This is a genomic window from Mesorhizobium sp. M1227 (genome assembly GCF_040318315.1).
Lineage (GTDB): Bacteria > Pseudomonadota > Alphaproteobacteria > Rhizobiales > Rhizobiaceae > Mesorhizobium.
Genome location: NZ_JAMYLZ010000013.1, coordinates 55786 through 141468 on the forward strand (window position 1 = coordinate 55786; position 85683 = coordinate 141468).

An 85683-nucleotide genomic window follows, 5' to 3' on the forward strand; every position below is an offset into this window, starting at 1 on the left:
GCCGTTGCCTTGCTGCACGACACGATCGAGGACACCACGGCGACCAGGGCCGAGATCGACGAATTGTTCGGCCCGGAAATGGGCAAGCTGGTCGAGGGCCTGACCAAGCTGAAGAAGCTCGACCTCGTCTCGAAGAAGGCCGAGCAGGCGGAGAACCTGCGCAAGCTGTTGCTGGCGATCTCGGAAGACGTGCGCGTGCTTCTGGTCAAGCTCGCCGACCGCCTGCACAATATGCGCACGCTCGACCACGTGCCGGAAGCCAAGCGCCTGCGCATCGCCGAAGAGACGATGGACATCTACGCGCCGCTGGCCGGCCGCATGGGCATGCAAGGCATGCGCGAGGAGCTGGAGGAGATTGCCTTCCGCTTCATCAATCCGGAAGCCTACCGCGCCGTCACCGCACGGCTGGCCGAAATCTTCGAGCGCAACAAGGGCGTGCTGTCGGAGATCGAGAAGGCGCTCTCCACGCTGTTCGACAAATATTCGATCAAGGCCGAGGTCAAGAGCCGGCAGAAGAAGCCGTGGTCGGTATTCCGCAAGATGGAGGCCAAGGCGCTGTCGTTCGAGCAGCTGTCCGACATTTTTGGCTTCCGCGTCGTTGTCGAGACGGTCGAGGACTGCTACCGCGCGCTCGGCGCCATCCACACCACCTGGTCGATGGTGCCCGGCCGCTTCAAGGATTACATCTCGACGCCGAAGCAGAACGACTACCGCTCGATCCACACCACCATCGTCGGCCCCTCGCGCCAGCGCGTCGAATTGCAGATCCGCACCTACCAGATGAACAAGATCGCCGAATACGGCGTCGCCGCTCATTCGATCTATAAGGATACCGGCGGCAAGATGAATGGTGCCGCCCATGCGATCTCGAAGGAAACCAATGCCTATGCGTGGCTGCGGCGCACCATCGAGCAGCTTGCCGAAGGCGACAATCCCGAGGACTTCCTCGAAAACACCAAGCTGGAGCTGTTCCAGGACCAGGTATTCTGCTTTACGCCGAAGGGCATGCTGATCGCGCTGCCGCGCGGCGCCACGCCGATCGACTTTGCCTATGCCGTCCACACCGATGTCGGCGACACTTGCGTCGGCGCCAAGGTCAATGGCCGCATCATGCCGCTGATGACGGAGCTGAAGAACGGCGACGAGGTCGAGATCATCCGCTCGAAGGCGCAGGTCCCGCCGGCGGCGTGGGAATCGGTGGTCGTTACCGGCAAAGCACGCTCGGCCATCCGCCGCGCCACCAAGAACGCTATTCGCAAGCAATATTCGGGTCTCGGTATCCGCATTCTGGAGCGCGCCTTCGAACGGTCCGGGAAGACCTTCACCAAGGAAAACCTGAAGCCGGTGCTGCACCGGCTGGCGCGCAAGGACATCGAGGATGTGCTGGCCGCGGTCGGCCGTGGCGAACTAGCCTCCACCGATGTCATGAAGGCGGTGTTTCCCGACTACAAGGACGAGCGCGTCACGCTGGTCGCGCCCAAGCAGCGCGAGGAGGGCTGGTCGAAGATCCGCAACGCCGCCGGCATGCTGTTCCAGATTCCGGGCCGCGCCGCGCGCAAGGACAAGAACCAGCCGCGCGACGACGCGGTGCCGATCCGCGGCGTGCGCGGCGATCTGCCGGTGCGCTTCGCGCCGGAGGGGGCAGTGCCAGGCGATCGCATCGTCGGCATCGTGCAGCCGGGAACCGGTATCACCATCTATCCGATCCAGTCGCCGGCGCTGCAGGCCTTTGACGACCAGCCCGAGCGCTGGATCGACGTGCGCTGGGACATTGACGAGCGCACCAAGGAGCGGTTCCCGGCGCGCGTCTCGGTCACCGCCATCAACGCGCCGGGTTCGCTGGCCGATATTGCACAGGTCGTCGCATCCAACGACGCCAACATCCACACTTTGTCGATGGTGCGCACCGCGCCCGATTTCACCGAAATGCTGATCGATCTCGAAGTGTGGGACCTCAAGCACTTGAACCGGCTGCTGTCGCAGCTAAAGGACAATTCGAGCGTCAGTGACGCAAGGCGCGTGAATGGGTGAATAGTGAATAGTGAATAGTGAATAGTGAAGAGGGTGCTCTCACTACCATTCACCATTCACCATTCACCATGGACATGGAGTGAACGATGAACACCGATGAAGTGCTGGGTATTTTCCGCGAGGCCGGCGCCGTGCTCGAAGGGCATTTCATCCTGACGTCGGGCCTGCGCAGCCCGGTCTTCCTGCAGAAAGCGCGTGTTTTCATGCATGCCGACAAGACCGAGCGCTTGTGCAAGGCGCTCGCCGAAAAGATCCGCACTGACGTGCCCGGCAGGATCGACTACGTCGTCGGCCCGGCGATCGGCGGGCTGATCCCGGCCTATGAGACCTCGCGCCATCTTGGTGCGCCGGCGATCTGGGTCGAGCGGGAAGGGGGTGAATTCAGGCTGCGCCGTTTCGAGATCGCCAAGGGATCGCGCGTCGTCATTGTCGAGGACATCGTCACCACCGGCCTGTCGATCCGCGAGACCATCGACTGTCTGCGCGCACTTGGCGCCGAAGTCGTTGCCGCCGCATGCATCATCGACCGCTCGGCCGGCAAGACCGATGTCGGCGTGCCGCTGATCGCGCTCGCCGAATATGAAGTTCCGGCCTATCCGGCCGACAGGCTGCCGCCCGAGCTCGCCGCCATACCGGCGATCAAGCCGGGCAGCCGCAACATCTAATGCATGTCGCCCAAAAGTGTGCGGCGGTTTTGGGACAACGACATGCATAAAAACAAGTCAAGAGGCGCTGCCGTGATTGCCGGCATCGATCATTTCGTGCTGACAGTTCGTTCGGTGGACGATACCTGCGCCTTCTATCAGCGCGTGCTTGGCTTCAAGCGCCTCGACGAGCCGGACCGACCAACGGCGCTGCTGTTTGGAACGCAGAAGATCAATGTGCATCAGGTCGGGCGTACCTTCGAGCCGAAGGCCAAGGCGCCGACGCCGGGCTCCGGAGATTTCTGCTTGATTGCTGCCCGGCCGCTCGCCGAGATATGTGCCAACCTCGCCGCCAATGGTGTGATGATAGAGGTCGGCCCGGTCGAGCGTGTCGGCGCTCGGGGCGCGATGATGTCGGTCTATTTCCGCGATCCGGACGGCAACCTCGTCGAGGTCAGCGAATATCGATCCTAAGTGACGCTCCTTAAATTCGCCGCGATCATGCCCTGTTCAGAACGGCGATACCCAAGGCTGGCGCGACCGGCCACCGAGCGGATGCCCTCGGCCTCGTTGTTCTTCGGCCAGCGCATCGCTATATCAAAGTCGTAGTTGCTTTTCGGCGACCGGAGAGCGCAGCATAGGCTGTCGCGCCTGGCTGGAAAGGCCGGCGTGAAGCCATCGACGGAACTAGGAACAGGAACAGAGTGCTTTTTCGACGGCGCAAGCCTGATGGTTTTTTCGAGCGGGTGCGTACTTATTTGTGGCCGCGCCGCTCGTTCTCGCGCTCGCTGCGGTATTTCTCCAAACGCATCCTGCGGCTTCGGGCCACGCCGCATGCCGTGGCCGCCGGTGTTGCGGCGGGCGTATTCGCGTCGTTTTTCCCGCTTGGCTTTCACTTCATCATTGCTGCCATCCTGTGCTGGCTGATCGCCGGCAATCTGGTCGCGGCAGCACTCGGCACGGTCTTCGGCAACCCCCTGACCTTTCCGCTGCTATGGGCCGCCTCCTGGGAGGTCGGCAAGCTGATCCTGCATGAACACCTGCCGGCGCATGGCCCGCCCGCGCATCTCGGCGAGATGCTGCATAATCTTTCCTTTGCGCAATTGTGGGGACCGGTGCTGAAGCCGATGACGATCGGCGCAATACCGCTCGGCCTGGTTTTCGGCCTGCTGTTTTACGGCATCACCCGCTGGGGCATGGTCACTTTCCACGAGCAGCGCCGCAAGCGGCTGGCCGAAAGAGCGGCAAAGGCTGGAAAAACCGGGCCGGAAGTTCCTGCCGAATGATTATCGGTATTGGCAGCGACCTCATCGACATCAGACGCATCGAGAAGTCGCTGGAACGCCATGGCCAACGCTTCATCCAGCGCATCTACACCGAGATCGAACAGGCGCGGTCCGAAAACCGCGCGGCGCGTGCGGCCTCCTACGCCAAGCGTTTCGCTGCCAAGGAAGCTTGCGCCAAGGCATTGGGCACCGGTATGGCGCAGGGTGTGTTCTGGCGCGACATGGGGGTCGTCAACCTGGCCAGCGGCAAGCCGACCATGGCGCTGACCAATGGGGCGGCAGCGCGGCTGGACGAAATTCTGCCTGAAGGGCACCGCGCGGTGATCCACCTCACCATCACCGATGATTTTCCGCTCGCTCAAGCCTTTGTGATCATTGAAGCGTTGCCGGTCGAAGAAGCGCCACATTGATTGCATCTGACCACCGGCATGACGTTGCCCAGCGCGCGCCGAGACTCTATACCATCCAACGCACAATCGAGGACGACATGAGCGTGGCTGAAAAAACCCAGAAGAAATCCGGCGGACTTGGCGAAACCGTCAGCGTCATCGTCCAGGCCCTGCTGCTTGCGCTGGTCATCCGCACGCTCCTGTTCCAGCCGTTCTCGATCCCGTCCGGGTCGATGCGGCCGACTTTGCTCGAAGGCGACTATCTCTTCGTCACCAAGTGGTCCTACGGCTTCTCCCGCTATTCACTGCCGTTCGGGCCGAACATCTTTTCGGGCCGCATCTGGGGCTCAGAGCCGAAGCGCGGCGACGTGGTGGTGTTCAAGTTTCCGCCGGATCCTTCTGTCGATTATATCAAGCGCGTCGTCGGCCTGCCGGGCGACAAGATCCAGGTCAAGGATGGCCAGCTCTTCATCAATGACGTGGGCGTGCCGCGCGTCAAGGTCGGGCAGATCGACAACCGAGACATCACCGAGGAGAACGGGCCGGTCGATGTCTATCGCGAGACGCTGCCGAACGGCGTCAGCTACGACACGCTCGACCTGACGCAGGCTTCGATCGGCGACAATACCAAAGAGTTCAAGGTGCCGCCCGGTCACTATTTCATGATGGGCGACAATCGCGACAACTCGTCGGACAGCCGCTTCACCGTCGGCTTCGTGCCGGACGAGAATTTGGTCGGCCGCGCCAACCTCATTTTCTTCTCGATCGGCGGCAGCGCCAGCCCGCTCGAAATCTGGAAATGGCCGTCACTGATGCGCGCCTCGCGCCTGTTCCATTTCGTCAATTAGGGCCATGGCGGCGACGAAACGGCTGACCGCCGATGGGCTCGCCGAGGCGCTCAGGGAGCGCACCGGCCACAGTTTTGGCGACCATCAGCGCCTGCAGCGGGCGCTGACCCATGCCAGCGCTCGCGGCAGTCACGCCGGCATCGACTACGAACGTTTCGAATTCCTGGGCGACCGCGTTCTCGGCCTTGTCGTTGCCGATATGCTGCTGGCGGCATTTCCCGACGCCGCCGAGGGTGAGCTGTCGCTGAGATTGAACGCTCTGGTCAACGCTGAAGCCCTGGCGGAAATTGCCGAGGAGATCGGCCTGCCGGAACTTGTTCGCGCCGGTTCGGACGTACGCGGCCTCGACGGGCGCAAGCGCGTCAATCTGCGCGCCGATGCATTGGAATCGCTGATCGCCGTGCTCTATCTCGACGGAGGGTTGGAAGCGGCCCGTGCCTTCATCCACAGATACTGGCAGCCGCGCTCGCAAGCCATTGACGCCGCCCGTCGCGATGCGAAAACCGAACTCCAGGAATGGGCGCATCAGGCGGCAGGCGCAGTGCCGGTTTACATAATCGACAGCCGCGAGGGACCGGACCACGATCCGCTGTTCACCGTCAGTGTCAAGGTCGGCGCCTATCCGCCGGCGACCGGCAGCGGGCGCTCCAAGCGCGAGGCGGAGCAGGCTGCAGCCGCGGCACTTCTGCAGCGGGAAGGCGTCTGGCTCGATCAAGGGAGTGCCGCATGACCGCCACCGAAGCTCCGGCAACAGAAGCTCCCGCTACCCGCTCCGGCTTCGTCGCGCTGATCGGCGCGCCCAATGCGGGGAAATCGACGCTGGTCAACCAATTGGTCGGCGCCAAGGTGTCAATTGTGACGCACAAGGTGCAGACCACCCGTGCGATCGTGCGCGGCATTGCCACCCACAACAACGCGCAGATCGTCTTCGTCGACACGCCGGGCATATTCAAGCCGAAGCGCCGGCTGGACACGGCGATGGTGACGACCGCGTGGGGCGGCGCCAAGGACGCCGATATCGTGCTGCTCTTGATCGACGCCGAGCGCGGCATCCGGGGCGATGCCGACGCCATCCTCGAGCGGCTGAAGGATGTTCGGCAGCCGATGGTGTTGATCCTCAACAAAGTCGATCGGGTCAAGCACGAGACGCTGCTGGCATTGTCGGCTGCAGCCAACGAAAGGGTGCCGTTCAAGCGCACCTTCATGGTTTCGGCGCTGACCGGATCCGGCTGCAAGGACCTGCTCGACTATCTCGCCGAGACCCTGCCGGCCGGACCCTGGTACTACCCGGAAGACCAGATCTCCGACCTGCCGATGCGCCAGCTCGCCGCCGAGATCACCCGCGAAAAGCTCTATCTCAGGCTGCATCAGGAACTGCCCTATTCCTCCCATGTCGAGACGGAGAAATGGGAAGAGAAGAAGGACGGCTCGGTGCGCATCGACCAGACCATCTATGTCGAGCGCGACAGCCAGAAGAAGATCGTGCTCGGCCATAAGGGCGAGACGATCCGCGCCATCGGCCAGGCGGCACGCATGGAAATAGCTGGCGTACTCGAACAGAAGGTGCACCTCTTCCTGTTCGTCAAGGTGCGTGAGAACTGGGGTGACGACCCCGAGCGCTACCGCGAAATGGGGCTCGAATTTCCGCACTGAGCCTGTTTGGGCGATCCGCAGAGCGGCCGGTTGGCCGCCTCAGGTTTCTGAGCGGTCGCCGGGCTGCCCGATCGGTCGACTTGCATATTGAACAGCCGACCGAATCATTCCGGGAGACCATGCGCCGGCCATGTCGGGTCGACCCGTTCCTTATTGGTACCGGCGCGACGGGAAATCCTGAGCGGGTTCTGAAAAATTTGCGATATTTCATGCAAAATCGGCCAGTGGATCGAATGGAACTCCTGCCGATACTGCGACCGTGCGTGGTTCCCGTTTGTCGTCTCTCCGTCATACACCCTACCTATAGGCTGTGCGAAAGACCCGCCTCCGAGCAAACCGGAACCGGCAGGCAAACAGCCAGATCAGGACATGACCGGGACTTGGAATCGCATCGACCCCATCCGTCAGATCGAGTTTGCAAACGCCGTCGCTGTTGAGATCGAGCGCGTGCTGGCGCGGCAAGGCAACGTGACGAACAGCGATGCGGTCGTTGCAGCGGGCAGGGTCGCCGGCGCCGTTGCCGCCGCCGTCGCTTTGCTTGCGCCGACTGACATCAGTGCGATCGACACCATGCAGGAAAGATTACCCGGCATGGCGTCGCGTTTCGTGCGGATATTGGCAGCCGAAGCTGCGGAACGCCGTGCCCGGACGCATCTGTCGACGGCGCACGAAGGTCGAGGGGCAGACATCCAACGCCTGGCCGGAACGGGCGACCTCGACGCGATGCGGGTCGAGGACTGGGCCGGTCGGGTCGCCGGGTCGACGTTCCTGCAGCAAAATCTCGGCATATCGCGCTCGACCCTGCATCGCTGGCAGCGGAGCGGCACGGTCGTTGCGTTGCGCACCGGTGGCCGCAAACATGTATTTCCCCTGGCCCAGTTCATCGACGGCAGGCCGGCGCCGGGTATCAAGGAAGTGCTATCCGCGATGCCCGATCCACGGCATGCCTGGTCGTGGCTGATTGGCCCCGCGCCCGGCCTCGGCAGACGTATTCCCATTGAACTGCTCAAACGGGATCTGGTGGCGGAAGTCGTTCTTGCCGCACAGACCGCAGCGATGGCGAAGTCGACTTGATCTCGCTGCCAACGCTAAAAGTCTATTCTAAAAAAAGAACACGCACAAGGAATGTATGTCGGATTCCGATCGATTTGCCGGCGAATGGCATAAGTGTATTTTTGTACAATTGTGACAGTATCTCGTTTGTGCCGGGGGGCAAGTGTGAAGAAAATGTGAAGTGATATTTGTGCAACATGGATTTATTCTGTTATGCAAACATTGATTATTTTTGGAATCGTCATTGAGACTGGAATGCGGATGAGTATGTTCGCCGCCTGAAGAGGGGGTACGGTGCGCGCCTTTTTCGACGTGGGTGAGGCGTTCAGCCGTTCAACCCATGAATCCAAAGCCATTTTTAACTTTGACTGGAGAGGTCAGAAAATGAATATCAAGAGCCTTCTTCTCGGCTCAGCCGCGGCATTCGTCGCGGTCTCCGGTGCGCGCGCCGCCGACGCTGTTGTGGTCGCCGAGCCGGAACCCGCCGAATACGTCAAGATTTGCGACGTCTACGGCGCCGGCTACTTCTACATTCCCGGCACCGAGACCTGCCTGCGCATCGGCGGCTATGTCCGCTATGACGCCAGCTTCGGCGACGCCGGCCGCGTTTTCGATGGCGCGACGACACACGACCTTTTGGACGGTGACGAGCAGCAGACCTGGAACAAGAATGCCCGCTTCAATTTGAAGACGTGGACCGGCCAGGAAACCGAGCTCGGCACGTTGAAGACCTATACCGAGACCCGTTTCAACTTCGGCAATACCAAACGCACCGTGAGCGGTGTTGATTTCAGCGTGCAGGACAACAAGGCGGTTACCCTGAACTTCGCCTGGATCCAGCTTGGAGGTTTCCGCGTCGGTAAGGATGAAACTGTCTATGATTCGTTCATCGGCTACGCCGGCAACGTCGTCCAGGACACTATCATTCCTTACGGCACCAAGGACACCAACCTGATCAGTTACTACTTCGACGGCGGTAATGGCTTTACGGCAGTCGCCTCGGTCGAAACGGGCTCCGGCGCTGACCAGTCGATCGACAGCTACGTTCCGTTTGTCGTCGGCGGCGTGAAATACAAGGGTGACTGGGGTGCGATCACCGCGGTCGGCGCCTATAACAGCACGTCGGAAGAATGGGCCGGCAAAGCTCGCCTCGACGTCAAGCCGATTACTGACCTGACCCTGTTCGTGATGGCGGGCTACGGCAGCGACGACAACGTCGCGAAGAACTTCTACAAGCCGTGGACTGGCAACTTTGCCGTCTGGGGCGGCGGCAGCTATGCCGTCAACAAGAAGACCTCTTTGAACGCCCAGGTCTCCTATACCGACGACCAAGACTTCGCCGTTGCAGCCAACGTCGCCTACACCATCGTTCCTGGTTACACGATCACCGCCGAAGTCGATTATTACGACAATTTCGATGCCGACGATGCCGACGCGATCGGCGGCATCTTCCGCTTCCAGCGCTCGTTCTGATCAAACGACGATCTCGCAAAAAACGGCCCGTAGCGATACGCTACGGGCCGTTTTGGTTTGGCGGCGGATACGTCGCTCATCTTGATTTCGCCATCCAACCGGTGACAAGCTCTCGTCATGGAATGGCGCGACGAGGGAATCATTCTCGGCACCCGCAAGCATGGCGAAACCAGCGCCATTCTCGAGGTGATGACGCGCGCGCATGGCCGCCATCTCGGTCTCGTGCGCGGCGGCCGTTCGCGCAAACAGCAGCCTGTCTTGCAGCCCGGCAATCGCGTCGACCTGTTGTGGCGGGCGCGGCTCGACGAGCATCTCGGCACCTTCCAGGTCGAGGCTATCGAGATGAACGCCGCCCGGCTGATGGACAGCGCCGTTGCCGTCTATGGCCTGCAGACGATGGCCGCGCATTTGCGTCTTCTGCCTGAGCGTGACGCCCATGGCGGCCTTTACGAGACGCTTGCGGTGATGATCGCTCATCTCGACGATGCCGATGCCGCCGGCGAGCTGGTGGCCCGCTTCGAGCTGCTGGTACTCGACGAACTCGGTTTCGGCCTCGATCTCAGCCAGTGTGCGGCGACCGGCACTAGGCAGGACCTTGCCTATGTCTCGCCGAAATCCGGCCGCGCCGTGTCGCGGGCGGCGGGCGCGCCGTGGCGCGACAAGTTGCTGGCGCTGCCTGCCTTCCTGCAGCGCGGCTCCGGGCTGCGCGCCGATCCGGCGGCGATCGAGGACGCCTTCCGGCTGACCGGCTTCTTTTTGACCCGCCATGTTTACGAACCGCGCGGCATCGAGCCTCCTGGCGCCCGCGCCGGGTTTCTCGCCGCCTTGCGCAGGCATCATTCACCCGGCCATGAATCCGGCAAGGCAAGCGCCGGGGAAACCGCCACCGGGGAAACCACCAGATGAGCGAAGTTGAACCTGATCCCGAAAACGTTTCGCCGCTCGGCCTTGGCACCACTTCGCAAGTGGGCGAGGCCCATGCGACGGCCGAGTTCAAAGTGAATTTGACGTGGCCGATCACGCCAAGGACGGGCGAGGTGGTGTGCGAGGGCAAAGTAGTGCACAAGGGCCGCACGCTGACGGTTTCGGAAGCGGCGCTGAAGGACGCCAACGGCAAAGCTGCTGGCTTTCGGCACCGAAACATGCTCGATCTTTCCGGCCAATCTGGCGGCACGTTGAATGGACCGGCCGTTTGGCCGCCGCATTTGAATGTCACTGAACATTGAATGTCAGTGACAACTGGCCTGGTTTGGGGGAACCGCCATGTTTGAAGGCCTGATTGGCCTCGTCGCCATCATCGTGCTGTTCGTCATCATTTCACGCCAGCAGAGCCGCATCGGCCTGATCGAGCGCGAGCTTGGCGCCTTGCGCAGCCTTGTGCTTTCGGGCACGCCTGCGCTGCCGCCGCAAGCCAAGGAACCGGCTGCAAACGACAGCAAACCGGCGGATGCCGCAATCCCGCTTGCGGCAGCAGGCGACATGGCCGTATCGCCACGGACCGCAGCGGTCGTGTCAGCTACAGAGGCCGATGCCGATACAACGGCGCCGTCCGCGCCGGAGTCGGCGCAACAGGCGACAGCGGCGAAGGCAGCTCGCCAGTCCGACGTCGAAACGGCGCTCGGTACCCGCTGGGCGGTCTGGGTCGGCGGCATCGCGCTGGCGCTGGGTGGCTTGTTTCTGATCCGCTACACCATCGAGGCCGGCATTTTCGGGCCACGCGTGCGGCTTGTCATGGCGGCGGCACTCGGGCTGGTGCTGGTCGCCGGCGGCGAGTTCATCCGGCGCACCGGCTTCAGGGTGCCGGTGCAAGGTGCCGCCGGTGCCTATATCCCGGCGATCCTGACGGCGGCCGGCGCTTTCATCCTGTTCGGTACCGTCTACGCCGCGTACAGCATTTACGGCTTCATCGGCCCGACGCTCGCTTTCGCGCTGCTCGGCGCCATCGGGGTGGCGACGATCGCGGCAAGCCTGGTCCACGGTCAGGCGCTGGCCGGCGTCGGCCTGCTCGGTGCCATGGTGACGCCGCTGCTGGTCGCCTCGCAGGCGCCCAATCCGTGGGCGCTGTTCGGCTATCTGGCGATCGTGCTCGCCGCCACCTGCGTCATTGCCCGCATCCGCGACTGGAGGCTTTTGATGGCCGCAGCCTTCGTCGCTACGGGGATCTGGACCATCTTCTACATGACCGATGCGCCGGAGGCGAACCTTGCCGTCATCCTCTTTATCGACGGGGTGACACTGGCCGTGCTCGCCTTCGTCTGGCTTGGCCGCCGCGACGAAGCGGTCGCCGGCAGCGGCTTCGACTGGCCGTCGATCGCGCCGGGCTTCTTCGTCGGCCTTTCGGCGCTGGCCCTGTTTGTCGATCCGGCCTTCGCCGCCATCCGCGGTGCATTGCCGGGGGCCGCCCTTGTCGCAGCCCTGGTGGCGGTGGCGCTCTACCGGCCGCGGGCGCTTGCACTGCTGCACGCCGCCGGGCTGGCGACGGTACTGGTCTATCTCGGCATCATTCCGCCGACCACGATCGCTTCAGATTTTTCGGGTGGAGCTCTCGGCGTCGACGGCATGCCGGTCGTGGCGTCCGATGCCTTGATGTTCAGGGTCGGCATCGCTCTCGGCCTGGTCTTCATCGGCGCCGGCTTTTGGGCGGCGCGCCGTTTTGCGGCCTCTGGCTGGCTGCGCGCCGCCGCATGGGCGGCCTGGAGCGCTGTCGCGCCACTGGTCATCCTGCTGGCGCTCTGGTCTACCTTCGGCAATCTCGACCGAGACCTTGCTTATGCGGCGGTCGCAGCCGTTTTGGTCGGAGTCTTCGTCGCCGGCGGCGAGTGGATAGCGCGCGGCGAAGCGCCGCCGCTGACCGGCGGCGCTGCTGTCTCCTTTGCGCTCGGCGGGGCGGCGATTGCCGGCCTGCTGACGCTGCACATGACCTTTGGTTCCGGCTGGACAACCATCCTGCTCGGAGCAGCCGCCGCCGTGCCGGCGCTGGCGACGCGCTGGCGTAGCTATCCGGTGCTTGGCTGGATTTCCGTTGGTGCGGTGATTGCAGTGCTTGGTCGCGCTGCCTTCGACCCGACCATCGTCGGTGCCGAGTTCCTGTCGAAGACGCCGGTGTTCAACTGGCTGCTGCTTGGATATGGCGTGCCGGCGCTCGCTTTCGGTTTTGCCGCCTGGCAGCTTGCCCGAACCACCAACGGCCGACCGCGCCTCGCAATGGAGGCCGGCGCCGCGCTGTTTGCCCTGCTCACCGTCGCCATGCTGGTGCGCCATGCCATGCATGGCGGCGTCATCGATACGGCTGCTGCGACGCTTGCCGAACAGGCGATCTACACGCTGGTCGCCATCGGTGCCGGCGCCATCCTGGTCGCCATCGACACGCGCTCGCCAAGTTCGGTGCTGCGCTACGGCTCGATTGCAGCGGGCGTGGTCTCGGTCGCGTTCATCGTCCTCCAGCATTTTCTGGCGCTGAACCCGCTGCTGACGGATGAATCGACCGGCAGCATTCCGGTATTTAACCTTCTGTTCCTCGCCTACCTCTTGCCGGCGGTTGCGGCAGGCGCACTGGCGCTCTATGCCCGCGACAAACGACCGAAATGGTATGCGCAGATGCTGGCGATGGTGGCGGCGGTGCTCGGCTTCGCCTATGCCACGCTGTCGGTCAGGCGCCTGTTCAAGGGCGAGTTCATCGGGCTGTGGAGCGGTCTCGGCCAGCTCGAGACCTATACTTATTCGGCACTGTGGCTGGTCATCGGCGTGGTGCTGCTCACCGCAGGTGTATGGCTGAAGTCGCAGGTGCTGCGCATAGCGTCGGCGGCGCTGATCTCGATCGCCGTGCTCAAAGTCTTCATCTTCGACATGTCGGAACTGGAAGGCGTGTTGCGGGCGCTGTCCTTCATCGGCCTCGGCGCGGTGCTCATCGGCATCGGCCTGTTCTATCAGCGGCTGCTGACAAGGGCCGCGAAAGCAAAGCTCGAGACGAGCAATAGCTGACGATTTCAATTTGGCCGGGAATAAACCTGCCACTGGCAGCGTTATTCATTTGCTTGGGTGACCGGGGCGGCGGACCGCTTCGCGCTGGCCGCTTGCGCCGCGCTGCAAAGGCGCGTTCAATCATCACGGACAGGGGCCCTCCAGAACCAGCGGTCATGGACGAAAAGAAGGCAGCAATCCTTGGTGAAATACCGCGTCTGCGCCGCTATGCACGCTCGCTGTTGCGCGACCGCGATTCCGCTGACGATCTCGTCCAGGATTGTCTCGAGCGGGCACTTGTGCGGCTCGACAATTGGCAGACAGGAGAAAGCCCCAGGAGGTGGCTGTTTACGATCATGCATCATTTGTTCATCGACCAGATGCGCAAGGTGAACCGGCGCGGCGAGGCAGCGATGCTGCCGCTCGAGGCGAGCGAGGCGCAGGCAGCACCCGCCGAGCAGGTCGAGAGCATCGCCTCGCGCGAGATCGTCGACGCGCTGCAGGCGATCAGCCCTGACCGGCGCGCGGCACTTGTGATGGTCGCCATCGAAGGGTTTTCCTACGCCGAAGCCGCCAACATCCTTGGGGTTCCCGCCGGCACCTTGATGTCGCGCATCGCGCGCGGGCGCGAGGAACTGCGCGCGCTGCTTGATGATACCGCGCGCCGCCGGTCGATAAGGATCGTCGAGAAATGAGCCGACGCGATTTCTCCGAACGCGACATCCACATGGCTCTCGATGGCGAGTTGCCGGGCGATGAGCGGACGGCCTATGAGGCATGGCTCGAGGCCAATGCCGAGATGAAGGCCAGGAGCGCACGCTACGCCGCCGACCGGGCAGCGTTGCGCGCAGCCTTTAACGGCGTGCTGGACGAGCCCGTCCCGGTGCGGCTGACCAAGGTGGTGCTTGGCGAGGCGCCGGTGGTCAGAGTGTCGCCATCGCGCTCGCGTTGGTGGCTTGCGGCCGCCGCTGCCGCCATCCTGGTGATTGGCGGCGCTGGCGGCTACCTTGCCGGCATCGGCCGCCTCGGCCTGGAAAACACGGCCGAAGACCAGCTTGCCGAAGAGGCGATCGCCGCCCATGTCATCTATGCCGCCGAAAAGCGGCATGCGGTGGAAGTGCCGGCAAGCGATAAGGATCATTTGCAGAGCTGGTTGTCGAACCAGGTGGGTTTGAAGCTCGTCGCACCGGATCTGGCGGCGCAAGGTTTCCAACTGGTCGGTGGCCGGCTGCTGCCTGCCGGCCAGGGCAAGGCCGCGATGCTGCTTTACGAGGACGACAAGGGCGAGCGCATTTCGCTCTTCGTCATCGCCGAATCGGCAGCCAAGGCCAAGGGCACTTATGGGGAAGAAGATGGTCCTGAGGCCGTCTACTGGCTGGACAAGGGTTATGGCTGCGCCGTCGTCGGATCGCTGCCGCGCGAGCAGCTGGCCGCAGTGGCCAAGAGCGCCTATGGCCAGCTTCTGGCGGGCTTGAAAAGCTGAGCAGGATCTCGTTTTTCCGGAGCCGCGCCGATGCCGAAACACGAAGGTCGTTTCAAAGCCTTTGCGCGACCTGCCTGCCTTGAAAACTGTCACAATTCGGCCCTAATCGAGGTGCGATAGCGCTTGCTGAATGCTGGCACTTCGGCTGGTGTGACCGATGTTTAGACTAGGGCAGTTTCCACAACCCAATCGAGGTTTTCTGAGCCCGCATGCCTGCCGAGATTCGCAAGGCCCGCGCGTCCGACGTCGATGACCTCGCCGCCATCGAAAAAGCTGTTTTCTCGAGCGACCGCATTTCTCGCCGCTCTTTTCGCCAACTGATCGAACGCGACACCGCCGAACTGCTGGTTGGCGAGAACGATGGCCACGTCGCCGGCTATGCGGTCGTGCTGTTTCGCAAGGGCAGCGGCGTCGCGCGGCTTTATTCGATCGCCGTCGGTCCATTTTTCGGCGGCCGCGGCGTTGGCCGCCTGCTGCTGGAACAGGCTGAAGCCGCCGCTTTCGAGCATGGCCGCATGATGCTTCGTTTGGAAGTCCGCGAGGACAACCCGCGCGCCATCCAGATCTACGAGCAGAGCGGCTACCGCAAGATCGGTCGTGAACCGGGCTACTACGAGGATGGCGCCACTGCGCTGCGCTATGAAAAGACCTTGCGCGGCGACATTCCGGTCGCCACCGAAGTGCCGTTTTATCAGCAGACTTGCGAATTCACCTGCGGACCATGCTGCCTGATGATGGCGATGGCTAACTTCGACCCCGGATTCGTGCCGGATCCGGTTATGGAAATCAGGCTGTGGCGTGAGGCGACGACCGTTTTCATGATGTCGGGGCCGGGCGGCTGCGAACCGTTCGGGCTGGCCGTCGCCGGCTATGAGAGCGGGCTTGCTGCTGAGATCTATGTCTCCTTCTACGGCGCGCTGTTCCTGCAGTCGGTGCGCAGCGAGGACAAGCGCCGGGTGATGGAGCTGGCGCAGGTCGACTTTCGCCGCCGCGCGGAACTTTACGGCATCCCGGTGAATTACCGTTCATTCGGGCTTGACGACATTCGCACCGCGATCGCAGAGGGAAAACTGGTACTGGTCCTGATCAGCGGCTTCCTGATGTTCGGCAAGAAGGTTCCGCACTGGGTATTGGCCATCGGTGACGACGGCGATCATATCCTGATCCACGACCCTTGGGTCGAGGACGAGCGGCAGGAGACGATCCTCGATGCTGCCAACATTCCCGTGCCTTACGGCATCTTCATGAACATGGCGCAATTCGGCCGCGACGGATTGCGCGCCGCCATCACTCTCGGAAAGCGCGACAGCCAATGACCTGGGTCATCCTTACCGGCCGGCAGAACGATCTCGACCAAGTGGCGACGCCGCACAAGATCATCACCAATCGCGACTACCTTGCCCATCCGGCACTCTTTCGCGGTCAGCGGCCGAAGGTAATCAACCTGTCGAACAATTACGGCTATCAGAGCCGCGGCTACTATGCCTCGCTGCTCGCGGGTTCGCGTGGCCATAAGGTCATCCCGACGGTCGAAACGATGATCGACCTGTCAGAACGCAAGCTCTATGAGCACGCGTTGCCGGAACTCGAACTCGCACTCAACAAGTGCCGCAAGGATCTGGGCGGCGCTTTCCCGCAGAAGGTCTGCATCTTCTTCGGCATCGGACCGTCCAGGATCTGGGACCGCTTCGCAAAACTTCTGTTCGACTGGTTCCGTGCCCCGGCACTCGAGGTCCACATCAGGGACAGCGCCGAATGGGCCTCGATCCGCAAGATCGGCTTCCATCCCCTGGCCAGGATGACCGAGGACGAGGAAACGCACTTTCTCCAGTGCCTGGAGACCTACACCAACCGCGAGTGGCGCGACACCAAGGGCCGCACGCCGGCGCGCTACACTTTCGCCACGCTGGTCGATCCGCATGAGGAACTGCCGCCGTCGGAGATTTCGTCGCTGCGCCACTGGGCCAAGATCGCTGAAAAGATGGGCGTCGAAATCGAGCCGATCACCAAGCGGGATCTGGCCAAGCTCGCCAACTACGATGCGCTGTTCATCCGCGAGACCACCTCGATCTCCAATCATACCTACCGCTTTGCCCGCCGCGCCCAGCAGGAAGGCATGCCGGTCATCGACGATCCGCTGTCGATGATCCGCTGCACCAACAAGGTCTATCTCAACGAGCTGATGACCTACAACAAGGTACCGGTGCCGCCGACGGTGATGATAGCCGGCCCTTCGGACCTGGAAGTTGCGGCACAGACGCTGGGCTTCCCGCTGGTACTGAAGATCCCGGACTCCTCGTTTTCGCGCGGCGTCAAGAAATGCGGCACCTTTGAAGAGTTGAAGACGCTCGCAACCGAATGGCTGGAGGATTCCGACCTCCTGATCGCGCAAAAATTCATTCCGACGGAATATGACTGGCGCGTCGGTGTCCTCGGCGGCCAGCCCTTGTTCGCCGTCCATTATCTGATGGCCAAGAAACATTGGCAGATCGTCAATCATAAGGCCAACGGCAAGCCCGACCAGGGCGGCATCAAGACGTTCACCCTGAAGGAAGCACCGGCCCATGTCGTCGAGACGGCGGTGAGCGCGGCGCGCTGCATTGGCGACGGCCTCTACGGCGTCGACCTCAAGGAAACCAGGGACGGCGTCTTCGTCATCGAGGTCAACGACAACCCCAACCTCGACCACGGCTGGGAAGACTCCGGCGAAAAAGACGAGGTCTGGGTGCGGCTGACGCAGTGGTTCCTGGAGCGGCTGGACCGGCCGGGGCGATAATATCCGAACTGAGGGGAAAAAGATGCTGTTCTTCGTAACCGAGGATTTTCGCGGCTGCGACCGCAAGGAGATCTACCCCGTTTCCGCGACCAGGGCCGCCTGAAGCCGGACGCGCTTCTCGTGCACCACAGCTGGATCGCAGCGGATATGAGCCGCTGCTTCCTGCTGGTGGAGGCCGATGACGTCACGCTCCTGCAGCGGTGGGTCATCGAATGGGCGGATCTGGTCGAATTCGAGATCGTTCCCGTGGCGACGAACAAGGATATGGTGGAGGCATTGAGCGGACATCTCTGACCCGTTGGGAACCTCCTGGTTCGCCACACCTGAATGCCGCCTTCTCCTATCAAGGAACGGATCGAGCGTCATCTCAAGGAGCCGGTTGCCCGCGCTTCCGCGAGACTGTCGCACTTAGCCGGACTGCCGGATCGTCGCGCTCGACTTCAGCAGCCGATTAATGTCCGACGCCTTTGACGGCACCCCGATCAAATAGCCTTGGGCCTCAACACAACCCTCCTTTTGCAGGAATTCAAGCTGCGCTTCGGTCTCGACACCTTCGGCGGTGACGGTGATGCCCAGCTGTGCGCCAAGCCCGATGATGGTGCGCACGATCGCCGCGGTATCGCGACTGTCGATGTCACGGGTGAAAGAGCGATCGATCTTGATCTTGTCGACGGGAAAGCGCCTGAGGTAGCCCAGCGACGAATAGCCGGTGCCGAAATCATCCAGCGCGATGCGGACGCCCAGATCGCGTAGCTGCCTGAGTGTCTTGAGCACCAGATCGCTCTCGTCCATCAGCACCGTTTCGGTGATTTCCAGTTCAAGCCGGTTGGCCGGCACGCCCGAGAACGCCAGGGCCGAGATAACGCTGCGGGCAAAGGTACCGCTTTTGATCTGTACGGCGGAGACATTGACGGCGATGCGCCAAGCCGCCCAGCCTGCCGCGGTCGTGCAGGCTTTTCGCAGCGCCCATTCTCCAAGCGGCACGATCAGCCCGGTCTCCTCGGCGGCCGGAATGAAGTCGTCCGGCCGTACCAGGCCGCGCACCGGCGAACGCCAGCGCATCAAGGCTTCGGCACCGACGATTTCGCCGGAGGCGATGTTCATGATCGGCTGGAAATCCAGCTCGAATTCCCGGCGCGACAGCGCTGCCCTGAGATCGATTTCGAGCGCCCGGCGTGCCCGCACCATCGCGTCCATGGCTGGTTCGAAGAAGCGGTACAGGTTGCGCCCTTCGCTCTTTGCCCGATAGAGCGCCATATCGGCATTTTTCAGCAAAGTGTCGGCGTCCTTGCCGTCATTCGGAAACAGCGCAATGCCGAGACTGATGCCGACACGCATGTCGTGTCTTTTGTCGCGAAACGGCTTTCCGATGATCTCGACGATGCGTTTGGCCAGCTTTTCCGCGTCGCCCGGGCTTTTGAGATTGAACTGGATGATGACGAATTCGTCGCCGCCGAAGCGGGCGACAACGTCCGTTTCATTGCGCAGGCACCGTTGCAGCCGTTCGGCCACGCATTTCAGCAGCCAGTCGCCGGCGGGGTGGCCCCAGCTATCGTTGACCGCCTTGAAGTGATCGAGGTCGAGCGAGAATATCGCCAGCGATCCGTCTCTCGTCTCACTCAGGGCTTGGTCGAGCCGTTCGCGAAGCATCGAGCGATTGGGCAGGTTGGTCAGTGTGTCGTGGTGCGCAAGATGGGTCATGCGCTCTTCCACGCGCCTGCGCTCGGTGACGTCGTCGAACGTCGCGACCCAGCCGCCGCCGCTCATCGGCCGGCGCGCAACCAGCAGCGTCCTGCCGTCAGCGAGATGGCGATGCGTTACGTGTGTTTTCCCCGCCCGCAGGCAGGCTTCGATTTGCGAGATTTCGCTGTCGGGGTCGAGCTTTGTATAAATGCCCAGTTCCAGCAGCCGCTTGAACGCATCACGGTGGCTCATACCAAGCGGGAAGTCGGCCGGCCTGACATGATAAAGTTCCAGGAAACGTTCGTTGCGCACGATCAGCTTGCCATCCGCATCGTACATCAAAAGGCCTTGCGACATGTTGGCAAGTGCCGCGTCGAAACGGCGGTGCTGCTCCTTCAACTCCTGCTCGGCGCGCCGTTGCTCGGTGATGTCCTCGTAGATCGATACCCAACCGCCTGACGCCAGCGGCCGGTGCGAAATGTTGACGATACGCCCGTCTGCAAGCGTTTCCTCATAGGTGGAAGGTTTTGCCTGGTCGATATAGGGCTTGCGGATAGCATAGAGTTGCTCAGCGCTTTGCGAGGCGATGCCGATATCCACGCTGTGCTGGAGGATGTCGAAAAACCGGATGCCGGGCCGCACCACTTCGGCGTCGAGGCGAAAGATACTGATGTAGTTCCCGTTGCAGATGATCATCCGTTCATCGGCATCGAACATGCACAGGCCATGCGACATGTTCTCGACCGCTGCCGAAAAACGCTCGTTCTGTTCGCGCAGTTCGTCTTCAATAGGTTGCGGCTGAGCAACGCCTTTGGCCCTCTGTCGGCGGACGGACGAACCAGCCTTGATACCGGCAACGGGCATGAGGCAAGCCTATGGACCATGGTTAACCATGGCACTGTTGTCCCTGCCGGTTAATTTACCGTTTTCAGCCGGCTGGAACGGCAGTCTGGCGTCGCGACTTTTCGATCGCCGCAAAGCGTTTGAGAAAGGCATTCTGCGCCCAAGTCACCGAGCGCGGCGTGACGTCGAAGCGCTCGGCATTGAAGCTGCGCGGCCGGCCGAAGAACTCCGTCGCCTCTGCCGTCGAAAAACCCGCAAGCAGCGTTGCTTCGAAATAAGCGGCGATCTGATCCGCTCGCTTGATCTCCTTGCGCAGTCCCGCGTCGAGTTCGGCCGGCAGTGAAAAGCGCAGATGGATGGCGCGCTGCAGCCTGATCTCGCAATCCCTGTAGCTGCCGCCCATCACGGATTTGAACGGCGAGATCATGTCGCCGATGACATATTCCGGCGCGTCGTGCAGCAGCGCCGCCAACCGCGCGTCGGCGTCGGCATCCGGCATCAGCTCGCCGACAAGCGTTTCGACCAGCAGCGAATGCTGGGCGACAGAAAAGGCGTGCTCGCCTCTGGTCTGGCCGTTCCAGCGTGCGACGCGGGCAAGGCCATGGGCAATATCGGAGATCTCGATGTCGAGCGGCGAGGGATCGAGCAGATCGAGCCGTCGGCCGGACAGCATGCGCTGCCAGGCGCGCGGCGGCGCCCCGGCGCGATCGGCAGCCATCAGGCGTCCTCCGCGCCGATGGCTTCCCGGGGAAAGCTGAATTTCGCCCAGGACGGGATAGCGAGCGACACGGCGACGTCCTCCGCCAGGATCGGCAGGCCGGCGTCGAGCGCTGCCTTGACCCGGTCGATGCGGGCAATGGCAAGGCCTGTCCTGGCCGCGGTCGAGCCAAGCTGCCCGACCGGTCGCCCCTCCACGGTCAACTCTGCGCGCGAAGTGGGCAGGGTGCGTTCGGCCGAGACAATCAACACCCGACGCCTAGCAGTGCCGCGATGCTGCATGCGCGAGACGACCTCCTGGCCGACGTAGCAGCCTTTCTTGAAGCCGACACCGCCGATCTCGTCGAGCAACACGTCATGCGGAAAAGCGTCGCCGAGCTGGTAGTCCGCACCGCTTTCGGCAATGCCATGGGCGATGCGAAAGGCTTGCCATGCGGCAAGGTCGCCGCCATCTGCGGTGTCATCGTAGAAGCGCTTGACGGCAGTATCGACAAACCGCGCATCAGCAAACGGTGCTGATTCAAATTGCGAAGTGGTTGAATCGCTTCCCCATGCGACGGCCACAACCGGCTGATCCAGCTTGGCAATTTCGACTTTGGCGCGCAATTTGTAGAGCGTCAGCCGGCGCATGAAATCATCGGCGGTCTCGGTACGGCATTCAAGTCGGAAAGCATTTTCGCCGGCGCGCGAGATCAGGAAGTCGAAAAGGATCTTGCCTTGCGGCGTTAGCAGCGCGCCGGGCTTTGCTTCGCTGCTGCCGAGCACGTCGAGGTCGGTGGTCAGGATGTTCTGTAAAAAGTGCTCGGCATCCGGCCCGGACACGGAAACGAGTGCGCGATCTCTGAGCGGGGCAAAGGGCATGGTGGGAAAACGAGCCTGATCTTGCAAAACTATCGGCCATTACGTAAGCCGCTGGCACTTCCCCCGCAAGAGACCGGATCCGTATGGCCCCCATCTACGATCTCATCCTGACAGGCGGCACCGTGGTCAATCACGACGGCCAGGGTTTTCGCGACGTCGGTATCAATGGTGGGCGCATCGCTGCCATCGGCGACCTCCGCCAGGCGTCGGCCGGTGAGACGATCGACTGCCGTGGGCTGCACATCCTGCCGGGCGTCGTCGACAGCCAGGTGCATTTCCGCGAGCCGGGCCTGGAGCACAAGGAAGATCTGGAGACGGGCTCGCGGGCAGCGGTGCTCGGCGGCGTCACCGCCGTCTTCGAGATGCCAAACACCAATCCGCTGACCACCAGTGAGACAACCCTTGCCGACAAGGTGCGGCGTGCCACCGGCCGCATGCATTGCGACTTTGCCTTCTGGGTTGGCGGGACCCGCGACAATGCAAAAGACGCTGGCGATCTCGAGCGGCTGCCTGGTGCGGCCGGCATAAAAGTTTTCATGGGCTCGTCCACCGGCGACCTGCTGGTCGAGGACGACGAAGGCGTTGCCTCGATCCTGAGGAACACACGCCGCCGCGCCGCCTTTCACTCCGAGGACGAGTTCCGGCTGCGCGAGCGGCTTGGCGAGCGCATCGCGGGCGATCCGTCCTCACATCCGGTGTGGCGCGACGAGATCGCTGCGTTGCGCTGCACGGAGCGCCTTGTGCGAATCGCGCGCCAGGTCCGCGCCCGGATCCATGTGCTGCACATCTCGACCGCCGAGGAGATAGGCTTCCTCGAACAGCACAAGGATGTCGCGACCTGCGAGGCGACGCCGCATCATCTGACGCTGAGCGCCGATGATTATGCGCAGTTGGGCACCCTGATCCAGATGAACCCGCCGGTGCGCGCCACGCGCCATCGCGACGGGGTCTGGTACGGCGTTGCGCAAGGCATCGTTGATGTGCTCGGCTCCGACCATGCGCCGCACACGCTGGCCGAGAAGGCAAAGCCTTATCCGGCGTCGCCGTCCGGCATGACCGGGGTGCAGACGTTGGTGCCGATCATGTTGGATCATGTCAACGCCGGCCGGCTGACGTTGCAGCGCTTTGTCGACCTGACCAGCCACGGCCCGCAGCGTATTTTCGGCATCGCCAGGAAAGGCCGTATTGCCGCCGGCTACGATGCCGATCTGACCATCGTCGATCTGAAGCGCCGCGACACCATCGCCAACGCCCAGCAAGGCTCCAAGGCCGGCTGGACGCCTTATGACGGTAGGCAGGTGACCGGCTGGCCCGTCGGCACCATCGTGCGCGGCCGGCGCGTGATGTGGGAAGGCGAGATCGTCACGCCAAGCCAGGGCAGGGCGGTGGAATTTTCCGAGGCGCTGGCGCGCTAGTCGCCGGCGACGAAGAACGTCCATTGTCCGGTCGGCGTGATGCCGACGCGGTAGAAAATGTAGGCACCGAACTGCTTCATGTCGTCATAGTCGCTGGCGGTGACGATCTTGAACAGCTCGACCCGTTGTCTGGCGTCGAGCTTGTCCAGTGGCAGGGCGAAGAAATAGGGCCAGACATAGAGATCCTGCGGCGTGCCGGCATCGACATGGACAAAACCGGCACTGAGCACTTCTTCCAGGATGGCGAGAATCTCCTGGCCTTCCGTATCGCCCGAAAGGCCCTTCAGGAAGGCGATCGGGTCGCCCTCGATGTCACCCAGCGACAACTGGGTCATCATGTCGCCCTTGCCGATCAGCGGTCGAAGTTTTTCGATGTCGCCGCTTTTGCAGGCCTCGACTATCAGATCGTGCATGCGCCTGACCGGTTCCGGCAACTTGGCCAGGTCGTAGACGACTTCGGGCACGGGCGCGTCCGGATCGACATGCGGATTGGCCATGCCGCCATCGTTGGCCGGCCCTTTCGGTTCGGTTTGTTCCGGCTCGTCGGATGGCGTCGGCTGGCTGGCCGGTGGTGGCGTCGTGCCGAGCGGGCCGGGCATCGGCACGGTACTTCCGGGCGGCGACATGTCAGCGTCGGGCGGCGGCGTGACCGGTGAGGGAAGGTCTTCGCGCTTGATCTCGCTGAGGGCTTGAGAGGGACTGCTCGCAAGAAACAGTGCAGAAGGAATCATGGCGCAGGAAGTGGTGAACCAAATGCTGAGGACCAGGCCGCGCGGCTTGCCTGATATCGAAAAATTCACCGCCTGCTACTCCCTGGTTCCAGCCCATCCATGTGCCCGGACACGATGTCCGGCGGCGCGCCGTCGTCAAAGAACGGGGGTCAGTGACGCAGTCTTTCGGGCTCGAAGGCCCCGGCAATCACCTTTTCACGCATACGATCGAGCAGGGCAAGCGCCGAGGTCTCGCCATTGGTGCGCAGCATTTCGCCGAATGCCGTTTCGAGGGCTGCCTCGGCGATGATTTCCGGCTCGATCCCGGCCGACAATCCTTCTGCCCAGGCTTCGCTGTGGCTTTCCACGGCGGTCAGGCGCTTTTCTTCCCTGACCAGCGCGTCGATGTCGTTGACGCCATGTTCCATTGCGATGTCCACCCTTTCAAGCGGTGATCCGTTGGACAGGGATCAAGCTTGAGTTGTCCCTTTTACACGCAGGCGCAGTAAGTATTTGTAAATGCGACATTTTTTTGGTCGTCGTCTACAAATTCCGTCGCGTCCAGCAAACCTGCGTCCGATCCGTTTCAAACTTAGCCGATTAGGCAGGCCAAGGGGACGGAAACCTTCAGTTTGAGTTAATTTCACATCTGCGCGCTAACGTTTCGTTAACATAGTTGCAAAAGTGCAACATCAGGTTTGCATCAAGACCTCACTCGAGGCAAGCGGAGAAGCGTCGAGCGCGTCCGCCGCAACGGCGCCGACCCTTGATGCGGCGGCTTTTCCGCAAAGCGGCTGCCGCCGTCAGTTTCCGTAGCGCGAGGCGATGTCGCGAGACAGCGTCTCGCCTTCCTTCATGTAGCGGCTGATGGCTTCCGTCGCCGAGGCGGTGCATTGCGTATAAGTACCGCCGAACGACCGGTAGCCGCGGTTGAAGCTGGCGATGAAGCGGGCGCGCCGCTCCGGGTTCGGATTTTCCGATGCGATCAGTTTTTCCATCTCGGCTCGCCACCGATCGCCCTTCTCGCCACACAGATTACGCAGGAAATGCAGCGAGCCGAGCACTTCCGCCAGCCGCATCAGCCCGGGCTCGAACGGTGCTTCGGCGGTAATCGCCGGGCGCGCACCGACAACCACACTGACGGCGAGGCATGCGGCGAGAAACGAAGACGTGCGGCTCATGGGTCCTTGTGCTGAAACAATTTGTCGCCTGCAAGGCGATTCTTTGGCTCAGATCTCGCCGTCTTTGTCGGGACCGAGTAGATCGTCGGCAATTTCAAACACTGCATCGGCGAGCGGCATCGCTGTCATTTCGGCCAGCGTATAGAAAGCCGCGGTCTCGGCATCGTCGCTGGCCACCGCCTCGCCGCCAGCATACTCGGCCCCAAACACCGTCAGCCAGTAGTCGACCGGATGCCCGTCGCCGCTGCCGTCGATGTGGATTTCCCGCAGCGGCCGGTAGCTGCGCGCCTGCAATCCGGTCTCTTCCAGCAATTCGCGCCGTGCTGCCTGTTCCAGCGTCTCGCCGGCTTCGACCTTGCCGCCGGGAAAGGCAAGGAGGCCTTGCGAGGGCGGCCTGGCCCGCTTGACCAGCAGCACCGTGTTCTCGCGCACGACGCAGACCGAGACTGCCGGAATGATCTTGCGTGCTTCCATGGCTTCGGATCGCTCGATTGGCATAGCCCGTTGTGGACCGGCCGTCGGCGAACAGCTTTAGCGGTTGCGAAAGGCGGGTTCCATGGCCACTTTCACATGCCACCAATTCGAGAGCTGAATTCATGTGCGGACGCTTTGCTTTGACGGCCACTCCGGACCAGACCGCCGCCTTTCTCAGCCTAGCGGAACTTGAGGAGTTTCCGGCCCGCTACAACATCGCGCCGATGCAGCCGGTGCTGATGGCGTTCGCCGGATTGCCACAGGCGCCGGGCTCGAACCTGCCCGACCGCCGCTCGATGCTGGTGCGCTGGGGCCTGATCCCGGCCTGGGTCAAGGATACGCGTAACTTCCCGCTGCTGTTCAACGCGCGTTCTGAGGGGGCTTCGGAAAAGGCGTCGTTTCGCGCTGCCATGCGCCATCGGCGCGCCCTGGTACCGGCTTCGGGATTCTACGAATGGCACCAAACCGGTGGCAGAAGAGGGCAGCCCTATTGGGTGCGGCCAAGGGGTGGCGGGCTTGTCGCCTTCGCCGGGCTGATTGAGACCTATGCCGAGCCGGGCGGCTCGGAAATGGACACCGGCGCCATTCTGACCGCCCACGCCAATGCCGGCACTGCCCATATCCACGACCGCATGCCGGTGGTGATCCATCCCGAAGATTTCGCGCGCTGGCTGGATTGCCGCACGCTCGAGCCGCGCGACGTGGCCGATCTGCTGAGACCCGCCCAGCTCGATTTCTTCGAAGCGATCCCGATTTCCGACCTCGTCAACAAGGTCGCCAATACCGGGCCGGAGATTCAGGAGAAGGGCGTCGTCGAGCTTGAGCCCGACAAGGTCAAGCGCCGGAAGTCCGGCGCGAACGACAGTCAGATGAGTTTATTTTAGCAAAAGCTACTATTACTGGTTCGCCGTGAGCGCCTCAATCTTTCCCGACGGCATTCTCAGGCAGCGCGCGGCGAAACGATTTTTTGCGCCGGCTTCTTCTTCTTCGCGGTGTGCAGAAGAGCTGCGACGATTGCTGCCGGGCCGATCGCCCGGTAATGGCTGGCGAGCGCCGGTTGCTTGGCGCGGTTGGATTCTTGCTTAGGCATTGTTCTCTTCCCTGGTAACGTCTTCTTGTCTGCGTTTGCTGGCCGAATCCGACCAAATCGTGACGCTTGCTGATCTAGCCGGCGAATGTTTCATCACAGTGCCGACCTGTTTAATAAAATGTTTCAGTGGCTCAATTCCTGTGAGCCAACGATATTTTTGGCGAAGGTAGCGACTTGACGGCAACACCGGGCAAGGCGATAAAGCCGGCCATGAGAACGTCTTTCGCCATTTGTGGCATTTGCATTATTGGCTAGCCTCGCGCTGGTCCTGGACGTTTTCGCCTCATCTCCTCCCAGATTGGACAAACGCCCCGGCCAGCAGGCTGGAGCCGATTTGCGCCTCGGCGTAACCGACTCCATCCAGAGCACGATCCCAAAAGGTCATGCCAAAGTAACGCACCGGGAACGCACGTATGTCTGACGCATCGAAGAGCCTGCGCCTCTACAACACGCTAACGCGGAGCAAGGAGGATTTCTTCCCGATCGATCCGCGCAACGTGCGCATGTATGTCTGCGGCCCGACGGTCTATGACTTCGCCCATATCGGCAATGCGCGGCCGGTGATCGTCTTCGACGTGCTGTTCCGCTTGCTGCGCCATCTCTACGGGCAAGCGCACGTCACTTACGTCCGCAACATTACGGACGTCGACGACAAGATCAACGCTCGCGCGCTGCGCGATTTCGGCGGCGAAATTGCATCGGGCAAGCTGTCGCTGAACGAAGCGATCAGGCGGGTCACCGAAAAGACCGCCGGTCAGTTCCACAAGGACGTCGCGGCGCTCGGTTGCCTGGAACCGACGGTCGAGCCGCGCGCCACCGAGTTCGTCGAGCCCAGGCCCGACGGCAAGGTCGACATGATCTTCTTGATTCAACGCTTGATCGAACGCGGCCATGCCTATGTCGCGGCTGGAGAAGTCTTGTTCGACACCGCTTCCATGCCGGATTATGGGCAGTTGTCGAAGCGCAATCTCGATGAGCAGCAGGCCGGCGCCCGCGTCGCCGTCGATGAGCACAAGAAGAACCCGCAGGATTTCGTGCTGTGGAAATTGTCTTCGCCCGAGGAGCCGGGCTGGGACAGCCCGTGGGGCAGGGGTCGGCCGGGCTGGCACATCGAGTGCTCGGCGATGTCGGCCGCCTATCTCGGCGAGGTGTTCGATATCCATGGCGGTGGTCTCGACCTGATCTTTCCGCACCACGAGAACGAGATCGCGCAATCGCGTTGCGCCCACGGCACCGAAACGATGGCCAAGGTTTGGATGCACAACGGTTTCCTGCAGGTCGAGGGCCAGAAGATGTCCAAGAGCCTGGGCAATTTCTATTCGATCACCGAATTGCTGGAGACGGATACCTTTGGCGGCCGCAAATGGCCGGGCGAGGTGCTCAGGCTGGCGATGCTGATGACGCACTATCGCGAGCCGATCGACTTCTCCGTGCGCAAGCTGGAAGAGGCGGAGAATACGCTGCGCAAATGGAAGCGGGCGGCCGATCTGGCGCCGCCGACGGCAAAGCCGGTGCCGGCGGATGTGATCGAAGCGCTGTCGGATGACCTTGCCACCTACGCCGCATTCCAGTTGCTGACGCAGTTGGCTGGTGATGCTGTTGATTTCAACGCAGGTAGCGGCAACGCAGCCGCCGAAGACAACGATGCTGCCGCTTCACTGAAGGCATCGCTTCTGTTCCTCGGCTTCGACATCGCAACAGCCAAGGTGGATGAAGACGCCATTGCCAAGGCGATCGCCAAACGCCTCGCGCTGATCGCCGCAAAGAACTGGGCCGAGGCCGACCGCATCCGCGACGAGTTGCTGACGCAAGGCATCCAGTTGAAGGACGGCAAGGACCCCGTCACCGGCGAACGCATCACCACCTGGGAGGTAAAAAGATGATCGATCATCTCGGCATCACCGTTTCGGATTTCGACGCGTCGAAGGCTTTTTACGACAAGGCGATGGCGCCGCTCGGCGCCGCGCTGCTCTACATGGTGCCGCAGGAATATACCGGCGGCGCCAAGGTCGGCGGCTACGGCCGCGACCGGCCGGTGTTTTGGCTGCATGCCGGCAAGGACAAGCCGAAGGATCATCAGCATGTCGCGTTCACGGCTCGCAGCCGCGCCGAGGTCGATGCCTTTCACGCCGCGGCGATTGCCGCCGGCGGCAAGGACAATGGCCGGCCGGGCCTGCGCCCGCACTACCATCCGAACTATTATGGCGCTTTTGTTTTCGATCCCGACGGCAACAATGTCGAGGCGGTTTGCCATGCCCCGGAGTAGTGCGCGATGAGCCTCGACAACAGACCAGTCTATACAGGCGGCTGCCAGTGCGGCGCGGTGCGCTTCCGCGTCGAAGGAGCTCTCGGCGATGCTTCCGTATGCCATTGCCGCATGTGCCAGAAGGCGAGCGGCAATTTCTACCTGCCGCTGGTCTCGGTGCGCGGCGCAAGGCTGGACTGGACGCGCGGTGAGCCCAAACGCTTCCGCTCGTCCAACGCGGCTTTGCGCGGTTTCTGTGCCGAATGCGGCACGCCGCTGACCTTCGAAGCGCCCGACGGGGTGGCCCTCGCCATCGCCACATTCGACCACCCCGAGGAGATTGCGCCGACCATCCAATGGGGTGTCGAAGCCAAGCTCCCGTACGTGGATCACGTCCACGAATTGCCAGGTGAGGAAACGATGGCCGACGTCTCGTCGGCCTCCTATCTCGCCGATCTCGTCTCCTACCAACATCCCGACCACGACACCGAACAATGGCCGCCGGAGGAAAAATCATGACCGAAACCGTTCGTACCGGCGGCTGCCAGTGCGGCGCCGTGCGCTTTCGCATCCACGGGGCGCTCGGCCGCCCGTCCATTTGTCATTGCCGCATGTGCCAGAAACAGTTCGGGTCGTTTTTCGGCGCGCTGGTGACAGTGCCGAGCGACGGCGTCGAATGGGTGCGCGAGGAGCCGAGTTACTTTCAGTCGTCGGTCAACATCGATCGCGGCTTCTGCGCCCGCTGCGGCACACCGCTGACCTACCGCCAGCCCGGCGCGCTGGAGATCGCCATCGGCGCCTTCGACGACCGTTCCGATCTGGCGCCGCAGATCCAGGTTAACTACGCCGCCAGGCTGCCTTGGGTCGAGACGATCTTCGACGCGCCGATCCATGACGACCCGGATTTCTACGCGCGACAGGAATCCATCATCTCCTTCCAGCATCCCGATCACGAGACGGCCAACTGGCCGCAGCAGGGCCTGAAATTATGAGCAGCGAATTCCGTACCCTCTATCCCGAGATCGAGGCTTTAGAGTCCGGCATGCTCGACGTTGGCGATGGCCATCAGGTCTATTGGGAGCGCTCCGGCACCAGAGGGGCCAAGCCGGCTGTCTTCCTGCATGGCGGGCCGGGCGGCACCATTTCGCCAAAGCACCGGCGGCTGTTCGATCCGAAGCTGTACGATGTCATCCTGTTCGACCAGCGCGGCTGCGGAAAATCGACGCCTAATGCCTCGCTTGAAGCCAACACCACCTGGCACCTGGTCGCCGACATCGAGCGCCTGCGAAAAATGTGCGGCTTCGACAAATGGCTGGTGTTCGGCGGTTCGTGGGGTTCGACGCTGGCGCTGGCCTTTGCCGAGACCCACCCCGAGCGGGTCAGCGAACTGGTCGTGCGCGGCATCTACACGCTGACCCGCGCCGAACTCGAATGGTACTACCAGTTCGGCGTGTCGGAGATGTTCCCCGACAAGTGGGAGCGGTTTCTGGCGCCGATCCCGGAGGCCGAGCGCGGCGACATGATGGCCGCCTACCGCAAACGGCTGGTCGGCAGCGATCCTGTGGCGCAGGTCGAGGCCGCCCGCGCCTGGAGCCTGTGGGAGGGCGAGACGATCACGCTGCTGCCGGAACCGGAAACCAGCGGTCCCTTCGGCCAGGATGATTATGCCTTGGCTTTCGCCCGCATCGAGAACCACTATTTCGTCCATGCCGGCTGGCTGGAAGAGGGACAGCTGCTGCGCGATGCATGGAAGCTTAAGGATATCCCGGGTACCATCGTTCACGGCCGCTACGACATGCCGTGCCCGGCGTGCTACGCCTGGGCGCTGCACAAGGCATGGCCGAAAGCGGATTTCCATCTGATCGAAGGCGCCGGCCACGCCTATTCGGAGCCGGGCATCCTCGACAGGCTGATCCGCGCAACGGACATGTTTGCCGGGAAATGACCATGGCTCGCGAGCGCCTTTATCTGTTCGACACCACGCTGCGCGATGGTCAGCAGACGCCGGGTATCGACTTCTCCGTCGAGGACAAGATCGCCATCGCCAAGCTGCTCGACGAGTTCGGCATCGACTACGTCGAGGGTGGCTACCCCGGCGCCAATCCAACCGACACCGCCTTCTTTGCCGAGCGTCGCACGGCCGATGCCAAGTTCGTTGCCTTTGGCATGACCAAACGGGCAGGAGTGTCGATCTCGAACGATCCTGGGCTTGCCGCGCTGGTCCAGTCGAAGTCGGACGCCATCTGTTTCGTCGCCAAGAGTTGGGACTACCATGTCCGCGTCGCGCTCGGCTGCACCAATGAGGAGAACCTCGAGGCGATCAAGGCCTCGGTCGAGGCGGCGCTCACTACTGGCAAGGAGGCGATGGTCGACTGCGAGCATTTCTTCGACGGCTTCAAGGCCAACCCCGATTATGCGCTGGCCTGCGCCAGGACGGCCTACGATGCCGGCGCGCGCTGGGTGGTGCTGTGCGACACCAATGGCGGCACGCAGCCCTCCGAGGTGCGCGCCATCGTCGAAAAGGTGATCGCCGCTGGCATACCGGGCGACCATCTCGGCATCCACGCCCATGATGACACCGGCCAGGCGGTGGCGAATTCGCTTGCCGCCGTGGAGGCCGGCGTCCGCCAGATCCAGGGCACGCTGAATGGCATCGGCGAGCGCTGCGGCAACGCCAACCTGATTTCGATCGTGCCGACATTGGCGTTGAAGCCGGCCTTTTCCCACCGTTTTGCTACAGGCATTTCGGCAGAGGCGTTGACCGGTATATCGCGCCTGTCCCGCGCCTTCGACGAGTTGCTGAACCGTGCGCCCGAAGCGCAGGCGCCCTATGTCGGCGCCTCCGCTTTTGCTACCAAGGCCGGCATCCATGCCTCGGCGCTGGCAAAGGAGCCGGCGACCTACGAGCATGTGCCGCCAGAGACCGTCGGCAACCGCCGCCGCGTCATGGTTTCGGACCAGGGCGGCAAGGCCAATTTCCTGGCTGAGCTGAAACGGCGTGGCATCGACATGCCCCGGGACGACCATCGCCTCGACGCGCTGATCGCCGTGGTCAAGGAGCGCGAGGCCGAGGGCTATGCCTACGAAGGTGCCGACGCCAGCTTTGAGCTTTTGGCGCGCAAGATGCTGCACGGCCTGCCGGAATTCTTCCGCGTCACTTCTTTCCGCTGCATGGTCGAGCGCCGGTTCGACGCCAACGGCCAGCTGAAGACGGTCTCGGAGGCGATCGTGAAAGTGCTGGTCGAGGGCGAGGAGAAGATGTCGGTGGCCGAAGGCCACGGCCCGGTCAACGCGCTCGACATTGCGCTGCGCAAGGATCTCGGCAAATTCCAGAGCGAGATCGCCGATCTCGAACTGGCCGACTTCAAGGTGCGTATCCTCAACGGCGGCACCGAGGCGATCACCCGCGTGCTGATTGAATCGCATGACGGCACCGGTGCGCGCTGGTGGACGGTCGGCGTCTCCGAAAACATCATCGACGCTTCCTTCCAGGCGCTGATGGATTCGATCGTCTATAAGCTGATGAAGAACCGCGACATGGCGGGCTTGGCGGCGGCGGAGTAAGAAATGGGCTTTTCGATAAGCTGGCTGGGCTTTCGCGGTTACGGGATAAAGGAAGCTGCGGCGTTGTTCGGGCGCGAGATTGGCGATCCATCGGAGATTTTCGAAGCGCCTGTGAACGCCTATGCCAGCGAAAAGAACTGGGCGATCATCATCCTCGATCCCTGCAGCTTTCCGAACCCGCCTCAGCAATATCTGGCCGCGATTTCGCAAGAGCGGGAAATCGTGATCGCGCACATAGACGAGCATGTAATGTTCGCGCGCGCCGAGCTCTGGCGCGACGGAAGGAACATCTGGAAAGTCTGGCACAGCGGCGACAAGACCGTGCGGGACTTGCATGTCACGGGTGATCTCCCCGCGTCTTTCGAAGCGCTGAAGCAACAGTGTTTTTCAAAGCAGGATGAAGAAGATAGCAAAGGTACAGAGGTCGATCTTGTTTTTGACCTTCCCCTCGATCTTGCGGCGGAACTGACGGGCTTTAGGCACGATGAAGGTTCGCCCGACAACGTCTTTTTCGAACTCAAGGAGAAGCCTGCTCCGCCTTGAGACCGTGTCGTGCCGGGCCTGCAATCACTCTCGCAGACAGCGGCAATTGTTCGACGTTTAGCGGTCGTGTTGAACCATCAGCAAGACTCCATTGATCCATCAGCAATTTGCGATGGTTTTGGGCAAGCCGCTGGCGCATAGCCTTGGGCCATGGCTACCCAAGCACTTCAAATCGATGCCGATACCAAAGCTCGTCGCGGCTTCCTGCTGGCGCTCGGCGCCTACTTGCTTTGGGGGCTGCTGCCCTTCTACATGAAGGCTGTCGCGCATCTGCCGCTGGCCGAAGTTATCGCCCACCGCATCGTCTGGTCGGTGCCGATCGCGGCCGCTGTCCTGGTCTGGGCCGGTCGTACTGCCGATTTCAAAGCGGCAGTTCGTTCGCCGCGCATCATTTCGATGGCGGTGCTGACGGCGGCGCTGATCTCGGTCAACTGGGGCATCTATGTCTGGGCGATCGCGGTCGACCGCACCATCGAGACCGCGCTCGGCTACTACATCAACCCGCTGGTCAGCGTCGTTGTCGGCGCGCTGCTCCTCGGCGAGCGGCTCGACCGCCTGCAGATCGCGGCGGTGGTGCTGGCGGCAATCGCGGTCGCGGTGCTGACCATCGACGCCGGCAAACTGCCCTGGGTGTCGCTGGTGCTGGCCTTTTCCTTTGCCGCCTATGGCTTCTTCCGCAAGACGCTGCCAATCGGCCCGAGCCAGGGCTTCCTGCTTGAAGTGCTGCTGCTGTCGGTGCCGGCACTCGGCTACATCATCTTCCTGATCGCCACAGGACAGGATCATTTCGTCTCCAGCTCGCTGAACGACACCGCCTTGCTGATCGGCTGCGGTCCGGTCACCGCCGTGCCTCTGCTGTTGTTTGCGTTCGGCGCCAGGCTGCTGCGCCTCTCCACCATCGGCATCATGCAATATATCGCGCCGACGATCGTCTTTTTGATCGCGGTGCTGATTTTCGGCGAACCCTTCGGCAGTGTTCAGGCCATAGCCTTCGGGCTGATCTGGGCGGCACTGGCGATGTACTCCTGGTCGATGTTTTCTTCGGCGCGCAAGACCGTTTCCGCATCAGCTCGCGCCGCGTAACGAAGAAAGGCGGCTGGCCGGTCTTAATGCCGGCAGCCGCGTCTTTCACGAGCGCTCAGCGCTTCGGCCCGAAGCCGGGATATGGCTGCAGCGGCACGACGGCGGCAATATCCATCATGCCGGCCTTGACCAGCGGCAAAGTTGCAAGATGGTGGCGCACGTCGGCATCGCTGCCGGCTTCGAACATCATGCCGCTGCCGGGAATGTCGCCCCGATTCCACACCTGACGCACGGCGCCTTCGGCATAGACCGTGCGGCGCTGCTCGGCCTCGCCAGGCAGCAGCGGCGCGAAATCGGCGTCGGTGAACTTTTCGGTGTTGCGCGCTAGAAGGGCAAAGAACTGCATCGGAATCTCCTGATGTTGGCCGTTGGAATGGCGGAAATATTCGCTTCTGCTGGCCAGACAGTCCAAGACTGATTAGGCTAAATTTGAGACCTCACGGGACTTGAGCATCGAAGCAACAATGTTCGACCTGCGCCAGCTTCGCTATTTCATCACGGTGGCCGAAACCGGCAACGTCGGGCGTGCCGCCGAATTGCTGCACATCTCGCAGTCGCCGCTCAGCCGTCAGATCATTCAGCTGGAGGAGCAGCTGGGCGTCGCACTGTTCGAGAGGGCGAGGCAGCGTGTTCATCTCAATGCCGAGGGCCGCGCTTTTCTTGCCGAGGCGCGTGCGCTGCTGGCCCATGCAAGACGGCTGGAGGAGCTCGGCCGCAATCTCGCCAGCGGTACGGTCGGCCGTCTCGCCATCGGTTATGTGGAAGGTGCGGTCCATGCCGGGCTTGTCGCTCGGATGCTGCGCCAGTTTCGCCGCGACCGGCCCGAATTTCATCTTCAACTGAAGGATCAGCGTTCCGCCGCCCAGATCGAAGCGCTGCGCGAACGATCGCTCGATCTGGGCCTCGTCTACACGCCTCCTCCTGCCGACGATCCCGACATCGCCGCCATGCTCATTATGCGCGAGCCGCTGGTTCTGGCGATGCCGGAAGGCGATCCATTGGCAGAAATCGCGGAGATACTGCCGCAGCAACTGGACGGACGCACCTGGATCACGGTGGTGCGCCAGCCTGACGACACCAACCGCAGCCAATTTCTCGCCGCCTGCGCGAAGGCGGGCTTCCTGCCCGACATTGCCTATGAGACGACCGATCCGTTGACGTCGTTGGGCCTGGTCAGCGCCGGGCTTGGGCTGGCGACGGTGCAGGCCAGCCTGCGGAGTGCCGCGCCGCCTCAGACCGTGTTTCGCGATCTGCCGTGGTTTGAACGCACCGTCTCGATCCATCTCGCCTGGCGGCGTCAGGACAAGCGTGCGGTCATCGGAGACTTGAGGAAGGCAGTAGGCAAGGAGTGAATAGTGAATAGTGAATGGACAGGCGCCGGTTTGGAAAGTCTTCTACTTCACCATTCACCATTCACCATTCACCATTCACCATTCACCATTCACCATTCACCATTCACTCTACATCTTATCAATCACCGACTGCACACCCTCCGTCGGTGCATCGACGGAGGATCCCGCCACCATGATAGCGGCGACGATTGCTTCCGGATCCTCGACCACCAGCGGCTTGACCCGTTGCGCCGTGTGGATGAAGCCCTCCGTTGCCATGTGGTCGAGCAACGCCAGCATCGGATCCCAGAACCCTCCGACGTTGCCGAAGACGATCGGCTTGCGGTGATGGCCGAGCTGCGCCCAAGTCATGATCTCGACGATCTCCTCGACCGTGCCGATGCCGCCGGGCAACGCCACAAAGGCGTCGGATTTCTCAAACATCCTGTGCTTGCGCTCGTGCATGTTGTCGGTGATGACGAGCTCGTCGAGCCGGTTAAGCGCGGTTTCGGTCGCCTCCCGGTTGATCAGAAAGCGTGGAATTATGCCGGTTACCTTGCCACCGGCCTTTAATGCCCCTTCAGCGACGGCACCCATGATCCCTTTAGTGCCGCCGCCATAAATCAGACGCAGGCCGGACTTGCCGATCGAGCGGCCAAGCAGGTGTCCGGCCTTGATATAGGTCTCATCTCGGCCCGGGGACGAGCCGCAATAGACGCAGACAGATCGAATCGTGTTCATGTTATGATTGGTGATAGGGACTATAGGCATGGTCAAGCCCCGGGGCGGGCTTTTTCTTGTCGGCTTTGGCAAAACAGGCTAGACCGAAATTAGGTGGCTAAGGGGCAGGGAAACATGGCAATTAATCCATTGAAGGCGTTTTTGTTCGCGGCTGGCGGCTCTGTCGCAGCAGCGGGAACCGCCTATGTATCGGGCGCACTCGACCCGTATCTCAATTCTACCCGGCCTGCGGAGGTCGCGGCGCTGACGCCGCCGGCTTCGAAACCGGCCGCTCCGGCGACCGAGGACCGGCTGCCGCCTGCGTCTGCCGCGTCCACCGATGCGGCAGCGCCCGCCGCGCCGGCCACAGCAGGTGCAATCGTGCCGACCTTCGACATCGTGCGCGTCGAAAGCAACGGCTCGATCGTCGTCGCCGGCAATGCGGCGCCCAACGCCAAGGTCGAGATTCTCAACGGTTCGGCTGTGCTCGGCTCGACGGTCGCCGGTCCCGACGGCGCCTTTGCCATTATTCTCGACGATCCGCTGAAGCCCGGCGACTACACGATCACACTGCGCTCGACGGCTGGCAATGTCGTGACCGCCTCGGCGCAGACCGCCGTCGTTTCGATCCCCCAGAATTCCACCGGCCAGGTGCTGGCAATGGTCGAGGAGCCGGGCAAGCCGTCCGAACTGCTCACTGTTCCGGCCCCTCAGGCGAAATCTGACGCCTCGCCGCCTGTCGGCGAACAGGCGGCCGTTCAGCCACCCGCCACGGGCATCGAATTGCCGGCTGCCGCAGCGCCGGCGCCAGCCGCCCCGGCGGCTGACGTTCCAGCAGCGTCTGCTCCTGCCGCGCCGGCCGCTGTTGAAGCCGCGCCGGCTCCGGCAGCGCCCGCCACACCGGCAGCGCCCGCTACTTCCGCGGCGGAGCGGAAGATCGTCGTCGAAGCTGTCGAAATCGACGGCAACAAGATTTTCGTTGCCGGCGTCGCCGATCCCGGCCGCAAGGTGCGTGCGTATGCCAACGATATCCTGCTCGGTGACGCGAAGACCTCGCCCGACCGCCACTTCCTGGTCGAAGCGACACGCGACATCCCGGTCGGCACCTACACCATCCACGTCGATGCGCTCGATGCCGACGGCGTGACGGTGGTTGCCCGTGCGGCTGTGCCGTTCGAGCGCGAGCCTGGTGAGGCGGTTGCGGCCGTGGCGCCGGCCGAGCAGAAGCCTGCCGGGATAAAACCAGCCGAGCCGAATGCTCCGGCGACCGAAGGCGCACCGGCAACGGCCACCGAAACGCCCGCAACTGTCCCCACTCCTGCAACCGAGGCCCCGGCCGAAACGGCTGTCGCAACGCCTCCGGGCGAAACGCCCGAGGCCGTGGCGCCAAAGCTCGAACATGCCGATGGCGCAGTCATCATCCGCCGCCATGACACGCTGTGGCGGATTTCGCGGCGGGTCTATGGCCAGGGCATGCGCTACTCGACCATCTATCTCGCCAACCAGGACCAGATCAGCAATCCGAACCGAATCTGGCCGGGGCAGGTGTTCAAGGTGCCGGAGAAATCGAAGGAAGGCGAGCCCGCCGATCTCAAGGCAATGGGCGACCAGATGACGACGGCGCCAGTCAAGGCCGAATAGCCGTTCTGCCCATCAGGATAGCTTGCGGCAGGGCCAGTCATCGTTTATCGCCGATGGACGATGACCGAATCCCCCCTCGTAACGGACCGAAGCCGCGCGGCAGATGAACGCCCGCCGGCCAACTGCACGCCGGCCAACTGCATGCCGGATAGCCGCGCTGTCGCTGTCCGGCTCGCGGCCCTTTCGCATCCAGCGCGGATCGAAATTCTCAAACACCTTTCCGCAACCCGTTCCTGCTGCTGTCGCGAGGTCGTCGAGCATCTCGACCTGGCGCAGTCCACCGTTTCCCAGCATTTGAAGATCCTGGTCGAGGCCGGGCTGATCCGCTTCGAGCCTGACCGCCAGCGCTCCCGCTATGAGCTCGACCGCGCCGCGCTCGCCGATGTTTCGGCATCGCTGGCCGCGCTGGTCGATTCCTGCTGCTCCGGCCGCTAAAATCATAAGGTAAACAAGAATGGCCGAGAAAACCGTTTCCGCAGATTCCGGCTCGACCGTCAGAACGTTGCGCAATCTCTGGCCCTATATGTGGCCGGCCGACCGCGCCGACCTGAGGGCCCGAGTGGTATGGGCCACCGTACTGCTGGTTGTCGCCAAGCTGACCCTGGTGGCCGGACCCTATTTCTTCAAATGGGCGACCGACGCACTGGCCGGCGATAGCAAATCGCCGCCGCCGCTGCCGGCCCTGCTGCTGGCGCCGGTCATGCTGGTCGTCGCCTACAATGCGGTGCGGCTGGTGCAGCTCGGCTTCAACCAGTTACGCGATGCCCTGTTTGCACGGGTCGGCCAGCATGCGGTGCGCCGGCTCGCCTTCCGCACCTTCGTGCACATGCACGAACTGTCGCTGCGCTTCCACCTCGAACGGCGCACCGGCGGACTGTCGCGCGTCATTGAGCGCGGCACCAAGGGCATCGAGACGATCGTCCGCTTCACCATGCTGGCGACGGCGCCGACAATCGTCGAATTCGCGCTCACCGCCGGCATCTTCGCCGTCACCTATGGCTGGCTATACGTCTTGGTGATCGCGGTCACGGTCTGGCTCTATGTCTGGTTCACCGTCAGGGCGAGCGATTGGCGTATTTCGATCCGCCGTGAGATGAACGAAAGCGACAATGAAGCCAGCACGAAGGCGATCGACTCGCTGCTCAACTACGAAACAGTCAAATATTTCAATAACGAAACCATGGAGGCCGAGCGGTTCGACCGGTCCACGGCGCGCTACGAGTTGGCGGCGACCAGGACCTGGACCTCGCTTGGCTGGCTGAACTTCGGCCAAGGTGTGATCTTCGGTATCGGCATGACCGTCGTCATGGTGATGTCGGCGCTCGAGGTGAAGGCGGGCACACAGAGCGTCGGCGATTTCGTCTTCGTCAACGCCATGCTCATGCAGCTTTCGGTGCCGCTGAATTTCATCGGCATGATCTACCGCGAAATTCGCCAGGGCCTGACCGACATCGAAAACATGTTCGATCTGCTCGACGTCAAGCGTGAGATCGTCGATCGGCCGGGCGCCAATCCGCTGGTCGTCGATGCCGGCAGGGTCGAGTTCCGCGACGTACATTTTTCCTACGACCCGAACCGCAAGATCCTGAAGGGCATCAGCTTCGAGGTGCCAGCTGGCAAGACGGTGGCCATCGTCGGCCCCTCCGGAGCCGGCAAGTCGACCATTTCGCGGCTCTTGTTTCGCTTCTACGACATCCAGCGCGGCCAGATTCTGATCGACGGCCAGGACATTCGCGACGTGACGCAGGAGAGCTTGCGCGCTGCCATCGGCATGGTGCCGCAGGACACGGTGCTGTTTAACGACACCATCGCCTACAATATCCGCTACGGCCGCGTCGGCGCCAGCGAGGAGGATGTGCGCAAGGCGGCAGAACTGGCCCAGATCGGACCGTTCATCGAGCGGCTGCCCGACGGCTATCGCTCAATGGTCGGCGAGCGCGGATTAAAACTGTCCGGTGGCGAGAAGCAGCGGGTGGCGATTGCCCGCACCATTTTGAAGGCACCGCCGATCCTGATGCTCGACGAGGCGACCTCGGCGCTGGACAGCCACACCGAGCAGGAGATCCAGGCGGCACTCGACCTGGTCAGCCAGGGCCGCACCACCCTCGTCATCGCCCATCGGCTGTCCACAGTGATTTCGGCCGATGAGATCATCGTCCTGCAGGATGGCCAGATCGCCGAGCGCGGCACCCATGTCGCCTTGATAGCCAAGCGCGGCCTTTATGCATCGATGTGGGACCGCCAGCGCGAGGCAAGCGAGGCCGAGGAGCGGCTGCGCATTGCCCGCGAAAGCGACGAGTTCGGCGTCGTCGTCCGCCGCCGCACCTCGGAGGTGAGCTGAAAATTCGTGCTTGACCTCAACTTAAGTTGAGATCGTAGGCCGTTTTGGATCGCAGCAAAATGCGTCGTTCAAAAACGGAGACAATCGATATGAATGGGATAAATCAGGCAGGTACTGGCGGCAGCGTATTCCGGGTGGACAAGTTTGTCGTTCCGGCCAACGCCCGCGAGGAGATTCTTGCCAAGGTCCGGATGACGCATGAATTGCTGCGCCAGCAGCAAGGGTTCGTCCAGGATTTCCTGCTCGAGCAATTCTCGGGGCCGGGCGAGTTCAACCTCGTGACCATTGTCGAATGGGAAGGGCAGGCCGCCGTCGACAAGGTCGTGCCGATCATCAAGGCTGCGCATGAGCGCAGCGGCTTCAATCCTCAGGAGACCATTGCGCGACTTGGCGTCAAGGCCGATATCGCCAACTATCAGCGGATTCCCGGGGTGTAAGCTCTTCTACGGCCAGCCCGCGCCCGGCGCGGCAGCCTCGATGCTGAGCACCTGGCCGGTACGGGCATCGCTAATCATATGTTCGAAGCCGCGCCATTCGGCGGCGACGATGAACAGCGTTTTTCCCTCGCTGCCGCCGAGCATGCAGGCAAAACAGCCGCGATCGACGTCGACGCTTTCGAGCATCGCGCCGCCCTCGCGCACCCGCACGCAATGCCGGTTCGGAACGTCGGCGTACCACGCCGCACCTTCGGCATCGAGGCAGATGCCGTCGGGAAAACCGTTGCCGAGATTGGCCCAGATCCTGCGTTTGGAAAGGCCACCATCGGCAGCGATGTCGAAGGCGGTCAGCCGGTTGGCGTGGGACTCGGCAACGATAAGCGTCTTGTTGTCGGGCGTCACCGCCATGCCATTGGCGAAGGCGAGGTTCTCAGCCACCTGCTGAACCGAGCCGTCAGGCGCGACCAGCACGATGGCGCCGGGGCCGAAATGCTGGCCGGGACCCGGAGCAGGCCCACCACCATTGACATAGATGTTGCCGCGTCCATCGATGACGATCTCGTTCCACGGGCTCTTTGATAGTTGTCTCAGATCGGCATGGGTGACCAATGTCCCGTCTGCCTCCTGCCTGAGGATCAGCCCTTCGCGGCCGGACACGACAAGCAGGCGCCCGTCCGGCAGCCAGTCAATGGAATAGGGCAGGGTGGCCGGCACGGTGAGCGCGATCTCGCTGTTGCCTAGGGCGTCAACTGCGATGATCTGGCCTGTGCCCCAGTTGCAGAACCACAGCCGGCCATCGTGCCAGCGCGGTGACTCGCCGAAGGCCAAGCCGTTCATCACCACTTGCACTTGCCTAAGTCCTGATTTCTGCATGGGCCGAGAACCTCCAGATTTGCGCAAAATCGTCATGGCCGAAAGGCCATGAGAGGCGCTGTCTTGCCAAGGACGGGCGGGAGTGCTGCGTTCCGACAATCGCAATGAACATTTCCGGTTGATCACTTCGGCAGTCCGGATGCTGCTAACGGCATCCTGAAACGGCGGTGACCGCCACCCCCGAGCGCTCTCATTGTCGCGTTGCGACCGCGGGGTGTTTCCGCTATTGAGGCCGGACTTGGAACCAAGGTTGCCCTCATCCCATGAGCCTCGTTGACACGATCAAGAATGCGTTCGTTCCGATCCACCGCGAGGGTTATCCCTTTATCGCTGCGTTCGGCACGGCGACGCTCTTTCTTGGCTATTTCTCCTCGACCCTGTTCTGGATCGGTCTCATCCTGACGGCCTGGTGCGCCTATTTCTTCCGCGATCCCGAGCGCGTCACGCCGATCGACGACCGGCTGGTTGTCAGCCCGGCCGACGGCATCGTCTCGGCGGTTGGCCCGGCCGTGCCGCCGCGCGAGCTTGGCCTCGGCGGCGGCGAAATGACCCGCATCTCGGTATTCATGAACGTCTTTTCCTGCCACGTTAACCGCTCGCCGGTGCGTGGCCGCATTTCCAGGATCGAGCATCGACCAGGAAAATTCCTCAACGCCGAGCTCGACAAGGCAAGCACCGAGAACGAGCGCAACGGGCTGGTCATCGAAAGCCCCAATGGAACGGTCGCCGCGGTGCAGATTGCCGGCCTGGTGGCGCGGCGCATCGTCTGCTGGGCCGAGCCCGGCGGCGCCATCGGCACCGGCCAGCGCTTCGGGCTGATCCGCTTTGGCTCGCGCGTCGATGTATTCCTGCCCTCGACCGCGACGCCGCGTGTCGCCGTCGGCCAGACCGCGGTTGGCGGTGAGACGGTGCTGGCGGAATTCGGCGGCGTTGCCGCAACGCCGCTCGTGCGGGTCTCCTGACCGGTGGCGCCGCCGTTCAAGAAATTCGAGGCGCATGGCGGCGGTGGCCCGCGCATTCGCGAAATCCCGATGCGCATGGTGCTGCCCAATCTGGTCACGGTGCTTGCCATCTGCGCCGGCCTGTCCGGTATTCGCTTCGGCTTCGAGGGCCGCTTCGAGCCAGCGGTGGTGATGGTGCTGCTCGCCGCCTTCCTCGATGGTATCGACGGCCGTCTAGCGCGAATGCTGAAGGCGACTTCCAAATTCGGCGCCCAGATGGATTCGCTGGCCGATATCGTCAATTTCGGCGTGGCACCGGCGCTGGTGCTCTATGCCTTTCTGCTCGACAGGGCAGGTTCGCCGGGCTGGATCGCCGCGCTGCTGTTCACCATCGCCTGTGGGATGAGGCTTGCCCGTTTCAACGTGCTCGACGAAGAGCTCGACCGTCCGCAGTGGCAAACCGAATATTTCGTCGGCGTGCCGGCGCCGGCGGGTGCGGTGCTTGTAATGCTGCCGCTCTATCTGTTCTTCCTCAGGCTTGGGCTTGAACCCAGCCGCCTGGCAGCCTTCATTGCCACCGGCTTTACAATATTGGTGGCGTTCCTGCTGGTCAGCAGACTGCCCGTCTATTCCGGCAAGAGCGTCAGGATACCGGGCGACAGGGTGCTGCCGATCATCCTCGCAGTCGTCCTCTACGTCCTGCTTTTGATGACCTATCCCTGGTATACGCTGACGGCCTCGGTTGCCGGCTATCTGGTCTTCTTGCCGTTCAGCGTGCGGGCCTATTCGAGACGCGCCAAGCGCGAAGGCGAGAAGGTGCCGTCCTCGGATATTGGCTGACGGATTTGGTGCCAGTTCGCGTTGCGCCTGGCAGTGCATGATTCCAAAAAGGCTCGCAGAGCACGCGGCGCTGTGGAACGCACCTCAAAAACCCCGTTTTCGGAACTTGCTGGGCGGCTAGACCGTTTGTGTTGGTAGGTCCGCCTGAGCGGCTGCTCGTGATACGTCGTCAACGTAGCGCAAGCTGCCGCATCGGGCGCAGAACCATCGGAAAACGAGGAGAAATGGCTGTCATCCTCATCGGCGCGTTACTGACTGTCGCCGGCCTCGTGTATATGGCGATTGCGGCCATCATGCGCGGGCGGCTTAGTGAGCCGGCCGCTGTCTCCACCGCGCCGGACAGTCCGACGCCCAATCTCGCAACACCAGGTCCGACTCTGGAGCCGCGACGACGCGGGCTCCGTTTTCTCGGCCTGTCGCAGAACTGGCCGGGCCTGCTGATGATGGCCGTCGGCGTCATTCTGCTGTTGTCGGTGGTAGTCCTCTAATGCATTCGCGCAAAAGTGTGCAGCGGTTTTGCGATAACGACATGCATAAAAACAAGAATCTAAAGCGCGTCGCACAAGGCCGGTCGAACGCGACGCGCTTTAGAATTTTCGACAGCAAGCCTCAGGCGGCTGCGCTCAGTCCCAGCCTCTCGAGCGCCAGCTTTCTAGTCGAGACATAGTCGGTCTTGCCGGAGCCCAGTACCGGGATCTCCTCGACCTTGACGATGTCGTTCGGCACCATCAGTTCGGCCGCCCCGGCTTTTTTGCCGAATTCGCGCAATTCGTCGGGATCGGCATTGTCGGCCGTGGTGACCAGAACGAGGCGCTCGCCGCGCCGCTTGTCCGGCACTGCCACCACGGCGTGATGCTCTTCCGGCCACAGCGACTGCACCAGCATCTCGACCGCGCCAAGCGATACCATCTCGCCGGCTATCTTGGCGAAGCGCTTGGCGCGGCCGCGAATGGTGATGAAGCCTTCGCGATCGACCGAAACGATATCACCGGTATCGTGCCAGCCTTCGAGCGGCTGCAACTCGCCCGGCCGGTCGCTGGTCATGTAGCCCATCATCAGGTTCGGCCCGTCGAGCCACAGCCGGCCGGCGTCGCTGATGCCTTCGACCGGTTCGAGTTTCATGCGCATGGCCGGCAGCAGCCGCCCGACCGTTCCGTCGCGGCCGTGGATGGCGGTGTTGACGGCAACCACTGGTGCGGCCTCGGTCAAGCCAAAACCTTCGATGATCTCGGCCTGGAAGCGCTCGCGGTAAACCCGGCGCGTCTCCGGCTTCACCGCCTCGGCACCGGCCACGACGAAGCGCAGGCTGGAAAAATCGCCGTCCTTGGCGGTGCGGGCATAGTTGGCGAGGAACGTGTCGGTGCCGAACATCACCGTCGGCCGGACCTTGCGCGCCACCTCCGGAATAAGTTTGTAGTGGAGCGGTGACGGGTAGAGGAACAGCTTTACTCCGGTGACCAGCGGCAGGATGGTGCCGCCGGTCAGCCCGAACGAGTGGAACACCGGCAGCACGTTGAGCAGGATATCGGCCGGCGAGATGGTGATGCGAGCTTCCGCCTGCATCGCATTGGCAAGAAGGTTCCGGTGCGACAGCACCACGGCCTTGGGCGTGCCTTCCGAGCCGGAGGTGAACAGGATCACCGCCGGCTTGGCTGCGTCCTGGCGCTGCAACGGCCAGCGCCACAGCAAGGCGGCTGCGGCCTTGTCCAGCACGGTCACGCTTGCGCGGACATCCTCCAGCCACAGCAGTTTCGCCCCGCCCTTTTCCACCGCCTCGACGATGTCGGCGAGGTTGGCCTTTTCGACAAAGGCGCGTGAGGAGACCACGGTTCGGATCATCGCCGTGCGGACGGCGGCGGTGACGCTGGCCGGGCCGGCGGTATAGTTGATCATTGCTGCCACCCGCGCAGCCGACAAAAGTCCGACGAACGACAGCACGACGCCATTGGCGTTGGGCAGGAGCAGCCCAACCGCTTCGCCCGGCGCTGTTATTGCCTCGAACCGTCGGCCCAAAACCCTGGCGCCGATGAACACTTTCCGGTAGCTCAGGGCACCGCTAATGACGTCCTCGATTATTGGGTGCGAAGCGCCAACACGGTCGGCCGCATCGCGCATGGCGAGGAACAGCCCTCGGTCGAGATCACTGCCGAAAAGCCTGGCCTCGGCGAAGCGATCAAACAGCGCATTGGTGTTGGAGGCCTGATCTGGGTTCCGCGCCACCAGCTCGGCGATGGTCATCGGCTCCAGCGCGCTGATCGACAGCTGCGGAAACCAATGGCGCGGCGCCTTGTCCGCCGGCGTCAGCGAGGCCGGCAGGCTGCGTGCGCCGGCAACGAAGACCGGCACGATACGGGCGTCGGCCTGCATGGCGATACGGGTGATGGCGCGAAACAACCGAAACGACTTGACGTCTGGCTCGACCGCATCCGGCAGGTAAACGGCGAGCCGGCCCTTGCCCTTCAGCACCCGCACCAATCTGCGGCTGACGAAGACATGCTCGGCGTTGAAGGCGATGGTGCGGCCGAGCTCGCGCCACGGCTCCAGCCACGGCGATCTGGCCGAAGCCTGGTCGAGGATGTGCAGCGTATCCTCCGGCAGCAGCGACAGCATCAGCGCCGGCTCGATGCGTGACTGATGCCAGATGACATAGATGACCGGGGCCACCGACCTGCGCGCAATCTTGATGCGGTCGTCGCTGATCCGGTAGGCGAGCTTGAACGGCACGTAGAGCAGCGCCTGGCTCAAACGCAGGCCGAGGCGGAACTTCTCCACCACGCCGATCAGCAGCCAGGCCGCGACAAGACCCGCAAGCAGCGCCAGTGTCAGGATCATCGCCGCATCTCCCAACGATCTCACGTCGCGGCTCTTCACCGGCCGCTTCGGGTGAGAACCTAGCCGAAGTTGGATCAACGTCAATGCGGCTCCATTTTTCCCTCTCTCCTATGTTTGATTCGCCTATGTTGATTCGGCTCGGCTGCTTATCGCAGCTACGCCGCTTTCATCCTTCCGCTGATGAAGCGGAATTCCTGCGTCTTGCCGCCAAAGCCATAGGCGGCCGCAGGCACTTCATGCACGAGGGCGTAGCTTTCCTCATGCACCTTACCCAGCAGCCGGCCGAATGCCGCGAAAATTGCCTGCAGATACGCCTCCAGTTCGAGCTTGGTGTTGGTACCGTCGACAACCTTGATGTCGAGCCAGGCCGTGTTGGTGCCATGCTCGGCCAGCGACTTGCCGCCGGCGAACCAGTGCTCGGGGTCGTGATAGGAAATGGCAACAGCTGTGATCGTCGCGTCCTTGCGCAGATGCGTGGCTGTCAGTTCGGTCACTTCCCTGGCAATGGCGGCGGACAAAGCGGCATCGGGCTTGCCGGTAACGCTGACATTGATGATCGGCATGTTTCTTCTCCTCGGTTTCAAGCGGCGCCTCTTCGCCGTCGAGAAAATCATGCCATCGTCCTTTGATCAAAAAAATAGAATTGTTTTTGATAAACACTTTGATAGCATCGAATTATGCAGTTGTTCGATCCCGACCTCCTCAAGACTTTCCTCGCTTTCGTCGATGGCGGTTCCCTGGCGCGGGCCGCGTCGATCGTCGGTCGCTCGCCGTCCGCAGTGACCGCGCAGATGCAGCGGCTGGAGGATGTTGTCGGCGAACCGCTGCTGGTGCCGCAGGGGCGAGGGCGCGGCCTGACGCCGGCAGGCGAGGATCTGATCGTTCACGCGCGTCGCATCCTTGCCGCGCACCGCGAGGCGTGGCTGGCCCTCAAAGGCGCGCACGCCGACGGGCGCGTCGCCATCGGCACCACGCAGGATTTCGCCGACAGCGGCTTGCCGCAGCTTCTCAGGGCTTTTGCTGTCAGCCATCCGCGCGTCAGGATCGAACTGCGCGTCGGCCGTTCCGCCGAACTGGCGCAGGCTTTGCAGGCCGGCACCCTTGATCTGGCCATTGCCATGCGGCAGGTGCCGACACGGGACGAAGTCGGTGTGCTCAAGGAACCAATGATCTGGCTTTGCTCACAGAACGGGCTGGCCACCCGCCACGACGAACTGCCCCTGGCGCTGCTCGATCCCCATTGCGGGTTTCGCGAAGCGGCGACCAGTGCACTCGATGCGGCCGGCCGTCGCTACCGCATTGCTGCCGGCAGTGCCAGCCTTGCCGGCCTGCGTACGGCGGTGCACGCCGGCATCGCCTTGACGTTGAGGACGGCGCGCTTCGCTCATTCCGGCATCGTCGAGGCGCCGAGCGATCTTGATCTGCCGCCGGTGCCGGTCGCCGAATTCGCCGTCCGCTTGCGTGAGGATGCCGACCGGCCGGCGCAGGATCTGGCAGCGTTGTTCAGCGGCAACCTGGCCTTGGCCAATTGAGCCAGCAAAGAAAAAGCCGACCTTGCGGTCGGCTTCTGAGTAGGACGGGCCGAGGGGTTTGGGGGGACTTGGGGTGGCCCGTCGCAGCCATAATGCCTGAGCCCTATGATGGTTCCATGACTTTTCAAATTAATTTTCAGGACCGGATTTCTCGTGATCGGACCACCAACTCGCGCTCGGACGCGGCGAGGATTGGTCATGCATCCGCTGCGCGCTGCCTGGCCATCAGCCAGTCGCGGCCGGCGTGAGCGAACACCGCGCAAAGCACGATGGCGCCACCGACCATGCTGGCTACCGGCGGGATCTCCGCCAGGAACAGGAAGGCAAACAGGATCGCGAATGGCACTTCAGCTGAACCCAGCAATCCGGACTCGGCCGCCGGAATAAGCCGGGTGCCCTCCGTCCACAGGATCGAAGCCAGCGCGAACGAGGCGCCGAAGGTGGCCAGAAGCACAGCGTCCCTGGCCGAGACAGCCAGCGGATCGGCGACGAACCAGCCGAGCACGAACAAAAGGAATGCCGACACCGCACCCGCCCACACCACCGGCGTGTCGCGGAAGGCGCGCACCATGATCATGTAGAGCGCGCTGCCGATCGTCATCAGCAGCGCCAGCCCGTCGCCGAACAAATGGCCGGTGCCGAAGCCGGACCAGACCATGATTGCCACACCGCATAATGACACAGCGGCGGCGGCAAGCGTCTGCAGCCGGAACGGCTCGCGGACCAACAGGAGGGCCAGCAGCGCGGTGACGAACGGGGCCGTGGCATAGATGATCGCGACATTGGCGACAAAGGTGAACTTGAACGCCGAGATAAAGGCGATGCTTGCGAGCGCGCCCTCGATCGCCAGCAGCCAGCCTCGCCAGCCGAGCCGCAAGCTGTCGCGACCGCCGGAGCGCTGGCGGCGCCATAGGACATAGAGGCTGATCAGGATCGAGCCGACGAAGCCGCGCCAGCAGGTAATGGTCAGGGGGTCGGCATGGATCGATTTGGTCAGCACGCCGGTGAGGCCGAAGACGGCCGCCGATGCCGAGACCAGTATGATGCCGAGGGTACGCTCGCGGGCGCTTTCCACTGTGCATGGCATGTCCAGCGATCCCGTCATCTCACCAGCCTACGCTGCCCTTCCTGACACCATAGTGTCAGCTTGAGGCGTCCTGCATCGAAAACAGCAGGTAGGCAGCCCCGGTGAACAGGATTCCGGCAAGAGCCCGTTCGCGGGTTTTCACGATGGCGATATCGGCCATATGTCCGGCGGCCTTACGAATGTGTTGCGAGAGACGGTGTGATGGCGTTGGATGCTCCCCGTATTGTCAGGCTATACCGGCGAAACCCTGCCAAACGCTACGCCAGCGGGGACTTGCGTTTGGGCAGGCGGCATCGCCGTTAGGCAGCGAAGCCAGGCAACTATGGGAGAGAAACGAAATGGACGCGATCGCATTGAAGGCCATGCAGGCGCCGCTGAAGGTGGCCTATCGCGACGACGCCTCGCGCGCGCTGATTACTCTCCGCGCCAAAGGCTCGATCGACGACCAATCGATCGCCTGCAAGGTCGAGACAGGCAGGGCGATCGCCATTGCCGGGCTGCATCCGGCGACCGGCGGCACCGGGCTCGAACTCTGCTCCGGCGACATGCTGCTGGAGGCACTGGTGGCTTGCGCCGGCGTCACGCTGAAGGCGGTAGCGACGGCGCTGGAATTCAAGCTTGGGGCCGCCACGGTGGAAGCCGAAGGCGACCTGGACTTTCGCGGCACGCTTGGCGTGGCAAAGGATGCGCCGGTTGGCTTCCGCGCCATCCGGCTGACATTTGGCCTCGACACCGACGAGCCGCAGGAGCGCATCGATGCGCTGCTCAAGCTGACCGAGCGCTACTGCGTCGTGTTGCAGACCATCAGCCAGAAGCCGGAGCTGACGGTAAGCGCGCGACGCTGACGATCTCCCCCTCAAGTGGGGAGATCACGCTGTCCTACTGCGCCGACGGCTCCTCGGCGTCGCCCTCGTCGGCGAAGGGCGAGGCGCTCGGCACGCACTGCACCGACCAGCCGGCCGGCGTCGGTTGCTTCTGGTATTCGGTTATGGCGAAGGCGCACTGTTCGCGGGTGTCGAATGTGCTGGGCAGCACGACCATGCCGCCTTGCGGGCCGGCGATCACCAGATACCAGACTAACGCTACGCTCGGTGTCGCCATGAGTATTTCCTCGCTCTGCTTGTTTTGGGAGTCGCACGATCCTAGCAACTCCGGCCCAGCGGCGAAAGCTGGGCCAAAGCGCGGCGTTAAGCCACGGTATCACAGCCACGTGATGTCGGGTCGTTTTGGTTCAGTTCACCGCAAAACAATAGAACAGGCCGTCGCCGCCGGTGCCCTTCAGCGCTTCCTGGCTGCAGCCACCGCGTGACGCATGCGAGGAATTCCACGATTTGGCGGCTGCCGAATCATCGAGGCCGGTACGATCGTGATGACCCATCATCGCCACACCTTCTGCTCCGCTCAGCGTCCAGTCGCCGCAGGTCTGGTCGGCTATTTTCGTGCCATCCGGCTTGGAGCCGGTCAACACGTCGTGCCGGTTGGGCGCGTCGCCGCGGCCGTTGACCATTTGGCCCTTTTCGTCGAGTGCCGTCTGTTTGGTGATGGCGTTGGCATCGCTATGCAGGGAAGCGACATCATCGGCGATCTTGACGCCCTTGGCGTTGAACCACGGGCCTTTGCCGATACGGTCGCGTGCATCGGTATCGCTGGTCGAGAGATAGGCGCGCCATGTCTTGCCGGTAACGCCCGCGGCTTCGGCCAGTGAACTACAATGGGCGTCGGCGCCGGCGAGACCGCCGAGATCGGCGCCTTTGCCAGAGCCGACGCTGGTGACGAAAAAGCTCATCGTTGCCTCCTGCGACGACGCGGCGCCGATCACTGCAAGCAGCGCGGTGGCAGTCAAGAGAAGCAGTCTCCGCATATGGTCCTCCGTTTCTCGAATTGTGGCACCCGAACAACGTTGGTGCCGGCGCAATTCTTCCGGCAAAATGCGATGTGTGGCTACTCCGGCTGCCGGTAGGCGACAAAGCGATTGTGCTTGGCCTGGAAGATCAGCCCGGTCTCCTTGAGCGTGGGGCTGGCCAGCGGCACGATTCGCTTGGCGATCTCCGAAGGGTACGGCAGTGTTTCAGGATCCTCGCCGGGTACCGCCTGCGCCCGCATCGCGGTGCGCGTTGCCCCGGGATCGGCGGCATTGACCCTGAGCGGGAGGTTTTCGGTCTCATGCGCCCATGAACGCGTCATGGCCTCGACCGCCGCCTTCGACGCCGCATAAGGCGCCCAGAAGGCGCGTGCGGAGTGGGCAAGGCTGGAGCTCAGCACGATAGCACGGCCGGCATCGGAAAGCCTGAGCAGCGGGTCGACCGAGCGGATCAGCCGCCATGTTGCGGTGACGTTGATGGTCATCACCTTCTCGAAGGTCTTGGCCTCGACATGGCCGATCGGGGCGATGACGCCGAGCACGGCGGCGTTGGCGACCAGTATGTCGAGCTTGCCCCAGCGCTCGTGGATGGCGCCGCCCAGCCGGTCGATCCCCGCCATGTCGGCAAGATCGAGCGGTACCAGCGTCGCCTGTCCGCCACCTGTCTTGATCTGGTCGTCGAGTTCTTCCAACCCGCCGACGGTGCGGGCAACCGCAATCACATGCGCACCGGCGGCGGCAAGCCCCCTGGCGATGAAATAGCCGATGCCGCGCGAGGCGCCGGTGACGACCGCAACGCGGCCGGAAAGGTCAAGGGGAGGGGTCATGAGCTATTCTTGGGTTGCTGGTCTAAGAACGACAGCTGAATGAAGGAAATCAATTGCTTGGCGGAATTCTCATCAAGAGGGACAAAAACCGTTGCATCACCACCGATAGCTTTGACGACGACATACTTGTCTTGGGTTTCTCTCGCCTCTCTAACTTGACAGAAAAGAAATCCATTGCCGAGAGGCGTATCGATATCGATCTCAGATCTAATCTGATCTTTGAGCAAGGATTTTGCAAATGAGAGTGAATCCTTGAGGCCTTGCCATAAGCCTCGTCGAGCGCTCATGTCTTACCTCCGTCCGGATCGGAATTCTACGACCCGCCGGCCGCTAACAGCGACAGCGTGCGCACATTGTCGGAGCCTTCGAAGTCGGCAAGCCGGGTCGGATACTGGCCGGTGAAGCAGGCGTCGCAGAATTGCGGCTGCTCGTTGTCGCGGCCTGCCTCGCCGACGGCGCGGTAGAGCCCGTCGATCGACAGGAAGCCGAGCGAATCGACGCGGATGAACTCGGCCATCTCCTCCACCGACATGCGCGACGCCAGCAGCTTCGACTTTTCCGGTGTGTCGACGCCGTAAAAGCAGGAGGCGCGCGTCGGCGGCGAAGCGATGCGCATATGCACTTCCTTGGCGCCGGCATCGCGCACCATCTGGACGATCTTCTGGCTGGTGGTGCCGCGCACGATCGAATCGTCCACCAACACCACGCGCTTGCCTTCGATCATGCGGCGGTTGGCGTTGTGCTTGAGCTTGACACCCATGTGGCGGATCGAATCGCCGGGCTGGATGAAGGTGCGGCCAACATAGTGATTGCGGATAATGCCGAGCTCGAACGGAATGCCCGCGGCCTGCGAAAAGCCGATCGCCGCCGGCGTGCCCGAATCCGGCACCGGCACGACGATGTCGGCCTCGACCGGACTTTCCTGCGCCAGCTCGGCGCCGATGCGCTTGCGCACTTCATAGACGTTGCGGCCTTCGACCGACGAATCCGGCCGCGCGAAATAGACATATTCGAAGATGCAGAAGCGGGTCTTCTGTGGCTCGAACGGGAACAGGCTTTCGATGCCCTTGCTGGTGACGACGACCATTTCGCCGGGCTTCAGGTCGCGTACGAAACGCGCACCGATAATATCGAGCGCGCAGGTCTCGGAGGCGAGAATCCAGGCGCCGTCGAGATCGCCGAGCACCAGCGGGCGGATGCCGAGCGGGTCGCGGCACCCGATCATCTTCTTGGACGTCATCGCCACCAGCGAGAAGGCGCCTTCGACTTGGCGCACCGCATCGATGAAGCGCGAATTCAGGTCGCGCTCCTTGCTGGTGGCAACCAGGTGCAGGAGCGTTTCGGTGTCGGAGGTGGAAGAGAAGATGGCGCCTTGCTTCTGCAGGGCGCGCTGAACGGTCATGGCGTTGGTGAGATTGCCGTTATGGGCGACGGCAAAGCCGCCATCGGCAAGTTCGGCGAAGAAAGGCTGGATATTGCGCAGACCGGCGCCGCCGGTGGTGGCATAGCGTGTGTGGCCGATGGCACGGTTGCCTTGCAGGCTGTCGATGACACGCTGCTTAGTAAAGGTGTCGCCGATCAGGCCGACATGGCGTTCGACATGGAATTGGGTGCCGTCATAGGAAACGATGCCGGCCGCTTCCTGGCCTCGATGCTGCAACGCATGCAGACCGAGCGTTACGATGGCTGCGGCGTCCTGCCGGCCGAAAATGCCGAACACGCCGCATTCGTCGTGGAAATGGTCGTCGGCTTCGGCGGAAAGCACGTCGTCTGCGTCTGCCACTGAGGCTGCCATTGGGGCTCAAGCTCCGCTAAAGTCGCCATATAAGGTCATAGCGCATCGAAAGCAACGCACGTCGTGCGGCGTTCACATGATCGACAGTCTTGAGCCTCGCAAGTCCGTCGAAATCAGTTTGCCGGCGCCGGGTTTGCAGGTGCCGGCGTCGCGGGCGCATTGTCGGCCGGCGGCGCATCGCTGTCGTCGGGTGCCGGAGCAGTGGCGTCGTCGCCGGCGGCAGGGGCTTCCGCTGCAGGCGCGTCGGGGGCCAGAGGCGTCTCGGTGGCCGGCTGATTCGGATTGAGCTTGTTGAGGATGGCGTTTTCCGGATCCTCGGGCAGCAGGCTTTCGAGCTTGGCGCCGATCGATTCGAGCAATGGCTTTGACTTGGCGTTGGCAATCCAGCCTGGAGCCTTGGCGCCGGCCAGCCAATTGAAGAAAAGCAGCGCGACAGCGACGACCAGGATGCCGCGCGCCGCGCCATAGAGGAAGCCAAGTGTACGATCGAGCGCGCCGATCCTGGAATCGATGATCCAGTCGGCGAGCTTCATGGTGATGACCGATACGACGATCAGCGCGACAATGAAGACGATACCGGCGGCCGCCGCCATGGCGGCCTTTTCGTTGTCGACATAGGGCTGAATGTAAGGCAGCACCGGCTTGTAGAAGAAGAAGGCGGCGGCCGCGGCGGCTGCCCAGGAGATGATCGACAGGATCTCGCGCGAAAAGCCGCGAACCATAGCGAGCATCGCCGAGACCAGGGTGAAGCCGACGAGAATTCCGTCAAGCAGCGTAATCGGCATGTTTTTCGCCCCACTCCGATCTCTTTTTCACGGCCCGACGAGCCGCATCACTCTTGCTCGTCGGCGCGGCTGCGCCGAGAGCCGGCTATTCGCGCCACGAGATCGGCAAGCTCGGTGGGCTGGAAAGCGCTGGCTCCGATCCCCCCGACCGCATTACCACCAACAAGTTCCTCGCTGCCCAAGGGCAGAACCGCGCGTCCGAAACCCAGCTTTTCGGCTTCCTTGAGGCGCTGCTGCGCATGCGCAACCGGCCTCACCGCACCCGACAGGCTGATTTCGCCGAAATAGACGCAATCGGCGGGAAGGGCAAGACCGGTGAGCGAGGAAACCAGTGCCGCCGCCACTGCCAGGTCGGCCGCCGGCTCCGAAATGCGGTAGCCGCCGGCAACGTTGAGATAGACGTCGTGCGTGCCGAAGCGGACGCCGCAATGGGCTTCCAGAACCGCCAGGATCATCGACAGCCGGGCACCGTCCCAGCCGACGACGGCGCGGCGCGGTGTGCCCAGCGTCGATGGCGCCACCAGCGCCTGGATCTCGACCAGCACCGGCCGTGTGCCTTCCATGCCGGCGAAAACCGCGGCACCCGGCGACTTCGCATGGCGCTCACCGAGGAAAAGCTCGGACGGGTTGGCGACTTCCCGCAAGCCCTTGTCCGACATTTCGAAGACACCGATCTCATCGGTCGGCCCGAAGCGATTCTTGACCGTGCGCAGGATGCGGTAGTGGTGGCCGCCTTCGCCCTCGAAATAGAGCACCGCGTCGACCATGTGCTCGACGACGCGCGGTCCGGCGATCTGGCCCTCCTTGGTGACGTGGCCGACCAGAACGATCGCCGCCCCTGTGGATTTTGCGTAGCGGATCATCGCCTGGGCGGCGGCACGCACCTGGGTCACCGTGCCGGGCGCCGAATCGGCCATATCGGTCCACAGCGTCTGGATCGAATCGAGAATGACCAGATCCGGCCGCTTACCATCGGCGATGGTGGCGAGGATGTCCTCGACATTGGTTTCGGCGGCGAGCTCGACCGGGGTGTCGGCGACGCCGAGCCGCTGGGCGCGCAGCCTGATCTGCGCGACCGCCTCTTCGCCCGAGACATAGACGATGCGGTGGCCTTTTGCCGCCAGCGCGGCCGCGGCTTGGGTGAGCAGCGTCGACTTGCCGATGCCGGGATCGCCGCCGACCAGCAGCGCCGAGCCGCGCACGAAGCCGCCGCCGGTGGCGCGGTCGAGTTCGCCGATGCCGGAGACGATGCGCGGCGCGTCCTCGATGTCGCCGGAGAGGCTGGTCAGCACCACCGCGCGGCCCTTGCGGGCGTTGCGCGTATTGGCCGGGCCGGAACCTATGCCGCCTGACGTGCCTTCCTCAACCAGCGTGTTCCACTCGCCGCAGGCATCGCATTTGCCAGCCCAGCGCTGATGCACCGAACCGCAATTCTGGCAGATGAACTGAATGCGGGATTTGGCCATCAGGCGCGGCCTGCGGCAATTGAAAGACAGGTCGGCGGGACAGCGCCCCCCTCTGTCCTGCCGGACATCTCCAATCTCCCCCCTCGTGGGGGAGATGTCTGGCAGGACAGAGGGGGGCGTGAAGGAACGCCGTACTCCCGCATTCTTGTTGCGACATCTGCCAAACGCTTACTCAAACCTCTCCGCAATATGATGCTCTTCCGCAAGGTCCGAGAAGCGGGTGAATTCGCCCTGGAAGGCGAGGCTGACCGATCCCGTTGGGCCGTGGCGCTGTTTGGCGACGATGACCTCGGCCTTACCGCGCATCTCGTTCATCTCGTGTTCCCACTTAATGTATTCGTCGGTGCCCGGCTTCGGCTCACGGTTCTTCAGATAATATTCCTCGCGGTAGACGAACAGCACCACGTCGGCGTCCTGCTCGATGGAACCCGATTCGCGCAGATCCGAAAGCTGCGGGCGCTTGTCGTCGCGGCTCTCGACCTGGCGCGACAGCTGCGACAGCGCGATGATCGGCACCGCCAGCTCCTTGGCTAGTGCCTTGAGGCCGGTGGTGATCTCGGTGATTTCCTGGACGCGGTTTTGCGAGGATTTCGCGCTCGATCCCTGCATCAGCTGGATATAGTCGATAACGATGACGTCGAGGCCGCGCTGGCGCTTCAGGCGACGCGCGCGGGCCGACAGCTGAGCGATGGAAATGCCGCCGGTCTGGTCGATGAACAGCGGGATTTTCTGCATTGTCTGCGAGCAGGCGACCAGCTTTTCGAAATCCATCTCGCTGATCTCGCCGCGCCGGATTTTCGACGACGGGATTTCCGTCTGTTCGGAAATAATGCGGGTGGCCAGCTGTTCGGATGACATTTCGAGCGAAAAGAAGCCGACGACGCCGCCATTGGCCGCCTTGAACGAGCCGTCCGCCTGCTGCGCCGGGACATAGGCTTCGGCGATGTTGAAGGCGATATTGGTGGCGAGCGAGGTCTTGCCCATGCCGGGGCGGCCGGCAATGATGATCAGGTCGGACGACTGAAGGCCGCCCATGCGGCGGTCGAGATCGCGCAAGCCGGTAGCAACGCCCGACAAATGCCCGTCGCGCATATAAGCCGCATTGGCCATGTCGACGGCGGTCTTGACGGCATCGGTGAAGCTCTCGAAGCCGCCATCGTAGCGGCCGGTTTCGGCCAATTCGAACAGGCGCCGCTCGGCATCCTCGATCTGGTCGGAGGGCGACATGTCGACCGGCGCGTCATAGGCGATGTTGACCATGTCCTCGCCGACAGTGATTAGCGCGCGCCGCGTCGCCAGATCGTAGATGGCGCGGCCATAGTCGGTGGCGTTGACGACGGTGACGGCCTCGACCGCCAACCGCACGACATATTGCGCCACCGTCATGTCGCCGACCTTCTCGTCGGCCGGCAGGAAGGTCTTCAGCGTGATCGGCGTCGCGATCTTGCCCATGCGGATGAGCTCGGCCGCGACCTCGAAGATCTTTCTATGCAGCGGCTCGTAGAAATGGCCGGGCTTCAGGAAGTCGGAGACGCGGTAGAAGGCATCGTTGTTGACCAGTATGGCGCCGAGCAGCGCCTGCTCGGCCTCGATATTGTTCGGCGCCTCGCGATAGAGCGGTGTTTCCGCCACGCCGAATTTTCGTGCTGCCTCTGCCATGATGTCCCCGGTCCTGATCCCCGTCTCTCGATATCAGAACGAGACAAGTCGGTGATGACTTATCTGCATCAGTCCCTAACCAACCAACTTTGATGCCCGCGATTCACAGCCAGGATCTTTCGGTGGAAAGAATCTCGATTGACTCGAATCAAGATGGCGAGCCTAGCCGTTCTCGGGCGAGAACAAAACAGGAAAATAGCTGCCGGTCATTCCGGCAAGGCATCACCCCAATCCAGTCGCCGCGCGGCCTTGAACGTCTCGCCGTCGCGCTTGGTGAACAGTCGCTCGGCAGCACCCCCATCCTGTTCGCAAAGCTTCAGCAAGACCTTGCCGGACCCCGACTTCGGCGGTGCGATCACTCGCGCTCGAGGCGGAGCGGCCGGATGGCGGGAGGCCGCGACAAAGATGAATTTCTCGTCCTCCCACGGCACCTCGGCATCCTTGGCCAGACGGTGTAGGCGCGAGCGGGCGACGCGGCGGGCGAAATGGCACCAGTCGGGGGCAACGAGCGGGCAGGGCGCCTCATGCGGGCAGGGCGCAAGCACGTGCGCGCCCGCCTCGATCAACTGCCGCCGCACGGCAAGAATACGCTGCCAGCCGGCCGGCGTGCCCGGCTCGACCACCAGCAGCGTGTCTGCGGTCAGCTGCCAGAGCCGGTCGACGAGTTTTGCCAGCGATGCCGGCGCGATCTCATCCAGCACATAGGCTGAAGTCACCAGCTCGGCCGGCTCCAGATCGACCAGGTCGATGGTGATGTCGCCGGTCCGCCAGGCGGTCCTGGCCGTGATCGCATCCGCGGCAAGTGCTTCGCCGACCCTTCGTACCGCGGCGCCGGCCTCGAGTAGCACCGCCTGTTCGAGATCCGGCCAGAGATTGATTGTGGCCCAAAGCACCGTGCCAGGGCCGGCGCCGACATCGAGCAAGGTCTTCGGAGCATAGGCGGGCCGAGACTCGCCCACCGCATCGAGGCTGGCGCGAACGGCCGCATAGGTCGCCGGTAGCCGCGTTGCCAGATAGGCCTTCACCGCCATGTCTTCGGCCATGTGCAGGCGACCGTCGCGCAACTCTGCGCGGTAGCGGTCCGACAGCGTCTTTGCCGCTTGCTTAAGCATCGGCAAAGGCACCTGTTCGAGAAGGCGGTCGACGCCTTGTCTAAGCGGGACGGGCAGTTCCATCGCTTAGGCAGTCCGAGGTGCGAGCAGAATGACCGAGGCGCCAACGATGCAGATCGCGGCACCGGCAAGATCCCAGCGGTCGGGGTGCACGCCTTCCGCCAGCCACAGCCAGGCCAGCGAGGGGGCAATGTAGATGCCGCCATAGGCGGCGTAGGCCCGGCCCGCCGCGCTGGTGTCGACCAGCGCCAGCAGCCACGCGAATAGCACGAGCGAGACGAGACCGGGCGCCAACCACAGCGGCGACTTGTCCAGCCGCCACCACACCCAGAACGAAAAGCAGCCGGCGATCTCGGCAAGTGCGGCGGCGACGTAGAGGAGGTAGGTCATGAAAAAAGGGTCCCGCGTTTGACGGGACCCTTTTCAGCGTGCCGGCCGGCAATGGCAAGTGGCGATGGCGTGATGCCGGCAGTCTACTCCGGATCCGCCACCTTGCGGCGGCGAGTGGGCTTGGCAACCGGAGCCTTTTCGCGACGTCCAAGATCGCGCATCTCCAGCGCCTTCTCGCAACTGGCCATGTAGTCGCGCGTCATCGGCAGCGTGTCGTTCTTCTTCGCAATCTGGATCTGGAAGATCACCAGATCCTGCCAGCGGAAGGCAGCTTCCGAGGCGGCAAGATAGAACTCCCACATGCGGCAGAAGCGCTCGTCATAAATCGCCCTGGCCTTGTCGCGATTGGCCGCGAAGCGCTCGCCCCAATGCTTCAGCGTCTCGGCATAATGCAGCCGCAGAGCCTCGATGTCGGTGACGACGAGCCCCGATTTTTCGATGGCCGGCATCACTTCGGATAGCGACGGGATGTAGCCGCCCGGGAAGATGTACTTGCGGATGAAGGCGCTGGTTGCCCACGGCACGCCGGAGCGGCCGATCGTGTGCAGCAGCATGACGCCGTCCGGCTTCAGCAGCGTCGCCGACTTGTCGAAGAAGGTGCGGAAATGATTGACCCCGACATGCTCGAACATGCCGACGGAGACGATGCGGTCGAAACGTTCATTGAGTTCGCGATAGTCCTTGATGTCGAAATGCACCCGGTTTTGCAGGCCTTGCGCATGGGCGCGGTCGGTGGCGACGCCGTGCTGCTCGGTCGACAGCGTCACGCCCTGTACGTCGACGTCGAACGCCTTGGCTAGATAGAGCCCAAGCCCACCCCAGCCGGAGCCGATATCAAGAACCGTCTGGCCCGCCTTCAGCCTGAGCTTGGCGGCGATATGGCGCTTCTTGGCTGCTTGGGCCTCGTCGAGCGTCATGTCCGGCTGCTCGAAATAGGCGCAGGAATATTGCATGTCCTCATCGAGGAAGAGGCGGTAGAGATCGCCCGACAGATCGTAATGGCGCTGCACGTTGCGGCGCGCCCGCGACGCCGTGTTGATCTGCTGCAGGCGCCGGAAGGCGTGGCGCAGACCTTCGATCGCCTTCGACCAGGTGGCATCGATACCGCCGCTGCCCATGTTCTGGAAGGCAATCCGCATCACCCCCAGCACGCCGCCCTCGAGAATGTCGAGTTCACCGTCCATGTAGGCTTCCGGCACCGCCAGCATCGGATCGAAGGTTATTGCGCGCTCGGCATGCCTTGTCTTGATGTGCATGTGCACCGGCTCGCCGCTGCCGTCACCGAAAGTCACCATCGAGCCTTGCGGCCCTGTGACCTTGAGATTGCCTATGCGGACCAGGCGGTCGAGAACGCGTTTCAGCAGAATATTCATGACCAATTGTCCCCTCTCGGCCAGACATGCTGTCCTATTCTGCATCAAGATATAGGGGTTCGAAAAGTTCCATTTGGCATAAAAATGCCCGGGTACGAGGCCCGGGCATTGGTCCAGAATAGCGATTAGCCGGCGAATGCCGACGAATGACGATCAGCCGTTGTCTTCGCCGCCTTCGAACTCCGCATTCGGATCGAAGAAGTTTTCCGGCCGCGCATTATCGTTGATGTCCTCGCCGTAGATGGCTTCGGCGGTGGTCAGTGTTTCGCCCTTGGCCTGGCGCTCGGCTTCGTCGGCCGTGCGGGCAATGTTGAGCGTGATGGTAACCTCGACTTCCGGGTGCAGCGCGATCGCCACATTGGTGACGCCGATGGTCTTGATTGGCTGGTTGAGCAGGATCTGGTTGCGGTTGACCGAAAAACCTTCCGCCGTCACCAGCTCGGCGATGTCGCGCGTCGAGACCGAACCATAAAGCTGACCGGTTTCGCCGGCCGAGCGCACGGCGATGAAGCTCTTGCCGTCGAGCTTTTCTGCAATCTGCGCGGCTTCGGACTTGCGCTCCAGGTTGCGGGCTTCGAGCTGGGCCCGCTGCCCCTCGAACTTCTTCTTGTTAGCTTCGTTGGCGCGCAGCGCCTTGCCTTGCGGCAGCAGGAAATTGCGGGCGAACCCGTCCTTGACCTTGACGGTATCGCCCATCTGGCCGAGGCGGGAAACGCGTTCGAGAAGAATGACTTCCATGGTTTTGTTCCTTCGCTTGGGCGCTATCCTCAGGATCGGCGCCGAGTTGTCTGGAACAGGTCAGGAAGCTGGGGCGTCGCCGCCTGTGTCGCTGTCCTGCCTGTCGCGGCAGTTAGGATCTCTTGTTGAAATCCAACCCGGGATTTGGTGTTCGATCCGGCTACGCCCGTCGTGGCCGGTGAAAAGCGGGCGGCGAACCGCCCGCTGGCTAGACCATGATCCCGAAAAGTGGAAACCGGTTTTCGGATAAGATCATGGTCAACTAATCAGTGTTAGCGGACCACGTAGGGCAGCAGGCCGAGGAAGCGGGCGCGCTTGATCGCCTTGGCGAGTTCGCGCTGCTTCTTCTGGCTTACGGCGGTGATACGCGATGGAACGATCTTGCCGCGCTCGGAGATGTAGCGCTGCAGAAGCCGCACGTCCTTGTAGTCGATCTTCGGCGCATTGGCGCCGGAGAACGGGCAGGTCTTGCGGCGACGGTGGAAGGGGCGCCGGGTTGGGATCTGGTTGATGTCGACCATTATTCTGCGGCTCCTTCAAAGCCTTCGCGCGGACGGCGCGGGCCACGATCGGCACCGCCATCGCCGAAGCTGCGCGGCGGACGATCACTACGGTCACCGCGATCGCGGTCGCCGAATGAGCGCGGGCCACGATCGCCACGGTCGCGGTCGCCGAAGCCGCCGCGTTCCGAGCGCTCTTCGCGCTTCTGCATCATTGCCGACGGACCTTCCTCATGCGCATCGACCTTGATGGTCAGGAAACGCAGCACGTCCTCGGACAGGCCCATCTGGCGCTCCATCTCGTTGAGCGCGGCCGGCGGGCAGGTGATGTCCATGAGTGTATAATATGCCTTCCGGTTCTTGTTGACCCGGTAGGTGAGGGACTTCAGTCCCCAGTTCTCGACCCGGCCGACGGACCCGCCATTCGCGGTGATGACGCCCTTGTACTGTTCGACAAGCGCATCGACCTGCTGCTGCGAGAGGTCCTGCCGGGCAAGAAACACATGTTCGTATAGAGCCATAGTGTTTGTGCCTTTCTTCGTTTCTCTCCCGGTTCCCGGCGGCAAAAGCCTCTGCAACTTCTCTGACCCGCAATCCTTGCGAAGGCGGGGAAGAAAGGAGCATGACGAGACGGTCGAGAGCGGAGACACGGGAGGCGGAAGCGCTTCTGGCTTCACGCGAAGGTTTCGAAAAACCTCCGGCCCTCCGTTCAGCCCCCAGCAAGGACCGGCAGATTGCGGGCGTCTATACAGGAATTTGACCGCAAAGCAAGGCCAAACCACGGAGCAAACGGCCCTAACGTCCCAGAGCGCCACGGGCCTCGACGGCAAGGCTTACGGATCTCCTGAAACCGGACCTTAACCACCATGCGAAGTTCCAGCATCGGCGGGCGTGGCGGCAACCCGTCGTTCATCATGCGGATGCAAAAGCAAACAGTCTGCGCGAGTTCGGCACCAAGGCGGTTTGGGGACAAAAATGCTTTTCGACAAATTCTGCCGTTCGAAGAGCGGCAACTTTGCCCTGATGCTGGCGTTCGGGCTGCCTGCGGTTCTGACCGCCGTCGCCTTTGCCGTGGACGTGTCCACCTTGATGAGGGCCAAGGTCAGCTTGCAGAATGCGCTCGATGCCGCGAACCTTGCATCTTCGCATCTCGGCGACATCGAGGCTTCGCGCAAGGACGTCTTCGACCGCTACTTCCAGACCAATGTCGCCGGCCACAGCGAGTTGAGGAACGCCGAAGCGACGCTTACCGTGGAAAGGGGCCTCAATTACATCCAGACCAAGGCTGTCGCCACGGCGGACGTCAATTTGAACTTCGCCTTCCTGTTCGGCAACGACAAGCGCATCACCGTCGATGCCGGCGCCGTCGAATCGACCAATCAGCTCGAAGTCGTGCTGGTGCTCGACAATACCGGGTCGATGGCCAGCAACGATCGCATCGGCGCATTGCGGACGGCGGCGACGGCCCTGATCGATATGCTCGAAGCGGCGAAGTCGCCGACGCGCAGCGTACGTGTCGCGGTGGTGCCGTTCGTCACCGCGGTCAACGTCAAGGGCGAGGACTACGATCCGGCCTGGATCGACATGGCCGGCAAATCGCCGAACAATGGCGCCAATTTCCCCTTGGTCGGCGGCAAGCGCGTCAACCATATGGACCTGTTCAAGCAATTGGGCGTCGAATGGAGAGGCTGCGTCGAAGCGCGGCCCGGAACCAACAATGTTTCCGACATTTCGCCCGACCAAAACAAACCGGACACCCTGTTCGTACCCTATTTCGCGCCGGACGATCCAGGTAACGCTAAAAATCCAACCAGCTCCTACGGCAATTCAGCGACCGGCTACAACAATTCCTATCTCGACGATACCGTTGTCACCGTGCTTCCCGGCCTCACCAGCGACATGGCGAAGTACAGTGTTTCGACGATGAAGCTGATCAACGACAAGAGAGGCCCACTGACTATCGGCCCAAACCGGGCCTGTCCGACGCCGATAGTGCCGCTGACCGATGATTTCGACAAATTGCGGAAAGCCGTCGGTGAGATGATCGAATGGAACGGCTCGGGGACCAATGTTTCGGAAGGCTTGTCATGGGGGATGCGGGTGCTCTCGCCGGAACCGCCTTACAGCGACGGCGCGCCGTTCAGGGCGTCAGGCACGACCAAAACGGTGCTGCTGCTCACCGACGGCGAGAATGTTGTCTATGGCGCGAAGGATACGCCACAGAAGTCGGACTATGGCTCCTACGGATTCCTGGCCTCGGGTCGGTTTGGATCCAGCGACCAGACCGCGGCTGCGCGCAATGTTGACGATTGGACAACCAATGTATGCAACACATTGAAGAAGCAGGACGTGCAGATCTTCACAGTGCTGCTGCAGGCCGACACCGCAGCCAACCGCAAGCTCTACGAGGCCTGCGCATCGTCGCCGTCGGATTATTACCCGACCAACGACGTCAGTCAGCTCGAAAGCGTCTTCCTGAAAATCGGAAGCTCGATTTCGCAGCTGCACTTGACGAACTGAACGACGTCGGCCGCTCTCCCGCCGCCGCTGCTCAACTCGTGTGTGCAGCCACTTTGCCCGTGGTTTCGGGGAAGAAATCGGGCGCCGCATGGCGCTTGCCGAACATCATGTCGTATTGCAGCAGACGGAAGTCGCGGATTGCCGGATCGATCTCTTTCTGACGCGACCAATCGGGGGTGGCGTCGCCCCCCGGTGCCAAAAGCAAATTGCGGTCGATAACGCGGTAGCGCTCTCGCAACTGTCCGAGGAAGCCGGTGTAATAGGGATGGCTGATGCCGGCTGTCTTCAGGATATGGTAGGGCAGGAAGGACGGGCTGACGGCGCCTAGATCCTCGGCCGGGCCGCTGCGATTCGACCAGACGATCAGCGGCGTCTGGTGGTGCAGCAGCATCTGGTCGGCTGCCTCCTTGCGCGGCGCAACATTGTCCTTCAGGAAGCCGGTCTCGACGTAGACCGGCCCAAGCGGCGGCAGATGGTCGCCGAAGAACGCGATGACGGTCGGCCGCTCGCGTTTCTTCGCCCATTCGATCAGCCGCTCGAGGCCGCGGTCCGCGTCGGAAGAGCCTTCGGCATAGCTCAACAGCGATTCACGCGCCCATTGGCTGATCGGCGCCTGCACCTTGTGGGTCGGATTGTTATAGCGATACGGCTCATACGGCCCGTGGTTCTGCAGGCTGACGGCGAAAAAGAACACCGGCTGGGCGCTGGTATCGGCTTCGTGGATGATCTCGTCGGTCATCGCAGCGTCCGACGCGAGCGGTCCGCGCTTCTGCATGGGCGGCAACGTCTCCTCGGACTTGAAGTCGTTGAAGCCGAAATCGGCATAGACGGCCCCCCGGTTCCAGAACCAGTTAGTGCCGGGATGGATGGCGCGCGCCCGGTAGCCCTGACTTTTCAGGAAGGTCGCCAGCGAGGGAGTCGGTGTCCGCACATATTGCTGGTAGGGAATGCTGCCCGCCGGCAGGAAGGCGTTGGAAAAGCCGGTCAGGGCCTCGAACTCGATGTTGGCCGTCATGCCGCCGAACTCGGGCGAGAACATGTAACCCGTGCGCAGTGCCCGCACATTGGGGATAGGGTCGGGTGTGATGGTGACGCCGGGTAGCTTGGTCGGATCCCAGAAGGATTCGCTCATGACGACGATGATGTCGGGCTTCTCGGCAGGTACCGAGGCGGTCACCTGCGGTTTGCCGATCGCTTCGATCGCCTTGTCGGAATAGCCGGGCGGCGCCGAGACATGCGCCATCGGAACGTTAAGCGCGAAGGCGAGCGCAAAACCGTTCGAGGCATAGTTTTCCTTCTGGTCCCACATGATCGGGATGATCTGCAGCCGGTCGCGCGTCCACGAGAAAGTGGCATAGTCCATGATGGAAACGAAGAAGGCGATCAGCGGTACTGTCAGCGTCAGCCGGGCAAGGCGGCCCTTGTGGCTGAGCGCCGGAACACGGCGGCGCCATAGCCGCCAGCCATAGACGAGCAGCGACAGCCCGCCGACGATGCCGATCGCCAGGGCAATGGCGGTTCCCGGGCGATCGCGTACCAGAAGCGGCATCAGTGCCACGATCTGCCGGGAATAAAGGAAATCGGTCGGATAGAGCGGATCGCCGAGATACAGCGACTTCTGGTGGCCGACGAACGCCAGCGACAATGTCAGCGGCGCGACGATCATCAGGCTCTGATGACTGCGGCCGAGCACGGCGTCGAGGCCGATGAGGATCAGCGCAAAAATGATGATCGTGGTCCAGCCGGGTTTGAAAGGCTGCAGAAAGAAATCAATGGTGCCGGCAAAGTTGCCGCGCACGATCAGTTCGATGGCAAACACAAGGATGGCCGCAGCCAGCAAGCTGATAAGGCCATAGCGGATGACAGGCCATTTGCGCGCCGGCAGATAGCCGGTCGACGGATCGCCTTCAAGAAACTGGGGCGCCGCCTCGGCTGCGCTCTGCTTGGTCTTTGCCACTTCAATAGTTCCCCGGCCCGCAACAAAAGCGTCACTCGATTGTCATCGAACTGTCACGCAAAGCCTAGCGCCTGTGGCGGAAATAAGAAGAGCCAGCAAACAAATCGTGAGCGGTTTTCATCATGAGTGATCGCCAAAAAGCCTGCCGAAACAGGCACTCGGCCGATATTACGCGATCAAGGTTGGACTTGACTTGGCCGCACGCCTTGCGTCACAGGCAACGTGAACCAGCAGCTGGGAGCCGCCGATGGCCATCGCATTCACCTTTCCGGGGCAGGGCAGCCAGGCTGTCGGCATGGGCAAGGACCTCGCCGATACCTTTGTGGAATCGCGGCGGATCTTCGAGGAAGTTGACGACGCGCTCGGCGAAAACCTATCGAAGCTGATCTGGGAAGGCCCGGAAGAGACGCTGACGCTGACCGCCAACGCCCAGCCGGCGCTGATGGCGGTGTCGCTTGCCGCAATCCGGGCGCTGGAGGCGCGCGGCTTCTCCCTGAACGGCAAGGTCACCTATGTCGCCGGCCACTCGCTCGGCGAATATTCGGCACTTGCGGCCGCAGGTTTCGTTTCGGTCGCCGACGCCGCCCGGCTGTTGCGCATCCGCGGCAATGCCATGCAGGCGGCTGTGCCGGCCGGCGAGGGCGCCATGGCGGCGATCATCGGGCTGGAACAGGCCGACGTCGAAGCCGCTTGCGCAGAGGCCGCCCAGGGCGCCGCCAAAGATCCCGCACAAGCCTTGGTTTGCCAGATCGCCAATGACAATGGCGGCGGCCAGCTGGTGATCTCCGGCGCCAGGCCAGCGGTCGAACTGGCGGCGAGGCTATGCACGGAGAAGGGCGCCAAGCGGGCGCTGATGCTGCAGGTCTCGGCGCCCTTCCATTCGGCATTGATGAAGCCTGCGGCCGAGATCATGCGGGAGGCGCTGGCCGCCGTGACGAAGAGTGCGCCGGTCGTGCCGCTGGTCTCCAATGTTACGGTGACCCCGACGAGCGATCCCGACGAGATCGCCCGCCGACTCGTCGAACAGGTGATCGGGCGCGTGCGCTGGCGCGAAACGGTGGAGTGGTTCGGCAGCAACGGCGTTGTGACGCTTTACGAAGTGGGCGCCGGCAAGGTGCTGTCGGGGCTGGCCCGCCGCATCAACCGCGACATTGCCACCAGCAGCATCGGATCGGCGGCGGAGGTCGAGACGGCACTTGCCGCCTTGGGTGACCACGCAGCTTGAATTCATCAGTGCTTGCCGCTACATGAATACATGTATCGCAACAAGGTGCGGCATGCCCACATCGATCCGCCTTTCTCCTGAAGTCGAGCAGCGCCTGGATTTTCTCGCGGCCAAGACTGGTCGCAGCAAGGCCTACTATCTGCGCGAGCTCATTGAACGTGGTCTGGAGGACTTGGAGGATTACTACCTGGCTGCCGAAGTCGTTGAGCGGATCAGGCGTGGTGAAGAAGACGTCATGAGAGCCGAGGACTTCTGGCGTGGCCTGGACGCTTGAATACGCCCACTCGGCGCGAAAATTTGTCGAAAAACTGGATCCGCAGACACGTCACCGTATCCGTGATTTTATTGAAAACCGCATTGCCGTTCTCGACAACCCGCGTGAACTCGGCAAACCGCTGAAGGGCCCGCTCGCAACCTTTTGGAGATATCGCGTCGGGGATTATCGCATCATTTGCGATGTGCAGGATAACCGGCTCGTCATTCTGGTGGTAACCATAGGCCACCGCGGCAACGTTTACAGATAGCCGAACTCACCGGCCCGTATGATTGGCCAGTACGATTTGGGAAGAGGATAAAGCATGTTCGAATTGACCGGCCGCAAGGCGCTCGTCACCGGCGCATCGGGAGGTATAGGCGAGGCGATCGCCCGCGTGCTGCACGGCCAGGGCGCCATCGTCGGCCTGCATGGCACACGTATCGAGAAATTGGAGGCGCTGGCCGCCGAACTGGGCGACCGGGTCAAGCTTTTCCCGGCCAATCTTTCCAACCGCGACGACGTCAAGGCGCTCGGCCAGAAGGCGGAAGCTGACCTCGAAGGCGTCGACATCCTCGTCAACAATGCCGGCATCACCAAGGACGGGTTGTTCGTGCGCATGGCTGACGCCGACTGGGATAGCGTGCTCGAGGTCAACCTGACCGCCGTGTTCCGGCTGACCCGCGAGCTTACCCATCCGATGATGCGGCGCCGCCATGGCCGCATCATCAACATCACTTCAGTGGTTGGCGTCATGGGTAATCCCGGCCAGACCAACTATTGCGCCTCCAAAGCCGGTATGATCGGCTTTTCCAAATCGCTGGCGCAGGAGATCGCCACCCGCAATATCACCGTCAACTGCGTCGCCCCGGGCTTCATCGAATCGGCGATGACCGCCAAGCTCAACGACAAGCAGAAAGAGGCGATCATGGCGGCGATCCCGACCCGGCGCATGGGCACGGGCGCCGAAGTCGCCTCAGCCGTCGCCTACCTCGCTTCCAACGAGGCAGCCTACGTCACCGGCCAGACCATTCATGTGAATGGCGGCATGGCAATGATCTAACACTTGGGAAAACGCTTCATTCCGTCTTGGATGCACGGGATTTTTCGTGTAATGCCGCCCGCAACCCGGCGGTTCGGGCAAAAACCGGTCCTGTTCCGCTGCGTTTCCGGCAGGACCATCTTTCAGCTTGATTAGCGGCATTCTGCCCGCTAACGAAGACAGACAACCAAAAGACGAGGATGCCCAAATGAGTGACACCGCAGAGCGCGTCAAGAAGATCGTCATCGAGCACCTTGGCGTCGATGCCGACAAGGTGACGGAGCAGGCGAGCTTCATCGATGATCTGGGCGCGGACAGCCTCGACACGGTCGAACTTGTCATGGCGTTCGAAGAAGAGTTCGGTGTCGAAATCCCGGACGACGCCGCCGAGACCATCCTGACTGTTGGCGATGCGGTGAAATACATCGACAAGGCCTCCGCCTGACGCTATTTGCAGTCATCACCGGGGAGGACCTGCGATGAGGCGTGTCGTCGTCACGGGCCTTGGGCTGCTTTCGCCGTTCGGCATGGGCTTCGAGCACAGCTGGAAGGAGCTTCTGACCGGCCGCAGCGCAGCCAAGCGCATCACCGAATTCGAGGTGGAAGATCTTGCCTGCAAGGTCGCCCACGTCATTCCGCGCGGTGACGGCTCCAATGCCACTTTCAATCCTGAAGCCGTTCTCGAGCCGAAGGAACTGCGCAAGATCGGCGACTTCATTCTGTACGGGATCGCGGCCGCCGACGAGGCACTCAAGGATTCCGGCTGGCAGCCGAAGACGCATGAGGAACAGTGCGCCACCGGCGTGCTGATCGGTTCGGGCATCGGCGGCATCGAAGGCATCGCCGAGAATGCGATGATCCTCAAGGAACGCGGTCCGCGCCGCATCAGCCCATTCTTCATCCCTGGCCAGATCATCAACCTCGTCTCCGGTCAGGTCTCGATCCGGCATGGGCTGAAAGGCCCCAACCATGCCGTCGTCACCGCTTGCTCGACCGGTGCGCACGCCATCGGCGATGCCGCCCGGCTGATCATCTGGGGCGATGCCGACGTTATGGTCGCAGGCGGCGCCGAAGCGCCGGTGACGAGACTGTCAGTCGCCGGGTTCGCCGCTTGCCGCGCGCTCTCCACCGAGCGCAACGATGCGCCACAAACGGCCTCACGCCCCTATGATCGCGATCGCGACGGCTTCGTCATGGGCGAGGGCGCCGGTGTTGTCGTGCTCGAGGAGCTCGAACACGCCAAGGCCCGCGGCGCCAAGATCTATGCCGAGGTCACCGGCTACGGTCTGACCGGCGACGCCTATCACATCACCGCGCCTGCCGAGGACGGCGACGGCGCTTTCCGTTGCATGACCGCGGCGCTGAACCGGGCGAAGCTGACGCCGGCCGATGTCGACTACATCAACGCGCACGGCACCTCGACCATGGCCGATACGATCGAACTCGGCGCCGTCGAGCGGCTGGTCGGCAACGCCGCCTCGAAGATATCGATGTCGTCGACCAAATCGTCGATTGGCCACCTGCTGGGCGCGGCTGGTGCTGCCGAGGCGATCTTTTCGATCCTCGCCATTCGCGACAACATCGCGCCGCCGACCATCAATCTTGACAATCCGGAGCGCGAAACGGCGATCGACCTGGTGCCGCACAAGCCGCGGGCCCGGCAGATAGACGTGGCGCTGTCCAACTCCTTCGGCTTCGGTGGCACCAACGCCTCGCTCGTCTTCCAGCGCTACAATGGCTGACCGCTCTGCCGGTTTCCGTCTGCCGTCAATTTTGCCATATTCGCCCCTACTCTGCCCGAGGGGATTCGTCGCAAGATCAAATGGTAGGGCGCTATGAACACAAATCCGGCCGATAACGGGGAATTCGGGCAACGGCCAGCAACGCCCACGCCCGGCCCGATCGTGCCGAAGACGGCCAGCGAGGCGTTGCGGCCCGAGGCCGGCACGCCGCCGCCGAAGCGCTCGCGTGCCTCGCGCAGCCAGTTCGTCGTGTTCATGAACTTCGTCATCTCTTCGGTGATGCTGATGGTGCTGGCGGCAGGCGTTGCGCTGTATTTCGGCAAGCAGGAGTTCAACGAGCCCGGCCCGTCGGCCAATGGCGACACTTTCCTGGTCAAGCCGAATAGCGGCGTCCAGGAGATCGCCGACCAGCTTGAGCGGCGAGGGCTGATCAGCGACGCCCGCATTTTCCGCCTTGGCGTGCGCGCCTTCGGCAATGATTCCGCCCTGAAGGCCGGCGAATACGAGATCAAGCCGCAGGCGTCGATGCACGATATCATGGAACTGCTGAAGAGCGGCAAGTCGGTGATGTATTCGCTGACCATCCCCGAGGGGCTGACGGTCGAGCAGGCGCTGCAACGGATCGCCGAGCAGGACGCGCTGACCGGCGATATGCCGTCGACCACTCCACCTGAGGGCAGCCTCGCCACCGACACGCTGCGTTTCACCCGCGGCGCAACACGCCAGCAGATGGTCGACAAGCTTCTGGCCGACCAGAAGAAGCTGGTCGACGAGGTCTGGCAACGCCGAGCGCCGGATCTGCCGATCGCCAACGTTGAGGATTTTGTCACCCTGGCCTCTATCGTCGAGAAGGAGACCGGCAAGGGCGATGAACGCTCGCGCGTAGCCGCCGTCTTCCTCAACCGGCTGGCCAAGGGTATGCGGCTGCAGTCGGACCCGACCATCATCTACGGCCTGTTCGGCGGCAAAGGCAAACCCATCGACCGCCCGATCTATCAGTCGGACATCCAGAAGCCGACGCCCTACAACACCTATCTGATCAACGGGTTACCGCCGACGCCGATCGCCAATCCCGGCCGTGCGGCGCTGGAGGCTGTCGCCAATCCGTCGAAGACCAGCGATCTCTACTTCGTCGCCGACGGCAGCGGCGGGCACGTCTTTGCCTCGACGCTCGATGAGCATAACGAGAATGTCGCTCGCTACCGGGCACTGCTGAAAAAGCAGGCGCAGGACGCCGCCAAGGCCGGAGCAACCAATACCGGAGCCGACACGCCGGCGGGAGCCATCGTTGACGATGCAGGCGCCACCGCCGCCCAGTAGGGCCGGACGCCATCAGTTTGGCCCTGTGCATGTCCGGGTGGATGTGCAAGGGCTGCCATGGCATTGAAATTCACATGGTCCTGTCCGGAGAAAATCGCTCCGGCTTGAGGGGCATTCGGCAAAGGGACGCACGGCTACATGAACTTGCAGAGCATGACCGGTTTTGCGCGCAGTGTCGCCGAACACGACGGCACTTCGATTGCCTGGGAAGCCAAGTCCGTCAACGGCAAAAGCGTCGAGGTCAGGCTGCGGCTGCCGCAAGGTTTCGACCGGCTGGAGCCGGCCGTCCGGCAGACGGTGCAAAAGCGTTTTGCGCGCGGCAATTTCCAGATGACGCTGACCATTGGCCGCGCCGCCGGCGCGCAAGCGCAACCCGTGGTCAACGAGGCTTTCCTGAAGGATCTGGCGGGCTTGGCCAAGCGGCTGCAGGAGCAGTTCGGAGTAGCCCCTGCGGCGGCCGACGGGCTGCTTGCGCTGCGCGGCGTCCTCGACATTCCCGAAACCATCGAAACCGAAGAGGCGCGCAGTGCGCTCGATACCGCAATACTGTCGGCGCTGGAAGCAGCACTGAACGGGCTGCACCAGGCGCGCCAGGGCGAAGGTGCGGCACTTCGTTCCCTGCTGTCCGGCCATATCGATGCCATCGAGGCGCTGACGCTGCGGGCCGAGGCCGATCCATCACGCGAACCGGCCACGATCCGCGAAAGGCTCGCCGAGCAGATCCGCCTGTTGATGGACGCGTCTGCCAACCTGGACGCCAGCCGGCTGCATATGGAAGCGGCGTTCCTGGCCACCAAGGCCGACATACGCGAGGAGATCGACCGGCTGAAGACACATGTGGCGTCAGGCCGGGCGCTGCTCGGTGGCGGCGGCGCCATCGGCCGCAAGCTCGATTTCCTGGCACAGGAATTCAACCGCGAATCGAATACGCTGTGTTCCAAGTCGAATGCTGCCGCGGTCACCGCCATCGGGCTGGAACTGAAGGCGGTCGTCGACCAGTTTCGCGAACAGGTCCAGAATCTGGAATGATCCCGATGCCAAGCCACATGACTGCCAAGCCCCATGACCGCTAGGGATGTGGGTTCCCGCATTCGGCGCCGCGGGCTGATGCTGGTCTTGTCGTCGCCGTCAGGCGCCGGCAAGTCGACGATTGCGCGCAATCTGCTGGAGAGCGATTCCAGCCTGGAATTGTCGGTCTCGGTCACCACGCGGCCACGCCGCGGCAGCGAGATCGAGGGCGTCCATTACCACTTCCGTACCATGCGCGAGTTCGAGCGGCTGCGCGATTCCGATGCGCTGCTCGAATGGGCGGAGGTGCACGGCAATTGCTACGCGACACCGCGCGAGCCGGCTGAACAGGCGCTGGCCGAAGGCCGCGACATGCTGTTCGACATCGACTGGCAAGGCGCTCAGCAGCTCAAGGAGAAGATGCGCGCCGACATCGTCTCGATATTCATCCTGCCGCCATCGATGAAGGAATTGAAGGCGCGGCTGAAGCGTCGCGCCGAGGACCAGGAAGCGGTGATCGAGACGCGGCTCAAGAACGCCCGCAACGAGATCGAGCACTGGAAGGAATATGATTTCGTCATCGTCAACGACGATCTCGACCGCGCTTTCGCCGAGGTGCGCGGCATCGTCACCGCCGAACGGCTCAGACGCGATCGCCGGCCCGGCCTGTTCGATTTCGTCTCGGGGCTGCTCGACGAGAAGACGGATTGATCAACGCGCTATCCCCTCGACCAGGATCAGATTGCGGCTGAGCGCGGCGTCGCGCAGCTCCAATGCAGCGGCGTATTCGGCCGAGCGATACCAGCGCCGCGCCGTGTCCATGTCGGGGGATTCGACGATGATCAGCGGCCCGGGAGACCAGTCGCCTTCCAACATTTCCACCTTGCCACCGCGTACCAGATAGCGCCCGCCGTGCTGGGCGATGGAGGCAGCCGCGCGGATGCGATAAGCTTCGATCGCCTCTGCGTCGCGGATCGTGACGTCGGAAATGACATAGGCGGCCATTGTTTGTCTCCGGGCAGGTTTGTCCGGCTATCTATGCCGTGAGAGCGGAAATTCCACGCAGACGCGTCCCGGCATCACACCGCGTTGGTCAGGCGAACGAACTCCTCGACGCTCAGCGTCTCGGCGCGCCTGGTCGGATCGATGCCGGCACGGGCAAGCAGCGCCTCGCCGCCGAGGCTTTTCACGCTCTGCCGCAGCATTTTCCGGCGCTGGCCAAACGCCGCTTCGGTGACGCGGCTGAGCCGTTTCACCTCTGCCGGCAAGGGGCTGGCGCGCGGCACCAGATGCACGACCGAGGACGTCACCTTGGGTGGCGGCGTGAACGCCTGCGGCGGCACGTCGAAGGCAATCCTCGCCTCCGTCCGCCAGCCTGCCAGCACGCCGAGCCGACCATAGGCATCGCTGCCGGGGCTGGCTGCAATGCGTTCGGCGACCTCGCGCTGGAACATCAGTGTCATCGATGTGTAGAAGGGCGGCCACTCGGTAACGGTCAGCCAGCGGATCAGCAATTCGGTGCCGATATTGTAGGGCAAGTTGGCAACGATTTTCGCCGGCCCGCCGCCTCCCGGCACTCCTTTTGCAAGCGCTGCAAAATCAGCTTTCAGCGCATCGCCGGCTACGATCTCTAGCCGGCCCGGATAGTGGTTCGCGATCTCGGCCAAGGCCGCCAGGCAGCGCTCATCGCGCTCGATGGCGACGACCCGCCGGGCGCCGTTGAGGAGCAGGGCCCGGGTCAGCCCGCCCGGACCGGGACCGACCTCGATAACCGTAACGTCGCTCAGGTCGCCGGCGGTTCGCGCAATCTTGCTTGTCAGGTTAAGGTCGAGCAGAAAATTCTGGCCCAGCGCCTTTTTCGCCTGCAGCCCATGGCGCTCGATCACCTCGCGCAGTGGCGGCAGGCCGTCTATGCTCATCGGGCTGGGCTCATCAGGCGGGCTCATCGGGTTAAGGCCATCGAATATGGCTGATTGGGCTCAGGGCCTACGGCCTTTTCCCGGTATCGGCAAGAACGCGAGCGAGTTTCAGCGCTGCAATCAGGCTGCCGGCACGGGCGATGCCCTTGCCGGCGATGTCGAAGGCGGTGCCGTGGTCGGGCGAGGTGCGGACGAAGGGCAGGCCGAGTGTGACGTTGACCGCCTCGTCAAACGCCAGCGCCTTGGCCGGGATCAGCGCCTGGTCGTGATACATACAGAGCGCCACGTCGTAGCCGGCGCGGGCGCGAGCATGAAACAGCGTGTCGGCCGGCAACGGCCCGAAGGCGTCGATCCCTTCCTGCCTCAGCCGGTCGACCGCCGGGCGCACGATCCGCTCGTCTTCGGTGCCCATGGTGCCGCCTTCGCCGGCATGCGGGTTGAGGCCGGCAATGGCGAGCCGCGGCTTGGCAATTCCGAAGCGGTTCGCAAGGTCGGCGGCGGTGATGCGGCCGGTGGCGACGATAAGGTCCATGGTCAGCGCTTTCGGCACCTCGGCCAGCGCGATGTGGATGGTGACCGGCACGGTGCGCAGGTCCGGACCGGCAAGCAGCATCACCGGTGTCACTTCGGTGCCGGTGTGAAGCGATGCCAGATGCGCCAGATATTCGGTGTGGCCGGGAAAGCGAAAGCCGGCGTCGTAGAGCGGCTTCTTGGCAATGGGGCAGGTGACGACTGCGGCGGCGCGGCCGGCCAGGCAGTCGGCAACTGCGCGGTCGATCGCCTCGATGATGCCGGCGGCGTTGGCTGGATCCGGGCGGCCGGGACTGTCGACGAAACGGGCAGCAAGCGCCACCAACGGCAGCGCGCGCGAAAACACCCCCGGCGCTAACGCCGGCGTCGTCTCGGCAATCGTGATATCGGTGCCGAGCCTGTGCGCCCGCGCGGCAATCAGTGCCGGATCGGCAAGGAGATAAAATGACGGAACGCCAGCGCTTTCGCGGGCCTGCCAAGCAGCGATGGCGATGTCCGGCCCCACGCCGGACGGATCGCCGACGCTCAACGCCAGCGGAAGCTCTGCGTCAGCCACGGCGCGTCGACTTCAGCGCTCGATTATGCGGGCTTTCTTCCGCAACTCCTCGACATATTTCTTCGAGAGTTCGTCGGCGTTCTTGTCGCTCGAACCTTCACTCTGGAACACCATCTGCGCGGCTTTGTCGTCTGACACTTCGCGCGACGAGCAGATGCCGATGAATTCGACACCGCGGTCGGTTTCGCGCGTCGTGGTGGCGCCGCCGACCTTTGTAGCCTTTATCTGCTCGGCCCAGTCCGCCGGCAATTGCGGCGCCAGCACCCGGCCGAGATCGCGAACGGTGACATCGATCAGGCCCTTGGCGAATTCGCGCGTGGTGTTGCAGCCGTTGAAGCGGGCGCGCATAGCGTCGGCTTCGCGTTTGCGCTTGGCCAGCGTCGCGCTGCGCTCGGCCGCCGGCACCACGAAGATGACCTGCTGCAGCATGTACTCTGTGGCGCTCGGTTTGCTGCCGCCTTTTTCGAGCATGCGCTTGACGAGGTCCTGCTCGCTCATGGCGCCGCCGCCGTCGCTAGAACGGTGACGCGCCGTCAGCGCCTGGTTCCAGGCCATCTGCGCCCGGATAAAGTCCTTGAAATGCTCCTTGGTGACGCCGGATTGCGCCATCGCGCCGTCAAGCTGCTTGAGCGGCATCTTGTTGCTGGTGGCGAAACGCTGATAAGCGGCATCGACCTGCTCGTCGCTGATGCGGATGCCGAGCCGCCGGGCTTCGGCCAGGCGCAGCGTCTGGTCGATCATTTCCTGGCCGGCATCGCCCTTTCTGTGCTGCAGGCGCAGGAAAGCGGCCCGATGCTGGATGTCGCCGGTGGTGATCGGTATATTGTTGACGACGTATTTGATCTCGGTGGCGAAAACTGGCCGCGTTACCGCGGTGGTCGAGAACGCCACCAGCAGCGCGAACCCTGCCGAAAAGAGGTATTTCCTCATCGAAAGCATCCCAATTCCATCCCGATTCAGCCGAACCTATCCCAGTTCAGGCCGTCAAAATTCGTGCCTGCTCTATGCGGCGAAACAATGTCGTCCGCCAGCCGCCCCGTTGCCGACCGCTGCCCGTTATTGAATGGTGTCGATGGAGCGTTGCGACGAGCCGAAATCGCCGAGCGTGCGGAACGACAGGTTGAAGCCGACGTTCTGCGATACTTCCTTGGTGTTCAGGTCACGTCTTTCCGAAAACGTCATCAAATAGGTAAAGCACGAATCACTATAGGCAAAGCCGACCCCGTCCTTGACCAGAACGCTCTGCTCCAGATCATATGTGCCGGTGCCAAAGACGCGCCAATTCTCGGCAAGATGTGTCGAGGCGCCGAGCGTAACCTCATGGCGATCGGTTGAGAAGCCATAGAGTGGCTGCGCCTGGATGAAGGCGTATTTGGCGCTCAGCGATACCGGCAGGCCTGAAAAGGCGGCCTTTACCTCAGCGCGGCGGATCTCGAAGCTTTGCTCGTCGAAACGGCCGCTGACCGAGCCGGAAAACCCGCTGGGGCTGTTGAAGCCGACAAGGCCGACATAGTCGGAGGTTGCAGTTTCAAGGCCTGAATAGGCGCCGACATTGACCAGGTCCGGCGTGCCGAACGAGTTCTGGCCGCCCAGCTGGTAGGATTGGCCGAACACCGCATTGGTGCCCCAGCCATTGTCATATGCGCCGGAATAGCGCAGCCCGACATTGGCGCGTGTGCCGCCTTCCATGCGGTCATAGCCCGAGAATTTGTCGCGCTCGAACAGCGTCGTGGCGTCGAAGACGAAGCTCTGGGCGTCCTCGTTGGGGACCGCCAGCCCGCCGACATATTGCTCGTTCGGACGCATGAATACCTGCGCCATCGGTTCGAAGACATGGCTGGAACTGGTCATCGAAAACAGCACCGGCCAGCGCATCTCAAGGCCGGCGGTGGCCATGTAGCGGGCAAGCGATGAACGCATATCGTCCTCGACGCCGAGATTGGTCGCCATCTGGTTGACGGCGTCGAGCGAGGCCGAGGAGGCGTTGACGTAGCCGGCGTCGCCCCGCAGCGCCAGGAGCGGTGTCAGCAGCAGCCCGCCATCGGTGGTGAAGGTGCGCTTCCATTCGGCTTCCGCGGTAAGGCGGCCGGATTGACCGTCGATGCCGCGGACGTTGTTGACGGACGAAGGGATGCCCGAATTTGCAAGAGCCGTATCGAGCCTGTCGCGGTCAATGACCCGCGCGTTGACGTCGAACGACAGCTGCCCGCCGGCCACCGGCATGTCGGGGATATAAGCGTAGTCGAGCGAGGGCAGCACCCAGGGCTGCTTGGCGGCGCGTGCAGTCGGATCGCTGGCGAGCGTGTCTTCCTGAACCTCGAAGTGCATGGCGCGCACGTCGAAGTAATTGCGATCGTTGAGCCCCGTCAGGTACACCTCGGAGCGGTGCACGCTATCGTTGAAGCCATCGATGTCGTAGGTGCGCGCGAAATTCTTGTCGCTCTGCAGCAGGATGTCCCAGCCGAAGTCCCAGCGCGGGTTGATGGCGAACTGGCCCTGGGTGCCCATCATGCCGCGGAACCTGTTCGGGTCGCCTTCGGTACCCGAATTCACGTTGTGGCCATTGTCGTCGATGAAGGCGTCGGGATTCTCCTGCCGGATGCCCGCAATCTTCAGGCTGTACTGACCGTTGTTGAAGCGCTGCCTCCACTCGGCCTCACCGAGGAAACCTTGCTTGGTATAGCCGCTGCCAGTGACAGTGAGATCGTAGGTCGGCGAGAGCGCGAAATAATAGGGGACTTTAACACCGACGCCGAGATCGCTCTTGTAGGCGACGCCGGGGATCAGGAAGCCGCTCTTGCGCTTGACCGTTGGGTCGGCGATCTCGAAAGCCGGCAGATAGGCCAGCGGAAAGCCGAAGAACTCGAAATTCGAATTCTCGAAGCGAACCGTCTTCTTCTCGCCGTTCCAGATGATCTTCCTGGCCTTGATACGCCAGGTCGGCGCTTTGTCGGGCTTGTCCTCGCACGGCTCGCAGGCGGTGTAGACGCCATTGTGGAACGTCGTCAGCACGCCGCCCATGCGCTCCGCGCTTTCGGCGGCGAAATACGCCTTGTCTATGGTCTCGACCCGCAGCGCGTTGACGAAGCCGTCGGCGAAATCGTCAGTGATGTCGGCATGCTGCGAATAGATTTTGGTGCCGTCGCTATTGACGAGTTCGACATTGCCGCTGGCGACGAGGCGTTTGGTGTTGCGGTTGTATTCGACCCGCTGGGCGACGAGACGGTTGCCGCCGTAGTCGATCTGGACGCCGCCGACGGCCGTCACGGTCTGCTTGTCGTTGTCGTAGACCAGCGTATCGGCTGCCAGCAGCATCTGCGTGCCGCTCGGAACCTTCGTTGCCAGCTCACTGACGTCCTGGGCAAAAGCCGGAGCAACCGGGGCGGCGCTGGCAAGCAGGCATGCCAAGGCGCTCGCCGCAGAGAGGCGTGCCAAACCGGCGTGCCTATGGCTGCGCAAAACCGCCTCCCTCACTAGCCGTCTTCCTTGTATAGCAGGAATGTCACCCCGAAGAACATAGCCACGACAACCGGGACCCAAGCCGCTACGGCCGTGGGTACGAATCCCGCTACGCCGAATGCCTTGACCAGCACCGAAACGACATAAAGCAGAAACCCGGCCACGATGCCACCCAGAATCATCGTTGCCGACTGCCCCATCCTCGCAAATCGCATTGATACCGTTGCCGCAATCAGCGTCATCGCGACAAGCAGGAACGGCAGCGCAATCAGGGAATTGAACTGCATGGCGAAGGCATTTGCCTTGAGGCCGAAGGAGCGGGCCACTTCGATCTTGCCGGGCAGATCGTAGAAGGGAATGGTCTCAGGGCGCGCCAACCGCTCTTGCACGAATTCCGGCTTGAGATTGGTCGGCAGCCGATCGCTGGGTAACGACTGGATGGTACCGTCCCGGAACACCTTGACGTCCTGCAATTCCCAGTAGCCGTCCCGCAAAAAGGCGCGCGCCGCATCCTTGCGCTCGATGATGTCGCCTTGCGGGCTGAAGCTGAAGAAGACCGCGTCGGCCATCTCCAGGCCTTGATTAAGAATGGCGCGCGCGCCGATGATGGTATCGCCGGCGTTGGTTTTCTGCCTGATCCAGGGCGCAGCATCGGCCGAGACGCTGTTCGACTTGCCCGAACGGAGCTGGGTCTCGATCTCCTCGGACCAGGAATAGGCGTGCGCGGCTACCGGATTGATGACGCCGACCGACAAGGCTCCAAACAGCAGCGCCCCGATGCAGCACGGCAGCAGGAATTGCCATGCGGAAACCCCGGCGGAACGGGCAATGACCAATTCGTATTTGCGGTTGAGCGACACCAACGTCGCCATCGCCGAGAACAGGCCGACGAACGGCACCGTCTGCAGCATGATCATCGGCATCCTGAGCCCCGAAATGGCGAACGCAGTTGCGTAGGTGAAGCCCGGCACGCCAGTCGTGCGGCCGGAAAGCTCGGTGAAATCGATCAGGAACACCAGCGCCAAGAGGCCGATGAAGAACCAGATGGTGATCGTCACATAGCGAAAGAAGAAGTACCGACCCAGAGTCCAGCCCATCAGCCGGCTCCCTGTCCGGATGCGCCACGCCCGGCAAAACGGAGCTTGATGGCGCTCCAGCCCTCACTGAAGCGGCCGGCAAGATTGGTTATCCAATCGGCCCAGGCAACCGGCAGTTCCATGGTCCGGTTGGAAACAATGAACCAGATGGCGATCGCCGATGCCACGATCGGGACGCCGTAGACCATATAGGCATATTGCGGCACCTTGTCGGCCTTGCCGGCGGCAAAGAACCCGAGCCAGCGCACGAACAGCGCGATCGCGATTGCCGTGATCAGCGGGTGCACACGCGCCTCGCGATGCGAGCGCGCATCTCCGGCAACGGCGAGCGCGATCAGCGCGAAGACGAGCGAATAGGACCACTCGGAAAAACGCTGGTTGAGCTCGGCCAGGTACCTGTTCGGCTTTTGCTGGTACATCTTGTCGTTCGGACTGGGATTGAGCAGATACTGGGTCGTCCGGTCCTTCGGCAAAAGCAGGATATCAGATGATGCCGACATGAAAGCGGACAAGTCGAAGGCGTAGGAGGTGAACCGGATCACCGAGAGATCGCCGGTCATGGTTTTGCGATGGATGACGCCGTCATTCATCATCAGCACCTTCTCGTCGCCGCGTTCGATGATGCTGCCGGTCTTGGCGTAGTAGATGAGATTGACGCCTTCTTCGCGCGAATCGGCGACGAAGATGCCGCCGAGGCGGTTGTCGGGAAGCCGTTCGCCAACCTGCAGGAACAGGCCGTCGTCGATCTTGCGGAAGGTGCCTTCCTGGATGATCAACGACAACAGATCGGCACGCGATGACGCAATCAACTCGCGGTTCTTCTGGCGTGCGTAAGGGTCGACGCCATTGTCGACGGCGAAGGAAAAAACGCTGGCTGCAAGTGCCAGAAGCATGATCGGCCTGACGATGGTCCAGCGTGAAGCGCCGGCGGCATTGATGACGGCCAGCTCCGAATCCGAATTCATCACGCTGAGGATCTGGGCGACCGCGACCACCAGGGCGAACGGCACGACGATCGGAACGATCGTCGGGATGATCAGCGCTGCGACTTCGAAGAAGGTGAGGGCCGACTGACCGCTATCGGTGACGAGGTCGATGCGGGCGAGCACCTGAGTCGTCCAGACGATCGCCAGCGTCCAGACGAGCGCCAGCGCGAATACCGCGAAAGCACGGCGCATGATGTAACGTTCAACGACCTTCATGAAGGCTTTTCTCGGCGATTTCGAACGGCATCATGCCTTGGAACAAGGTAGTCGTCCGGCGCCGGCTGCACAACTGGCTCAGTTTGGCGGTTCGATCTGGGTTCTGTCCCGGATCGCAAAATCCGCTGGGCCGGAGTGTCGGCGGCAATGGATAAGAAAGAGCGAACATTGTTGGTTAACAACAGGTTGCGGCGGGAAGCGGGGCCGTGCCGCGACGAATCGTGGATGGTTCGATATCGCATATGGGAGCGATTTCGGCCAAAGTCTTGTCAAATGCGGCAAAACGACCAAATGTCGCGCCGGTCGCGACCGCCGCGGCGTGATAAGACGGGTCAGGATCTGTTGAGTCCCAGCATGGAAGCGGAAAAATTGCGCGGTCAAACCGGTCGGGAAACGGTCTTTGACGGCGCGATCGTGGTCGGCGCCGGCGCGGCCGGCCTTGCCGCCGCCCACGCCTTGATGAAGGCCGGCGTACCGACGCTCGTCCTGGAAAAGGAGAGCCGGCTTGCTGAACCCTGGCATCGGCGGCACCAGCGGCTGCACCTCAATACGCATCGCGATCTCTCGACGCTGCCCGGCATCGGCTATCCCGCAGGCACCCCGGCTTTTCCGCATAAATCGGCCGTCATTCGCCATCTGAACGATTTCAGCCAGGCGCATGGTCTGCCGGTCGCATTCGGCGTTGCCGTTGAAGAGATCACGTTCGATGGCGATCACTGGACCGTGCGGACGAACGCCGGACGTCGTCTGGCGCGTCATGTCGTCGTCGCAACCGGGCGCGACCGGCAGCCGTTTATTCCCGCGTGGAAAGGCGTGAAGGATTTTGCAGGCCGGATTATCCATTCGGCCGATTTTGGCGAGGCGAAGGACTACGTCGGCAAAAGGGTGCTGGTCGTCGGAGCCGGCAATTCGGGGTTCGACGCACTCAACCATCTTGCGAATGCAGATGCCCAAAGCATCTGGCTGTCGGCCCGCAACGGCCCGTCGCTGCTGCCGAAACGCATCGGCAAGGTCGCCGTCCACAGGCTTTCACCGTTGATGGCGAGCTTGCCGGTGCGGCTGGCCGATGCGGTGATGGCGACAACCCAGCGCCTGGTTTTCGGCGACCTGACGAAATTTGGGCTTCCGCCGGCTCCTATAGGCGGTGCGAGCCGTCTGAGCACCGACTACACCGCGATCGCAGCCGATGACGGCGCGGTTCGCGCCATAAAGGCAGGCACGATCGTGGTGGTGCCACCATTGCGGGAATTTACCCAAGACGGCATCTTGTTGAATGACGGCAGGTTGATCACGCCCGATATCGTCATTGCGGCGACCGGCTATCGCACCGGTCTGGAGCAGATGTTCGGCAAGCTCGGCGTTCTCGACGGCAAGGGCGTTCCGCTTTTCAACGGCGGCGATGCCGATCCGAAATTGCCCGGTCTGTGGTTTACCGGCATGCGGCCGAGCATTCGCGGTTGTTTCGCTAACGCCCGCATTCAGGCCAGGGCGATAGCGGCGCGGATTGTCAAGCAGCGATGATGAGCCGGACTATGCCGACTGTTCCGCCCGCAATAGACACGCCTTGTTGAAAGGTGCTCGAACCGAAAGGTCAATGGTCATGACGCCAGTCAGCATTCGCTACATGGTCGATGATGTCGCCGCCTCGATCGACTTCTACTGTGGACATCTGGGCTTCGCTGTTGAACAGGACGCGCGACCGGCTTTTGCTTCCGTGACACGCGGCGCTTTACGGCTCCTTCTAAGCGGCCCCGGCAGTTCGGGTGCACGGGCGATGCCGGATGGCCGGCAGCCGGTGCCGGGAGGTTGGAATCGCATCCTGTTGGTGGTGCCGGACCTGAAAGAAGAGGTTGCGCGCCTCAAGAGTGCTGGACTTGTCTTTCGCAACGATATCATAACGGGCGTCGGCGGTTCCCAGACGCTGCTCGAAGATCCATCGGGCAATGTTATCGAGCTGTTTCAACCCGCCGCTCACTGACGAACGTTTCTCGCAATAATCCAACTCACTTCCCCGAAAGCAGGACATGATGAATTCGAGACCCTCGATCGCCTTTGCCAAATTCGCCGCGCCCAAAAAAGGCAGCGTTTTCGTTCTGGTGACGGACGAGGGCGGCCTCAGCGATGCCGCCAGGGCTTGCGATCCGGCAAAGACCCTCGAGCGGGCTTTTCCGGTCGCCGACTTCACCGGCAAATTCGCCAGCCTGGTCGAAGTGCTGGCACCGGAAGGGACATCGATCGAGCGGCTGGTGGCGGTCGGTGCCGGCAAGGGCTCCAATCTCGATGATTACGCCTGGCTGAAGCTCGGCGGCACGATTGCCGCATCCTTTCGCAAGGCAACCGAAGTGGCCGTCGTGCTCGATCTTCCCGGTGCGGCCGTCAGCGGCAGGCAAGCCGTTCAGCTTGCAGCGGGCATCCTGCTGCGCAGCTATTCCTTCGACAAGTACAAGACCAAAAAGAACAATGGTGACGACAGGGGCGAGCCAAAAAAGCCGGTCAAGGTGACTATTCACACCGCCGATCCGGCAGCTGCAAAGAAGGCCTTCGCCGATGAAGCGGCGGTGATCGACGGCGTCTTGCTGGCGCGCGATTTGGTCAATGAACCGGCCAATGTTTTGGGACCGGTGGAATTCGCCGCCCGCATCGCCGAACTGGAGGCGCTCGGCGTCACGGTCGAGATCCTGGCCGAGAAGGAGATGAAGAAGCTCGGCATGGGTTCGCTGCTGGGCGTAGCGCAGGGTTCGCCGCGTGGCGCCCGCATCGCGGTCATGCGGTGGGACGGCGGCAAGGCCAAGGAAAGCCCGGTCGCCTTCGTCGGCAAGGGCGTCACCTTCGACACCGGCGGCAATTCGATCAAGCCGGCGTCGGGCATGGAGGACATGAAGGGCGACATGGGCGGCGCTGCTGCCGTCACCGGACTGATGCACGCGCTGGCCGCGCGCAAGGCGAAGGTCAATGTCGTCGGCATTGTCGGGCTGGTTGAAAACGCCGTCGACGGCCACGCTCAGCGACCGGGCGACATTGTCACCTCGATGTCGGGTCAGACTATCGAAGTGCTCAATACCGACGCCGAGGGCCGCCTGGTGCTGGCCGATGCGCTCTGGTACTGCAACGACCGCTTCCAGCCGAAATTCATGATCAATCTGGCGACGCTGACCGGCGCCATCATGGTCGCGCTCGGCCAGCATTATGCCGGCCTGTTCTCCAACAATGACGAGTTGGCGGACCGGTTGACGGCGGCCGGACAGGCGACGCAGGAGCGGGTGTGGCGCATGCCGCTCGGTGCCGAATACGACAAGCTGATCGATTCCAAGAATGCTGACATCAAGAACATCGGCGGCCGCCATGGCGGCGCCATTATCGCCGCGCAGTTCCTGCAGCGCTTCGTCAAGGACACGCCCTGGGCGCATCTCGACATCGCCGGCACCGCGATGGGCGCGCCTTCCAACGAGATCAACCAGTCATGGGCTTCCGGCTTCGGCGTCAGGCTGCTCGACCGGCTGGTGCGCGATCATTACGAGCAATGAGCGGCTGGGGCGGGACTCCGACAATGTAGACTGAACGCATGGCCGAGATTCTGTTTTATCACCTGACCGAATCGACGCTGGAGGATGCGTTGCCCGGCCTCCTGGAGCGCAGTATCGATCGCGGCTGGCGTGCCGTGGTGCAGACCGGCACCGAGGAACGGCGCGACGCGCTGGACCAGCATCTGTGGACTTTCCGGGACGATTCGTTCCTGGCCCACGCAACGGATCGCGAAGCCCATCCCGCCGAGCAGCCGGTGCTTCTGACCGTCGGCCCTGACAATCCGAACCAGGCGCAGATACGCTTCCTGGTCGATGGGGCGGTGCCGCCGGAGCTTGGCGGCTACCAGCGCGCCGTGTTCCTGTTCGACGGCCACGATGCAGCCCAGCTAGAGGCGGCACGCACGCACTGGAAGACAATGAAGGAGGCCGGCCACACCGTGACCTACTGGCAGCAAACGCCCGACCGGCGCTGGGAGCGCAAGGCTTAGAGAATTTGCAGCCAAGTGGAATCACCGGCGCCGCAAGAGTGCGACGACAAAAAGATGGACCGCCGGCTATTCAGAAGACCGGAGCAAGCCCGATGCCGCCCGATGAACGAACGCCAGGCATGCCGATAGATGCCGCACTTGTTCGCCGGCTGATTGCCGCGCAGTTCCCCAAATGGGCGGACCTGCCGGTAGAGACGGTCGAGCCTGGCGGCTGGGACAACCGCACGTTCCGGCTGGGCGACAGCATGTCGGTGCGGCTGCCGAGCGCTGCCGCCTATGTCGCCCAGGTCGAGAAGGAGCATCGCTGGCTGCCCCGCTTGGCGCCTCACCTGCCTCTGCCGATACCCGTGCCGCTGGCCAAAGGCGCGCCCGGGGAAGGCTATCCATGGCCTTGGTCCGTCTATCGCTGGCTTGGCGGCAGACCGGCGGCTGGTGGACTGATTGCCGATCTTACTGAGTTCGCCCGTTCGCTGGCCGGCTTTCTGGTTGCGCTCTACCGGATCGACGCTGCCGACGGGCCACCGCCAGGGCAGCATAATTTCCACCGCGGTGGCCGGCTTTCGGTCTACGACGCCGAGACCCGAGCCGCGCTCTCGGCGCTCGGCGGCCGCATCGACAAGGCCGCCGCCGAGGCCGTGTGGGCGACGGCCCCTGCCACGCGCAGGCGAAGGCCGCCGGGGGGGGGGCAAGGGGACGTCGCCAGGGGGCAAAAGCGCGTGCCAACTGGGAAGCGAGAAGCGTGGGTGGGGTTTGG

89 protein-coding genes (1 of these 89 only partly in view) are annotated in these 85683 nt (G+C 62.8%); 53 read left to right on the plus strand and 36 right to left on the minus strand.

Translation table 11 applies throughout. The annotated features are described in order from the left end of the window. From NKH28_RS17365 to NKH28_RS17450, 18 genes are all read left to right on the plus strand, one after another. Positions 1-2031, plus strand: the 3' portion of a protein-coding gene (locus tag NKH28_RS17365) for a RelA/SpoT family protein (RefSeq protein ID WP_352979794.1). 198 nt of this gene lie to the left of the window's left edge; the window shows 2031 of its 2229 coding nt (coding positions 199-2229); its start codon lies beyond the left edge, outside the window; its stop codon occupies positions 2029-2031. Positions 2032-2117: 86 nt separating this feature from the next. After that, positions 2118-2696, plus strand: coding sequence for an orotate phosphoribosyltransferase (gene pyrE, locus NKH28_RS17370; protein WP_352979796.1), 579 nt, complete (start codon positions 2118-2120; stop codon positions 2694-2696). 42 nt (positions 2697-2738) lie between these two features. Next, positions 2739-3149, plus strand: a complete 411-nt coding sequence (locus NKH28_RS17375) for a VOC family protein (RefSeq protein WP_352979798.1) — start codon at positions 2739-2741, stop codon at positions 3147-3149. Positions 3150-3379: 230 nt separating this feature from the next. Beyond that, positions 3380-3961, plus strand: a complete 582-nt coding sequence (locus NKH28_RS17380) for a DUF2062 domain-containing protein (protein WP_352979800.1) — start codon at positions 3380-3382, stop codon at positions 3959-3961. Then, the gene (gene acpS, locus NKH28_RS17385; protein WP_352467214.1) at positions 3958-4371 is read left to right on the plus strand and encodes a holo-ACP synthase; all 414 of its coding nucleotides are present in this window, start codon (positions 3958-3960) and stop codon (positions 4369-4371) included. Before NKH28_RS17380 ends, acpS begins: the two co-directional genes overlap by 4 nt. Before the next feature lie 77 nt (positions 4372-4448). After that, positions 4449-5198, plus strand: a complete 750-nt coding sequence (gene lepB, locus NKH28_RS17390) for a signal peptidase I (RefSeq protein WP_352471047.1) — start codon at positions 4449-4451, stop codon at positions 5196-5198. A gap of 4 nt (positions 5199-5202) precedes the next feature. After that, positions 5203-5928, plus strand: a complete 726-nt coding sequence (rnc, locus tag NKH28_RS17395; RefSeq protein WP_352833209.1) for a ribonuclease III — start codon at positions 5203-5205, stop codon at positions 5926-5928. Continuing rightward, positions 5925-6851: a GTPase Era gene (era, locus tag NKH28_RS17400; protein WP_352501817.1), complete on the plus strand. Its 927-nt coding sequence runs from the start codon at positions 5925-5927 to the stop codon at positions 6849-6851. Before rnc ends, era begins: the two co-directional genes overlap by 4 nt. 369 nt (positions 6852-7220) lie before the next feature. Continuing rightward, entirely contained in the window at positions 7221-7925 is a 705-nt protein-coding gene (locus NKH28_RS17405; RefSeq protein ID WP_502906633.1) for an antitoxin Xre/MbcA/ParS-like domain-containing protein, read from the plus strand. 363 nt (positions 7926-8288) lie between these two features. Further along, a complete protein-coding gene (locus NKH28_RS17410; RefSeq protein WP_352540773.1) occupies positions 8289-9377 on the plus strand; it encodes a porin in 1089 nt (362 codons plus the stop codon). A 117-nt stretch (positions 9378-9494) separates the two neighbouring features. Next, positions 9495-10283 (plus strand): DNA repair protein RecO, encoded by a 789-nt coding sequence (gene recO, locus NKH28_RS17415; protein WP_352979804.1) that lies wholly within the window; start codon positions 9495-9497, stop codon positions 10281-10283. Then, on the plus strand, positions 10280-10603 hold the full coding sequence (locus tag NKH28_RS17420; protein ID WP_352979806.1) for a hotdog family protein: 324 nt from the start codon (positions 10280-10282) through the stop codon (positions 10601-10603). Before recO ends, NKH28_RS17420 begins: the two co-directional genes overlap by 4 nt. 37 nt (positions 10604-10640) lie before the next feature. After that, on the plus strand, positions 10641-13358 hold the full coding sequence (locus tag NKH28_RS17425; protein ID WP_352979808.1) for a DUF2339 domain-containing protein: 2718 nt from the start codon (positions 10641-10643) through the stop codon (positions 13356-13358). Positions 13359-13513: 155 nt separating this feature from the next. Further along, the gene (locus NKH28_RS17430) at positions 13514-14032 is read left to right on the plus strand and encodes a sigma-70 family RNA polymerase sigma factor (RefSeq protein WP_023719875.1); all 519 of its coding nucleotides are present in this window, start codon (positions 13514-13516) and stop codon (positions 14030-14032) included. Then, positions 14029-14820, plus strand: a complete 792-nt coding sequence (locus NKH28_RS17435) for an anti-sigma factor family protein (RefSeq protein ID WP_352471054.1) — start codon at positions 14029-14031, stop codon at positions 14818-14820. The genes NKH28_RS17430 and NKH28_RS17435 overlap by 4 nt, the downstream gene beginning before the upstream one ends. Before the next feature lie 209 nt (positions 14821-15029). Then, positions 15030-16136, plus strand: a complete 1107-nt coding sequence (locus NKH28_RS17440; protein WP_352833224.1) for a peptidase C39 family protein — start codon at positions 15030-15032, stop codon at positions 16134-16136. Beyond that, complete coding sequence (locus NKH28_RS17445; RefSeq protein ID WP_352979810.1) at positions 16133-17596, plus strand: RimK family ATP-grasp domain-containing protein; 1464 nt, start codon at positions 16133-16135, stop codon at positions 17594-17596. Before NKH28_RS17440 ends, NKH28_RS17445 begins: the two co-directional genes overlap by 4 nt. A 120-nt stretch (positions 17597-17716) precedes the next feature. Continuing rightward, positions 17717-17890, plus strand: a complete 174-nt coding sequence (locus NKH28_RS17450) for a DUF3303 domain-containing protein (protein ID WP_245274738.1) — start codon at positions 17717-17719, stop codon at positions 17888-17890. Between the two features lie 114 nt (positions 17891-18004). Here the strand turns inward: NKH28_RS17450 and NKH28_RS17455 are convergent, their stop codons facing one another. The 3 genes from NKH28_RS17455 to ygfZ form a co-directional block, all read right to left on the minus strand. Beyond that, the gene (locus tag NKH28_RS17455; protein WP_352471057.1) at positions 18005-20143 is read right to left on the minus strand and encodes a putative bifunctional diguanylate cyclase/phosphodiesterase; all 2139 of its coding nucleotides are present in this window, start codon (positions 20141-20143) and stop codon (positions 18005-18007) included. Positions 20144-20207: 64 nt separating this feature from the next. Beyond that, positions 20208-20840, minus strand: coding sequence for a YfbR-like 5'-deoxynucleotidase (locus NKH28_RS17460; protein WP_352471058.1), 633 nt, complete (start codon positions 20838-20840; stop codon positions 20208-20210). After that, the gene (gene ygfZ / locus NKH28_RS17465; RefSeq protein ID WP_352871502.1) at positions 20840-21700 is read right to left on the minus strand and encodes a CAF17-like 4Fe-4S cluster assembly/insertion protein YgfZ; all 861 of its coding nucleotides are present in this window, start codon (positions 21698-21700) and stop codon (positions 20840-20842) included. Before ygfZ ends, NKH28_RS17460 begins: the two co-directional genes overlap by 1 nt. An 83-nt stretch (positions 21701-21783) precedes the next feature. Between ygfZ and NKH28_RS17470 the strand changes: the two genes are divergently transcribed. Further along, entirely contained in the window at positions 21784-23115 is a 1332-nt protein-coding gene (locus NKH28_RS17470; protein ID WP_352471060.1) for a dihydroorotase, read from the plus strand. Here the strand turns inward: NKH28_RS17470 and NKH28_RS17475 are convergent. The 4 genes from NKH28_RS17475 to NKH28_RS17490 all read right to left on the minus strand — a co-directional run bounded on the left by NKH28_RS17475 (position 23112) and on the right by NKH28_RS17490 (position 25480). After that, positions 23112-23915, minus strand: coding sequence for a hypothetical protein (locus NKH28_RS17475; RefSeq protein ID WP_352979813.1), 804 nt, complete (start codon positions 23913-23915; stop codon positions 23112-23114). The genes NKH28_RS17470 and NKH28_RS17475 overlap by 4 nt on opposite strands. 80 nt (positions 23916-23995) lie before the next feature. Continuing rightward, positions 23996-24253: a hypothetical protein gene (locus NKH28_RS17480; protein ID WP_023677749.1), complete on the minus strand. Its 258-nt coding sequence runs from the start codon at positions 24251-24253 to the stop codon at positions 23996-23998. 375 nt (positions 24254-24628) lie between these two features. Continuing rightward, the gene (locus NKH28_RS17485) at positions 24629-25006 is read right to left on the minus strand and encodes a TIGR02301 family protein (protein ID WP_352979815.1); all 378 of its coding nucleotides are present in this window, start codon (positions 25004-25006) and stop codon (positions 24629-24631) included. 48 nt (positions 25007-25054) lie between these two features. Continuing rightward, positions 25055-25480 carry an NUDIX hydrolase gene (locus tag NKH28_RS17490; protein WP_352979817.1) on the minus strand — a complete coding sequence of 142 codons (426 nt, stop codon included), beginning with the start codon at positions 25478-25480 and terminating at the stop codon, positions 25055-25057. Positions 25481-25602: 122 nt separating this feature from the next. On the opposite strand from NKH28_RS17490, the gene NKH28_RS17495 reads away from it, so the two are divergent. Then, entirely contained in the window at positions 25603-26364 is a 762-nt protein-coding gene (locus tag NKH28_RS17495; protein ID WP_352979819.1) for an SOS response-associated peptidase, read from the plus strand. Between the two features lie 56 nt (positions 26365-26420). Here NKH28_RS17495 and NKH28_RS17500 read toward each other — a convergent pair whose 3' ends face one another. Continuing rightward, positions 26421-26570 carry a hypothetical protein gene (locus NKH28_RS17500; protein ID WP_023677745.1) on the minus strand — a complete coding sequence of 50 codons (150 nt, stop codon included), beginning with the start codon at positions 26568-26570 and terminating at the stop codon, positions 26421-26423. A gap of 413 nt (positions 26571-26983) precedes the next feature. Here NKH28_RS17500 and cysS point away from each other — a divergent pair, with 413 nt between their 5' ends. The 8 genes from cysS to rarD all read left to right on the plus strand — a co-directional run bounded on the left by cysS (position 26984) and on the right by rarD (position 34005). Further along, positions 26984-28453: a cysteine--tRNA ligase gene (gene cysS, locus NKH28_RS17505; protein ID WP_352471064.1), complete on the plus strand. Its 1470-nt coding sequence runs from the start codon at positions 26984-26986 to the stop codon at positions 28451-28453. Beyond that, positions 28450-28836, plus strand: coding sequence for a VOC family protein (locus tag NKH28_RS17510; protein WP_352471065.1), 387 nt, complete (start codon positions 28450-28452; stop codon positions 28834-28836). The genes cysS and NKH28_RS17510 overlap by 4 nt, the downstream gene beginning before the upstream one ends. 6 nt (positions 28837-28842) lie before the next feature. Further along, entirely contained in the window at positions 28843-29334 is a 492-nt protein-coding gene (locus tag NKH28_RS17515; RefSeq protein WP_023677742.1) for a GFA family protein, read from the plus strand. After that, positions 29331-29807, plus strand: a complete 477-nt coding sequence (locus NKH28_RS17520; protein ID WP_352448982.1) for a GFA family protein — start codon at positions 29331-29333, stop codon at positions 29805-29807. Before NKH28_RS17515 ends, NKH28_RS17520 begins: the two co-directional genes overlap by 4 nt. Then, positions 29804-30760: a prolyl aminopeptidase gene (pip, locus tag NKH28_RS17525; protein ID WP_352818256.1), complete on the plus strand. Its 957-nt coding sequence runs from the start codon at positions 29804-29806 to the stop codon at positions 30758-30760. Before NKH28_RS17520 ends, pip begins: the two co-directional genes overlap by 4 nt. Then, a complete protein-coding gene (gene cimA / locus NKH28_RS17530) occupies positions 30757-32379 on the plus strand; it encodes a citramalate synthase (protein WP_352979821.1) in 1623 nt (540 codons plus the stop codon). The genes pip and cimA overlap by 4 nt, the downstream gene beginning before the upstream one ends. Before the next feature lie 3 nt (positions 32380-32382). Then, on the plus strand, positions 32383-32922 hold the full coding sequence (locus NKH28_RS17535) for a hypothetical protein (RefSeq protein ID WP_352471069.1): 540 nt from the start codon (positions 32383-32385) through the stop codon (positions 32920-32922). A gap of 150 nt (positions 32923-33072) precedes the next feature. Further along, on the plus strand, positions 33073-34005 hold the full coding sequence (gene rarD / locus NKH28_RS17540; RefSeq protein WP_352471070.1) for an EamA family transporter RarD: 933 nt from the start codon (positions 33073-33075) through the stop codon (positions 34003-34005). 55 nt (positions 34006-34060) lie between these two features. Here rarD and NKH28_RS17545 read toward each other — a convergent pair whose 3' ends face one another. Beyond that, positions 34061-34351 (minus strand): hypothetical protein, encoded by a 291-nt coding sequence (locus tag NKH28_RS17545; RefSeq protein WP_352471071.1) that lies wholly within the window; start codon positions 34349-34351, stop codon positions 34061-34063. A 100-nt stretch (positions 34352-34451) separates the two neighbouring features. Between NKH28_RS17545 and NKH28_RS17550 the strand changes: the two genes are divergently transcribed. Next, a complete protein-coding gene (locus tag NKH28_RS17550) occupies positions 34452-35357 on the plus strand; it encodes a LysR substrate-binding domain-containing protein (RefSeq protein ID WP_352471072.1) in 906 nt (301 codons plus the stop codon). Positions 35358-35465: 108 nt separating this feature from the next. Here NKH28_RS17550 and NKH28_RS17555 read toward each other — a convergent pair whose 3' ends face one another. Next, on the minus strand, positions 35466-36077 hold the full coding sequence (locus NKH28_RS17555) for an LOG family protein (RefSeq protein ID WP_352471073.1): 612 nt from the start codon (positions 36075-36077) through the stop codon (positions 35466-35468). 114 nt (positions 36078-36191) lie between these two features. Between NKH28_RS17555 and NKH28_RS17560 the strand changes: the two genes are divergently transcribed. The 4 genes from NKH28_RS17560 (at position 36192) to NKH28_RS17575 (ending at position 40475) form a co-directional block, all read left to right on the plus strand. Further along, entirely contained in the window at positions 36192-37697 is a 1506-nt protein-coding gene (locus NKH28_RS17560; RefSeq protein ID WP_352979824.1) for a LysM peptidoglycan-binding domain-containing protein, read from the plus strand. 60 nt (positions 37698-37757) lie between these two features. Next, complete coding sequence (locus NKH28_RS17565; protein WP_352979826.1) at positions 37758-38132, plus strand: ArsR/SmtB family transcription factor; 375 nt, start codon at positions 37758-37760, stop codon at positions 38130-38132. Between the two features lie 19 nt (positions 38133-38151). Beyond that, positions 38152-40038: an ABCB family ABC transporter ATP-binding protein/permease gene (locus NKH28_RS17570; protein WP_352979828.1), complete on the plus strand. Its 1887-nt coding sequence runs from the start codon at positions 38152-38154 to the stop codon at positions 40036-40038. An 89-nt stretch (positions 40039-40127) separates the two neighbouring features. Next, complete coding sequence (locus NKH28_RS17575) at positions 40128-40475, plus strand: antibiotic biosynthesis monooxygenase (protein WP_352979830.1); 348 nt, start codon at positions 40128-40130, stop codon at positions 40473-40475. A gap of 6 nt (positions 40476-40481) precedes the next feature. Here NKH28_RS17575 and NKH28_RS17580 read toward each other — a convergent pair whose 3' ends face one another. After that, positions 40482-41348, minus strand: coding sequence for an SMP-30/gluconolactonase/LRE family protein (locus tag NKH28_RS17580; RefSeq protein ID WP_352979832.1), 867 nt, complete (start codon positions 41346-41348; stop codon positions 40482-40484). 263 nt (positions 41349-41611) lie between these two features. On the opposite strand from NKH28_RS17580, the gene NKH28_RS17585 reads away from it, so the two are divergent. From NKH28_RS17585 to NKH28_RS17595, 3 genes are all read left to right on the plus strand, one after another. Continuing rightward, positions 41612-42310, plus strand: coding sequence for a phosphatidylserine decarboxylase (locus NKH28_RS17585; RefSeq protein WP_352471078.1), 699 nt, complete (start codon positions 41612-41614; stop codon positions 42308-42310). 3 nt (positions 42311-42313) lie between these two features. Next, positions 42314-43129, plus strand: coding sequence for a CDP-alcohol phosphatidyltransferase family protein (locus NKH28_RS17590; RefSeq protein ID WP_023677728.1), 816 nt, complete (start codon positions 42314-42316; stop codon positions 43127-43129). A gap of 224 nt (positions 43130-43353) precedes the next feature. After that, a complete protein-coding gene (locus NKH28_RS17595; RefSeq protein WP_352471079.1) occupies positions 43354-43617 on the plus strand; it encodes a hypothetical protein in 264 nt (87 codons plus the stop codon). Positions 43618-43738: 121 nt separating this feature from the next. Here NKH28_RS17595 and NKH28_RS17600 read toward each other — a convergent pair whose 3' ends face one another. Further along, entirely contained in the window at positions 43739-45961 is a 2223-nt protein-coding gene (locus NKH28_RS17600; RefSeq protein WP_352979834.1) for an AMP-binding protein, read from the minus strand. A gap of 155 nt (positions 45962-46116) precedes the next feature. After that, entirely contained in the window at positions 46117-46524 is a 408-nt protein-coding gene (locus tag NKH28_RS17605; protein ID WP_352540794.1) for a tautomerase family protein, read from the minus strand. Positions 46525-46638: 114 nt separating this feature from the next. On the opposite strand from NKH28_RS17605, the gene NKH28_RS17610 reads away from it, so the two are divergent. Then, on the plus strand, positions 46639-47493 hold the full coding sequence (locus NKH28_RS17610; protein WP_352501842.1) for a LysR substrate-binding domain-containing protein: 855 nt from the start codon (positions 46639-46641) through the stop codon (positions 47491-47493). A 196-nt stretch (positions 47494-47689) separates the two neighbouring features. Here the strand turns inward: NKH28_RS17610 and NKH28_RS17615 are convergent, their stop codons facing one another. Then, positions 47690-48598: a DMT family transporter gene (locus tag NKH28_RS17615; protein WP_502902537.1), complete on the minus strand. Its 909-nt coding sequence runs from the start codon at positions 48596-48598 to the stop codon at positions 47690-47692. 320 nt (positions 48599-48918) lie between these two features. Here NKH28_RS17615 and NKH28_RS17620 point away from each other — a divergent pair, with 320 nt between their 5' ends. Next, positions 48919-49425 (plus strand): OsmC family protein, encoded by a 507-nt coding sequence (locus NKH28_RS17620; RefSeq protein ID WP_352471081.1) that lies wholly within the window; start codon positions 48919-48921, stop codon positions 49423-49425. Between the two features lie 34 nt (positions 49426-49459). On the opposite strand, the gene NKH28_RS17625 is transcribed toward NKH28_RS17620, so the two are convergent. The 14 genes from NKH28_RS17625 to rpsF all read right to left on the minus strand — a co-directional run bounded on the left by NKH28_RS17625 (position 49460) and on the right by rpsF (position 61607). Further along, the gene (locus tag NKH28_RS17625; RefSeq protein WP_023677720.1) at positions 49460-49681 is read right to left on the minus strand and encodes a hypothetical protein; all 222 of its coding nucleotides are present in this window, start codon (positions 49679-49681) and stop codon (positions 49460-49462) included. Positions 49682-49811: 130 nt separating this feature from the next. Then, positions 49812-50441 carry a hypothetical protein gene (locus NKH28_RS17630; protein ID WP_352871477.1) on the minus strand — a complete coding sequence of 210 codons (630 nt, stop codon included), beginning with the start codon at positions 50439-50441 and terminating at the stop codon, positions 49812-49814. A gap of 80 nt (positions 50442-50521) precedes the next feature. After that, complete coding sequence (locus NKH28_RS17635; protein ID WP_352979836.1) at positions 50522-51268, minus strand: SDR family NAD(P)-dependent oxidoreductase; 747 nt, start codon at positions 51266-51268, stop codon at positions 50522-50524. Then, the gene (locus tag NKH28_RS17640) at positions 51265-51555 is read right to left on the minus strand and encodes a hypothetical protein (RefSeq protein ID WP_352979838.1); all 291 of its coding nucleotides are present in this window, start codon (positions 51553-51555) and stop codon (positions 51265-51267) included. The genes NKH28_RS17635 and NKH28_RS17640 overlap by 4 nt, the downstream gene beginning before the upstream one ends. Before the next feature lie 26 nt (positions 51556-51581). Continuing rightward, positions 51582-53051 (minus strand): amidophosphoribosyltransferase, encoded by a 1470-nt coding sequence (gene purF, locus NKH28_RS17645; RefSeq protein ID WP_023677717.1) that lies wholly within the window; start codon positions 53049-53051, stop codon positions 51582-51584. A gap of 125 nt (positions 53052-53176) precedes the next feature. Continuing rightward, complete coding sequence (locus NKH28_RS17650) at positions 53177-53848, minus strand: CvpA family protein (RefSeq protein ID WP_023677716.1); 672 nt, start codon at positions 53846-53848, stop codon at positions 53177-53179. Positions 53849-53895: 47 nt separating this feature from the next. Then, the gene (radA, locus tag NKH28_RS17655; RefSeq protein ID WP_352471084.1) at positions 53896-55314 is read right to left on the minus strand and encodes a DNA repair protein RadA; all 1419 of its coding nucleotides are present in this window, start codon (positions 55312-55314) and stop codon (positions 53896-53898) included. 168 nt (positions 55315-55482) lie between these two features. Beyond that, positions 55483-56973: a replicative DNA helicase gene (locus NKH28_RS17660; protein WP_352471085.1), complete on the minus strand. Its 1491-nt coding sequence runs from the start codon at positions 56971-56973 to the stop codon at positions 55483-55485. A 206-nt stretch (positions 56974-57179) separates the two neighbouring features. Continuing rightward, positions 57180-58148 carry a small ribosomal subunit Rsm22 family protein gene (locus NKH28_RS17665; protein ID WP_352979840.1) on the minus strand — a complete coding sequence of 323 codons (969 nt, stop codon included), beginning with the start codon at positions 58146-58148 and terminating at the stop codon, positions 57180-57182. 3 nt (positions 58149-58151) lie between these two features. After that, positions 58152-58475, minus strand: a complete 324-nt coding sequence (locus NKH28_RS17670; protein ID WP_352979841.1) for a YnfA family protein — start codon at positions 58473-58475, stop codon at positions 58152-58154. 83 nt (positions 58476-58558) lie between these two features. Then, positions 58559-59848: a cyclopropane fatty acid synthase gene (locus tag NKH28_RS17675; protein ID WP_352979843.1), complete on the minus strand. Its 1290-nt coding sequence runs from the start codon at positions 59846-59848 to the stop codon at positions 58559-58561. 153 nt (positions 59849-60001) lie between these two features. Next, positions 60002-60586 carry a 50S ribosomal protein L9 gene (gene rplI / locus NKH28_RS17680; RefSeq protein ID WP_254820243.1) on the minus strand — a complete coding sequence of 195 codons (585 nt, stop codon included), beginning with the start codon at positions 60584-60586 and terminating at the stop codon, positions 60002-60004. A gap of 272 nt (positions 60587-60858) precedes the next feature. After that, the gene (gene rpsR / locus NKH28_RS17685) at positions 60859-61107 is read right to left on the minus strand and encodes a 30S ribosomal protein S18 (RefSeq protein ID WP_006203718.1); all 249 of its coding nucleotides are present in this window, start codon (positions 61105-61107) and stop codon (positions 60859-60861) included. Continuing rightward, the gene (rpsF, locus tag NKH28_RS17690; RefSeq protein WP_352979845.1) at positions 61107-61607 is read right to left on the minus strand and encodes a 30S ribosomal protein S6; all 501 of its coding nucleotides are present in this window, start codon (positions 61605-61607) and stop codon (positions 61107-61109) included. The genes rpsR and rpsF overlap by 1 nt, the downstream gene beginning before the upstream one ends. Before the next feature lie 454 nt (positions 61608-62061). Here rpsF and NKH28_RS17695 point away from each other — a divergent pair, with 454 nt between their 5' ends. Beyond that, positions 62062-63606 (plus strand): pilus assembly protein TadG-related protein, encoded by a 1545-nt coding sequence (locus NKH28_RS17695; RefSeq protein ID WP_352471089.1) that lies wholly within the window; start codon positions 62062-62064, stop codon positions 63604-63606. Between the two features lie 31 nt (positions 63607-63637). Here the strand turns inward: NKH28_RS17695 and NKH28_RS17700 are convergent, their stop codons facing one another. Next, positions 63638-65563: an LTA synthase family protein gene (locus NKH28_RS17700; RefSeq protein WP_352979846.1), complete on the minus strand. Its 1926-nt coding sequence runs from the start codon at positions 65561-65563 to the stop codon at positions 63638-63640. A gap of 247 nt (positions 65564-65810) precedes the next feature. Between NKH28_RS17700 and fabD the strand changes: the two genes are divergently transcribed. The 9 genes from fabD to gmk all read left to right on the plus strand — a co-directional run bounded on the left by fabD (position 65811) and on the right by gmk (position 72864). Continuing rightward, positions 65811-66788: an ACP S-malonyltransferase gene (gene fabD / locus NKH28_RS17705; protein WP_352838196.1), complete on the plus strand. Its 978-nt coding sequence runs from the start codon at positions 65811-65813 to the stop codon at positions 66786-66788. Positions 66789-66840: 52 nt separating this feature from the next. Further along, positions 66841-67062, plus strand: a complete 222-nt coding sequence (gene relB, locus NKH28_RS17710) for a type II toxin-antitoxin system RelB family antitoxin (RefSeq protein ID WP_352467166.1) — start codon at positions 66841-66843, stop codon at positions 67060-67062. Next, positions 67046-67312: a type II toxin-antitoxin system RelE family toxin gene (locus tag NKH28_RS17715; RefSeq protein WP_352471092.1), complete on the plus strand. Its 267-nt coding sequence runs from the start codon at positions 67046-67048 to the stop codon at positions 67310-67312. The genes relB and NKH28_RS17715 overlap by 17 nt, the downstream gene beginning before the upstream one ends. Positions 67313-67366: 54 nt before the next feature. Then, positions 67367-68104, plus strand: a complete 738-nt coding sequence (gene fabG, locus NKH28_RS17720; RefSeq protein ID WP_352471093.1) for a 3-oxoacyl-[acyl-carrier-protein] reductase — start codon at positions 67367-67369, stop codon at positions 68102-68104. Between the two features lie 187 nt (positions 68105-68291). Next, complete coding sequence (locus NKH28_RS17725) at positions 68292-68528, plus strand: acyl carrier protein (RefSeq protein ID WP_006203723.1); 237 nt, start codon at positions 68292-68294, stop codon at positions 68526-68528. A 34-nt stretch (positions 68529-68562) separates the two neighbouring features. Continuing rightward, positions 68563-69825, plus strand: coding sequence for a beta-ketoacyl-ACP synthase II (fabF, locus tag NKH28_RS17730; protein WP_352454402.1), 1263 nt, complete (start codon positions 68563-68565; stop codon positions 69823-69825). 93 nt (positions 69826-69918) lie between these two features. Next, a complete protein-coding gene (gene mltG, locus NKH28_RS17735) occupies positions 69919-71145 on the plus strand; it encodes an endolytic transglycosylase MltG (protein WP_352972769.1) in 1227 nt (408 codons plus the stop codon). A 138-nt stretch (positions 71146-71283) separates the two neighbouring features. Beyond that, on the plus strand, positions 71284-72174 hold the full coding sequence (locus NKH28_RS17740) for a YicC/YloC family endoribonuclease (RefSeq protein WP_352471095.1): 891 nt from the start codon (positions 71284-71286) through the stop codon (positions 72172-72174). A gap of 33 nt (positions 72175-72207) precedes the next feature. Then, complete coding sequence (gene gmk / locus NKH28_RS17745; protein ID WP_023677701.1) at positions 72208-72864, plus strand: guanylate kinase; 657 nt, start codon at positions 72208-72210, stop codon at positions 72862-72864. Here the strand turns inward: gmk and NKH28_RS17750 are convergent, their stop codons facing one another. The 7 genes from NKH28_RS17750 to lptF form a co-directional block, all read right to left on the minus strand. Further along, a complete protein-coding gene (locus tag NKH28_RS17750; RefSeq protein ID WP_352542728.1) occupies positions 72865-73158 on the minus strand; it encodes a DUF1330 domain-containing protein in 294 nt (97 codons plus the stop codon). Between the two features lie 74 nt (positions 73159-73232). Next, positions 73233-74072, minus strand: coding sequence for a 16S rRNA (adenine(1518)-N(6)/adenine(1519)-N(6))-dimethyltransferase RsmA (gene rsmA, locus NKH28_RS17755; protein WP_352471097.1), 840 nt, complete (start codon positions 74070-74072; stop codon positions 73233-73235). A gap of 67 nt (positions 74073-74139) precedes the next feature. Continuing rightward, positions 74140-75159: a 4-hydroxythreonine-4-phosphate dehydrogenase PdxA gene (gene pdxA / locus NKH28_RS17760; protein WP_352979849.1), complete on the minus strand. Its 1020-nt coding sequence runs from the start codon at positions 75157-75159 to the stop codon at positions 74140-74142. Positions 75160-75171: 12 nt separating this feature from the next. Then, complete coding sequence (locus tag NKH28_RS17765; RefSeq protein WP_352453231.1) at positions 75172-76098, minus strand: peptidylprolyl isomerase; 927 nt, start codon at positions 76096-76098, stop codon at positions 75172-75174. A gap of 117 nt (positions 76099-76215) precedes the next feature. Beyond that, positions 76216-78633: an LPS-assembly protein LptD gene (locus NKH28_RS17770; protein WP_352542725.1), complete on the minus strand. Its 2418-nt coding sequence runs from the start codon at positions 78631-78633 to the stop codon at positions 76216-76218. After that, complete coding sequence (lptG, locus tag NKH28_RS17775) at positions 78633-79718, minus strand: LPS export ABC transporter permease LptG (RefSeq protein ID WP_023677695.1); 1086 nt, start codon at positions 79716-79718, stop codon at positions 78633-78635. The genes NKH28_RS17770 and lptG overlap by 1 nt, the downstream gene beginning before the upstream one ends. Continuing rightward, positions 79715-80917 carry an LPS export ABC transporter permease LptF gene (gene lptF / locus NKH28_RS17780; RefSeq protein WP_352453233.1) on the minus strand — a complete coding sequence of 401 codons (1203 nt, stop codon included), beginning with the start codon at positions 80915-80917 and terminating at the stop codon, positions 79715-79717. The genes lptG and lptF overlap by 4 nt, the downstream gene beginning before the upstream one ends. A 354-nt stretch (positions 80918-81271) precedes the next feature. On the opposite strand from lptF, the gene NKH28_RS17785 reads away from it, so the two are divergent. The 5 genes from NKH28_RS17785 to NKH28_RS17805 form a co-directional block, all read left to right on the plus strand. Beyond that, a complete protein-coding gene (locus NKH28_RS17785) occupies positions 81272-82438 on the plus strand; it encodes a flavin-containing monooxygenase (protein WP_352979851.1) in 1167 nt (388 codons plus the stop codon). Positions 82439-82511: 73 nt separating this feature from the next. Beyond that, the gene (locus NKH28_RS17790) at positions 82512-82895 is read left to right on the plus strand and encodes a VOC family protein (RefSeq protein ID WP_352471101.1); all 384 of its coding nucleotides are present in this window, start codon (positions 82512-82514) and stop codon (positions 82893-82895) included. 49 nt (positions 82896-82944) lie between these two features. Continuing rightward, complete coding sequence (locus NKH28_RS17795; RefSeq protein WP_352979857.1) at positions 82945-84441, plus strand: leucyl aminopeptidase; 1497 nt, start codon at positions 82945-82947, stop codon at positions 84439-84441. 38 nt (positions 84442-84479) lie between these two features. Beyond that, entirely contained in the window at positions 84480-84929 is a 450-nt protein-coding gene (locus NKH28_RS17800; RefSeq protein ID WP_023719810.1) for a DNA polymerase III subunit chi, read from the plus strand. A gap of 119 nt (positions 84930-85048) precedes the next feature. Further along, on the plus strand, positions 85049-85683 hold a 635-nt coding region (locus NKH28_RS17805), incomplete at its 3' end, for a phosphotransferase (RefSeq protein WP_352979852.1).

Excerpts from the sequence above, each read along its gene's own strand:
- pyrE (WP_352979796.1), top strand. The coding sequence starts at position 2,118 with ATGAACACCGATGAAGTGCTGGGTATTTTCCGCGAGGCCGGCGCCGTG.
- NKH28_RS17375 (WP_352979798.1), top strand. The coding sequence starts at position 2,739 with ATGCATAAAAACAAGTCAAGAGGCGCTGCCGTGATTGCCGGCATCGAT.
- acpS (WP_352467214.1), top strand. The coding sequence starts at position 3,958 with ATGATTATCGGTATTGGCAGCGACCTCATCGACATCAGACGCATCGAG.
- lepB (WP_352471047.1), top strand. The coding sequence starts at position 4,449 with ATGAGCGTGGCTGAAAAAACCCAGAAGAAATCCGGCGGACTTGGCGAA.
- rnc (WP_352833209.1), top strand. The coding sequence starts at position 5,203 with ATGGCGGCGACGAAACGGCTGACCGCCGATGGGCTCGCCGAGGCGCTC.
- era (WP_352501817.1), top strand. The coding sequence starts at position 5,925 with ATGACCGCCACCGAAGCTCCGGCAACAGAAGCTCCCGCTACCCGCTCC.
- NKH28_RS17405 (WP_502906633.1), top strand. The coding sequence starts at position 7,221 with ATGACCGGGACTTGGAATCGCATCGACCCCATCCGTCAGATCGAGTTT.
- NKH28_RS17410 (WP_352540773.1), top strand. The coding sequence starts at position 8,289 with ATGAATATCAAGAGCCTTCTTCTCGGCTCAGCCGCGGCATTCGTCGCG.
- recO (WP_352979804.1), top strand. The coding sequence starts at position 9,495 with ATGGAATGGCGCGACGAGGGAATCATTCTCGGCACCCGCAAGCATGGC.
- NKH28_RS17420 (WP_352979806.1), top strand. The coding sequence starts at position 10,280 with ATGAGCGAAGTTGAACCTGATCCCGAAAACGTTTCGCCGCTCGGCCTT.
- NKH28_RS17425 (WP_352979808.1), top strand. The coding sequence starts at position 10,641 with ATGTTTGAAGGCCTGATTGGCCTCGTCGCCATCATCGTGCTGTTCGTC.
- NKH28_RS17430 (WP_023719875.1), top strand. The coding sequence starts at position 13,514 with ATGGACGAAAAGAAGGCAGCAATCCTTGGTGAAATACCGCGTCTGCGC.
- NKH28_RS17435 (WP_352471054.1), top strand. The coding sequence starts at position 14,029 with ATGAGCCGACGCGATTTCTCCGAACGCGACATCCACATGGCTCTCGAT.
- NKH28_RS17440 (WP_352833224.1), top strand. The coding sequence starts at position 15,030 with ATGCCTGCCGAGATTCGCAAGGCCCGCGCGTCCGACGTCGATGACCTC.
- NKH28_RS17445 (WP_352979810.1), top strand. The coding sequence starts at position 16,133 with ATGACCTGGGTCATCCTTACCGGCCGGCAGAACGATCTCGACCAAGTG.
- NKH28_RS17455 (WP_352471057.1), bottom strand. The coding sequence starts at position 20,143 with ATGCCCGTTGCCGGTATCAAGGCTGGTTCGTCCGTCCGCCGACAGAGG.
- NKH28_RS17460 (WP_352471058.1), bottom strand. The coding sequence starts at position 20,840 with ATGGCTGCCGATCGCGCCGGGGCGCCGCCGCGCGCCTGGCAGCGCATG.
- ygfZ (WP_352871502.1), bottom strand. The coding sequence starts at position 21,700 with ATGCCCTTTGCCCCGCTCAGAGATCGCGCACTCGTTTCCGTGTCCGGG.
- NKH28_RS17470 (WP_352471060.1), top strand. The coding sequence starts at position 21,784 with ATGGCCCCCATCTACGATCTCATCCTGACAGGCGGCACCGTGGTCAAT.
- NKH28_RS17480 (WP_023677749.1), bottom strand. The coding sequence starts at position 24,253 with ATGGAACATGGCGTCAACGACATCGACGCGCTGGTCAGGGAAGAAAAG.
- NKH28_RS17485 (WP_352979815.1), bottom strand. The coding sequence starts at position 25,006 with ATGAGCCGCACGTCTTCGTTTCTCGCCGCATGCCTCGCCGTCAGTGTG.
- NKH28_RS17490 (WP_352979817.1), bottom strand. The coding sequence starts at position 25,480 with ATGGAAGCACGCAAGATCATTCCGGCAGTCTCGGTCTGCGTCGTGCGC.
- NKH28_RS17495 (WP_352979819.1), top strand. The coding sequence starts at position 25,603 with ATGTGCGGACGCTTTGCTTTGACGGCCACTCCGGACCAGACCGCCGCC.
- NKH28_RS17500 (WP_023677745.1), bottom strand. The coding sequence starts at position 26,570 with ATGCCTAAGCAAGAATCCAACCGCGCCAAGCAACCGGCGCTCGCCAGC.
- cysS (WP_352471064.1), top strand. The coding sequence starts at position 26,984 with ATGTCTGACGCATCGAAGAGCCTGCGCCTCTACAACACGCTAACGCGG.
- NKH28_RS17510 (WP_352471065.1), top strand. The coding sequence starts at position 28,450 with ATGATCGATCATCTCGGCATCACCGTTTCGGATTTCGACGCGTCGAAG.
- NKH28_RS17515 (WP_023677742.1), top strand. The coding sequence starts at position 28,843 with ATGAGCCTCGACAACAGACCAGTCTATACAGGCGGCTGCCAGTGCGGC.
- NKH28_RS17520 (WP_352448982.1), top strand. The coding sequence starts at position 29,331 with ATGACCGAAACCGTTCGTACCGGCGGCTGCCAGTGCGGCGCCGTGCGC.
- pip (WP_352818256.1), top strand. The coding sequence starts at position 29,804 with ATGAGCAGCGAATTCCGTACCCTCTATCCCGAGATCGAGGCTTTAGAG.
- cimA (WP_352979821.1), top strand. The coding sequence starts at position 30,757 with ATGACCATGGCTCGCGAGCGCCTTTATCTGTTCGACACCACGCTGCGC.
- NKH28_RS17535 (WP_352471069.1), top strand. The coding sequence starts at position 32,383 with ATGGGCTTTTCGATAAGCTGGCTGGGCTTTCGCGGTTACGGGATAAAG.
- rarD (WP_352471070.1), top strand. The coding sequence starts at position 33,073 with ATGGCTACCCAAGCACTTCAAATCGATGCCGATACCAAAGCTCGTCGC.
- NKH28_RS17545 (WP_352471071.1), bottom strand. The coding sequence starts at position 34,351 with ATGCAGTTCTTTGCCCTTCTAGCGCGCAACACCGAAAAGTTCACCGAC.
- NKH28_RS17555 (WP_352471073.1), bottom strand. The coding sequence starts at position 36,077 with ATGAACACGATTCGATCTGTCTGCGTCTATTGCGGCTCGTCCCCGGGC.
- NKH28_RS17560 (WP_352979824.1), top strand. The coding sequence starts at position 36,192 with ATGGCAATTAATCCATTGAAGGCGTTTTTGTTCGCGGCTGGCGGCTCT.
- NKH28_RS17565 (WP_352979826.1), top strand. The coding sequence starts at position 37,758 with ATGACCGAATCCCCCCTCGTAACGGACCGAAGCCGCGCGGCAGATGAA.
- NKH28_RS17570 (WP_352979828.1), top strand. The coding sequence starts at position 38,152 with ATGGCCGAGAAAACCGTTTCCGCAGATTCCGGCTCGACCGTCAGAACG.
- NKH28_RS17575 (WP_352979830.1), top strand. The coding sequence starts at position 40,128 with ATGAATGGGATAAATCAGGCAGGTACTGGCGGCAGCGTATTCCGGGTG.
- NKH28_RS17580 (WP_352979832.1), bottom strand. The coding sequence starts at position 41,348 with ATGCAGAAATCAGGACTTAGGCAAGTGCAAGTGGTGATGAACGGCTTG.
- NKH28_RS17585 (WP_352471078.1), top strand. The coding sequence starts at position 41,612 with ATGAGCCTCGTTGACACGATCAAGAATGCGTTCGTTCCGATCCACCGC.
- NKH28_RS17595 (WP_352471079.1), top strand. The coding sequence starts at position 43,354 with ATGGCTGTCATCCTCATCGGCGCGTTACTGACTGTCGCCGGCCTCGTG.
- NKH28_RS17600 (WP_352979834.1), bottom strand. The coding sequence starts at position 45,961 with ATGATCCTGACACTGGCGCTGCTTGCGGGTCTTGTCGCGGCCTGGCTG.
- NKH28_RS17605 (WP_352540794.1), bottom strand. The coding sequence starts at position 46,524 with ATGCCGATCATCAATGTCAGCGTTACCGGCAAGCCCGATGCCGCTTTG.
- NKH28_RS17610 (WP_352501842.1), top strand. The coding sequence starts at position 46,639 with ATGCAGTTGTTCGATCCCGACCTCCTCAAGACTTTCCTCGCTTTCGTC.
- NKH28_RS17615 (WP_502902537.1), bottom strand. The coding sequence starts at position 48,598 with ATGACGGGATCGCTGGACATGCCATGCACAGTGGAAAGCGCCCGCGAG.
- NKH28_RS17620 (WP_352471081.1), top strand. The coding sequence starts at position 48,919 with ATGGACGCGATCGCATTGAAGGCCATGCAGGCGCCGCTGAAGGTGGCC.
- NKH28_RS17625 (WP_023677720.1), bottom strand. The coding sequence starts at position 49,681 with ATGGCGACACCGAGCGTAGCGTTAGTCTGGTATCTGGTGATCGCCGGC.
- NKH28_RS17630 (WP_352871477.1), bottom strand. The coding sequence starts at position 50,441 with ATGCGGAGACTGCTTCTCTTGACTGCCACCGCGCTGCTTGCAGTGATC.
- NKH28_RS17635 (WP_352979836.1), bottom strand. The coding sequence starts at position 51,268 with ATGACCCCTCCCCTTGACCTTTCCGGCCGCGTTGCGGTCGTCACCGGC.
- NKH28_RS17640 (WP_352979838.1), bottom strand. The coding sequence starts at position 51,555 with ATGAGCGCTCGACGAGGCTTATGGCAAGGCCTCAAGGATTCACTCTCA.
- NKH28_RS17650 (WP_023677716.1), bottom strand. The coding sequence starts at position 53,848 with ATGCCGATTACGCTGCTTGACGGAATTCTCGTCGGCTTCACCCTGGTC.
- radA (WP_352471084.1), bottom strand. The coding sequence starts at position 55,314 with ATGGCCAAATCCCGCATTCAGTTCATCTGCCAGAATTGCGGTTCGGTG.
- NKH28_RS17660 (WP_352471085.1), bottom strand. The coding sequence starts at position 56,973 with ATGGCAGAGGCAGCACGAAAATTCGGCGTGGCGGAAACACCGCTCTAT.
- NKH28_RS17665 (WP_352979840.1), bottom strand. The coding sequence starts at position 58,148 with ATGGAACTGCCCGTCCCGCTTAGACAAGGCGTCGACCGCCTTCTCGAA.
- NKH28_RS17670 (WP_352979841.1), bottom strand. The coding sequence starts at position 58,475 with ATGACCTACCTCCTCTACGTCGCCGCCGCACTTGCCGAGATCGCCGGC.
- NKH28_RS17675 (WP_352979843.1), bottom strand. The coding sequence starts at position 59,848 with ATGAATATTCTGCTGAAACGCGTTCTCGACCGCCTGGTCCGCATAGGC.
- rplI (WP_254820243.1), bottom strand. The coding sequence starts at position 60,586 with ATGGAAGTCATTCTTCTCGAACGCGTTTCCCGCCTCGGCCAGATGGGC.
- rpsR (WP_006203718.1), bottom strand. The coding sequence starts at position 61,107 with ATGGTCGACATCAACCAGATCCCAACCCGGCGCCCCTTCCACCGTCGC.
- rpsF (WP_352979845.1), bottom strand. The coding sequence starts at position 61,607 with ATGGCTCTATACGAACATGTGTTTCTTGCCCGGCAGGACCTCTCGCAG.
- NKH28_RS17695 (WP_352471089.1), top strand. The coding sequence starts at position 62,062 with ATGCTTTTCGACAAATTCTGCCGTTCGAAGAGCGGCAACTTTGCCCTG.
- fabD (WP_352838196.1), top strand. The coding sequence starts at position 65,811 with ATGGCCATCGCATTCACCTTTCCGGGGCAGGGCAGCCAGGCTGTCGGC.
- relB (WP_352467166.1), top strand. The coding sequence starts at position 66,841 with ATGCCCACATCGATCCGCCTTTCTCCTGAAGTCGAGCAGCGCCTGGAT.
- fabG (WP_352471093.1), top strand. The coding sequence starts at position 67,367 with ATGTTCGAATTGACCGGCCGCAAGGCGCTCGTCACCGGCGCATCGGGA.
- NKH28_RS17725 (WP_006203723.1), top strand. The coding sequence starts at position 68,292 with ATGAGTGACACCGCAGAGCGCGTCAAGAAGATCGTCATCGAGCACCTT.
- fabF (WP_352454402.1), top strand. The coding sequence starts at position 68,563 with ATGAGGCGTGTCGTCGTCACGGGCCTTGGGCTGCTTTCGCCGTTCGGC.
- mltG (WP_352972769.1), top strand. The coding sequence starts at position 69,919 with ATGAACACAAATCCGGCCGATAACGGGGAATTCGGGCAACGGCCAGCA.
- NKH28_RS17740 (WP_352471095.1), top strand. The coding sequence starts at position 71,284 with ATGAACTTGCAGAGCATGACCGGTTTTGCGCGCAGTGTCGCCGAACAC.
- gmk (WP_023677701.1), top strand. The coding sequence starts at position 72,208 with ATGACCGCTAGGGATGTGGGTTCCCGCATTCGGCGCCGCGGGCTGATG.
- NKH28_RS17750 (WP_352542728.1), bottom strand. The coding sequence starts at position 73,158 with ATGGCCGCCTATGTCATTTCCGACGTCACGATCCGCGACGCAGAGGCG.
- rsmA (WP_352471097.1), bottom strand. The coding sequence starts at position 74,072 with ATGAGCATAGACGGCCTGCCGCCACTGCGCGAGGTGATCGAGCGCCAT.
- NKH28_RS17765 (WP_352453231.1), bottom strand. The coding sequence starts at position 76,098 with ATGCTTTCGATGAGGAAATACCTCTTTTCGGCAGGGTTCGCGCTGCTG.
- lptF (WP_352453233.1), bottom strand. The coding sequence starts at position 80,917 with ATGAAGGTCGTTGAACGTTACATCATGCGCCGTGCTTTCGCGGTATTC.
- NKH28_RS17785 (WP_352979851.1), top strand. The coding sequence starts at position 81,272 with ATGGAAGCGGAAAAATTGCGCGGTCAAACCGGTCGGGAAACGGTCTTT.
- NKH28_RS17790 (WP_352471101.1), top strand. The coding sequence starts at position 82,512 with ATGGTCATGACGCCAGTCAGCATTCGCTACATGGTCGATGATGTCGCC.
- NKH28_RS17795 (WP_352979857.1), top strand. The coding sequence starts at position 82,945 with ATGAATTCGAGACCCTCGATCGCCTTTGCCAAATTCGCCGCGCCCAAA.
- NKH28_RS17800 (WP_023719810.1), top strand. The coding sequence starts at position 84,480 with ATGGCCGAGATTCTGTTTTATCACCTGACCGAATCGACGCTGGAGGAT.